At 72.1% G+C, this 109,923-nt stretch carries 110 protein-coding genes, 2 pseudogenes and 1 riboswitch (2 of these 113 cut by a window edge); of the genes and pseudogenes, 48 read left to right on the top strand and 64 right to left on the bottom strand.

Annotated elements, in window-relative coordinates:
• Positions 1–378, top strand: partial view of a fatty acid desaturase family protein gene (locus LUU90_RS11225; RefSeq protein WP_275003507.1) — the final stretch only. It extends 648 nt beyond the left edge of the window; the window shows 378 of its 1,026 coding nt (coding positions 649–1,026); its start codon lies beyond the left edge, outside the window; its stop codon occupies positions 376–378.
• A 219-nt stretch (positions 379–597) separates the two neighbouring features.
• Here the strand turns inward: LUU90_RS11225 and LUU90_RS11220 are convergent, their stop codons facing one another.
• Positions 598–858 (bottom strand): GlsB/YeaQ/YmgE family stress response membrane protein, encoded by a 261-nt coding sequence (locus LUU90_RS11220; protein WP_275003506.1) that lies wholly within the window; start codon positions 856–858, stop codon positions 598–600.
• Between the two features lie 142 nt (positions 859–1,000).
• Between LUU90_RS11220 and LUU90_RS11215 the strand changes: the two genes are divergently transcribed.
• Together LUU90_RS11215 and LUU90_RS11210 are read left to right on the top strand one after the other, a co-directional pair.
• Positions 1,001–1,831: an alpha/beta fold hydrolase gene (locus LUU90_RS11215; RefSeq protein WP_275003505.1), complete on the top strand. Its 831-nt coding sequence runs from the start codon at positions 1,001–1,003 to the stop codon at positions 1,829–1,831.
• Entirely contained in the window at positions 1,828–2,610 is a 783-nt protein-coding gene (locus tag LUU90_RS11210) for a MerR family transcriptional regulator (protein ID WP_275003504.1), read from the top strand. The genes LUU90_RS11215 and LUU90_RS11210 overlap by 4 nt, the downstream gene beginning before the upstream one ends.
• Positions 2,611–2,617: 7 nt before the next feature.
• On the opposite strand, the gene LUU90_RS11205 is transcribed toward LUU90_RS11210, so the two are convergent.
• A complete protein-coding gene (locus LUU90_RS11205) occupies positions 2,618–3,538 on the bottom strand; it encodes an SDR family NAD(P)-dependent oxidoreductase (RefSeq protein ID WP_275003503.1) in 921 nt (306 codons plus the stop codon).
• Positions 3,535–4,176 carry an NAD(P)-dependent oxidoreductase gene (locus LUU90_RS11200; protein WP_275003502.1) on the bottom strand — a complete coding sequence of 214 codons (642 nt, stop codon included), beginning with the start codon at positions 4,174–4,176 and terminating at the stop codon, positions 3,535–3,537. The genes LUU90_RS11205 and LUU90_RS11200 overlap by 4 nt, the downstream gene beginning before the upstream one ends.
• A gap of 57 nt (positions 4,177–4,233) precedes the next feature.
• Between LUU90_RS11200 and LUU90_RS11195 the strand changes: the two genes are divergently transcribed.
• A complete protein-coding gene (locus LUU90_RS11195; protein ID WP_275003501.1) occupies positions 4,234–4,797 on the top strand; it encodes a TetR/AcrR family transcriptional regulator in 564 nt (187 codons plus the stop codon).
• A gap of 93 nt (positions 4,798–4,890) precedes the next feature.
• Here LUU90_RS11195 and LUU90_RS11190 read toward each other — a convergent pair whose 3' ends face one another.
• From LUU90_RS11190 to LUU90_RS11165, 6 genes are all read right to left on the bottom strand, one after another.
• Entirely contained in the window at positions 4,891–6,663 is a 1,773-nt protein-coding gene (locus tag LUU90_RS11190; RefSeq protein ID WP_275003500.1) for a SpoIIE family protein phosphatase, read from the bottom strand.
• Positions 6,660–7,460, bottom strand: a complete 801-nt coding sequence (locus tag LUU90_RS11185) for an alpha/beta fold hydrolase (RefSeq protein ID WP_275003499.1) — start codon at positions 7,458–7,460, stop codon at positions 6,660–6,662. Before LUU90_RS11185 ends, LUU90_RS11190 begins: the two co-directional genes overlap by 4 nt.
• 173 nt (positions 7,461–7,633) lie before the next feature.
• Entirely contained in the window at positions 7,634–8,230 is a 597-nt protein-coding gene (locus LUU90_RS11180; protein WP_275003498.1) for a helix-turn-helix domain-containing protein, read from the bottom strand.
• Between the two features lie 54 nt (positions 8,231–8,284).
• Complete coding sequence (locus tag LUU90_RS11175; protein WP_275003497.1) at positions 8,285–8,866, bottom strand: hypothetical protein; 582 nt, start codon at positions 8,864–8,866, stop codon at positions 8,285–8,287.
• 441 nt (positions 8,867–9,307) lie between these two features.
• Positions 9,308–11,548 carry an alpha/beta hydrolase-fold protein gene (locus LUU90_RS11170; RefSeq protein ID WP_275003496.1) on the bottom strand — a complete coding sequence of 747 codons (2,241 nt, stop codon included), beginning with the start codon at positions 11,546–11,548 and terminating at the stop codon, positions 9,308–9,310.
• Between the two features lie 187 nt (positions 11,549–11,735).
• Positions 11,736–11,861 (bottom strand): hypothetical protein, encoded by a 126-nt coding sequence (locus LUU90_RS11165; protein WP_275003495.1) that lies wholly within the window; start codon positions 11,859–11,861, stop codon positions 11,736–11,738.
• Between the two features lie 554 nt (positions 11,862–12,415).
• On the opposite strand from LUU90_RS11165, the gene LUU90_RS11160 reads away from it, so the two are divergent.
• Complete coding sequence (locus LUU90_RS11160; RefSeq protein ID WP_275003494.1) at positions 12,416–13,885, top strand: non-reducing end alpha-L-arabinofuranosidase family hydrolase; 1,470 nt, start codon at positions 12,416–12,418, stop codon at positions 13,883–13,885.
• A gap of 266 nt (positions 13,886–14,151) precedes the next feature.
• Here the strand turns inward: LUU90_RS11160 and LUU90_RS11155 are convergent, their stop codons facing one another.
• Positions 14,152–15,168: a LacI family DNA-binding transcriptional regulator gene (locus LUU90_RS11155; RefSeq protein WP_275003683.1), complete on the bottom strand. Its 1,017-nt coding sequence runs from the start codon at positions 15,166–15,168 to the stop codon at positions 14,152–14,154.
• 98 nt (positions 15,169–15,266) lie between these two features.
• Here LUU90_RS11155 and LUU90_RS11150 point away from each other — a divergent pair, with 98 nt between their 5' ends.
• From LUU90_RS11150 to LUU90_RS11135, 4 genes are all read left to right on the top strand, one after another.
• A complete protein-coding gene (locus tag LUU90_RS11150; protein WP_275003493.1) occupies positions 15,267–16,163 on the top strand; it encodes a carbohydrate ABC transporter permease in 897 nt (298 codons plus the stop codon).
• Entirely contained in the window at positions 16,160–17,056 is an 897-nt protein-coding gene (locus LUU90_RS11145; RefSeq protein WP_275003492.1) for a carbohydrate ABC transporter permease, read from the top strand. Before LUU90_RS11150 ends, LUU90_RS11145 begins: the two co-directional genes overlap by 4 nt.
• 28 nt (positions 17,057–17,084) lie before the next feature.
• Positions 17,085–18,413, top strand: a complete 1,329-nt coding sequence (locus LUU90_RS11140) for an ABC transporter substrate-binding protein (RefSeq protein ID WP_275003491.1) — start codon at positions 17,085–17,087, stop codon at positions 18,411–18,413.
• A 123-nt stretch (positions 18,414–18,536) separates the two neighbouring features.
• On the top strand, positions 18,537–20,048 hold the full coding sequence (locus LUU90_RS11135; RefSeq protein ID WP_275003490.1) for an alpha-N-arabinofuranosidase: 1,512 nt from the start codon (positions 18,537–18,539) through the stop codon (positions 20,046–20,048).
• A 78-nt stretch (positions 20,049–20,126) separates the two neighbouring features.
• Here LUU90_RS11135 and LUU90_RS11130 read toward each other — a convergent pair whose 3' ends face one another.
• The 7 genes from LUU90_RS11130 to LUU90_RS11100 all read right to left on the bottom strand — a co-directional run bounded on the left by LUU90_RS11130 (position 20,127) and on the right by LUU90_RS11100 (position 28,643).
• Complete coding sequence (locus LUU90_RS11130) at positions 20,127–21,077, bottom strand: 3-hydroxyacyl-CoA dehydrogenase family protein (protein WP_275003489.1); 951 nt, start codon at positions 21,075–21,077, stop codon at positions 20,127–20,129.
• Positions 21,074–21,589 (bottom strand): ribose-5-phosphate isomerase, encoded by a 516-nt coding sequence (locus LUU90_RS11125; protein ID WP_275003488.1) that lies wholly within the window; start codon positions 21,587–21,589, stop codon positions 21,074–21,076. The genes LUU90_RS11130 and LUU90_RS11125 overlap by 4 nt, the downstream gene beginning before the upstream one ends.
• Positions 21,586–23,322 carry a dihydroxyacetone kinase family protein gene (locus LUU90_RS11120; RefSeq protein WP_275003487.1) on the bottom strand — a complete coding sequence of 579 codons (1,737 nt, stop codon included), beginning with the start codon at positions 23,320–23,322 and terminating at the stop codon, positions 21,586–21,588. Before LUU90_RS11120 ends, LUU90_RS11125 begins: the two co-directional genes overlap by 4 nt.
• Positions 23,319–24,287: a sugar phosphate isomerase/epimerase family protein gene (locus tag LUU90_RS11115; protein WP_275003682.1), complete on the bottom strand. Its 969-nt coding sequence runs from the start codon at positions 24,285–24,287 to the stop codon at positions 23,319–23,321. Before LUU90_RS11115 ends, LUU90_RS11120 begins: the two co-directional genes overlap by 4 nt.
• A gap of 37 nt (positions 24,288–24,324) precedes the next feature.
• Positions 24,325–26,676 carry a glycoside hydrolase family 3 N-terminal domain-containing protein gene (locus tag LUU90_RS11110; RefSeq protein ID WP_275003486.1) on the bottom strand — a complete coding sequence of 784 codons (2,352 nt, stop codon included), beginning with the start codon at positions 26,674–26,676 and terminating at the stop codon, positions 24,325–24,327.
• On the bottom strand, positions 26,673–27,752 hold the full coding sequence (locus tag LUU90_RS11105) for a LacI family DNA-binding transcriptional regulator (protein WP_275003485.1): 1,080 nt from the start codon (positions 27,750–27,752) through the stop codon (positions 26,673–26,675). Before LUU90_RS11105 ends, LUU90_RS11110 begins: the two co-directional genes overlap by 4 nt.
• A 135-nt stretch (positions 27,753–27,887) precedes the next feature.
• The gene (locus LUU90_RS11100) at positions 27,888–28,643 is read right to left on the bottom strand and encodes an SDR family NAD(P)-dependent oxidoreductase (protein ID WP_275003484.1); all 756 of its coding nucleotides are present in this window, start codon (positions 28,641–28,643) and stop codon (positions 27,888–27,890) included.
• A 142-nt stretch (positions 28,644–28,785) separates the two neighbouring features.
• On the opposite strand from LUU90_RS11100, the gene LUU90_RS11095 reads away from it, so the two are divergent.
• Complete coding sequence (locus LUU90_RS11095; RefSeq protein ID WP_275003483.1) at positions 28,786–29,574, top strand: helix-turn-helix transcriptional regulator; 789 nt, start codon at positions 28,786–28,788, stop codon at positions 29,572–29,574.
• Between the two features lie 298 nt (positions 29,575–29,872).
• Positions 29,873–29,995, top strand: a complete 123-nt coding sequence (locus LUU90_RS11090; protein ID WP_275003482.1) for a hypothetical protein — start codon at positions 29,873–29,875, stop codon at positions 29,993–29,995.
• Positions 29,996–30,024: 29 nt separating this feature from the next.
• On the opposite strand, the gene LUU90_RS11085 is transcribed toward LUU90_RS11090, so the two are convergent.
• Positions 30,025–30,636 (bottom strand): CGNR zinc finger domain-containing protein, encoded by a 612-nt coding sequence (locus LUU90_RS11085; RefSeq protein ID WP_275003481.1) that lies wholly within the window; start codon positions 30,634–30,636, stop codon positions 30,025–30,027.
• Between the two features lie 111 nt (positions 30,637–30,747).
• Between LUU90_RS11085 and LUU90_RS11080 the strand changes: the two genes are divergently transcribed.
• From LUU90_RS11080 to LUU90_RS11065, 4 genes are all read left to right on the top strand, one after another.
• On the top strand, positions 30,748–30,906 hold the full coding sequence (locus LUU90_RS11080; protein ID WP_275003480.1) for a hypothetical protein: 159 nt from the start codon (positions 30,748–30,750) through the stop codon (positions 30,904–30,906).
• A gap of 37 nt (positions 30,907–30,943) precedes the next feature.
• Positions 30,944–31,447 carry a pyridoxamine 5'-phosphate oxidase family protein gene (locus tag LUU90_RS11075; RefSeq protein WP_275003479.1) on the top strand — a complete coding sequence of 168 codons (504 nt, stop codon included), beginning with the start codon at positions 30,944–30,946 and terminating at the stop codon, positions 31,445–31,447.
• Positions 31,448–31,458: 11 nt separating this feature from the next.
• A complete protein-coding gene (locus LUU90_RS11070; protein WP_275003478.1) occupies positions 31,459–31,920 on the top strand; it encodes a nuclear transport factor 2 family protein in 462 nt (153 codons plus the stop codon).
• Positions 31,921–32,017: 97 nt separating this feature from the next.
• Positions 32,018–32,902, top strand: coding sequence for an alpha/beta fold hydrolase (locus tag LUU90_RS11065; RefSeq protein WP_275003477.1), 885 nt, complete (start codon positions 32,018–32,020; stop codon positions 32,900–32,902).
• A gap of 573 nt (positions 32,903–33,475) precedes the next feature.
• Here the strand turns inward: LUU90_RS11065 and LUU90_RS11060 are convergent.
• The 3 genes from LUU90_RS11060 to LUU90_RS11050 all read right to left on the bottom strand — a co-directional run bounded on the left by LUU90_RS11060 (position 33,476) and on the right by LUU90_RS11050 (position 36,325).
• Positions 33,476–33,874: a nuclear transport factor 2 family protein gene (locus LUU90_RS11060; RefSeq protein ID WP_275003476.1), complete on the bottom strand. Its 399-nt coding sequence runs from the start codon at positions 33,872–33,874 to the stop codon at positions 33,476–33,478.
• A 449-nt stretch (positions 33,875–34,323) separates the two neighbouring features.
• Positions 34,324–35,769 carry a dihydrolipoyl dehydrogenase family protein gene (locus LUU90_RS11055; protein WP_275003475.1) on the bottom strand — a complete coding sequence of 482 codons (1,446 nt, stop codon included), beginning with the start codon at positions 35,767–35,769 and terminating at the stop codon, positions 34,324–34,326.
• A gap of 1 nt (position 35,770) precedes the next feature.
• Positions 35,771–36,325 carry a hypothetical protein gene (locus tag LUU90_RS11050; protein WP_275003474.1) on the bottom strand — a complete coding sequence of 185 codons (555 nt, stop codon included), beginning with the start codon at positions 36,323–36,325 and terminating at the stop codon, positions 35,771–35,773.
• A 152-nt stretch (positions 36,326–36,477) separates the two neighbouring features.
• Here LUU90_RS11050 and LUU90_RS11045 point away from each other — a divergent pair, with 152 nt between their 5' ends.
• Positions 36,478–37,065 (top strand): TetR/AcrR family transcriptional regulator, encoded by a 588-nt coding sequence (locus LUU90_RS11045; RefSeq protein ID WP_275003473.1) that lies wholly within the window; start codon positions 36,478–36,480, stop codon positions 37,063–37,065.
• A 113-nt stretch (positions 37,066–37,178) separates the two neighbouring features.
• On the opposite strand, the gene LUU90_RS11040 is transcribed toward LUU90_RS11045, so the two are convergent.
• Positions 37,179–37,310 carry a hypothetical protein gene (locus LUU90_RS11040; RefSeq protein WP_275003472.1) on the bottom strand — a complete coding sequence of 44 codons (132 nt, stop codon included), beginning with the start codon at positions 37,308–37,310 and terminating at the stop codon, positions 37,179–37,181.
• Positions 37,311–37,476: 166 nt separating this feature from the next.
• On the opposite strand from LUU90_RS11040, the gene LUU90_RS11035 reads away from it, so the two are divergent.
• Complete coding sequence (locus LUU90_RS11035; protein ID WP_275003471.1) at positions 37,477–38,304, top strand: hypothetical protein; 828 nt, start codon at positions 37,477–37,479, stop codon at positions 38,302–38,304.
• A 1-nt stretch (position 38,305) separates the two neighbouring features.
• On the opposite strand, the gene LUU90_RS11030 is transcribed toward LUU90_RS11035, so the two are convergent.
• The gene (locus LUU90_RS11030) at positions 38,306–38,539 is read right to left on the bottom strand and encodes a hypothetical protein (protein WP_275003470.1); all 234 of its coding nucleotides are present in this window, start codon (positions 38,537–38,539) and stop codon (positions 38,306–38,308) included.
• Positions 38,540–38,621: 82 nt separating this feature from the next.
• Here LUU90_RS11030 and LUU90_RS11025 point away from each other — a divergent pair, with 82 nt between their 5' ends.
• Complete coding sequence (locus LUU90_RS11025; RefSeq protein WP_275003469.1) at positions 38,622–39,377, top strand: alpha/beta fold hydrolase; 756 nt, start codon at positions 38,622–38,624, stop codon at positions 39,375–39,377.
• Between the two features lie 29 nt (positions 39,378–39,406).
• Here LUU90_RS11025 and LUU90_RS11020 read toward each other — a convergent pair whose 3' ends face one another.
• Positions 39,407–39,931, bottom strand: coding sequence for a DUF1990 domain-containing protein (locus LUU90_RS11020; protein WP_275003468.1), 525 nt, complete (start codon positions 39,929–39,931; stop codon positions 39,407–39,409).
• Between the two features lie 142 nt (positions 39,932–40,073).
• Here LUU90_RS11020 and LUU90_RS11015 point away from each other — a divergent pair, with 142 nt between their 5' ends.
• Positions 40,074–41,039 carry an alpha/beta fold hydrolase gene (locus LUU90_RS11015; RefSeq protein WP_275003467.1) on the top strand — a complete coding sequence of 322 codons (966 nt, stop codon included), beginning with the start codon at positions 40,074–40,076 and terminating at the stop codon, positions 41,037–41,039.
• Here LUU90_RS11015 and LUU90_RS11010 read toward each other — a convergent pair.
• Positions 40,966–42,213: a cytochrome P450 gene (locus tag LUU90_RS11010; protein ID WP_275003466.1), complete on the bottom strand. Its 1,248-nt coding sequence runs from the start codon at positions 42,211–42,213 to the stop codon at positions 40,966–40,968. The genes LUU90_RS11015 and LUU90_RS11010 overlap by 74 nt on opposite strands.
• A gap of 107 nt (positions 42,214–42,320) precedes the next feature.
• On the bottom strand, positions 42,321–43,568 hold the full coding sequence (locus tag LUU90_RS11005) for a hypothetical protein (RefSeq protein WP_275003465.1): 1,248 nt from the start codon (positions 43,566–43,568) through the stop codon (positions 42,321–42,323).
• Between the two features lie 236 nt (positions 43,569–43,804).
• On the opposite strand from LUU90_RS11005, the gene LUU90_RS11000 reads away from it, so the two are divergent.
• Positions 43,805–44,833 (top strand): hypothetical protein, encoded by a 1,029-nt coding sequence (locus LUU90_RS11000; protein WP_275003464.1) that lies wholly within the window; start codon positions 43,805–43,807, stop codon positions 44,831–44,833.
• A gap of 194 nt (positions 44,834–45,027) precedes the next feature.
• Here LUU90_RS11000 and LUU90_RS10995 read toward each other — a convergent pair whose 3' ends face one another.
• A complete protein-coding gene (locus tag LUU90_RS10995) occupies positions 45,028–45,924 on the bottom strand; it encodes a hypothetical protein (RefSeq protein WP_275003463.1) in 897 nt (298 codons plus the stop codon).
• Between the two features lie 118 nt (positions 45,925–46,042).
• On the opposite strand from LUU90_RS10995, the gene LUU90_RS10990 reads away from it, so the two are divergent.
• Positions 46,043–47,389 (top strand): RNA-guided endonuclease InsQ/TnpB family protein, encoded by a 1,347-nt coding sequence (locus tag LUU90_RS10990; RefSeq protein WP_275003462.1) that lies wholly within the window; start codon positions 46,043–46,045, stop codon positions 47,387–47,389.
• Positions 47,390–47,516: 127 nt separating this feature from the next.
• On the opposite strand, the gene LUU90_RS10985 is transcribed toward LUU90_RS10990, so the two are convergent.
• Complete coding sequence (locus tag LUU90_RS10985; protein WP_275003461.1) at positions 47,517–48,593, bottom strand: peptidoglycan recognition protein family protein; 1,077 nt, start codon at positions 48,591–48,593, stop codon at positions 47,517–47,519.
• A gap of 111 nt (positions 48,594–48,704) precedes the next feature.
• Between LUU90_RS10985 and LUU90_RS10980 the strand changes: the two genes are divergently transcribed.
• On the top strand, positions 48,705–49,055 hold the full coding sequence (locus LUU90_RS10980) for a GntR family transcriptional regulator (protein WP_275003460.1): 351 nt from the start codon (positions 48,705–48,707) through the stop codon (positions 49,053–49,055).
• 128 nt (positions 49,056–49,183) lie between these two features.
• Entirely contained in the window at positions 49,184–49,984 is an 801-nt protein-coding gene (locus LUU90_RS10975; protein ID WP_275003459.1) for a DUF899 family protein, read from the top strand.
• A 71-nt stretch (positions 49,985–50,055) separates the two neighbouring features.
• On the opposite strand, the gene LUU90_RS10970 is transcribed toward LUU90_RS10975, so the two are convergent.
• The 3 genes from LUU90_RS10970 to LUU90_RS10960 all read right to left on the bottom strand — a co-directional run bounded on the left by LUU90_RS10970 (position 50,056) and on the right by LUU90_RS10960 (position 52,448).
• Entirely contained in the window at positions 50,056–50,508 is a 453-nt protein-coding gene (locus LUU90_RS10970) for a hypothetical protein (RefSeq protein WP_275003458.1), read from the bottom strand.
• Positions 50,509–50,586: 78 nt separating this feature from the next.
• Positions 50,587–51,486 (bottom strand): serine hydrolase, encoded by a 900-nt coding sequence (locus tag LUU90_RS10965; RefSeq protein ID WP_275003457.1) that lies wholly within the window; start codon positions 51,484–51,486, stop codon positions 50,587–50,589.
• Positions 51,483–52,448, bottom strand: coding sequence for a LysR family transcriptional regulator (locus LUU90_RS10960; RefSeq protein WP_275003456.1), 966 nt, complete (start codon positions 52,446–52,448; stop codon positions 51,483–51,485). The genes LUU90_RS10965 and LUU90_RS10960 overlap by 4 nt, the downstream gene beginning before the upstream one ends.
• A gap of 96 nt (positions 52,449–52,544) precedes the next feature.
• Here LUU90_RS10960 and LUU90_RS10955 point away from each other — a divergent pair, with 96 nt between their 5' ends.
• On the top strand, positions 52,545–53,567 hold the full coding sequence (locus LUU90_RS10955; RefSeq protein ID WP_275003455.1) for an MBL fold metallo-hydrolase: 1,023 nt from the start codon (positions 52,545–52,547) through the stop codon (positions 53,565–53,567).
• 29 nt (positions 53,568–53,596) lie between these two features.
• Entirely contained in the window at positions 53,597–54,028 is a 432-nt protein-coding gene (locus tag LUU90_RS10950; protein WP_275003454.1) for a hypothetical protein, read from the top strand.
• A 64-nt stretch (positions 54,029–54,092) separates the two neighbouring features.
• Here LUU90_RS10950 and LUU90_RS10945 read toward each other — a convergent pair whose 3' ends face one another.
• The gene (locus LUU90_RS10945) at positions 54,093–54,746 is read right to left on the bottom strand and encodes a hypothetical protein (RefSeq protein ID WP_275003453.1); all 654 of its coding nucleotides are present in this window, start codon (positions 54,744–54,746) and stop codon (positions 54,093–54,095) included.
• Between the two features lie 117 nt (positions 54,747–54,863).
• Between LUU90_RS10945 and LUU90_RS10940 the strand changes: the two genes are divergently transcribed.
• Entirely contained in the window at positions 54,864–55,586 is a 723-nt protein-coding gene (locus LUU90_RS10940; protein WP_275003452.1) for a TetR/AcrR family transcriptional regulator, read from the top strand.
• A 306-nt stretch (positions 55,587–55,892) separates the two neighbouring features.
• Here the strand turns inward: LUU90_RS10940 and LUU90_RS10935 are convergent, their stop codons facing one another.
• Together LUU90_RS10935 and LUU90_RS10930 are read right to left on the bottom strand one after the other, a co-directional pair.
• Positions 55,893–56,822 carry an aminoglycoside phosphotransferase family protein gene (locus LUU90_RS10935; RefSeq protein WP_275003451.1) on the bottom strand — a complete coding sequence of 310 codons (930 nt, stop codon included), beginning with the start codon at positions 56,820–56,822 and terminating at the stop codon, positions 55,893–55,895.
• A 55-nt stretch (positions 56,823–56,877) separates the two neighbouring features.
• Positions 56,878–57,774 (bottom strand): NADP-dependent oxidoreductase, encoded by an 897-nt coding sequence (locus LUU90_RS10930; protein ID WP_275003450.1) that lies wholly within the window; start codon positions 57,772–57,774, stop codon positions 56,878–56,880.
• Positions 57,775–57,832: 58 nt separating this feature from the next.
• On the opposite strand from LUU90_RS10930, the pseudogene LUU90_RS10925 reads away from it, so the two are divergent.
• Positions 57,833–58,147, top strand: a pseudogene (locus LUU90_RS10925) (MarR family winged helix-turn-helix transcriptional regulator); the annotation flags it as partial.
• A 157-nt stretch (positions 58,148–58,304) separates the two neighbouring features.
• On the opposite strand, the gene LUU90_RS10920 reads toward LUU90_RS10925, so the two are convergent.
• From LUU90_RS10920 to LUU90_RS10885, 8 genes are all read right to left on the bottom strand, one after another.
• Entirely contained in the window at positions 58,305–59,531 is a 1,227-nt protein-coding gene (locus LUU90_RS10920) for a YibE/F family protein (protein ID WP_275003449.1), read from the bottom strand.
• A gap of 121 nt (positions 59,532–59,652) precedes the next feature.
• Complete coding sequence (locus LUU90_RS10915) at positions 59,653–60,819, bottom strand: FAD-dependent monooxygenase (RefSeq protein ID WP_275003448.1); 1,167 nt, start codon at positions 60,817–60,819, stop codon at positions 59,653–59,655.
• Positions 60,816–61,331 (bottom strand): GbsR/MarR family transcriptional regulator, encoded by a 516-nt coding sequence (locus LUU90_RS10910; protein WP_275003447.1) that lies wholly within the window; start codon positions 61,329–61,331, stop codon positions 60,816–60,818. Before LUU90_RS10910 ends, LUU90_RS10915 begins: the two co-directional genes overlap by 4 nt.
• 91 nt (positions 61,332–61,422) lie before the next feature.
• The gene (locus tag LUU90_RS10905) at positions 61,423–62,568 is read right to left on the bottom strand and encodes a serine/threonine protein kinase (RefSeq protein ID WP_275003446.1); all 1,146 of its coding nucleotides are present in this window, start codon (positions 62,566–62,568) and stop codon (positions 61,423–61,425) included.
• Between the two features lie 21 nt (positions 62,569–62,589).
• A complete protein-coding gene (locus tag LUU90_RS10900; protein WP_275003445.1) occupies positions 62,590–64,164 on the bottom strand; it encodes a serine/threonine-protein kinase in 1,575 nt (524 codons plus the stop codon).
• 22 nt (positions 64,165–64,186) lie between these two features.
• Positions 64,187–65,944: a serine/threonine-protein kinase gene (locus LUU90_RS10895; RefSeq protein ID WP_275003444.1), complete on the bottom strand. Its 1,758-nt coding sequence runs from the start codon at positions 65,942–65,944 to the stop codon at positions 64,187–64,189.
• A gap of 124 nt (positions 65,945–66,068) precedes the next feature.
• Positions 66,069–66,902: an HAD family hydrolase gene (locus tag LUU90_RS10890; protein ID WP_275003443.1), complete on the bottom strand. Its 834-nt coding sequence runs from the start codon at positions 66,900–66,902 to the stop codon at positions 66,069–66,071.
• Positions 66,903–67,061: 159 nt separating this feature from the next.
• A complete protein-coding gene (locus tag LUU90_RS10885) occupies positions 67,062–67,820 on the bottom strand; it encodes an SDR family NAD(P)-dependent oxidoreductase (RefSeq protein ID WP_275003442.1) in 759 nt (252 codons plus the stop codon).
• 188 nt (positions 67,821–68,008) lie between these two features.
• On the opposite strand from LUU90_RS10885, the gene LUU90_RS10880 reads away from it, so the two are divergent.
• Positions 68,009–68,953, top strand: coding sequence for an AraC family transcriptional regulator (locus LUU90_RS10880; protein ID WP_275003441.1), 945 nt, complete (start codon positions 68,009–68,011; stop codon positions 68,951–68,953).
• A 49-nt stretch (positions 68,954–69,002) separates the two neighbouring features.
• Positions 69,003–69,914, top strand: a complete 912-nt coding sequence (locus LUU90_RS10875) for a phosphotransferase family protein (RefSeq protein ID WP_275003440.1) — start codon at positions 69,003–69,005, stop codon at positions 69,912–69,914.
• A gap of 18 nt (positions 69,915–69,932) precedes the next feature.
• Here LUU90_RS10875 and LUU90_RS10870 read toward each other — a convergent pair whose 3' ends face one another.
• Genes LUU90_RS10870 through LUU90_RS10860 form a run of 3 tightly spaced genes read right to left on the bottom strand, consistent with a single transcriptional unit; the run spans position 69,933 to position 72,395 of the window.
• Positions 69,933–70,733: a MerR family transcriptional regulator gene (locus LUU90_RS10870; protein WP_275003439.1), complete on the bottom strand. Its 801-nt coding sequence runs from the start codon at positions 70,731–70,733 to the stop codon at positions 69,933–69,935.
• Between the two features lie 28 nt (positions 70,734–70,761).
• Entirely contained in the window at positions 70,762–71,553 is a 792-nt protein-coding gene (locus LUU90_RS10865; RefSeq protein ID WP_275003438.1) for an ABC transporter permease, read from the bottom strand.
• Complete coding sequence (locus tag LUU90_RS10860; RefSeq protein ID WP_275003437.1) at positions 71,550–72,395, bottom strand: ABC transporter ATP-binding protein; 846 nt, start codon at positions 72,393–72,395, stop codon at positions 71,550–71,552. The genes LUU90_RS10865 and LUU90_RS10860 overlap by 4 nt, the downstream gene beginning before the upstream one ends.
• A gap of 153 nt (positions 72,396–72,548) precedes the next feature.
• Between LUU90_RS10860 and LUU90_RS10855 the strand changes: the two genes are divergently transcribed.
• Together LUU90_RS10855 and LUU90_RS10850 are read left to right on the top strand one after the other, a co-directional pair.
• Complete coding sequence (locus LUU90_RS10855) at positions 72,549–73,019, top strand: GNAT family N-acetyltransferase (protein WP_275003436.1); 471 nt, start codon at positions 72,549–72,551, stop codon at positions 73,017–73,019.
• Between the two features lie 279 nt (positions 73,020–73,298).
• The gene (locus tag LUU90_RS10850; protein WP_275003435.1) at positions 73,299–74,462 is read left to right on the top strand and encodes a Cmx/CmrA family chloramphenicol efflux MFS transporter; all 1,164 of its coding nucleotides are present in this window, start codon (positions 73,299–73,301) and stop codon (positions 74,460–74,462) included.
• A 165-nt stretch (positions 74,463–74,627) separates the two neighbouring features.
• Here LUU90_RS10850 and LUU90_RS10845 read toward each other — a convergent pair whose 3' ends face one another.
• Positions 74,628–75,419 carry an SDR family oxidoreductase gene (locus LUU90_RS10845; RefSeq protein WP_275003434.1) on the bottom strand — a complete coding sequence of 264 codons (792 nt, stop codon included), beginning with the start codon at positions 75,417–75,419 and terminating at the stop codon, positions 74,628–74,630.
• 89 nt (positions 75,420–75,508) lie between these two features.
• Here LUU90_RS10845 and LUU90_RS10840 point away from each other — a divergent pair, with 89 nt between their 5' ends.
• Positions 75,509–76,060 carry a TetR/AcrR family transcriptional regulator gene (locus LUU90_RS10840; protein ID WP_275003433.1) on the top strand — a complete coding sequence of 184 codons (552 nt, stop codon included), beginning with the start codon at positions 75,509–75,511 and terminating at the stop codon, positions 76,058–76,060.
• Positions 76,061–76,130: 70 nt separating this feature from the next.
• Here LUU90_RS10840 and LUU90_RS10835 read toward each other — a convergent pair whose 3' ends face one another.
• On the bottom strand, positions 76,131–77,069 hold the full coding sequence (locus LUU90_RS10835; RefSeq protein WP_275003432.1) for a helix-turn-helix transcriptional regulator: 939 nt from the start codon (positions 77,067–77,069) through the stop codon (positions 76,131–76,133).
• Positions 77,070–77,171: 102 nt separating this feature from the next.
• On the opposite strand from LUU90_RS10835, the gene LUU90_RS10830 reads away from it, so the two are divergent.
• Positions 77,172–78,611: an MFS transporter gene (locus tag LUU90_RS10830; RefSeq protein WP_275003431.1), complete on the top strand. Its 1,440-nt coding sequence runs from the start codon at positions 77,172–77,174 to the stop codon at positions 78,609–78,611.
• 111 nt (positions 78,612–78,722) lie between these two features.
• Positions 78,723–78,825: riboswitch (SAM riboswitch) on the top strand.
• 8 nt (positions 78,826–78,833) lie between these two features.
• A complete protein-coding gene (gene metE, locus LUU90_RS10825) occupies positions 78,834–81,260 on the top strand; it encodes a 5-methyltetrahydropteroyltriglutamate--homocysteine S-methyltransferase (RefSeq protein WP_275003430.1) in 2,427 nt (808 codons plus the stop codon).
• A gap of 207 nt (positions 81,261–81,467) precedes the next feature.
• Here the strand turns inward: metE and LUU90_RS10820 are convergent, their stop codons facing one another.
• The 6 genes from LUU90_RS10820 to LUU90_RS10795 form a co-directional block, all read right to left on the bottom strand.
• A complete protein-coding gene (locus tag LUU90_RS10820; protein ID WP_275003429.1) occupies positions 81,468–83,063 on the bottom strand; it encodes a ricin-type beta-trefoil lectin domain protein in 1,596 nt (531 codons plus the stop codon).
• Positions 83,064–83,308: 245 nt separating this feature from the next.
• Positions 83,309–84,313 (bottom strand): LacI family DNA-binding transcriptional regulator, encoded by a 1,005-nt coding sequence (locus tag LUU90_RS10815; protein WP_275003428.1) that lies wholly within the window; start codon positions 84,311–84,313, stop codon positions 83,309–83,311.
• A 1-nt stretch (position 84,314) separates the two neighbouring features.
• Positions 84,315–85,526 (bottom strand): sugar ABC transporter permease, encoded by a 1,212-nt coding sequence (locus LUU90_RS10810; protein ID WP_275003427.1) that lies wholly within the window; start codon positions 85,524–85,526, stop codon positions 84,315–84,317.
• Entirely contained in the window at positions 85,523–86,293 is a 771-nt protein-coding gene (locus LUU90_RS10805; protein WP_275003426.1) for an ATP-binding cassette domain-containing protein, read from the bottom strand. The genes LUU90_RS10810 and LUU90_RS10805 overlap by 4 nt, the downstream gene beginning before the upstream one ends.
• Complete coding sequence (locus LUU90_RS10800; protein WP_275003425.1) at positions 86,290–87,447, bottom strand: substrate-binding domain-containing protein; 1,158 nt, start codon at positions 87,445–87,447, stop codon at positions 86,290–86,292. Before LUU90_RS10800 ends, LUU90_RS10805 begins: the two co-directional genes overlap by 4 nt.
• A gap of 98 nt (positions 87,448–87,545) precedes the next feature.
• Positions 87,546–88,730 carry an ROK family transcriptional regulator gene (locus LUU90_RS10795; RefSeq protein WP_275003424.1) on the bottom strand — a complete coding sequence of 395 codons (1,185 nt, stop codon included), beginning with the start codon at positions 88,728–88,730 and terminating at the stop codon, positions 87,546–87,548.
• A gap of 291 nt (positions 88,731–89,021) precedes the next feature.
• Here LUU90_RS10795 and LUU90_RS10790 point away from each other — a divergent pair, with 291 nt between their 5' ends.
• The 4 genes and pseudogenes from LUU90_RS10790 to LUU90_RS10775 all read left to right on the top strand — a co-directional run.
• Positions 89,022–90,290: an ABC transporter substrate-binding protein gene (locus LUU90_RS10790; RefSeq protein ID WP_275003423.1), complete on the top strand. Its 1,269-nt coding sequence runs from the start codon at positions 89,022–89,024 to the stop codon at positions 90,288–90,290.
• A gap of 117 nt (positions 90,291–90,407) precedes the next feature.
• Positions 90,408–91,310 (top strand): carbohydrate ABC transporter permease, encoded by a 903-nt coding sequence (locus LUU90_RS10785; protein WP_275003422.1) that lies wholly within the window; start codon positions 90,408–90,410, stop codon positions 91,308–91,310.
• On the top strand, positions 91,307–92,197 hold the full coding sequence (locus tag LUU90_RS10780) for a carbohydrate ABC transporter permease (RefSeq protein ID WP_275003421.1): 891 nt from the start codon (positions 91,307–91,309) through the stop codon (positions 92,195–92,197). Before LUU90_RS10785 ends, LUU90_RS10780 begins: the two co-directional genes overlap by 4 nt.
• A gap of 27 nt (positions 92,198–92,224) precedes the next feature.
• Positions 92,225–92,557, top strand: a pseudogene (locus LUU90_RS10775) (GNAT family N-acetyltransferase); the annotation flags it as partial.
• 40 nt (positions 92,558–92,597) lie between these two features.
• On the opposite strand, the gene LUU90_RS10770 reads toward LUU90_RS10775, so the two are convergent.
• Entirely contained in the window at positions 92,598–93,068 is a 471-nt protein-coding gene (locus LUU90_RS10770) for a MarR family winged helix-turn-helix transcriptional regulator (protein WP_275003420.1), read from the bottom strand.
• A gap of 98 nt (positions 93,069–93,166) precedes the next feature.
• On the opposite strand from LUU90_RS10770, the gene LUU90_RS10765 reads away from it, so the two are divergent.
• On the top strand, positions 93,167–94,054 hold the full coding sequence (locus LUU90_RS10765) for an alpha/beta fold hydrolase (RefSeq protein ID WP_275003419.1): 888 nt from the start codon (positions 93,167–93,169) through the stop codon (positions 94,052–94,054).
• A gap of 123 nt (positions 94,055–94,177) precedes the next feature.
• Positions 94,178–95,407 carry an amidohydrolase gene (locus tag LUU90_RS10760; protein WP_275003681.1) on the top strand — a complete coding sequence of 410 codons (1,230 nt, stop codon included), beginning with the start codon at positions 94,178–94,180 and terminating at the stop codon, positions 95,405–95,407.
• Between the two features lie 70 nt (positions 95,408–95,477).
• Here LUU90_RS10760 and LUU90_RS10755 read toward each other — a convergent pair whose 3' ends face one another.
• Positions 95,478–96,524, bottom strand: coding sequence for a proline racemase family protein (locus LUU90_RS10755; RefSeq protein WP_275003418.1), 1,047 nt, complete (start codon positions 96,522–96,524; stop codon positions 95,478–95,480).
• Positions 96,511–97,623: an alcohol dehydrogenase family protein gene (locus tag LUU90_RS10750; RefSeq protein WP_275003417.1), complete on the bottom strand. Its 1,113-nt coding sequence runs from the start codon at positions 97,621–97,623 to the stop codon at positions 96,511–96,513. The genes LUU90_RS10755 and LUU90_RS10750 overlap by 14 nt, the downstream gene beginning before the upstream one ends.
• A gap of 85 nt (positions 97,624–97,708) precedes the next feature.
• Here LUU90_RS10750 and LUU90_RS10745 point away from each other — a divergent pair, with 85 nt between their 5' ends.
• The gene (locus LUU90_RS10745; RefSeq protein WP_275003416.1) at positions 97,709–98,182 is read left to right on the top strand and encodes a hypothetical protein; all 474 of its coding nucleotides are present in this window, start codon (positions 97,709–97,711) and stop codon (positions 98,180–98,182) included.
• A gap of 5 nt (positions 98,183–98,187) precedes the next feature.
• Here the strand turns inward: LUU90_RS10745 and LUU90_RS10740 are convergent, their stop codons facing one another.
• Entirely contained in the window at positions 98,188–98,823 is a 636-nt protein-coding gene (locus LUU90_RS10740) for a TetR family transcriptional regulator (RefSeq protein WP_275003415.1), read from the bottom strand.
• 65 nt (positions 98,824–98,888) lie between these two features.
• Here LUU90_RS10740 and LUU90_RS10735 point away from each other — a divergent pair, with 65 nt between their 5' ends.
• Positions 98,889–99,731, top strand: coding sequence for an SDR family NAD(P)-dependent oxidoreductase (locus LUU90_RS10735; protein WP_275003414.1), 843 nt, complete (start codon positions 98,889–98,891; stop codon positions 99,729–99,731).
• A 21-nt stretch (positions 99,732–99,752) separates the two neighbouring features.
• On the opposite strand, the gene LUU90_RS10730 is transcribed toward LUU90_RS10735, so the two are convergent.
• A complete protein-coding gene (locus tag LUU90_RS10730; RefSeq protein WP_275003413.1) occupies positions 99,753–100,349 on the bottom strand; it encodes a TetR/AcrR family transcriptional regulator in 597 nt (198 codons plus the stop codon).
• A 100-nt stretch (positions 100,350–100,449) separates the two neighbouring features.
• Between LUU90_RS10730 and LUU90_RS10725 the strand changes: the two genes are divergently transcribed.
• Complete coding sequence (locus LUU90_RS10725) at positions 100,450–101,328, top strand: SDR family oxidoreductase (protein WP_275003412.1); 879 nt, start codon at positions 100,450–100,452, stop codon at positions 101,326–101,328.
• Here the strand turns inward: LUU90_RS10725 and LUU90_RS10720 are convergent.
• Complete coding sequence (locus LUU90_RS10720; RefSeq protein WP_275003411.1) at positions 101,294–101,794, bottom strand: ACT domain-containing protein; 501 nt, start codon at positions 101,792–101,794, stop codon at positions 101,294–101,296. The two genes, LUU90_RS10725 and LUU90_RS10720, sit on opposite strands and share 35 nt — an antisense overlap.
• A gap of 90 nt (positions 101,795–101,884) precedes the next feature.
• On the opposite strand from LUU90_RS10720, the gene LUU90_RS10715 reads away from it, so the two are divergent.
• On the top strand, positions 101,885–102,619 hold the full coding sequence (locus LUU90_RS10715; RefSeq protein ID WP_275003410.1) for an ArsR/SmtB family transcription factor: 735 nt from the start codon (positions 101,885–101,887) through the stop codon (positions 102,617–102,619).
• Here LUU90_RS10715 and LUU90_RS10710 read toward each other — a convergent pair.
• A complete protein-coding gene (locus LUU90_RS10710; protein ID WP_275003409.1) occupies positions 102,584–103,081 on the bottom strand; it encodes a winged helix-turn-helix transcriptional regulator in 498 nt (165 codons plus the stop codon). The two genes, LUU90_RS10715 and LUU90_RS10710, sit on opposite strands and share 36 nt — an antisense overlap.
• Positions 103,082–103,172: 91 nt before the next feature.
• On the opposite strand from LUU90_RS10710, the gene LUU90_RS10705 reads away from it, so the two are divergent.
• Both LUU90_RS10705 and LUU90_RS10700 read left to right on the top strand, forming a co-directional pair.
• A complete protein-coding gene (locus LUU90_RS10705) occupies positions 103,173–104,030 on the top strand; it encodes an SDR family oxidoreductase (RefSeq protein ID WP_275003408.1) in 858 nt (285 codons plus the stop codon).
• Positions 104,031–104,219: 189 nt separating this feature from the next.
• Complete coding sequence (locus LUU90_RS10700) at positions 104,220–105,233, top strand: zinc-dependent alcohol dehydrogenase family protein (RefSeq protein ID WP_275003407.1); 1,014 nt, start codon at positions 104,220–104,222, stop codon at positions 105,231–105,233.
• Positions 105,234–105,265: 32 nt separating this feature from the next.
• On the opposite strand, the gene LUU90_RS10695 is transcribed toward LUU90_RS10700, so the two are convergent.
• Complete coding sequence (locus LUU90_RS10695) at positions 105,266–105,670, bottom strand: RidA family protein (protein WP_275003406.1); 405 nt, start codon at positions 105,668–105,670, stop codon at positions 105,266–105,268.
• Positions 105,671–105,715: 45 nt separating this feature from the next.
• Between LUU90_RS10695 and LUU90_RS10690 the strand changes: the two genes are divergently transcribed.
• The gene (locus tag LUU90_RS10690; protein WP_275003405.1) at positions 105,716–106,480 is read left to right on the top strand and encodes a TetR/AcrR family transcriptional regulator; all 765 of its coding nucleotides are present in this window, start codon (positions 105,716–105,718) and stop codon (positions 106,478–106,480) included.
• Between the two features lie 18 nt (positions 106,481–106,498).
• Here the strand turns inward: LUU90_RS10690 and LUU90_RS10685 are convergent, their stop codons facing one another.
• The 3 genes from LUU90_RS10685 to LUU90_RS10675 all read right to left on the bottom strand — a co-directional run bounded on the left by LUU90_RS10685 (position 106,499) and on the right by LUU90_RS10675 (position 109,565).
• Complete coding sequence (locus LUU90_RS10685; protein WP_275003404.1) at positions 106,499–108,001, bottom strand: PepSY-associated TM helix domain-containing protein; 1,503 nt, start codon at positions 107,999–108,001, stop codon at positions 106,499–106,501.
• Between the two features lie 105 nt (positions 108,002–108,106).
• Complete coding sequence (locus tag LUU90_RS10680; RefSeq protein ID WP_275003403.1) at positions 108,107–108,757, bottom strand: hypothetical protein; 651 nt, start codon at positions 108,755–108,757, stop codon at positions 108,107–108,109.
• 100 nt (positions 108,758–108,857) lie between these two features.
• On the bottom strand, positions 108,858–109,565 hold the full coding sequence (locus tag LUU90_RS10675) for a FadR/GntR family transcriptional regulator (RefSeq protein WP_275003402.1): 708 nt from the start codon (positions 109,563–109,565) through the stop codon (positions 108,858–108,860).
• A gap of 135 nt (positions 109,566–109,700) precedes the next feature.
• On the opposite strand from LUU90_RS10675, the gene LUU90_RS10670 reads away from it, so the two are divergent.
• Positions 109,701–109,923 carry the 5' portion of a gluconokinase gene (locus tag LUU90_RS10670; protein WP_425596218.1) on the top strand. The gene runs 404 nt beyond the window's last position, so the window shows 223 of its 627 coding nt (coding positions 1–223); its start codon is at positions 109,701–109,703; its stop codon lies off the right edge, out of view.

Here is a 109,923-nt window from a genome sequence, read left to right as displayed (position 1 = left end):
GCCGTGTTCGGGTTCCTGCTGGGCGGTGCCTTCTCCCCCAACCACATCGGCATGCCCACCGTCCCGCACGACGCCGACATCGACTTCCTGCGCCGGCAGATCTACATGTCCCGCAACGTCCGCGGCGGACCGCTCGTGCACTTCTTCATGGGCGGCCTGGAGTACCAGGTCGAGCACCACCTGTTCCCCCGGGCACCCCGTCCGAACCTGCCCGCCCTGCGACAGATCGTGCGCCGGTACTGCGCCGAGAACGACATCCCGTATACCGAGACCTCGCTCGGTGGAGCGTTCCGCACGATCATCGCCTACCTGAACCAGGTGGGACTCAAGAACCGCGACCCCTACACCTGCCCGCTCGTGCGCCGGTTCCGGGGCTGAAGCGACGCGAGCCCAGGTCCGCAAGCGGGTTCACGCCGCCATCCCTCGCCACACCACGCCGAACGCGGCCTGCAGACGATCGCGGGTGGCCGGGTCGTCGAACCGGTCACCGCGCACGACCACCTGGTAGCAGGCAGCACCGGCTTCTGGAGGGCACGGTCCGTACTGCGCACAGAACGCCCGGTGAACAGGCAGTGGCTCACCCGACCAAGGGCGTCGTCAGGCACTTCCCTTGCGACGGCCGGCCAGGCTCTCGGCCACGCCGATCAGGAGAACGGCCGCGATCACCGCCACGATGAAGCCCAGGACGTTCAGCTCGAAGATGTCGCCGGTGCCGAGCAGATTGGCGATGACGCCACCGATCACCGACCCCGCCAGCCCGAGCAGGAGCGTGGCCACCAGCCCCAGATTCTGCTTGCCCGGCTTGAAGAGGCGCGCCAGGGCGCCGATGACCAGACCTGCGACGATGAAACCGATCATGGGTATCAGTCCTCCGTTCGTCAGCCGTGTTGACTGCAACTCACACTTGCAGGGCCGGTCACCCTTCGCCACCCGGAACGGATCTGCACGGCCGACGAGAACCGCTTGACCTTGACCTGAGGTCAAGGTGGACGCTCGTCGTATGAGCAACCACCACACGAACCCGACCGACGCGACCAGCTCGACCTGGACCGGCATGGTCCCTGTCGACGACACGGCCCTGGCCGTCACGGACACCGGCGGCACCGGCGTCCCCGTCGTCTACCTCAACGGCTCGTACGCCTCCCAGCGGCACTGGAAGCGCGTGATCGCCGATCTCGGGAGCGGCTACCGTCACATCAGCTTCGACGAGCGCGCCCGTGGCGGGTCGGGGCAGTCGGCGGACTACTCGTTCGAGGCCTGCCTCCGCGACATCGACGCGATCCTCGCTGCCCGGGGTGTCGACCGGGCGCTGCTGGTCGGCTGGTCGTACGGTGCACTGCTGGGGGTGCACTGGGCGAACCGTCACCCGGAACGCACCCTGGGCGTGGTCGGCGTCGACGGCCCCTACCCCGTCGGCTGGACCACCGACGCCGAGCACGAGGAGATCCGGAAGGTGTTCCGCAGGATGAGGCTGATGCTGCCGCTCGCCCGCCGACTGGGGATGGCCGCGCGCTTCTCCGGCGAGCAGCACGTGGAGGTCGCCATCGAGGCCCACCTGCTGCACGCCGCCCTCACGCCGATCCTCGAGACAGTGCCGGTCCCGGTCCGGTACGTTGTGGCCTCCGGCGAGGCAGTGGGCAGCCGTGACGACCTGCAGGAGCAGATGCGCAAGACCCTCGAACCGCTGCTGATCCGTAACCCGAACCTGAAGGTGGGCGCGAAGGTGGCCAGCAACCACGGGAGCATCCTGCGCAAGGACTCCCCCGCCGTCGCCACCGTCGTGCGCGAGCTGGCCGCCACCGAGAGCGCGCAGGGTCGGCCCGGGCGATGAACAGGTCGGCGGGAGGCATCACCATCGGCCAGGCGGCGGCGTTCGCCGGCGTCACCATCAAGACCGTGCGGCACTATCACAAGCTCGGTCTGGTCGAGGAGCCGGAACGGGACAGTTCCGGGTACCGCCGGTACGGGTCGGACGACCTGCTGCGCCTGGTGCAGGTCCGGACCCTCGCCGCCGCCGGCGTCCAGCTCGCCGACATCGGCACGCTGCTCGACGCCGACGCCGAACGGTTCGCCGCGGCGCTCTCCGACGTCGAGCAGCGCCTCACCGACCGGATCGACGACCTGGTCGCCCGCCGCGACACGCTGCACCGGCTCTCCGACGACCGGGCGCTGCTCCCCGACCGTGCCTGCGCGGTCCTGGACCGGATGCCCGGCCTCGGCTTCGACCCCGACTACGTCGCGGGCCAGCGGGAGGCGCTGGTGCTGTTCCGGGCGCTGGTCCCGGAGGGCTTCGACAGCTTCGTGACCCAGCTGGAGCACCGGCTCGACGATCCCGAGTTCGTCGACCTGACCCAGCGCAGCTGGGACGCGCTGTCCTGGGAGCCGGACGACCCTCGGATCGCGGAGCTCGCCTCCGCGCTGGCCGACAACCTGCTGGCCAAGCCCGAGCTGCTGGCGATGCCCGCGGAGTTCCGGTCCCAGCCCGACACGGCTGCGCGGTACGGGATGGTCAACACCCACGGCCAGGAGGAGTGGCCGACGTCGGCCCGGCTGACCGCGCTCGTCGAGGACAAGCTCCGCGCCGCCGGCGTGCCGGTCCCTCGTCAGTAACGACGGTTCACCTCGGGCGGGCGGGAAGGAAGTAGCGATCGCTCGTCGCGCGCAGCTGCCGTTGCGCGTCGACGTCGTACGAGACCGGCGGGGTGCGGGTGTCGACGTCGCGCAGGAAGTAGCGCCCGGTCACGCCCGCGAGCGCCGGGTCGATGGCCAGGCGGAGCGCAGCCGAGGCGCCCTGTTCAGGGGTGAGCAGGAATCGGCGGATCAGCCCGCGGAACGGTCGCAGGGCGGGCGGCACGAGATCGTCGACGATGTTGGTCGCGGCGATTCCCGGGTGTACCGCGTTGACGGTGACGCCTTGGTGCTGGAGCGTGCGCCCAAGGTCGTACCCCGCCATGACAGTCAGCAGCTTGGCCCGCGCGTAGGCGTGGAAGGGCACGAAGCCGTCGGCGGGGTTGAGCCGGGTGAGGTCGCTGAGCTGGTCCGCGCTGATGGTGGCGGGGCGCGGGCGGCCGAGCAGCTTCACCTGCCGGGTATCGCGCACCGTGTCCGAGACGACGTTCACCACGCGCGCCCTGCCGCGCTCCAGCGCCTCCCGGAGCAGGAGGGTCAGCCCGTGAGCGGCGAGGTAGTCGACGGCGATGTGCCGCTCCACGCCGTCCGGGGAGAGCCGGTGCTCGCTGAAGTGCGCCCCGGCATTGTTCACCAGGACGTGTACAGCTGACCACCGGGCGAGGACCGCGGCGGCGGCATCGATCACCCCGTCCCGGCGCGAGAGGTCGCCGGGCACCACGTCGAGACGGCCGGTGCCCACCTCCCGCTCGATCTGCTCGCGGAGAGAGTCGGCCCTGCGCGGCTCTCGGGCGACCGTGATCACGTGCATCCCGGAACGGGCGAGCTCCAGTGCGATCACCCGGCCCATCCCGCCGGTCGCACCGGTGACCACGGCCACCTGTGGCACCGGTGCCGGCTGCGCGGTCACCGGTGGATCCTCGGGAGAGCGCGGACGAACCGGGCGGTCTCCGCCTCGTGGACGAGGAATGCGGCAAGGTCTGCCCTGCTGACGGAGCTCCACAGCCGGATCGGCAGCGAAGTCCCGACCCGGTACGCGCCGTCGGCCGCGGCGTCCGTCAGGTTCGGCGGGCGCACGATCGTCCACTCCAGCCCCGAGCCGGTGATGAGCGGCTCCATGGACTCCTTGTCCTTCAGCTTCTCGCCGACGCCGGCCCACGCCGCGCGGGAGTACAGCGACCGGTCATGGGTCTCGAGGACGCCGTGAGCGCTCACGACGATCAGTCGCGACACGCGCGCCGCGTCCATGGCGGCCACGGCTGTGCGGGTGCCTTCCGTGCACACCGTGGTCGGGCCCTTGCTCGCACCACCGAGCGCACTGATCACGACGTCGGCCCCGGCGAAGGCACTGGTCAGCGTGTCGGCGTCGGAGAGATCGTCCCAGACCTCCTCGAGAAGCCGGGGTCCAGGCTCGAACGAGCCTGCCCGACGGGTCAGGGCGATCACCTCGTGGCCACGTTCCACGGCGGTGGTCACGACATGGCGGCCCGTGCCGCCGGTTGCCCCGAGGACCGCGATCCTCAGAACTTTCGATACAACTTGTCTCATAGCTACACCGTGGCACCGACGTGGACTGTGAGTCAAGACGTCTCATAGGCTGGCTCCATGGCATCCCAGACCGATCCGCGGTACCTACGCAGCAGGGCGGCGATCCTCGACGCCGCGCGCGAGCTGCTCCTGGAGCACGGACCCACCGCGGTCACGCACGCACAGGTCTCCGAACGAGCAAAAGTCGGCCGCGCCACCGTCTACCGGCACTGGCCCCGCAGCGACCAGCTCCTCAGCGAGGCCATGACCACGGTCCCCATGTCCTTCTTCGGCGCCCCGACCGCCCCCACCCGGGACTGGATGCGCACCGAGCTCACGACGATGGCGCGCCAGCTCGAGCACGACGCCGTGCGTGCCGTGGCCACCACCCTCGCGAACACCGCACTGTGGGACGCGAACATGGACGCCCGGCGGGAACGGTTCGCGTCCGCACTCACCGAGCGCCTCGCAGCCGCCCTCGACGACGCCGAGAAGCGAGGCGAGGTCACGTTGAGGACCGACCCCCGGTCCGCCGCCGCGCTCGCCATCGGCCCCCTCCACTACCGCAGCACCATCGAGCACGGCGCGGTCGACCCCGAACTCGTCGAGGCCGCCGTCAACGCCGTCGGGACATGGAGGTGACCCTCTCGACAACTCGTAGCATCCCGACGAGCCGGGGTAGAGGTCGAAGCCGCGCCGTGGCCAGGGACGGTCCACGTTGCAGAGCGACGTCTCCTAGGCCCGACCCGCCCCGTGTCCCGAACGCCGGGGTGCGTCCCACTCGAGCCGCAGCACGCACGCGTCGTCGTGCTCGTTGAGGTCCCCGCCCAGCAGGGACGAGACCAGGTCCTCGTCGGCAGCCCCCGGAGCGCCCGCGGCCGCCTGGGCGAACACCTCCAGGCCCCGGTGCAGGCTGCGGTCACGCCGCTCCACCATCCCGTCGGTGTAGAACCACAGCACGTCACCGCTGGACAGCTCGAGCTCACCTGCCTCGGGCTCCGTCGACAGCGGGGCCCCGGCCTGCCGCCCGGACCGGACCGCCGCGGCCGACGTCCGCTCTGCCTGGGCCGCGACGAGGGTGGCCACCCCCAGAGGAGGCCAGCGCCCTTGCCACAGGAACCCCGCACCCCCGCCAGGCCGGGTCACGAGCGGCGGAAGGTGACCGGCGCACGCGAAGACGAGCCGACCAGTCGTGACGTCGAGCTCGGCGTAGACGAGCGTGGTCCCGAAACCCACGCCACGCCGACGGACGAATCGGTCGACATGCCCGAGCACTCCGGCCGGGCCGACACCGCTCTCCGCGCAGCTGCGCACGACCGTCCGCAGCTGTCCCATCGCGGTCGCGGACTGCAACCCGTGCCCGACGACGTCGCCCACCGCCAGTGCGAGAGTCACGTCGTCCACCCAGAACGCGTCGTACCAGTCGCCGCCGATCTCCAGCGAGCGCTCCGCGGGCCGGTAGTCCGTGCTGATGCGGGCACGGTCCGGCTGCGGCAGCTCGTCGGTGAGCATCGCGCGCTGCAGCTCGTGCGCCACGGAGATGCTCTGCTCGTGCAGCACCGCGCGATCGAGTGCGACGCCACCCTGCTGACCGGTGGCGGCAAGAGCACCGAGGTCCAGCGTGTCGTCACCTGCTCGCAGCCGCGGTTCGAGGACCAGGACGCCGTGGAAGGCGTCCGCGCCGGACAGCGGCACCACGACGTGGCCGTCGGGCAGCTCGACCACGTCGCCGGTCGCGTCGCCGGTCGCGTCTCCGGTCGCGTCTCCGGTCGCGTCTCCGGTCGCGTCTCCGCTCGCGTCTCCGTCCGCGGCGGCGCCCAGGTCCGGGTCCACGCCGAGACCGCCGGCCGTGCCACCGGCATGGGCGGCGTCCGCCAGATCCGTCAGGAGCGTCGTGGACGGCTCGTCGAAAGGACCGTCCCCCCGTTGCGCCCGCAGCCTCGGCTTCCCCTCACTTTCGACGAGCCAGACCGCCGCGGCCCCCGCACGGAACTCACGGACCGCCGCATGTACGAGCGCCTCGCAGACCCCTTCGACTCCCGCGGCCCGGGCGAGTGCGGTGGTCGTGACCAGGAGCGTGTGGACACTCGCCGCGAACCGCTCCGCCTCGGCGCGGGACGCGACCAGCTCACGCTCGAACCGTGACCGCTCCCGGGCGTCGAACAGGGCGACGTCGATGAGCGTGTCGCCGTCGCCCTCCCCGTGGCCGCCGTGCAGCTCCGCGGAGAGCAGGACCGGGCGCGGTGTGCCGCCCGCGCGGAGCTCGACGGCGATCTCCTCGACCCGGCCCTGCAGGCGCAGCAGCGGGGCGAGGTGCGTCTCCCAGTAGATCCGTCCACCCACGGACAGGAGCGCGCTCAGCCGCGTGCCCAGCAGGTCGCGCGCGGTGCCGTCGTCGAGCCAGCCGCGGAACGTGTCGTTGGCGTCGAGGATCGCTCCCGCGCCGTCGAGACGGAGCAGGGCGACGGGAGCGGAGGCCCACGAGCGGGCACGACCCAGCGGCGTCACCGCGAGAGGTACTCGCGCATCGCGGTGATCAGCGCCCGGGGTGCGCTGAGGTTGGGACAGTGGCCGACGGCGTCGATCAGCACGAACTCGCTGTCGCCGAGGTGCTCGTGGACGTACCGACCCACCTCGACCGGGGCGATGGCGTCCTCGCGGCACTGGACCACGAGGCTCGGCGTACGGACAGCGGCGAGGTCGGCGCGGTTGTCGGAGAGGAACGTCGCACGGGCGAACCGCTTGGCGATGGCCGGGTCGGTACGGCAGAAGGAGTTGGTCAGCTCCTCGCCCAGCTGCGGCCGGTCCGGGTTGCCCATGATCACCGGGGCGATGAACTCGGACCAGCCGAGATAGTTGACGTCCATGGTCTCGAGAAGCTCCTCGATCTCCTCGGCCGTGAACCCTCCGCGGTAGCCGTCGTCGTCGATGTAGCGAGGGCTGGGGCCGACCAGCACGAGGCGGTCGAAGAGCTCCGGCCGCCGAGAGGCGGCGAGCAGCGCGATCGTGGCGCTCACCGAGTGGCCCACGAACACGACCGGGCCGAGTTCCAGCTCCTCCAGCAGCTCGACCACGTCTTCCGCGTAACCGTCGAGGGACGCATGCCGGTCGGTGTCGTACGCACCGGGGTCCGAACGGCCGGCACCGACATGGTCGAACAGGACGACCCGGTGGTCCGCCTCGAACGCCGGGGCGACGAGCCGCCACATGGACTGGTCGCAGCCGAAGCCGTGCGCGAACACCATGGCCGGGGCACCCTCCGGCGCGCCGGAGATCTGCGCGTTGTGGCGGGCGGTGACGATCATCCGGCAAGTCTAGGCACGGCCGGCGACCCGATTTTTCGCCCGCGCGCTCCCACGAGAGCGCGGGTAGGTCGCGCCCCAGGTCAACGACCCGGGCTCGTCGTGACCGCGCCCGTGATCCGGTTCAGCTGCGGCGGGCGGGCAGGGGCCGAGGGCGTGGCCGTCCCCGTGCGTCGTCATCCCGGGCGGCCACTCGGAACCTCCTGCGTATCGTCGTCTCGCTGGTGGCCTCGGCGGGCGTCGCGGTCGAAGATGCCGATGGTCTCGCACGGGCCACCCTCGGCACCGATCGCGTGCGGGAGCATCGTGGGGAACTCGGCGGCCTGGTTGGTCTCGAGACGGAAGCGCCGGTTGCCGAGCATGAGGATCGCCGTACCGGACAGGACGACGAGCCACTCACGTCCCGGGTGGGCGCGCATGTGCGCCGGATTCTGCGGTGGAGGCTCGGTCATGCGCTGGCGTACCACGCTCATGCCGGGGTCCGACTTGATGGTCCAGTGCATCCGGCCACGCGTGCTGTCGACCGTCGGGTTGCTGACCACGTCGTCCGTGGCCGTCTCGACGAGTTGGTCCAGCGTGGTGTCCAGCGCCCGGGCGAGCGTGACCAGCTGGTCCAGTGCGAGACGCCGCTGGCCGTTCTCGATGCGGCTCAGCGACGACTGGCTGAGGTGGGCGCGTCCGGCCAGCTCCTCCAGCGAGAGGCCTTGTGCCACACGCAGGGCGCGGATGCGTTTGCGTACCAGGCTGTCCAGCTCACCATCTTCTTGCGTCATAGGCGAGATCTTATGCTGCGTGGGCAACAGGTGGATAGCATCCGGGTGTCGAGCTCACCACCATCGACGGCGCCGCGGAGGTTCGGGCACTGGCCAACCGTCGTCGGCGGCTCGAAGGTCGGTCAGGAATTCGTTCCAACCGTCGGCATCAACCGCATAGGTCTCGTAACGCGAGCGAGGAAGCTTCGGGAACTCCGCAAGGAGCGCAGCCCTACGGTCCTCCAGCACCGTGATTCTGACGCGCTGCAGAAGGACCGCATTTGGTCCGCCATGCGAGAGGTAGTAGCCACTCTTCCGCAGGGTGGAAAGTGACTCCCAGCCCTCGAACAAGGCGACCCACGCCGAGTAGCCGAAAGTCGAGGGCACCACGTACTCACCGGCCGGATCGGTCCAGCTGGGTAACCAGTACAGGTACCGCCACGGGTCGCGCTCGTTGGCGTCGATCTGCCCCGGCGCCACGAAAGATGGCGTGCCGTAACGGTCGCCGATGAAGACGAAGCGCTTGAGGCGCCGGCTTCGTCGCCGTTGCTCCTTGTCGAAAACCCGCAGCCACTCCCGGGTCCGCTCCATCGGTTCGACGAGAATCTCTCGAATCTCAGACTCCTTGCGCAGCCTTTCCGAGTACTCCGTGGGCATTGCCCCCCCGCTCCGGGCCGGATCTTGCTCGACGTTTGCCTGAGGGTATCGAGCCTGGCGAGCGACTCGCCAGAGTGCCACTCGAAAGCCCGACGACTCAGCCCACCTCCTGCAGTTTTCGCCCGTCGCGCCCTCTCCCCGAGCTTCGTCCGGGTTCAAGCGATGACAGGCCCTGCGCCGCGGGCAGAAGCCCGAACCATGTCCGGCCCGGTGTACCGAGCGCGCCAGCTTGTCACCTTGCCCGCCTTGAAGCACCGGCACAGGTAAACGCCGCGCCCGCCGAGGTAGTCGACCTGGAACGGGCAGAGCACCTTTGCCCATGAACGCGCTGCACCGCGCTGACCTGGTGCCACGCCTGGACGAACGCCGGATCGGGCACCAGTGGTGGTGCGGCCGACGGGGTGAACCCGCCGACCGCACCATGTTCGGCGCCCAGCGGCGTTATGCGTCGGCGCCCTCCGTGAACAGCCGGGGAAGGAAGTCGATGAGCGACTTCTGCCAGACGTCCCAGCTGTGCGGGCCCGCGATGATGGGCGCGAACTCGTGGTTCACCCCGCGGCCCTCCATGGCGGCGATCAGCTGCAACGTCGCGCCGTAGGTGAAGTCCTGCACGTCTCCCGAGTAGACGCGCAGCAGCTTCGTACCCTCGTTGATGGCCTCGACGTCCGCGTTGGCAGGCGGCGCACCGAACGCGGACATTGCGCCGATGTAGCCGAACTCGCCCGGGTGTGCCCAGAGCGTGCTGAGCGTGTGGCCTGAGCCCATCGAGAGGCCCGCCAGAGCGCGCTGGTCACCCTGGGAGCTGATGTTGAACTGCTCCTCGGCGGCCGGCACGATCCGCGTCGTGATCTCCGTGGGGAAGTCCACGCCGTTTCCGTTGGCCATGACGACCACCATCGGCACGATGTCGCCCCGCAGGTAGTGGTTGTCCAGGATGCGCTGGACATACCCCACCTCGACCCAGTCGGTCCACGTCTGCCCCCCACCGTGCTGCAGGTAGAAGACCGGGTACTCGTCGGCGCGTTCTGCGTCATAGTCCGGGGGCGTCCACACGTACGCCGAGCGCTGCTGGCCGCCGCCCGCGGTGCTCGTGTAGCTCATGACGCTGACCTCGCCGCGCGCGCCGGCCGGCACCTCTGCGGTGTACTGACCGCGGATCGTGTCGCCCTTGACGGTGAAGGTGCTCCACGTCGGCTCCGAGAACACCTTCGTGGGGTTGCCGGCGTCCTTGAGGTCGACGCCGTCAACCACGAACTTGTAGTAGTAGGAGCCGCCCTCGAGGGCCAGCGAGAGCCGCCACGAACCGTCAGCCTGCTTGACCATGTGGGTGCGCGGCCAGCTTCCGGCCGGACCGAAGTTGCCCCAGACGGTGATGTTGTTCGCGTCGGCGAACTCGGGGCCGAGCTCGAAGGTGGCGACGCCGTTCTCATCGATCCACGGTGTCGGGGTCGTGCCCGCCGCCGGCAGCTCATGCTTCACGAACGGCAGGTGGCCCTCGCTCGGGCCCTCGTCATCGACCTCCTGGAAGATGCGCCCGGCGAAGTCGTGCAGGTTCTTCTGCCACGTGTCCCACGTGCCGCCCGTCGTGGGGTCCGACCCGTCGGACTGGAACTCCACACCCGCGTTCGCCAGCCTGTCGGCCAACGCGACCGTGTCGTTGTACGCGGCGTCGGTGACGTTGCCCGCGTACAGGCGGACGATGTCGGTCGAGAGGTTGATCTGCTTGGCCTTGCCCCGGGAGATCGCCTTGTCGTAGCCGCCCGAGAACGAGCCGACGCCCGTGAACTCTCGCGGCTTGGCGACCACGGCGCTCAGGGCCAGCTCTCCACCGCGGCCGATTCCGGCGATCGCGCGGCCCGATCCGTCGTCGGAGACGTTGAACGCACGCTCGACGGCGGGCAACAGCTCCTTGGTCACGCCGGCGGGACCCGGCACGTCGGTGTCGCCCATGACGACCACCATCGGCTCGGCGTCCCCGTCGAGCGTGAGGTTGTCCATGATCTGGCCGAGCCGTCCCAGCTCCACCCACTCGCGGTAGCTCTGCCCCTCGTCCTGGAGCAGGTACAGCACCGGGTACCGCTCCGCGCGATCCGCGTCGTAGCCCGGGGGTGTCCACACGAGCGCTTCCTTCTGGCGGTTCGGCCCCTTGCCGTACTCGAGCGTCTCGAGCTCGCCGCCGCCGGCCACGTCGTCGAGCCACTCGGCACCTGGTCCGGGGACGAACATGGTGCTGTAGGTGGGCCTCGACGTCACCTCCTGGGGAGTGCCGGGGTTGCGGAAGGCGACCGCGTCCTGGTTCGCAGCGGGACGAGCGGCGTACTGGTAGTAGTACAGGCCAGGTTCGAGGGGGCCGAGCGTGGCGGTCAGGTTCGACCCGCTGGTCCCCATGTTGAGGTCGGTCCACGCCTTACCCGGGCCGAAGTTCCCCTGCACCGCGACCGGGCCGTCCCCGATTCCGGTCGCGTCGGTCACCGCCGCGCGGGGCACGGTGAACCGGTAGACGTCCGAGATCGGGTTGTTCGGCACCTCGCTCACCCACGGGTCGGCGCTCACCGCTTGCGCGGCAGCGGACGGCGCGGCGAGCATCGCCCCCGCCACCACCGCGGCTGCGGCTGCGGCCGCGAGCGTTTGTCGTCCTCGTCGGGTCGGGTGGGCGGGCCTTGCCTGAGATTCCATCGCCATTGATTTGCCTCTCGTACGGACTTCGAGGTTTCCGGGCACGAGGACCGGCACCATGCCGCGCCTCTCGCTTGACCGGTGACCGTGCGGGTACCTGCCACGTTGGTGTTGCGGCCGGACGGTGTTCGGCCCCGGACCGGCTTGGGTGGCTCCGGCTCCTGGCTCGAGTCCTGCCGGCCATCCCGCTCGCCTACTTGTTCTGCCAGTAGCCGACGTCGTAGATGACCCGCTCCCCCGATCTCGACGAGGCTTGCATCCGCGTGGCCACGGGGTCTCCGGTGTCCAGCTGGACGACGGTGTCGAGCGTTCGAGCCACCTGCGTGCTCCCTTGCACCAGTACGGTCCGGTCGAGCCGGACTTTATCGTTAAATACGCGCCGTCGACAAGCCCGTCCATCGTCAGAGGCGAGCGATTCCCGTCCATCGAGGCTCGCCACCCACACCATTGGCACCCGCGCCGAAGCCCTCCACTTTATCGATCCATATCGCGGCCGGTGGTGGACCGCTCGAGGAAGAGGGGCCGTGGCGGGTCGACGACTGCCCGGGCATGCGAGCGAGCTTCCCAGGGTGCGCCGACGGGCTCGGGCGCCGTGGCGAGTGGTGACGCCTGGCGCCCTGCCGCTCAGCAACTTTCCCGCACATCACGCGACGAAACGCCCGCGATGCCTTGTATGGGGCTTCCGTCCTCGGTACTGTATCGGTAAATCTATCGCTGCACCGGCCCTCGTCGCGACAAGGATGTTAGCGCTCACACCCCGGTGCAGGCGGCTCCCGATGAGCCGCGGCGCTGATCACGCCGCAGGTAGGGCACCACTCCGCACCCGGGCACAGCCGCCCCAGGTCGTGCCCCCGACAGAACCAGGAGCGAAGGATGACGAAGTCCATCGCACGTCTCGCACTCGGGCTGGCCGCAGCGCTGGCACTGGCCGGCGCCACCGTGCTGCCGACCGCCGAGGCTCCTCCCGCCGCGGCGGCGAGCAGCAACCTGCTCACGAACGGTGACATGGAGAACGGCACCACCGGCTGGTCGGTGTTCGGCGCCGGAACGCTGGCGTCCACCACCAGTCCCGTACACGGCGGCAGCCGCGCCCTCTCCCGGACCGGCCGCACGGCCTCGTGGCACGGCCCCGCCCAGGTCGTGACCTCGGCACTGACGAACAACACCAGCTACACGGCGAGCGTGTGGGTGCGCTCCCACAGCGGGACGCCGACCGGCCGGGTCACGTTGGCGGTGACCGCGGGTGGCACGACGAACTACGTCAACCTGGCTCAGGGAACGGTGAGCTCCTCGGGTTGGACGCAGCTGACCGGCACCGCGACCGTGTCCTGGACCGGGACGCTCTCGTCCGCGTCGTTCTACGTGGAGACGGCCGCGGGTACCGACAGCCTCTACATCGACGACGCCTCACTCGTCGGAAGCACGTCGACGTCGTGCGACCTGCCGTCCACCTACCACTGGTCGTCCACGGGCGCCCTGGCGAACCCGAGGTCCGGCTGGGTCTCGCTCAAGGACTTCACCGTGGCTCCGTACAACGGTCAGCAGCTCGTCTACGCCACGACCCACGATTTCGGTACGTCCTGGGGCTCGATGAACTTCAGCCTCTTCTCCAGCTATTCGCAGATGGGGAGCGCCTCGCAGAACGCCATGTCCTCCGGCACGGTGGCACCCTCGCTCTTCTACTTCGCCCCGAAGAACATCTGGGTGCTCACCTACCAGTGGGGCCCGTCGCCGTTCATGTACCGGACCTCCAGTGACCCCACGAACCCGAACGGCTGGTCGGCCGCGAGCCCGCTGTTCACCGGGACGATCTCCGGCTCCAACACCGGACCTATCGACCAGACGATCATCGGCGACGGCACGAACATGTACCTGTTCTTCGCCGGGGACAACGGCAAGATCTACCGCGCCAGCATGCCGATCGGGAACTTCCCGGGGAACTTCGGCAGCTCGTACCAGACCATCATGAGCGACACCACGAACAACCTGTTCGAGGCTCCCCAGGTCTACAAGCTCAAGGACCAGAACAAGTACCTGATGATCGTCGAGGCCATCGGCGCCAACGGACGGTACTTCCGGTCGTTCACGGCAACCAGCCTCTCCGGGTCCTGGACGCCGCAGGCCGCCACGGAGAGCAACCCGTTCGCCGGCAAGGCCAACAGCGGGGCCACCTGGACCAACGACATCAGCCACGGTGAGCTTCTGCGCACCACGGCCGACCAGACCATGACCGTCGACCCCTGCAACCTGCAGCTGCTGTACCAGGGCCGCTCGCCCAGCTCGGACGGCGTGGACTACGGCCTGCTCCCGTACCGGCCGGGCCTGCTGACGCTCCAGCGATAGTCCCGGGACGGCCCGGCGTCACGCGGCCCCTCGCGCGCGTGACGCCGGGCCGTCGTCGATCGCGTCGGGGCACGCTCCGCCTCGCCGCTCTATCGACAACTGCGGTGCCAACCGGACGGTGCCGCCCTTGACGCTCCCGCCAGATCTCACCCGCCCTCGGTCACACCTGGAGCGTTGACACTCTCACCGATCGCACCTACTTTATCGATAAACATCACGGCCAGTGATGGGCTACTCGAGGAAGAGAAGCTGTGACCGATCGACGATTACCCGGGCATGTGAACGAGCGTCGACTCGCGCACCACGATCCGGGCCGACATCACCGACTCCACCACGTCGCCCACGTCCGACGCACCGGCCTCGACCCGGCGCAGGAGCAGCTCCATGACCCGCTCGGCCATCAAGTCGTTGTCCGGGTCCATGGTGGTCAGCCGCGGGACGAGGTACTCGCTCTCGGCGTCGTTGTCGAAGCCGACCACCTGGACGTCCTCCGGGACGCGCAGGCCGATATCGACCAGAGCCCGCAGGGCGCCCATCGCCGCGGCGTCGGTCAGGGCGAAGGCGCCGTCGAACGAGACGCCGTCGCGATGAAGTCGCATCACCGCCTCGTAGCCGTCCTTCGTGGTGAACGAGGCGGCATCGACGACGAGCCGCTCATCGACCGGCACTCCGGCCTTCGCGTGCGCGCCACGGTAGCCACGGCTGCGCAGGGTCGCCATGCTGTCGACACCGGTCTCCGGCCGCCCACCGATCAGGGCGATGCGCCGCGCGCCGCGTTCGAGCAGGTACGACGTGGCGAGCTCCGCGCCACCGACGTTGTCCATCATCACGTGGTCGAACTCGCCGGACAGCCGCCGCTCGCCGAGCAGGACGACCGGAACCTCGATCCCGGCGCGGCGCACGTCCGCGGAGTCGATCTGGACGGGGCTGAACACCACGCCGTCGTAGGGCCTTACCCGCTCGGCGGAGATCGCGGCGAGCTCTCCCTCCCGGCTCGCCCCGGTGCGCTCGATGATGACGTGGTAGCCCCGCGACTGCGCCAGGGTGTCCAGGCGAGCCGCGAGGTGGGAGTAGTAGGGCCCGTCCAGGTGCGGGACCAGCAGGCCGATCGCGCCGCTGCGACCGGCCCGGAGCTGGCGCGCCGTCGCGTTCACCTGATAACCGAGCCGTGCCACCGCCTCGAGCACACGCGCGCGCGTGTCCTCGCTCGCACCGGGCCGCCCGTTGATGACGTTCGAGACGGTCATCTTCGAGACACCGGCTTCGAGGGCCACATCGCTCATCTTCACCACGCCGCCCATCATGACACCTCGCCGTCGACGACCACGTCCCGTCACGCCGGTGTCACCCATGGCTCTGATCGAGGAGGATCCAGAACGCCGTGAAGCAGCTCCTGTACTCCAAGAGGCTCGCGCCCTACCTGTTCATCCTGCCGTTCCTGGTAACTCTCGCGGTCTTCTGGATCGTTCCGCTGGGCCGGTCGTTCGTGATGAGCACCCAGGAGGTGCTCTACGGGCAGGCGACGTTCATCGGGCTCGACAACTACGAACGGCTCTGGCGCGACCGCATCTTCTGGCAGGCGCTGTACAACAGCCTGCGCTACACGGTCCTGACCCTGGTGCTCCTCATCCCCATCCCGCTCGCCCTGGCGGCACTGATCAACTCGAACATCGGCAGCGCTCGCATCAAGGCATTCTTCAAGGCCTCGATGTTCGTTCCCGCGCTGACCTCCGTGGTGGTCGCGGGCATCGTCTTCCGCCTCATCTTCGCGGAGTCCGACGTCGCGATCATGAACCAGGTGGCGGACTTCCTCGGGTTCGGCCCCGTGCGCTGGCTGCGTGGCGACGCCACCGGGCTCGTGGCCCTGCTGGCCATCGCGCTCTGGCGGTGGACCGGGGTCAACACGATGTATTTCCTGGCCGGCATGCAGGCAATCCCGACCGAGTACTACGAGGCGGCATCGATCGACGGCGCCAGCAAGGTCCGGCAGTTCATCCACATCACGATCCCGAACATCCGGCCGACCATCGTCTACGTCGTCACGATCAGCGTCTACGGCGGTCTCTCGATGTTCCTCGAGAGCTTCATGCTCTACGCCGGCAACAACTCCCCCAACAACCAGGGCCTCACGGTCGTGGGCTACCTCTACCGCAAGGGCATCGAGGAGAACGACCTCGGCTTCGCTTCGGCCGTCGGCGTGGTGCTGCTCGCCGTCATCATGGCGATCAACATCTCCTACCTCGTCGCCAGCGGCACCTTCAAGAAGGAGGCCGCATGATGGCCGCGCTCCAGGAAAATGTACAGACGGCAACCGCTCGTGCCACCCCGGCCGAACGCCGTACGAGACCGTCCACCGGGGCGTGGGTCCAGAGCGTCCTCCTCCTCGTGATGGCTCTGATCTCCCTGGTCCCGCTCATCGCGATCTTCGTGGGCACGTTCCAGGACGGCAACGAGGTGATCCGACGCGGGGTGTCGTTCGACGTCGACCTCGGCTCGCTCAGCCTGGACAACTACGTCCTGCTGTTCACGGACTCGGGGCCCTACTTCCGGTGGTTCGCCAACACCCTTCTCCTGACGGTCGGGCAGGTCGTCGGCACGCTCCTGGTGAGCTCGTTCGTGGCCTACGGGTTCGCGATGTACGAGTTCAGGACCAAGACCCTGTGGTTCATCATGGTGCTGCTCGTCATGACGGTGCCGTTCGAGATGCTCATGCTCCCCCTGTACGTCCAGGTCAACGACATGGGTCTGGCGGACACCTACACCGTGATCGCGCTCCCCTTCCTCGCGTCGGCCGTGACGATCTTCTTCTTCCGCCAGTACTTCCTGGGGATACCGAAAGAGATCCTCGAGGCCGGGCGGGTCGACGGCGTGAGCGAGTTCGGCATCTTCTTCCGCTTGGTCCTGCCCATCACCAGACCAGCGATGGCGGCCATGGCGATCCTCAACGGGATGCTGTGCTGGAACAACTTTCTCTGGCCGCTGCTGGTGCTGCGCAGCCCCGAGAAGTTCACGCTCCCGATCGGGCTCAACACGCTGCTCACGCCATACGGCAACAACTACGAGCTGCTCATCATCGGCGCATTCTTCTCGCTGATCCCGGTCCTCATTCTTTTCCTCGCATTCCAGCGGTTCTTCATCGAAGGAATCACCGCGGGAGCGGTCAAGGGCTGACCTCTCCCCAGATCGAACGGAGAAATTCATGACAAGGCTACGGACGAGGGTGTCCATGGTGGTCGCCGCGCTCGCGGTGACGGCGCTGACCGCGTGCGGCGGCGGCCAGCAGGAAGCACCCGCCAAGAACGCCGACGGGTCCACGACGCTCGACATGTGGACGTTCGCCGACGTGCACGCCACGTACTACGAGGAGATGGCCGAGCGGTGGAACGAGGCCAACCCCGACAACGAGATCAAGCTCGAGGTCACCGTCTACCCCTACGACGACATGCACAACAAGCTGCAGCTCGCGGTGAACTCCGGTGAGGGCCTGCCGGACGTCGTCGACATCGAGGTCAACAAGTTTGCCAACTTCGTCAAGGGCGAGCACCCACCCCTGGTCGACCTGACCGAGGCGGCTGCCCCGTACAAGGATGACATCGTCCAGGCCCGCCTCGACCTGTACAGCAAGGACGGGAAGGTCTACGGGTTCCCGACCCACGTGGGCGCGTTCACCACGTTCTACAACACGGAGGCGCTCGAGGGTGCGGGCATCGACTACACGACCATCAAGACCTGGGACGACTTCAAGGAGGCCGGGGTCAGGTACAACGAGGAGACCGGCAAGGCGTTCGGTGTCGCCAGCACCAGCGTCATGTTCCTCGAGCCGCTCATCACGGCGCAGCTCGGCGGTCAGTTCTTCGACGCCGACGGCAACGTGCAGGTGAACAGCCCCGAGGTCGTCGAGACCCTCGCCATGATGAAGGACATGCAGGACGCCGGCGCGATCTCCACCATCCCCGGCGGGAGCCCCGACTCCGAGGAGGCGTACGGCGCGATCAACGACGGCGACTACGCCGCGATCGTCTACCCGGCGTGGTACACGTCCCGGTTCGTCGACTACATGCCCGACCTCGCAGGCAAGGTGGCCATCGCTCCGGCACCGGTCACCGACGACGCAGTGGTGCAGACCATCGGCGGTGGCGGCACCGGTGCGTCGGTCCCCGCCGTCTCGCCGAACAAGGACCTCGCTGCGGAGTGGCTGGCGTTCGCGAAGCTCTCCCCCGAGGCGAACGTCGCCGTGTGGCAGGTGCTGGGCTTCGACCCCGTAAACATGGCGGTCTGGGAGGACGAGGACGTCACCAAGGACCCGGAGAACAAGTTCAACGAGTACTTCCAGACCAACCTGTTCGACGTGCTGGGCGAGGTGAAGGACGGGATCGGGCACTTCGAGTCGTTCAGCGACCCGAACTGGCCCACCGTCGACGACACGTTCCGCACGGTCACGCTCAACGAGATCTACGAGAACGGCACGTCGGCCCAGGAGGCCTTGGACCAGACGCAGGCCGACCTGCAGAACCAGCTGGGGCAGTAAGCCCTGGCCCCCGTGAGCGCGCAGGAGGGGCGGCCGCGGCCACTGCCACGGCGGCCGCCCCTCCTGCGCGCGCCCTCCCCCACGAACCAACCACCGCACGAACCCTCGAGGAGTACATCGCTCATGCTGTCCGCTTCCGTCACCATCGACCCGGCGTTCGTCGTCGGACCCGTGCGCCCCCGCACGTTCGGCTCGTTCGTCGAGCACCTGGGCCGCAGCGTGTACACGGGTCTGCACGATCCCGGCCATCCGACCGCCGACGCCGACGGCTTCCGAGGCGACGTCGTCGAGCTCACGCGCGAGCTCGGCGTCTCGACGGTGCGCTATCCGGGCGGCAACTTCGTCTCGGGGTACCGCTGGGAGGACGGGATCGGGCCGGTCGGCCGGCGGCCCCGGCGCCTGGACCTCGCATGGCACTCGACCGACCCGAACCTCGTGGGCGTCGACGAGTTCGTGCGCTGGTGCGCTCGGGCCGGCGTCGAACCCATGATGGCCGTGAACCTCGGTACGCGGGGCGTGCAGGAGGCCCTGGACCTGCTCGAGTACTGCAACGTCCCCAGCGGCACGGAATGGAGTGACCGCCGCCGGGCGAACGGCGCGGAGGAGCCGTACCGGATCAAGATGTGGTGCCTGGGCAACGAGATGGACGGCCCGTGGCAGATCGGCCACAAGACCGCGCACGAGTACGGGCGGCTCGCGGCCGAGACCGCCCGCGCCATGCGCATGATCGACCCGGACATCGAGCTGGTGGCATGCGGCTCCTCGGGGTCCCAGATGCCCACGTTCGGCGAGTGGGAGCACACGGTCCTCACCGAGGCGTACGAGCACGTCGACCACATCTCGGCGCACGCCTACTACTGGGAGGAGGACGGCGACCTGGCGTCATTTCTCGCGTCCGCGGTGAACATGGACCACTTCGTCGACTCGGTGTCCGCCACGGCCGACGCCGTGCGGGCGGCGGGCAAGCACACCAAGCGGATCCACGTCTCGTTCGACGAGTGGAACGTCTGGTACCAGAAGCGCGCCGAGTCCCGTCCGCCGTCCGGCGACGACTGGCCCGTGGCGCCCGTGCTGCTGGAGGACCGCTACAACGTCGCCGACGCCGTGGTCGTCGGCAACCTGCTCATCTCGCTGCTGCGGCACACCGACCGCGTGCACGCCGCGTCGCTCGCGCAGCTCGTCAACGTGATCGCGCCGATCATGACCGAGCCGGGCGGACGGTCCTGGCGGCAGACGACGTTCCACCCCTTCGCCCTGACCGCCCGGCACGCCGCGGGCGAGGTGCTGCGCCTGGCCGTCGACGCGCCGGTCCAGGAGACGGCGAAGTTCGGCCCGGTGCCGGTCATCGACGCCGTCGCCACCCACGACACGGAGACGGGCGGCGTCGTGGTGCTCGCGGTGAACCGGTCGCTCACGGATGACGTGGCGCTCGCAGTGGACCTGCGCGGCTTCCCGGGACTCCGGGTGGCCGAGGCGCTCACGCTGTCCAACCCCGACCACACCTGGTCCGCGACCGCCGACGACGCCACCTCCGTGCTGCCGCGTACCAACACGACCGCCAAGGTCGCCGACGACCACGCGCACGTCGAGCTGCCGCCGGTGTCCTGGTCGATCCTCCGCCTGGAACGCATCTGACCACCTGCGGACCGGCGCCGTGGCAGACCGACCGGTCGGCCACGGCGCCGTCGTAGGAGCGTGCAGCCCTCGCCGGGATCAGTCGTCCAACGGCGACGGACCCAGCTCGTCCAGGAGCTGCTGCATCTTCGCGTACGCCTTGTTGCGGTAGGCAACCAGCTCCGCCGTCCGCTCCGGGTCGATCTCCCGGAAGCCGCCGCCGCTCTTGGTGCCCAGCTGCCCGGCATCGATCCGCTCCTGCAGGATCGGCGGCGTCGCGAACCGCTCGGGGAACGTCGTCTGCAGCGAGCGGTAGCAGAACGCGTACACGTCGAGCCCCGCCATGTCGGCGATCGCGAACGGCCCGAAGAACGGGAGCCGGAACCCGAACGTGGTCCGCGCGATCATGTCGATGTCCTCCACCGAGGCGACGCCCTCGTCCACGAGCTTCGTCGCCTCGTGGAACAGGGCGTACTGCAGGCGGTTGAGCACGAACCCGGTGGCGTCCGTCAGCCGTGCGCTGCGCTTACCCACCTGCGCCAGCAGGGCCTCGACCGGTTCGAGCACCGCCGGGTCGGTCCCCGCGTGCGGGATCAGCTCGACGCCCGGGATGAACGGCGCCGGGTTGCTGAAGTGCACACCGAGGAACCGTTCCGGTGCGCCGACCTGCTCGGCGAGCCGGGTGATCGAGATGGTCGAGGTGTTGCTGCCGATGATCGCCGTCGGGTTGGCCGCGCTGATCCGGGCGAGAGTCGCATGCTTGAGCTCCAGGATCTCCGGCACCGCCTCCTCGACGAACCGGGCACCTGCCACCGCCTCCTCGACGGAGGGCGAAGCACTCAGGTTGGCACGGACGGTCTCGGTGGCGCCCTCCGGGAACAGCCCGGCGGCCTCGAACTCCTCGGTCTCGCGCAGGATCCGGTCCAGGTTGCCCCGCGCCACCTCTGCCGACACGTCGGCCAGCCGCACCTCGTTGCCCGCCAGCGCGAGCACCTGGCCGATCCCGCCACCCATGTAGCCCGACCCCACGATCGCGACGTGCTCGCTCATGCGCTCTCCTCCGTGCTCACTGATGCTTCCCGGCTGGTGCCCGACCGGTTCTCGGCCCGGTCGTACGTGCTGATCGACGCGACCTTCTGGGCCGACGGCGACGCCTCGTCGAAGCGGTAGCCGAGCCACTCGCCGACGAGCCGCTTGGCGAGCTCCAGCCCGATCACGCGCTGCCCCATGGCGAGCACCTGGGCGTTGTTGCTCAGGACGGCGCGCTCCACCGAGTAGCTGTCGTGCGCGGTCACCGCCCGGATGCCCGGCACCTTGTTCGCCGCGATGGCGACGCCGAGTCCCGTGCCGCAGAACAGCAGGGCCCGGTCGGCCTCGCCCGCCGCGACCCGTCGCGCGGCGTCGACCGCCACGTGCGGGTAGTCGGTGTGCTCCTCGCCGGTCACCCCGACGTCGGTCACCGACTCCACCCGCGGGTCGGCCAGCAGCTGCGCCTTCAGCACGTCCTTGTACTCGAGCCCTGCGTCGTCGCTACCGACGACGAGGCGTAACCGGTCGGTCATGGGTTCCGTCCTTCTTCTGCGCGAGCGAGGGTGGACAGCACCAGCGCCAGCGAGGTGGCGCCGGCGTCCGGATGGCCGAGACTGCGCTCGGCGAGCGGCCGGGCCCGGCCGAGCGCGGGCCGCAGCGCGGACGTCGCCCGGGCCGCCGCCATGGCGTCCTCGGCCGCGACCGCGAGCGCCTCGGCAAGGGTCAGCCCGGCCCGGGCGGCGGCCTCGAGCCGCTCCACGTACGGCACGAGTGCGTCGACCATGGTCTTGTCACCTACCTTCGCCCGACCGAGCCGGACCACCGTGTCCAGGGCGGCGCGCGCCGCGACCGCCCACTGCGCCACGGTCAGGTCGTCCCGGTCGAGCGACGGCGCGAGCGAGGCCAGCGCGGCGCCCCACAGTGCGCCCGACGTACCGCCGGCCACCTCGCTCCAGCCCTCGCCGGCGGCCCGGAGCACGGAGGCCAGGCCGGCGGCCCGCGCGGCCGTGCCCGCGTCGAGCGCGGCGTCCACGCCGCGGCGCATGCCGACGCCGTGGTCGCCGTCGCCGGCTATCGCGTCGATGCGGCCCAGTTCCTCCTCGTGCTCGTGGAGCGTGGCGCGCACCGCGGTCAGCAGCTCCAGCGCGCGGTCGGCCCGCTTCACGGATGCGGTGGACACGTTCTCGGCCCGGCGGGCGACGGCGGGCCCGCGCACCGGGTCGGCGACGGCGTACACATCGTCGGACACGCCCGTGGCGGCGGGGCGCTCCCCCCGCCCCTTGCGGTACGCGGGCGTGTACGCGGGAGCCCGCCAGAGCTCCTCGAGCTCCTCGGTGAGCCAGAACAGCGTGACCGACACGCCTGCCATGTCCAGGCTGGTGACCAGCTCGCCGCACTCGGGCTCGACGACGTTCAGGCCGGCGGCCCCGAGCCGGGCGGCGACCTGGCCGTAGAGCACGAAGAGCTCCTCGTACTTGACGGTGCCGAGCCCGTTGACGACCACCGCCACCCGGTCGCCACGGTCCTCCGGCGTGTCCCCCAGCAGCTCGGCGACCAGGATCTCCGCGATCTCGTCGGCCGATCCCATCGGCACGTCGCGGATGCCCGGCTCACCGTGGATCCCCAGCCCCACCGACATCGTGCCGTCGGGCACCGTGAAGAGCGGTCCGTCCGCTCCGGGGAACGTGCAGCCGCCGAACGCGACACCCAGGGTGCGGGTGCGGTGGTTGGCCGCGATCGCGAGCCGCTCCACCTCGTCGAGCGGGTCGCCGCGCTCCGCCGCCGCGCCGGCCACCTTGAACACCACGAAGTCGCCGGCGATCCCGCGCCGGTCCTCGATCCGGTCCCGCGGGGCGCTCGCGATGTCGTCCGTCACCAGCACGGTGCGCGCGTCGATGCCCACGGCGCGCAGCCGCTCCTGCGCCGCGCCGAAGTGCAGCACGTCGCCCGCGTAGTTGCCGTAGCTGAACAGCACGCCCCCGCCGGCGTCCGCCGCCGCGGCCACCCGGTACGCCTGCCCGGCCGACGGCGACGTGAAGATGTTGCCGCAGACCGCGCCGGCGGCCAGCCCGGCACCGACCACGCCGGCGAAGGCTGGGTAGTGCCCCGACCCGCCGCCCACCACGACCGCCACCCGGCCGGGCGGCAGCGGGTCGGCACGCACCACGCCGCCGTCGACCCTCCGGACCAGGTCGCCGTGCACGGCGGTGAAGCCCGCGAGGGCGTCCTGGACGAAGTCATCGGCGGTGTCGAGCAGCCGCGTCATCGGAGGGCTCCGGTCAGCTGGTGCTGGCGCACCCGGCTGGTGCCGAGCGCGTACCCGTGCCGCTTGGGCAGCACGTGCGCGCGCAGGTAGTCGCGGTTGGCCGCGCACACGCTGAGCCCGTCGCCGCCGTAGTTCTCGGTGCAGATCACACCCTGGAAGCCGCTGGCGAGTGCCGTGCGGAACGCGGCCCGGTAGTCGATCAGGCCGAACTGCATGGGGGCGGGCACGGAGAAGTAGGCGTCGCGTTCCGGGTCCTCGTCGCGCGCGTAGTTCTTGACGTGCCAGAAGTTCGTGTACGGGAGCGTCTTCTCGACCAGCTCCTGCCACGGCTCGACCGGCCGGTGCAGGCGGACCAGGTTGGCGATGTCCGGGTTGAGACCCACCTCCGGCAGACCGATCTCCTCGACCAGGCGGACCGCGGAGTCGGCGGTGCCCAGGAACGTGTCCTCGTACATCTCCAGCGACAGCAGCACGCCCACCTCGGCGGCGTGCCGGCCCAGCTCCTGGAAGCGGGCCACGGCCAGGGGGCGGTCGGCCGGGTCGTCCCGGTGCCCGGGAGCGGTCCAGAACCACAGCCGTTGCTTCTGCTGCGCCGTCAGGGCCTGGTGCAGGCCGACCGACACGACGCCGATGCCGAGCGCGGCCGCGGCGTCGATCGTGCGATGGCTGTACGCGAGGTTGGCCGCCCCGTCCTTCGCGTCGATCACGCTGCGCCGGATCGCCGACACCGAGGCCAGGCCGAGCCCGAGGTCGCGCGCCGTGGTGGCGAACCGGTCGAGCGCCGGACCGTCCAGGTCGCCCGGCCGGAGCCAGGAGTCCGTGAGGTCGACGTGGTCGAAACCGGCGTCGACGATCTCGGCGAGCACCTCGTGCCACACCGTCGGGTCGTCCTGCGCGGCCCGGCCGTCCGGCGTCACCGCGGGGAACGGCAGCGTGCTGGCCGCGATCGGCCAGTCGGCCGCCAGGAGGCGCGCGTCCGTCGCGCCGCCCGGAGGCGTCGGGTCAGGCGTGGTGGTCCCGGTCGTCTGTTCCGTGGTCAACTCTGACCTCCGTCCTGAGCACGCGACGGTCTCCGGTGAGCCGTGTCGTGCCCTCGATGGTGAACGTCGCGGTCGCGGGCGTGTCAGCGCTCGACAGCCCCGCCGCGAGATCTATGCGTCCCGGCTCCACGACCCGTGCGAGGTCGCGTCCCGTGAAGGAGAACCGGTCGGCGTGCAACCCGAACCGCACGGTCGCGGTCTGCCCGGCTGCCAGGGCCACGCGGGCGAAGCCCACGAGCTGTCGTACCGGCCGGGTCACGGACGCCACGGGGTCGCTCGCGTAGAGCTGGACCACGGTGGCGCCGTCCCTGTCGCCGGTGTTGGTGACGTCGACGGTCGCCTCGATACGGCCATCGGTCGGTATGCGCTCGCGGTCCAGCCCGAGCGCCCCGGTCTCGAACGTCGTGTACGACAGTCCGTGGCCGAACGGGAAGGCCGGGGCGATGCGGACGGCGCTGATGCGGTCGCCGTCCTGCCCGAGCGGGGGCGCGAGATAGGTATGGGGCAGTGCCGCGCCCGTCATGGGCACCTGCACGGGCAGGTGCCCGCTCGGGTTCACCCGGCCGCCGAGCACGCCAGCGATGGCGGCCGCCGCCTCCTCGCCCGGGAAGAACGCCTGGACGATCGCCGCGACCCGCCCGACGTACGGGCCGAGCGCGTAAGGCCGTCCGGACAGCACCACGAGGACGACGGGCGTGCCCGTGTCCAGCAGCGCCTCGACCAGGTCCCCCTGGGCCCCAGGCAGGTCGAGGTCCGGCGCGTCCGAACCCTCCCCGGAGGTACCACGCCCGAACATCCCGGCCCGGTCCCCCACGACGGCGACGACGACGTCGGCGTCGCGCGCCGCCCGTACCGCGTCCGGGATGCCGGACCGGTCGGGCTCCACCAGGGGGACACCTGCGTATGCGGTGACGGCCGTGCCGGGCAGCTCCGCGCGCAGCGCGTCGGACAGCGTCGGGACGGCGACACCGAGGCCCAGGTGCGGATGGCGCGGCAGCACGTGCACCGGGTAGGAGTAGCAGCCGAGAAACGCGCGGGGGTCGTCGGCGCAGGGGCCCACCAGGGCGACCGTCGTCGGCTGCGCCAGGGGCAGGGCCCCGCGGTCGTTCGCGAGGAGCACCACCGAGCGCTCCGCGAGCTCGCGGGCGATCCCGCGGTTGCGTGGGCTGTCCAGGTCCACGCCGTCCGCATCGACGTCGGGGCTCCATCGCGGATCGAGCAGGCCGAGCTCCACCTTCTGCTGCAGCACACGCCGGACCGCCCGGTCGACGTCGGCCTCGGCGAGCTCGCCCGTCTCGATGAGCGGGGCGAGCAGCCCGTACCCGCCGGTGTCGGGCAGCTCGACGTCGAGGCCCGCGCGCAGCGCGAGCGCGCCGGCCTCCGCCACGGTCCCGGCCAGGCCGTGCTTCGAGCGCAGGAAGGGCACGGACCAGTAGTCCGACACCACGGTGCCGGTGAACCCCCAGCGATCCCGGAGCAGCTCGGTGAGCAGGCCACGGTCGGCCGCCGCCGGCAGCCCGTCGATCTCGGCGTAGGAGTTCATCACCGAGCGCGCGCCCGCCTCGCGCACCGCCATCTCGAACGGCGGCAGGAAGACGTCGGCCACCTCGCGGGGGCCCGCGGCGACCGGGGCGTGGTTGCGGCCGCCACGTGAGGCCGAGTAGCCCGCGAAGTGCTTGAGGGTCGCGACGACGCCTGCCGACTCCAGGCCACGCACGTACGCGGAACCGATCTCGGCCACCTCGTACGGGTCCTCGCCGACCGTCTCCTCGACCCGGCCCCACCGGTAGTCGCGCACCACGTCCAACACGGGGGCCAGGCCCTGGTGCACGCCGACGGAACGCAGGTCGGTGCCGATGGCGTGGGCCATCCGCTCGACGAGCTCGACGTCGAAGGAGGCGCCCCAGGCGAGCGGCGCGGGGTAGACGGTGGCGCCGAGGGTGGTGAAGCCGGTGAGGCACTCCTCGTGGGCGACGGCGGGGATGCCGAAGCGGCTGGCGGCCTGCACCGCGCGCTGTGCCGTGGCCAGACGCCGTGCGCCCTCCCCCGCGGGTGCGGGGTGCGTCCCGAGCGTCCTGGTGAGCTGGCCGATTCCGTGCGCTATGGCTTGGTCGAACGTGGGCCGGCCCGCAGAGAACACGTCCTGCATCGGTGCGATGACCTCGTCGCTGCCACGCTTGTCGTCCCAGTAGCTGCCCAGCTGCGCCAGCTTCTCCACCAGGGTGAGCCGGGCGAGCAGGTCCTCGACGCGTTCCGCCGAGGGCAGGCTCGGATCCTGCCACGCCGTCGTGGCGACGGGCTCCGTGGTGGTCACGCGCGGCCCTCGCCCGTGCTTGTCCCCGACTCGCGCGGCGGCCGGGTGGACCCGCGGACCACCAGCTCGGTCGCGAGCTCGATGTGGCGGGAGACCGGCTCCCTGCCTGCGGCGAGGGCCAGGACGCTGTCCAGCGCGACGCGCCCCATCTCCCACAACGGCTGGCGCACGACGGTGAGCGGCGGGGTGGACCATGCGGCGATGTAGGTGTCGTCGTAGCCGACGACGCTCAGGTCGCCGGGTACGTCCAGCCCGTGCTGCCGAGCGGCCTCGAGCACGCCGAGGGCCTGGGTGTCGCTGGCGGCGAAGATCGCGGTGGGACGCAGGCCGGACCGGAACCAGCGGTCGGCGACGGCGAAGCCGGAGTCGTAGTCGAAGCCCGCGAACTCCACGAGCTCCTCGTCGACCGGCACGCCCGCCGAGGCGAGGGCGGCCCGGAAGCCATGGACGCGCGCCGTCGCGGCGACCGACTGACGCCGCCCGCCGAGCGCGGCGATCCGCCGGTGGCCGAGACCGAGCAGGTGCTCCGTGGCCGACATGCCGCCGGTGAAGTTTGTCGAACCCACGCTCGGCACGTCCGGGTTGGTCAGGTCGAGCGGATCGATGACCACGACGGGCAGATGCGCCTGGCTCAGCCCGGCGACGTGCTCGGGGCTGAGGTCCGCGGTGAGGATGATCGCCCCGGTGCGGCCGGCGCCCGACAGGCGGCGCGCCCAGTCTCCTGGTGCCAGCCAGCCGGCGTCGGGCGCGGCCCGGTGGAAGCGGCTGACGACGATGTCGGCGTCGGCGGCCTCGGCGGCGTCGGTCACACCGCGCAGCACCTCCATCGCGTACGGCGTGGCGAGCTGGTCCGCCATCACCTCGATGCTGCGCTGCGCGAGCGGGCCACGGGTGCCACGACGGACGTAGCCGAGCTCCTCGATCGCGGCCTTGACCCGCCGCCGGGTCTCCGTGGCGACGTCGGGGTGCCCGTTGAGCACCTTGGAGACGGTCGGCATCGACACGGCCGCGGTCCCGGCAACGTCGGCGAGAGTCGGCCTCTTGCCCGCAGTTCTTTCGAAATATTTCGCTGGCACATCTTCGACTCTAGTGCCGCTCGAATCACGGATGCAACGTTTTCGACGAGGGATTTCACCGGACTGTCGATGGCGTTCTGAGCTGTTCGCGCTTCGAAATATTTCGGAGCTGCGACGGGGTGTCCTCCGGCGTCATCACCACGGGAGCTCCACACCGTTCCAGAGCGTGAAGGTGCCGGTCGGACCGTCCGGCCCCAGGCGTGCGACACGCACGACCTCGCGACACGCGTCCTCGACCGACTCCGTCCCCTCGAAGTTGACCAGGGCGGTGTTCGCGAACCCGGGTGAGACGAGGTTGACCTTGATGTCGGTCCCCTCCAGCTCGATCATCATGGACAGCGTCACCGCGTTGAGCGCTGCCTTCGACGCCGAGTAGACCGGCTCGAACGTCTTGTGGAACGGGAACGCCGGATCGGCCATCGTCGTCAGCGAGCCCTGCGCGCTCGTGACGTTCACGATGCGCGGGTCCGACGACCTGCCCAGCAGCGGCAGCATCGCCTGGTACACCGCCATGGCTCCGAAGACGTTCACCTCCCAGACCGCCCGTACCTCGTCGAGCGAGACGACGCTCGGCTGCCCCGAGGCACGGAGCTCCTCCATGTCACGGACGTCGGTGCGAGTGGTGGAGATGGCGGCGTTGTTGACAAGCAGATCGAGCCGGCCCACCTCCTCCCGGATACGCTCGGCGGCCCTCGCGATCGACGCCGCGTCGGTCACGTCGAGCTGAAGAGCGGTGGCGCCTTCGCCGATCTCTGCGGCCGCCTTCTCACCACGGTCCAGGTCCCGGGCTCCCAGGAACACGGCGACCCCGTCGGAGACGAGCTCCTTCACGACCTGCTTGCCCATGCCCTGGTTGGCTCCGGTGACGAGTGCTATGCGGTTCGCGGGCACGAGGCCCTCCCTCTGTCTGATGTGGCTTGTCCGATGCGGTTGTCCACGACCACTGTGCGGGACCTCCCGGCAACCGAGGAAGGCCCGCTCGAACGTGGTACTGCCAGGACCACCCGGCGGACTCGCAGGCATAATGGGGCTCATGCCGACGGGGATCAGGCCGGACTTCGGGACGTACCTCCGCAGCCGGCGAGCCATGGTGGAAGCCCCCGAGCAGCCGGCCGGGATGCGGCCGTCACGACGACGGGTCGCGGGCCTGCGACGGCAGGAGCTGGCCGAGGCCGCCGGCATATCGGTCGAGTACTACATCCGTCTCGAACAGGGACGTGCGCCGCGTCCATCGCGGGAGGTCCTCAACGCGCTGGCTCGGGCCACGGCTCTCACGACCACCGAACGGGACCACTTGTTCCGCCTCGCGGGCGAACTGCCGCCCGAGCCGTCCGCGCCCGCCAGCGCTGTCCGGCCAGGGCTCCTGCGGCTGCTGAACGGCCTGGACGACGCGGTCCCCGTCACCGTCCACGACGGGCGGCTGGACGTGATCGCACGCAATGCGGCCGCCACCGATCTCCTCGGACCGATCTCCGGCACCGGCCGGTACCGGCACAACATCGTGCAGCACGGCTTCTCGCCCACGGCGCACCAGCTCCTCGGTGACGAGGGAGCCCACCGGTACGCCCGGTGGGCCACCGCCGAGCTCCGCTCCGCGATCGGCCGCTACCCCGACGACGAACATCTCCGGTCCCTCGTCCGCGAGCTCTCGACGACCAGCGCGGCCTTCAGGGACCACTGGTCGCAGGGTGAGGTCTCGCTGGGACGGTCCGGCGAGAAACGCCTGCACCACCCGACCCGGGGATGGCTGGCCTTCCAGAGTGAGATGCTGCACGACGCCGAACGGGACCACTGGATAGTGATCTACGCGCCCGCGCCGTGAACCGCAGGCACCGGCCCGGTGGCGTGGAATCCGTCACGGCGACGGGTCAACCGGGAAACACGATCGACGCAGGCAGTGTCGAGTCTCAGGACAACCCGGACACCTGTCTCAAGGCATCGGACGGGATGGACTCCGGCGGGGGCACAGAAGCTGCGTCACCGGGCGGATGTGCGGCCGTGAGCGGCTGTGCGAGGTTCTGGAGACGCGCCTGGGGCGACGGGAGACGATGGATGACGCAACACGCCGTAGGTACCCGTGACCAGTGGATCTCACTGGCTGACCTGTTCGGAGGCCGATCATGAACGACCAAGCCGAAAGGACACGACCGAACACGGCGCTGGTCGCCTACACCGTCGGCACCGACTTCAAGCCCGGCTCGCGTACGGACACCCAGGACTTCACGCACTGGCACCGCTGGTAACGAGAGGCGCACCGGCGCGGGCGCGCGGCTCAGGCCTGGCGCGCCCGCGCGGCTTCGCGCGTCTTCTCGTAGTGCCGGGCCGCCCGCACACGATTCCCGCAGGCCACTGAGCACCATTCGCGTCGCGGGTGGGCCTTGACGAAGTAGAGGACACACCCGGGCGCGTAGCAGGCGCGCAGTCTGGCCGCACCGCTACTGCCGAGCAGCGCGATCGATTCCCCGGCCACGCGCGCCAGGCCGGCGGTCACGGCCGAGCCGTCGATCGCGACACCCTCACGGACCGCCTCCCCGTTGATCTCGAGACGGGGTGCGGGAAGGCGCGCCGCCGCTGCGTTGACGCACCGCACAGCCACGCCGACATCGGGGACCGGGGCGATCGCGGCCTGGCGGTCGTCACCCGTCACCTGTGCCGCGAGGAACCGCACCGCGTCGCGCAGGGCCCGGGCTGATACCAGCTCGTCCGCGCCCGTACGAGCGCCGTGCCTGTCGACACCCACGGCGTCGAGCCACGCGTCCACGTCGCTGGGCTCACGCAAGTCGTCATGGAGGCCCTCGGCGTCGGCCCAGATGGTCGACATCAGGCGGATGGGCAGCGACTCATCGGGAAGCATCCAGGCCCGGGGAGCATCTCGATCGGCCATGGTCCCAAGATTATCACGGATGAACTTGGTTGCATCCGTGAGAAGAAAGGTGCGAGACTTGTAACGGATGCAAGAGCGTCCACCCGTTAGAAATGGAGTCGAGTCATGGGCATGACCATTACCCCGATCCAGCCGGAGTCCGCGGCCGGAGCCGCCAAGGAGCTGTTGGACCAGGTTCAGGAGGGTCTCGGCCGGGTGCCGAACATGGCGAAGTCCATGGCCAACAGCCCGGCCCTCCTCAAGAGCTCACTCGCGCTCTCGGGCGCGTGACCCAGCGATAACCGCCGCGGCAGGAAAGGGCACGATCGTGATCAAGCCGTACATCCAGCTCCGGCTGCTCACCCTGGACGAGCCCGACCCCTCCGCGACGAAGGACGTCCGTCGCGGCACCGAGCTGTCACCGGACGACATCGCCCTGATCCGGTCCGCCGACACCTTCTTCCTCGGCACCGTCAACCCGGAACGAGGAGCAGACGCCTCACACCGCGGCGGGCCACCCGGCTTCGTCCGGGTCGACGCCCGCGGGTTGTGGTGGCCCGACTACAAGGGGAACAACCTCTTCAACAGCTTCGGCAACCTCGCCATCGACCCGGAAGCCGCGCTCCTGTACTTCGACTTCCCGAGCGGCCGCACCCTGCACCTGTCGGGCACCACCCAGATCGAGTGGGGCGTGGTGGGCCGCGCCGGCGACGACGGCGGCACCGGCCGCATCGCCCGCTTCTACCTCGACAGGCTCGTCGCCGGGCGCCTGCTCGGCGCACACGAGACCAGGCACCTCCCCTACTCGCGAAACCCCGCACTGACCGACTGAAAGGACATCTGATGATCAGCTCGCGACCGCCGCTTCCCCCGTTCAGCACGGAGACCGCACGGCAGAAGGTCCAGGCCGCCGAAGACGGCTGGAACAGCCGCGACCCCCAGCGGGTAGCCCTCGCCTACACACCCGACTCCATCTGGCGCAACCGCGACATCCACCTCGTCGGCCGCCCGGCGATCGCCGACTTCCTCGCCGCCAAGTGGGAGCGCGAGCTGGACTACGCCCTGCGCAAGAACCTGTGGAGCTTCCACGAGAACCGCATCGCCGTGCGCTTCCAGTACGAGTGGCACGACGCCGAGGGCACGTGGTGGCGCAGCTTCGGCAACGAGCTCTGGGAGTTCGCACCGGACGGACTCATGAGCCGACGGGAGGCCTCCATCAACGACCACCGGATCGCGGAGTCCGAGCGGCGCATCTTCGGCGCACGACCCGCGGCCGAGCACGGTCCCGACCTCCCCGTCTGGTGACCAGGATCCGATCAGGCACCCTTCGCACCCTTCGCAGCGCTCAACTGATCGCATCGCTGTGTGCTCACGTCCAGCACTACCTTCAAGGAGAATCACCATGACTACGTCACCGCCAGTTCCCGTCGTCGAGCACAAGGTCGAGAACTTCGACGGCATCGACATCTTCTACCGCGAGGCCGGCCCGCGGGACGCACCCGCCGTGCTGCTGCTGCACGGCTTTCCCACCTCGTCGCACATGTTCCGCAACCTGATCCCCTACCTCGCCGATCGCTTCCGCGTGATAGCGCCCGACCTGCCGGGCTACGGTCAGAGCTCGGCCCCGGACCACACCGAGTTCGCGTACACGTTCGACAACGCGGCCGACCACGTGCAGAAGCTCCTGGACCGTCTGGGCATCACCCGCTACGCGGTGAACGTCTTCGACTACGGCGCACCTACCGCGTGGCGTCTCGCACTCGCACACCCCGACGCCATCACCGCGCTGATCGTGCAGAACGGCAACGCCTACGACGAGGGACTGGACAACGACTTCTGGGTACCCATCAAGCGCTACTGGGCCGATCAGTCCGACGAGAACCGTGACGCCCTGCGCTACCTGCTCACCATCGAGACGACGACCTTCCAGTACACCGACGCCATGGCGAACCCCTCGCGCATCTCACCGGACAACTGGGTCATCGACCAGGCGCTGATGGACCGGCCCGGCAACGACCAGATCCAGCTCGACTACTTCCTCGACTACGGCACCAACCCGGGCCTCTACCCCGACGTGCAGGGATGGCTGCGCGACAGGCAGCCGCCGACACTCATCGTCTGGGGCGCGAACGATGTCATCTTCCCCGAGGCCGGCGCCCACCCCTACAAGCGCGACCTGACGGACGTCGAGTTCCACCTGTTCGACAGCGGACACTTCCTGCTCGAGGACCGCCCCGACGAGGTGTTCCCCCTCATCCACGAATTCCTTCAGCGCAAGATCGGCTGAGGTCGAGCACGGCGCTACCGAGTGCGGGCCCTGCGGGGTCCGCACTCGGGCTGACCGCTGCGGTCGGCGGCGCGCACGCTCGCCGACCCGATCTCCGGCTGCAGTATCAAGGCGTGTTGGAAAAGCCCGAGGATGGCGGGCATGTTCGGATAATCTTCGCGACCATGAGCGTTTCGGACGTCGTGATCCTCACTGGTCCTCCTGGCGCAGGGAAATCGACAACGGCTCGTGCCCTCGGGACCTCGTGCTCTCGGTCGGTGCATCTCCATATGGATGACTTCTGGCACTACATCATCTCTGGTGCGGTGCTCGGGATGGGTGGAATCGAGCCGGGTCTGCCCATATCCACGCAGGTCGAGGGCAACCGGATGGCACTCGAGCCCCTTACCCATGATCATCGCGACGTGCGCCGGGCGCTCCGGCCGCCGCGGCGAGGTATACGCATCTACTGCGGCAAGCTTTGTCAGGACGGGACAGACATGGCGATCGAACCAGTGGCCGAGTGCGAAGTGGTGGCGCGCTTCAGCTGCCGCGTGCCCGGGTGGTCCCTGCGAGGCCGGGCAGCGTGCTGGACTACCCCTCGGCCGGGGCGTCGCCGACGATCGCGGCGTGCGCTGCGATGACCTTCCACCCTGCCCGGTCGTCGAGTGTCCAGGTCCGGGTGTAGCGCATCCGGGCAGCCAGACGCTCGCCACCGAAGGTGCCCTCCAGAGTGCCGAGGAACAACGTGACCCCAGTTCCGGCAGTCACCAGCACTCTGAGGTCCTCTTCCTCGACGCGACTCATCACCTGATAGCCGGATGCGTGCGCCTGCAGGTCGTCCCGCTTGGACAGGACGCTCCCGTCCGGGCCAGTGAACAGAGCCGTGTCCTCGATCAGGTCATCCAGGGCGTCGACGTCGGACGCGAGCTGGGCGGCCTGCAGCCGCCTCTCGGCTTCACGGAGGCTCTCAGTGTGGTCGGCGATCATCATGGACACAGCGTGCCGAGAAGACATGCCCCACACCAGGAGATCTGCTCACGGCAGACGGCACGGTCGCGGACACCCCGGTCGCGCTTCGCAGGTATCAATCGGCCGAGACGAGCGGTTTTCGCCGTTGGTTCCATGCGCACCTGGTGCCTGGCCTACTCCATGGCCGCCGAAAACATCCGCCTACGCAGGCGAGCGCCGTCCCCGAACCACGGCTACGCCGATGCCGCGCGTGTGGGGGAACCATGGGAGATCAGGGCGACCCGAGCTCGGGCCTCGCACCGCGCACTCGACATCGCACCCGTCGGGCCGCCGCGACACTCGCACCGGAACCTCCATCAGTACCTGATGAGCGGATTGCCTGGTGCGACCGGGTGGGCGTGTGCCCGCCCGGCCGCGGGGGGGTGCGTCGGAGCCGGCCTCCCGGGTCGGTCGTCTCCTCCGCACGTTCGCTACGCGGTCCGGCCGTAGGTCTCCAAGAGCCGGAGCCAGATCTCGCTGACGGTGGGGTAGGCGGGGACGGCGTGCCACAGCCGGTCAATTGGCACCTCCGCGGTGATCGCGACCGTCCCGGCGTGGAGCAGCTCGGCGACGTCGGGGCCGACCGCGGTGAAGCCGACGATCACCTTGCGGTCCTCGTCGACGATCATGCCGGCACGGCCGGTGTACCCGTCGGCGTGCAGGCTGGCGCCGGCGACGGCGCCGAGGTCGTACTCGACCGCGCGCACGCGGAGCCCGGCCGCCTCGGCGGAGGCGACGGTGTGGCCGACGGACGCGATCTCCGGGTCGGTGAAGACCACCTGCGAAACGGCGCGGTCGTCGGCGGTGGCCGCGTGCCGGCCCCAGGGCGCGAGGTCGACAGGCTTTCCGGTGGCGCGTGCGACGAGCGTCTCACCCAGTGCCCTGGCCTGGTACTTGCCCTGGTGGGTCAGCAGCGCGCGGTGGTTGACGTCGCCCGCGGCGTAGAGCCAGCCGTCGCCGACTGGCGTGCCATCGCTGCCGATCACACGCAGGGAGCCGTCCACGCGCAGCCAGTCGCCGGGCGTCAGGCCGACCTGGTCCAGGCCGATGGTGGTCGTGTTCGGGGTGCGGCCCGTGGCGACCAATACCTCGTCGACGTCGAACGTCGTGCCGTCGGCCAGGCGGACGTGCACGGTCCCGGCCTCGTCGCGATGGACGTCCTCGGGCTCGGTCCGCAGGTGCAGCGTCACGCCCTGCGCCTTAAGCCGCTCGGCCACCAGGTCGCTCGCGAACGACTCCACGGTGGGCAGCAGCCCGTCCCGGGCGATCATCGTGACCTGCGACCCGAGGGCCGCGTAGGCGGTGGCCATCTCGGCGCCCACCACGCCGCCGCCGATGATCGCGAGCCTCCCAGGCACGGCCTGGGCGGACGCGGCCTCCCGGCTGGTCCAGGGCGCAGCGTCGGCAAGACCGGGGACGTGCGGGATGCGGGCACTGCTGCCGGTCGCGACGACCACCGCGTGCCGGGCGGTCAGGACCGTGGTGTGTCCGTCGGCACCGGCGACCTCGACAGTACGCGTCGCGCTGATCCGGCCGACGCCACGCACCAGGACGATGCCGGCACTGTGCAGCCAGGCGACCTGGCCGTCGTCGCGCCAGTGGGAGGCGAAGCCATCACGGCGGGCGAGCACCGCGGCCGGGTCCAGCTCGCCGGTCACGGCAGCGTTCGCCCCCGGGAGGTCACGGACCGCGCGCAGCGCGGCGGCTTCGCGCAGGAGGGCCTTGGTGGGCATGCAGGCCCAGTAGGAGCACTCCCCGCCAACCAGCTCGCTCTCCACGATCGCGACGGTGAGGCCGCCCTTGACCACTCCGTCGGCGACGTTCTCGCCGACGGGGCCCGCGCCGATGACGACGACGTCGTAAGTGCTCTGGGTCATGTCAGCTGTCCTTCTTGGCGACGCGGTGCAGGCGCAGTGCGGAGACGAGGAAGAAGATGCCGCCGAGCGTGGCGTAACCCGCCAGCGAGGTCAGCATCGCGTTCGGGCCGCCGGCCATCAGGAAGAACCCGGTGCCGGCGAAGACGGAGATGCCGCCGCTGAGGATCATGGCCCACTGGCCGCCGAGGCGGTAGCGGCGGATCGCGACGACGAGCTGGACGATGCCGGCGGTGATGGCCCAGACGCCCCAGACGCGCAGGACGGCGGGGATGCCCGAGGCAACGGCGACGGCGAGGCCGATGGCGGTCAGCAGGCTCAGGGCCATGTTGAGGTACAGACCGACCGTGGGCCGAGCGGTCTTCGAGGACCGGAAGTCGACGACGGCGGCGACCACGTCGAACAGCGGATAGAGCACCAGCAGGCCGATCGTGACCGTGCCCAGGCTCTTGCCGACGGCGAACATCAGCACCGCCCAGACGATGGCGAAGCCGAACCGGACGAAGTACAGGTTCCGCAGCGAGGCGGCGGTGGCGGGCGAGCCCGTAGTGGTTGACATGAGGTCCCTTGTGGTCGAGGCCGTGGCTGTGGGAGCGGCTGCACCCTTCTCCGCGGCGATACGTCTAGGTAGAATGACTAGTAACTCCACCTGTTTGGACAGTACACATCCACGCCCGCTGGGCGCAAGGGAGCGAGAAGGAGGTGCCACGTATGATCGCGACCGTGCAAGGGTCCATGCGAGAACGACTGATCGAGGCCGCCAGCGAGCTGTTCTACGCGCAAGGGCTCCGCGCCGTGAGCGTCGACAAGGTCATCGACCGTGCGGGCACGACGAAGGTGACGTTCTACCGCCACTTCCAGAGCAAGGACGACCTGATCGTCGCCTACCTGGAGTCCCGCGCGGAGCAGGAGCGCAACGGCGTCGACGCGGCGATCGCCCACGGGGATGGCGACGTCGACGCGTCGTTGCGCCTGATGGCGGAACACACCGGGAAGGCGGCGTGCGAGCCCGGATTCCGCGGGTGCCCGTTCATCAACGCGGCGGCCGAGTACCCCGACCCGGACAGCCCCGTCCGTAAGGTCGTCGACGCGCACCGCGCGTGGTGGACCAGCGCGTTCGAGCGGCTCGTCGCGCCACTGGGACTGGCCGATCCCACCGCGATCGCCGACGACCTGATGCTGCTGCGCGACGGCATCATGGTGGCCGGCTACCTGGGGGACCCCTCCAACGTCGCGGCCTCGTTCCTCCGTAGCTGTCAGGCCGTGCTCCACTGCGCGGCCCGGGCGGACGCCCGGTGACTGTAGGCGACTCCTGCAGAGCGCTGCTCGTGCGGGGCGGGTGGTCCGCCGCCGTCGTACCGTCGCGATGGTCGCGGCCGGTGACGCCTCGGCGGTGGTCAGCGTGGTGCTCATCAGGTCCTCCCGACGCCGAACGCGCGGGTGCCGATGCGGCCCAGTACGAAGTCGATGACGAACATGACGACGCCGGCCGCGGCGGCGTAGCCGAGCTCCTGGCGCTGGAAACCCGCCCGGTAGACGAACATCGAGACCGACAGGGTGGCCTCACCGGGCCCGCCCTGCGTGAGGAGGAATGGCTCCTCGAAGATCTGCGCCGTATCATCCGGCGCGGCTCTTGAAGCCTCGGCACAGGTAGACGCCGCGCCCGCCGAGGTAGTCGACCTAGAACGGGCAGAGCAGTACCTTTTGCCCATGAGCAGCGACAGCGACGCACCTCCGAGCGAGGGCGGCGAGAAGACCGAGCGGATGGACCGCCTCCGGGCTCTGTTGACCAAGCCCATCAAGATTCCCGAGTCCGCGTCGAGCGACAACGAGGACGCCGACTACGCCGCACCCGTGGCAGCCGCCGCGGTGCCTAAGGGGGCCAAGACACCGATGACACCCCAGGCCAAGGGCGCCAAGGCCCCTGTCGAGACCCCACCCGCGGTCAAGGCGGCAGCCGAAGCCCTCGATCGCCTCAGCGACGAGGAGAAGGAGGCCGTCGTCGACGGCGCCGCGCAGTCCGGCAGGCCGAGCAGGTCGCGTCGCACCTGGGCGGACGCCTACCTCGCGAAGCCGGACAAGCCCTTGACCCCCGAGGAGGTCCGCGCCGAGCTGACCGTCAACCTCAAGGATCAGGCCACCGAGCTGCGCGAGCTCGTCGCCAAGGAAGTGGCCGCGCAGGCGAAGGCGCAGGAACAGGCGCTCGCCCAGGCCATCGAGCAGGCCCGGGAAACGGGCGCCGCCGAGCTCGCCACCGCGACCGAACAGACCGCGGCCGCCGCTCGCGAGGAGGCCGCGCGGCTGCAGGAGCGGATCGACGAGCTCGTCGCGACCACCGGCACGCTGCGCACCGACCTGGATGCGGCGCGCTCCGTCGCCTCAGCCGGCCAGGCCGCTGCGGACTCAGCCGCGGCATCGGCAGCCACTGCCCGCGAGACGGCCGACGCCGCCACCAAGAAGGCGGCTACCGCGACCACGTTCGCCTGGGTCGGCATCGCCCTGGCCCTGGTCGCCGCAGTGGTCGCCGTCGTGGTGTAGCTCAGTGCGGGTCGTCGAGATCGGTACCGGCGCGCAGCACGAAGCGCCGGTGCCGTCGTCGTCCCTGGGAGTGGCCCCCGTAATAGGTGGGCGACTCCCGGACCGGCGCATACGTGACCCGCGGGCCGGTGAACAGCTCGTCGAGGAGCGCCGCGAACGCCGCGTCGACGGGCGAACCCACAGCCTGCGCGCCTGGAGGCGGGCCGGACACCTGACCTTCCGTTGATTCGTACATGTGTTCGACTCTACCCGTCGCCCGCACTGGAGTCCACCGAATGCGTTGGTCAGTCCCGCGCCGTCACCGGTACCTTCGGCGGATGATTCTCAGCCACGACTCCACGGGTTCCGGGCCGGCGGTACTGCTCCTGCACGCCGGCGTCGCCGACTCCCGGATGTGGGATCCCCAGCGGGCACCGATCGCCCGGCACCACCGTGTGATCCGGTGCGACCTGCGTGGCTACGGCGACACTCCCCTCACCAACGCGCGGTATGACAACGCGAGCGACGTGAAGGCTCTGCTCAGCTCCCTGGGCGAACGCCCGGTGGCGATCGTCGGGGCGTCGGCGGGCGGGCACGTGGCGCTCCAGGTGGCCTCCGAGTGGCCCGACCTCGTGTCCCACCTGGTCCTGCTGAACTCGGCCTTCGCCCTGCCCGCCACCCGCTCGCTCCAGCGGTTCGCGCGGCGCGAGGACGCGCTCATCGAGGCCGGCGACATCGACGGCGCCACCGAGCTCAACGTCGCTACCTGGCTCGGGCCGGACGCCGACGACGAGGCCCGCGCGCTGGTGCGCACCATGCAGCGCCACGCGTTCCAGGTCCAGCTCGGCGCCGGCGAGGACATCCATCAGGAGGCCGGACCGGACATCGACCTGGAGGCCATCAGCGCCCACACCCTGATCGTGTCCGGCGGCCAGGACCTCGACCACTTCCGCGCCGTCGCGAACCACCTCGCCGGACGCATCCCCGGCGCCAAGCACACCCAGCTCGGCTGGGCCGGCCACCTGCCGAACCTGGAGCGCCCTGACGAGGTGACGGCACTCATCACCGACTTCCTGGACGAGTTCCCGCGCTGAGCCTCGTCCGGCCACAGCTCGGCAGCGGGTCAGCCCCGGGCGGTGGTCAGGTAGCCGCGGGTCACGCGGTCCTGCACACGGTGCGCGATCCGCGGCAGGATCCGGGAGCCCCAGAAGTCGTGCCGGGCCACGGCGTGGATCTCGAAGACGAGCCGGTCGCCGTCGCGCAGCACGCGGAACGACTCGACACCTGTCTCCGGGTGGTGCGGCAGCGTCGCGTAGGTGAAGCCGGCCTCATCGGGCGTCCGGACGACGTCGACCACCCGGCACGGCGCGGCGAACCAGAGCGGACCCGCCCGGACGGCCTGCACCACCGTCACGCCGACGTCGGCCGGTCCGGTCGGCAGGATGACGAGCCCGGCGCCGCGGTGGACACGCCAGCCGAACAGCGCCTCGGCGGTGGTGGCGACGGACGCGTCCGGTCGGAGCACCACCCGCTCCCGCAGCACCCGGGCACGCGACGGCGGCTCGTCCAGCCAGCCGAGCTCCGCGGTCGGCTGCCGGTCGATTGATCGGTCGAGGATCCGCGCGAGGTCGGGCCGGGTCAGCTGCACCCGGAAACCCTATCTGCCGGCTATCTGCCGGTTATCTGCCGGCTATTGTCGGGCCCGCGGGCGGGGGCGCTTGGCCGGCCGAGGCGAGAAGTCACCCTCCCCGCAGCGATGAGTTCGCGCCCCGACCGACGTCGGGCCTCGTATGACCGAGACCCTGCTCGACGTATCGGGCGCACAGCTGTGCGCCGAGACCTTCGGCGACCCGGCCGACCCGGCGATCCTCCTGATCGGTGGAGCGGCGTCGGCGATGGACTGGTGGCACGAGGACTTCTGCCGCGCGCTGGCCGACGGCACCGCGGATCCGGCTCGGCCCCCCGGGTCAACCGGCCGCTTCGTGATCCGCTACGACCACCGGGACACCGGGCGGTCCCGGACCGACCCGCCCGGGGCGCCGTCGTACAGCGGGGACGACCTGGCGCTGGACCCGGTCCGGGTGCTCGACGCGCTCGGGATCGGCCGCGCGCACCTGGTCGGGGTGTCGATGGGCGCCGGAATCGCGCAGCAGGTGGCGATCGAGGACCCGGACCGGGTGGCGTCGCTGACCCTGATGTCGACGAGCCCGCTCACGCCCGGCGCCCCCGGGGAGGGCGCGGACGCCGCAGAGGTAGCGGCCCTGCCCGGCCCCTCCGCGGCGGTCCGGGCGATGTTCGACAGCCCGCCGCCGGATCCCGACTGGGGCGACCCGGACGCCGTCGTGCGGTATCTCGTGGAGGCCGAGCGCATCTTCGCCGGGCCCGGCTACGACGACGTGGCCACGCTCGCGACGGCCCGGCGGGTGGTGGAGCGGTCCATCGACCCGGCCGCGGCGTCGAACCACCACCTGGTCGCGGGCCGCCCCGTGCGCGGCACGCTCGCCGACGTCGACGTGCCCACCCTGGTGCTGCACGGTGAGGCCGACCCGCTGTTCCCGCCGGAGCACGGCGTCGCGCTCGCCGCGGCGGTGCGGGGCGCTCGGCTGGTGCTGCTGTCCGGCGTCGGGCACCAGTACCCGCCGCGCATCGCGTGGGGTGTGGTCGTACCCGAGATCCTCGCGGTCACCGCGCCGGGCGCTGCGCCTCGAAGCGGACCGGAAGCTCCCGCGGCACCGACGACCACAGCGTCCCCGTAGCGCGGAGCGTCTCGGGCGGCACGGTCAGCGTGACGCCGCCGAGTCGGCGCAGCGCCGCCCCGACCGCCACCTGGGCGATCACGGTGGCCGGACGGCGCGCGGGGCAGGCGTGCGGGCCCGCTCCCCACGTCAGGTAGGAGAGGTGGCCGGACTCGAGCCAGATGTCGTCGCCGGAGGCGCGCGACTCCGCGCTCGCGCCCAGGATTCCCGGCACCACCGCGTCGCCCGCCCGGATCTTGCGGCCGCCGAGCGTCGTGTCGGCCAGCGCGAAGCGTGGTCCGGTGTTGGTGGCGGGAGGTGTCGAGCCGAGGGCAGCCGCCAGGGTGTCCGACGCCGAGAGCCTGCCGCCCGCCCGCCCGTCGAACCGGGGGTCGGTGAGACGCAGGCGCAGGGCCTGCGTGATCCACGCGACCTCGAACTCGCTGCCGAGGATGAGCGTCGCCGAGACCGCGCTCTGCGCGTCCAGGTCGGTAGGCGCGCTGGAGTGGCGCAGGATCGCGGAGGTCAGGTCGTCCGACGGCTCCGCGCGGCGGCTCGCGATCAGGTCCGCGATGAGGGCACGCTGCGCGTCGAGCGCCGCGCCGCCCGAGGGCCCCTTCCCCTGGAAGACCCGCTGGGCGTGCCCGAGCATCGCGCGGGACTGCTCGGCGTCGAGCCCGAACATCGTGGACATCACGAGGAGCGGGACGGCCCGGGCGTAGTCGTTGACGAGGTCGGCCTCGCCCTTGGCCAGCAGCCGGTCCAGCGCGATGGCGCACCACTGCTCGACGATCGCGGCGAGCCGGTGCTCGTCGATGCCCTCGAACGCGTCGTCGATGAGACGGCGCAGGTGCCGGTGCCGCACGCCGTCCACGTAGTAGATCCCGTCGCGCGGGGCGAGGATCCCGCCGACGCCGCTGTCCGGGCGGACCGTGCCGTCGACGAGCAGTCCCCAGTTGCGCGAGTCCCGCGCGAAGAGGCTCTCGTTGCGCAGCACGGTGACCAGCTCGCGATGCCCCAGCACCAGCCAGGCGGGGACCCCGGGTTCCAGGAGCACCGGCGCGACGTTGCCCCACCGCGCACGCAGCCGTTCGTACACCGCCCCGGGATCGGCGCTGGTCGTGGTCTCGATGAGCGGTGTCAGGTCGTCCAGATCGATCAGGCGCTCCGACTGGGTGGTCGTCGTGACTGTCATGGCTCCCCGGGGTTCTGGGCACGACTGCGTCGCACTCGAACGTCATTTATGCGGAATGTACCGCATGTCCGATGCGGGCTCGTGAACCGGCCGGCATCCGCCCCTGCTCAGGCGCGGCCGGCAGGCGCCTCGAACCGCACCGGGAGCTGCCAGGGCATGGACGACCACAGACTTCCCGTGGCAGGCAGCGAGTCCACCGGAACCGTGAGCGTCACCCCGCCGAGCCGACGGAGCGCCACCTCGACCGCCACCTGCGCGATCACCCGGGCCGGGCGGCGCACCGGGCAGGCGTGCGGGCCTGCGCCCCAGGTGAGGTAGGCCAGGTTGCCGGGCTCCAGCCAGAGGTCGTCTCCCGACGCGCGCGACTCCGCGCTCGCGCCGAGGATGCCCGGTACGAGGGCATCACCCGCCTCGATCCTGCGGCCGGCCAGCGTCGTGTCCGCCAGCGCGAAGCGGGGCCCGGTGTTGCTCGCGGGCGGGATGGAGCCGAGCACTGCCTCCAGCGTGTCGGACGCCGACAGCATGCCTCCCGAACGCCCGTCGAACCGTGGGTCCGTCAACCTCATCCGCAGCGACTGCGTGATCCACGCAACCTCGAACTCGCTGCCCAGCACGAGCATCGTGGAGACCGCGCTCTGCACGTCCTCGTCGGTGGGCAGGCTCGGGTGGCGCAGGATCGCCGACGTCATGTCGTCCGACGGCCGCACCCGGCGCCTGGCGACCAGTTCCACGATGAGGCTCTTCTGCGCGGCGAGCGCCTCGGCGCCCTCCGCTCCCCTGGCCCGGAAGATCCGGCGCGCGTGGCCGAGCATGGCCCGCGCCTCCTCCGGACCGAGCCCGAACATCGTGGACATCGCCAGCAGCGGGATCGCCCACGCGTACTCGCTGACGAGGTCGGCCTCGCCCTTGCCCACCACCCGGTCCAGCGTGCTCTCGCACCACTGCCGGACGGTCACGGCGAGACGGTGCTCGTCGAACCCGTCGAACGCGTCGTCGATGAGGCGTCGCAGGTGCCGGTGCCGCGTCCCGTCGACGTAGTAGACGCTGTCTCGCGGGGAGAGGATCGCGCCGACGCCACTGCCCGGGTCCAGGCCGCCGGCCGCGACCAGGCTCCAGTTGCGCGAGTCGCGCGAGAACAGGCTCTCGTTGCGCAGCACCGTGGCCAGCTCCCGGTGCCCGAGCACGAGCCAGGCCCGCACGTCGTCCTCCAGGAGCACGGGCGCCACGTTGCCCCACCGGGCGCGCAGCCGCTCGTACACCGCCGCGGGATCGGAGCTCCTCGTGGTCTCCGTGAGCGGGGTCAGGCCGTCCAGGTCGGTCAGGCGTTCCGACAGGGTGGTCGTCGTGCGTGTCATGGTTCCTCGTTCTCAGCGCGCTCGGGGCGGGGGCGCCACCTCGACCGATCGGATCGGAACGTATCGCAAAGCCGTCGCGCTGTAACGGAAAGTCCGACGGGCCGGGCAGGACAAGCGTCCCCCGAAGCGGACAAATGGTCATCCGTCTGCCACACAGAGGTCGCCCGTTGGTCATGCGGTGGGTGAAGTCTCTCCCTCGACGATCCACCTGCCAGAACGACGGGACGAGGGAAAACATGCCTGGACCTGCACGAACATCGAGGATCGCCTGGGGCACGACGGCGGCCGTGGTCGCCCTGGGCGTCGCGGCGGCGGGATCCGCGACGGCGGGATCCGCGACTGTGGGGCCGGCAACGGCCGCCCTGGCCGCATCAGCGGCGAGCCACGCCGACCTGGCTCAGCGCTGGGCACCCATCCACTACCAGGACGTCGACCAGACCGGCACCAATGCGCTGGGCGGACGTTCGGACTACATCGCGGCCTACGACTTCGACGGCGACCTGGACGGGCGCAACAACTGGGACAACACCGGCAACCACCCGCTGGCCGCCACCGCGTACTACTCGGTCCAGGAGACCGGCAGCCACTGGTTCGTCACCTACATGTTCTTCCACCCGCGCGACTGGTCGGACTCGATCTTCGACACGGAGCACGAGAACGACGCCGAGGGCGTCATGGTCGCCGTGCAGAAGGACGGCTCGACGTTCGGCGTGCTGCGCGGTGCGGTCACGGTGGCCCACAGCGACTTCTTCTCGTACACGCCGGCAGGCAGCACGTGGGGCGCCGGCGCCGAGAACCTCGACGGCACCCTGCAGCTGGCGACCAGCCCGCACGACGGCCTGGCCCATCCGGTCACCGCCCAGGAGGCCAAGGGGCACGGCCTCAAGGCACGGCCGGGCTACGACATCAGGGGCGACGGCGTCGTCTACTACCCCGCGGGCCGCGCCGAGGTGCCCGAGCACCCGGACGACCGCGACGTGTCCTACCGGCTCGTGGACGTTCACACGCCGGGCGGGCTGTGGGCGCAGCGCGCGAACGGCCAGCTGTTCGCGAGCCACGGCACGTTCGCCGGCGACAGGTCCGGCAGCTGCGGCGACGGCGGGATCTCCTGCTCCCAGAACTCGGCGAACGCGCCGTGGGGCTGGGACGACGGTGACGACGGCCCCGGCCGCGGCGCCCTGGCCACGGACCCGGCCGGCCTGTCGGCGAGCTACTTCCGCATCCCGGAGCACCTGGACCGCACCTACGTGAACAACCCGTACTGACGCGAGCTCCGACGTCGACCACAGCAGCTTCTGCCCCGAGATGGCCTCTCTGGGCAGAAGCTGCTGTGGTCGACACCTGGGCGCGCCGGGCCTGCGCTCAGGTTCAAGGTGAGGTCGAGAGTTTCGGAAGGTTCAACCTCAGGTAGAGGGTCAGAGCGCCGGGGTCGAGGCCCGTCGCCGGGCGCCGGAGACGGTCAGGCCAGCCGCGCGCTGACCACGAGCTCCTGGCCGACGTCGAGCCGCACGTCGGCCAGCCGGACCCCGTCGGGCAGCTTCTCGGCGAGGTCGATGTCCCGGCTCGTCGCGGCCTCCACCCTGCTCTTGATCGTGCCCAGCAGCGCCGCCACGAGCGGGTTGCCGCTGCCGAGCTGCACGTCGCGGATGGCGAGAACCATGTTCTCGTCCACGCTGACGGACGCGGTGGCCTGCACCCGGGCGGACAGGAACATGCCCTTCTTGATGGCCGCGTCGGCCCGGAGCGTCGCGGCGCGCGGGCCCCGCGACACCAGGTCGACGTCCAGCCCGGTCAGGGTGATGCCCTGCTGCTGCAGCACCACGCTCAGCAGGCCGCGGGCCGTCGCGACCAGGCCCGCCTTGTCGACGGCGACGCGTGCGTGGCCGGAGACCGGGTGCGCCTCGCTGGGCTCCACCGGCAGGATGCCGACGCGGCCGTCCGAGCCCTCCACCCACTCGAACCGCAGGCCCTCGAGCTCAGCGGTGACGTCGACGGGCAGGTCCACCGCGACGAGCCGGTGCGCGTCCACGCGGAGGCGGCGCAGCGTCCCCGGCTCCCGCCGGACTACCTCGGGCTGCCACCGCTTCGAGCCGGCGGCTCCGGCCTGCCCGGGCGCACCGTCGCCGCGGACGACGACGCCGGTGAGGTCGATGTCCGCCGACACGATGTCGGCGCCGTCCAGGACCGCGTCGATCGACGCCCGCTCGAGCCCGGCCGTCCGGCCGCCGAGCTCCTCCGCGAGCGCCGTCCGGACCCGGGTGGCCAGGTCGGTGCCGTCGACGGGCCGGGGCGTGGTGCCCAGCGGGATCGGGTCCGGGGCGGAGGTGCGGTCGGCATGCTGTGCGGCGTCACTCATGGACGCGAGACTACGGCGTATTTCGCAATGGGTGCGGTCCGGCGGTGGATGGCTGGCCCGTGCCGGTTCATAGAACAGGTGTGCGAGATCGTCGGGGGTGGGTGGCAGGATGCCGTGCGTGGCAAGGCATACGTCGTTCCGGTTTCGTCTCGACCCGTCGGTCGAGCAGGAACGTGTGCTGTCCCGGCATGTCGGTGCGGCTCGGTTCGCGTTCAACCAGGCGTTACGCCTGCACAAGGGCGCGCGGGCCCAGGCAGGGAGCGAGCGAAGTTCGGGTGCGGTGTCGGACGGCGATGTCGTTGGCCCCGGCATCGAGGACTCGCGGGACGGGTCCGGGGTGCCATGGTCGGGCTTCGATCTGATCAACGCGTTCAATCGGTGGAAAGTGTCGGCGGCCGCGGGGCACCGGTTCGTCGTCGCCGCGGACGGGACCGCGGAGGTGGAGGTCACGGGGCTGGTCTGGCGGGAGCAGGTCCTGGCGCAGGTGTTCGAGGAAGGCGTGGTCGATCTCGGACGTGCGTTGAAAGCATGCGGCGACTCCCGCACGGGTGTCCGGAAGGGGCCGCGGGTCGGGTTCCCCCGGTTCAAGAAGAAGAACCGGGCGGGTGGGTCGTTCCGGATCCGGAACAAGACCGCCCGGGGCCGGTCGAGTATCCGCGTGGGCGACAGTGATTGTCCGGTCAGGACCGGTGCCCGGTCGGTGAGCCTGCCGAAGATCGGGACGCTGAAAGTGCGGGAGGACACGCGGAGGTTGCGTCGGACATCCGACGGAGTCGAGGTCCTGCGGGTGGCCAACCCCCGTGCCTTCCGGCGCGGCCTGAAACGCTTGCGCCGCCTGTCCAAGGCCGTCTCCCGGAAGAAGACGGGATCCAAGAACCGCAAGAAGGCCGTCCTGCGTCTCTCCCGGCAGCATGCCCGGATCCGGGACCGTCGCCATCACTATCTGCATCAGGTCTCCAACCAGCTCGTCAAAACCCACGACAAGCTGGTCCTGGAAGACCTGAACATCACCGGCATGCGATCCAACCGCAGGCTCTCCCGTGCCATCAGTGATGCGGCGTGGGGCGAGCTCGCTCGGCAGATCACCTACAAGCAGGCGTGGCGTGGAGGTCAGGTCGTACTGGCGGACCGGTGGTTCCCGTCGACCAAGACCTGCTCATCCTGCGGCACAGTCCGCACGGACCTGACCCTCAAGGACCGCACCTTCCAGTGCCGCTCGTGTGGGCATGTCATGGATCGGGATCTGAATGCCGCCGTCAATCTCGCCGCCTGGGCCGAGAACCACACCCCCGCCGCTGATGACGGTGCGGGGTGTGGTGTTGCCCGGGTCGGGGACCGTCAAGCAGCCGGCCCCGTCACCACCGCCCACCGACAGGACACCCCCACCCGCTCCGACCATCGCGGCCGTAGCGGCAAGGGACTGAACGACGTGGGAACCAGAGTCCAGGCCGCACCTGCGGCCTGACCCTGGACGCCCGAGACGGGCGGTGTATCAAAGCCTCAGGACTTCTGAAACACGCCGAAGCTGCGAACGCGCCGCGATGGTCGAGCGGGTCCGACCTCCGGTGTGCGCTCCTGCCCTGCGGGTTGCGTCAGACCCGCCCGTCGTTCAGGCGCCGCTGGAGGGCCATGACTGCCCGCGACTCCCGGGAGATCACGCCGTCGACCGGGGTGCCGAGGTAGCCCTGGAGGGCGCGGATCGTCCGGGGGCCGATCTTGCCGTCGCGCTGCCCGCTGTCCATGCCGATCCGACGCTGCAGTGCGGCGATCACGCGGGAGCCCTGGGCGTCGGCGACCCACTGCCAGCCGGTGGTCAGGCCGGGGTTGCTGTCGCGCCAGGCGACGCTCTGCGACGAGACGACGCCGTCGACGGTGGTGCCGAGCTCTTGCTGCAGCCGACGGGTCGTGGCGGTGCCCCAGAAGCCGTCGACGGCGACGCGGCCGGGTTCGCCGGGGCTCGGCGGGGTGGATCCCGAGCCGGTGCGGATGTCGTCGATGCGCGCGTACAGGTACCGGCCGGGGCACGCGGTCTGCGAGACGTCGCGGTGACCGGCCAGCGGTGCGCTCCGTGTCCACCAGCGGCCCTTGCCGGCGCCGAAGATGGCGGCGGCCGTGGAGATCTGGGCGGCGGTCGGCTGGTTCACCTCGTAGTTGCCCGCGAAGCAGATGGACCGCGAGGTGCTGTTGCGGCCGCCGGTGTGCGTGCCGCGACGGTTCCAGCTCACGCCCTGGTACGCCCGGCCGGAGGGGAAGATGACCACGTTGTAGGAGATGCCGGTGCCGAACCGGGACTGCCCGACGCTCTCCAGCGCCCGCATCTGCTCGGCCTCGGCGGCGATGCTGGCGTCCGGGGAAAGCTGTGCGGTGACGGAGTGGTGCACGAAGACCTCGACGGCCGGGCCGCTCAGCGTCAGGTCGCCGTTCGGGTACCGGGCGCCCCACGAGGCCCGCGACGCGATGCTCGGTGCCGCCTGGGGCACGACGTCGGGTGCGTCGGTGGGCTCTGCGGGCTCCTCGACGACCCCGGTGTCCGGCTGGGTGTCCGGCTCGGTGTCGGATGGCGTCTCGCCCGCTGTCACGCCGCCGCCGTCGCCGGCCGGCTCGTCGTCCGGCCCGAGCACCTCCAGCACGATCCCCTCGTCGTCCTTGATCTCGTACAGTTCAGCCACGGTGCCCCCCATGATCCAGAAATGTCCTACATGTCTACCACCCGAAGGTCGGCTGAGGCGACCCCTGCCAAGCCCTGCGTCACCGACCCGGGCGCTTGTACTGTGGTTGCCGTGATCAGCATCGACGCCGACTCCCCCGTCCCGCCGTTCGAGCAGGTGCGCACGACGCTGGCCCAGCAGATGGCCGACCGGACGCTCCCGGTCGGCACCCGGCTGCCGACGGTGCGCGCTCTGGCGGCGGAGCTCGGCATCGCGGTCAACACCGTCGCCCGCGCGTACCGCGAGCTGGAAGCGGCGGGCCTGGTCGAGACCCGCGGCCGCGCCGGCACGTTCGTGAGCGCGGCCGGCGACCAGCGCCTCTCCCTCGCTCAGGGCGCGGCGGCCGCATACGCGGACACGGTCCGCGCGCTCGGCATCGGCCGGGCGGAAGCGCTGGAGATCGTCTCGGCGGCGCTGCGGTAGCAGCCGGCCAAGCCCTGTCGATTCTCGTGGGGACCGTTCGTCGTAGTGGTGAGCTTGCGACCGATGACCTTTTGTCCTGCCGGTCGTCAGCACTCCTGGAAGAGCTGCGATCGAACGAGGAGAGCACCATGACCACCACGCACGAGAGCCACACCGAGCCGGCGGGCACCGCCGAGCCGTCCGCCGCCGTCCCGCCCGTCGTCAGCAAGGAGGCGTGGCAGGCCGCCCGCGACGAGCTGCTGGTACGCGAGAAGGCGCACACCCACGAGGGCGACGCGATCGCGGCGGCCCGGCGTCGGCTGCCGATGACCGAGGTCGACGCCGGGGCCACCGTCGTCGGACCGGACGGGCCGACCACGCTGCTCGACCTGTTCGAGGGCCGCGAGGAGCTGATCGTCTACAAGCACATGTGGCACCTGGGTGAGCCGTTCGAGAACCAGTGCGAGGGCTGCACCCTCACCTACTGGGCGGTGCAGAACCCGGCGTACCTGACGGCGCGCGGCGTGTCGTTCGCGGTGTTCGCGAAGGCGCCCTCCGCGGAGCTCGCGCCGTTCGTCGAGTTCATGGGCTACCCGCAGCACTGGTACTCGGTCTTCGAGTCGGAGGACGAGGTCGTGGGTGGCGGCGAGTTCGGCACCTGGCTGTGCTTCCTGCGCGCACGCGACCGGGTGTTCCTCACCAACTCCGTGACCGGCCGCGGCGCGGAGGCGACGATGCCGGCGCTCGCGCTGCTCGACATGACGGCGCGGGGCCGCAAGGAGGCCTGGCAGGACTACCCGGAGGGCTGGCCGGAGGGCAAGGCACCGGGCTGGTTCTGGCGGACGGGCGAGGACGGCGTCGGCAACAGCTGGACCGGCGGTCGCCCGGCGATCCAGTGGACCCGCCCCGGTGTGACGCCGGTCGCGGGCGGCGAGCACCACCACCACTGAGTCCGCCCGGGCGGGCCGGCGTTCGAGCCGGTCGAGAAGCCGGACCACCACGTGCCGCCGGGGCCAGGCGGTCAGGCCGCCGCGGCATCCGAACGCCTGGCCCCGTCCAGGCTCAGGCGTACCCGCGGCTGGAGCATCGTGACGACGCCGGCCACCACGAACGCGATGTGCAGCACCCGGATCGCGGGCATCGCGGCGGACGTGTCACCGCCCAGCGTGTAGTACCAGCTCCCGCCGGCGGCGAGGTCTGCGGCCATCGGCAGCACCATCGACGCCAGGCCGAGCACGCCGAGCCCCGCGAGGAGGGCCCACCACGCCCACCGGTGCCCTCGTGCGAGGAACCACGCGCACGCGAGCGCCGCGGCGAAGATGACGCCGCGGAACGCCATCTGGGCGCCGAGGGCGGCGTCGATGCCCTGCTCGGTCTGGATGGCCGCGACGGACACGACGCCCTCGGCGATCCCGGCGAGGACGGCGAGCGCGAAGGCGGTCGCGGACAGTGTTCGGAGCTTGGTATCGGTCATACGTCCATGCTGGTCAGCGGACAGTTCGGCGGGTACCCGGCTGTCCTCCGTCCTGAGCGGTGGGTTGTCCCGACCCTGTCACGCGTCGTCCGGGAGACGCAGCGGGCCGACGGCGATGCGGGCCAGCTCCCCGATCGCCGCGTCCACACCCGGCAGGTACCGCTCGGGCCGCGCCGCCCTGGTCAGCACGACGACGCCCACCGGGTGCTCGTGCGGGAACCCCACCACTGCCGCCTCGTGCCGCAGCCTGCCGAGGGTGCCGGTCTTGCCGAGCAGCGCGACGTCGTCGTGCGGGAACCCGCTGCCGACCCGGTGCCGCCACGCCTGGTGCGCGAGCGCGTCCCGGACCAGGTCGTACGGCGGGCCCCTGTGGGCCCACAGGACGCGCAGCACCCGGCCGAGGTCGGCCGCGGTGGCAGCGCTCGCGAGCGCCGGGTCGTACTGCGACGTCTCGGCGGCGTGGTCCGGATCGGCGAGAGCACGCTGCGCGGCGGCCCAGGTCGCAGCACCGGTGTCCCGAAGGATCGCGCGTGTCTCGTCGGCGGATCCCTGCCGCACCAGGGTCGCCGGCAGGCCGAGCGCCCCGAGCCGCTCGTGCACGCGCTCGCGCCCCACGAGCGCCAGCAGCGCGTCGCCGCAGGCGTTGTCGGACACGGCGAGCATCAGGCGCACGACGTCGCGCGCGGTGAGCACCACGTCGTCGAGCAGCATCGCGACTCCCGTCGGCCCGGGCATACGGGAGGCGGCCGGCAGCCGCACCGGCTCGTCGGCGGCGAGGTCGCCGGCCGTCACGAGGTCCGCCCACACGAGAGCCAGCGGCAGCTTGTACAGCGAGGCGATGGCGACCGGTTCGGCGTCGTCGAGGGCCACCGTCCCTGGCGGGCCCGCCAGGCGCGTCGCGTGGACGCGGGCCGTGAGGCCGGCGTCCCGGGCGACCGCCCGGAGCGCGGCGGTCACCGCCGGGTCGTCAGGGCTCATCCGGCGGTCCCTTGCGACGGGCGGGCCACCGGGTCCGGTTCCGGGCTCAGGGCCGAGCTGATCGCCCGCGCCACCGCCTCGTGGTCGATCTCCGGCCGCCGTTGCGCCAGGAGCGGCAGGGCCACCCGGAGCCGTAGCGGCGGGCCCGCGGGACCGGCCGCCGGGTCGCCCGGAGCCGCGGGGGCGCCCGGAAGCACCGGCACGAGGCCTACCGCCGCGCCCGCCGCGACCAGGGCTCGGCGCTGAGCCGCGTCCCGCGCCTCGACCACGTCACCGCCGTGCCCCGCGCGCCGCAGCGCGTCGACCAGCTGGTCGTGCGCCGGCGGCTGGTGGTGCCGGGGCGGGACGGCGACCGGCAGCGGCACGTCCGCCAGTGCCGGCTGTCGGCCGGAGGCGTCCCGGCCCCTGACGTCGAGGCCACCCACCAGCCGGGTCGGCACAACGAGCACCGGGCCCGCCGTCAGCCCGTCCAGCACACCGGGATGCCGCACGACGCCGACGTCGAGCAGCCCGTCCCGCAGCAGGTCGACCACCTCGACGCTGCCCGCGACGGTGGGTGCCACCGGGGTTGCGGACGCCCGGGAGGTCTCGACGAGCTCGACCGACGGCGCCGTGGCCAGGTCTGCGGCGAGCGACCGGAGCAGGTACGGCACGCCGTCCTCGAGGTCGGCGGCGACGCCGAGCCGGACCTGCTCGGGCAGGGCGAGGTCGCGAGCGGTGGACACGAGGTCGGCGGCGGCGTCGAGCAGATCGCGTGTCGCGGGCAGGAGGCGCCGCCCGGCAGCGGTGATCCGCACGCCGCGCGCGTCCCGGTCGAAGAGCCGCACCCCGAGGTGCCGTTCCAGACGGCGGATGCCCTGGGACAGCGGCGGCTGGGTCATGCCCAGGTCGGAGGCGGCGTTGCCGAAGTGCCGCACGTCGGCGACTGCCCGGAAGAAGCCCAGGTGCTTCAGGAGGTCCACGCCGGGAGCCTAGCCGCGGGCCATATCAAAAACGTCTCAGGTCACGTCCGTAAGACTCTTTGACTCTTGTCCGCGGGCTCCCGGAGGGTGTGCCGCATGACGACCAGTACCTCGAAGCGCGCGCTCAGCCGCCGCACCCTGATGACCGGCGCCGGGACCGCGGCCCTCGGCGTGCTCGGCGGTGTCACCGGCGCCCGCGCCTTCGCCGACCGGGCGGCTCCCCCGGCGTCCGGCGCCGCCGCCCGGGAGACTCCGGCTCCTGCCGGGTTCGCCTCGTTCGCGTGGCTCGGGACCGCGGGCTGGCGGATCCGGACGCCCACCACCACGGTGCTGCTCGACCCCTACGTGACGCGCTTCGACACCGGGCTCGCCACCGGGAGGTTCAGCGCGACGACGCGTCTGAGCGTCGACCCCGCCGCACTCGACGCGGCCCTCGGCGCACCCGGGACTCCCGACGGCGCCGTCGACTCGATACTGGTGACGCACACGCACTGGGACCACTTCGCCGACGTGCCCCACCTGGCCCGTACCCGCGGCGCCACCGTGTTCACGACCCTCACCGGGTATCACCTCGCCCTGGCCATGGGAGTACCGCGGGAGCAGCTCGCGGTGGTCCGCGGCGGCGAGGAGATGCACCTCGGGGACCTGGTCGTGCGCGTGGTGCCGGCCCTGCACAGCCGCACCGCCTCGGGCGGGCTCCTCTTCCCCGGACTGCACACGACGGTGCCCGCCAAGCCCCGCACGATCGCCGACCTGCCCGAGGGTGACACGCTGTCGTACCTGCTCCGTTCGCCGCAGGGCCGGTCCGTCCTGCTGCTCGGAGGCAGCGACTACGACGACCAGGCGCTGCGCGGGCTGCGTGTCGACACGGTGGCGCTGCCGGTGCCGAGCACCGACGTCACCGCCGACTACGCGGGCCGCCTCCTGACCGCACTGGACCGACCCGGCCGGATCGTCCTCGTGCACTGGGACGACTTCGAGTCGCCGCTCAGCAACCCGCCGCTCGCCGCCGAGAGCACGGAGACGCGGATGGTCGGCCTCGTCGAGGAGATCCGGCGGCTGTCGCCGCGCACCGAGGTGGTCGTCCCGGAGTACCGCACACCGCTGCAGCTGCTGTGACCGTGCACGCGGATGCGAGACTTCCTCCCATGCACGACGACGAGTGGTCCCGGCAGCGCGCCGAGGCGGTCCGGCTGCAGGCCGAACGCCTGCAGGCGCGCCAGGACGCCGAGCACACCCGGGCCGAGGCCCTGCTGCGCGAGTTCGTGGTCGCCGCCCGGGCCGCCGGGCTCCCGCCGGAGCCGCTGGTGGTGCAGGGGTACGGCGGCCGCGGCAGTGCGCGCACCCCGCTGCAGGGCTGGTATCTGCGCGTCGACCGCACCGCCGGCATCAGCGCCGACGGCGAGTTCTACGTGCTCACCGCGCCCATCGGCCTGCTCGACCGAGTGCGCGGGGTGCGGCCGGAGCCCCGCCGCCCGCCGTTGCTGCTGGGTGCCGGGGGCAAGGACGGCGACTCCATCTCGCTGGCCGACGCCCTGGAACGCCTCCTGCCGGGGTGGCGCACCACCTCGGCCGGCTGACCTGACCAACAGGTCCGGCCGGTCCGGCCGACTGAGCCGGCCCGAGCAGTCCACCCAGCCGTCCTCAGGCCCCGGTCAGCAGCCGCTCCCGCTGCTCGCCGAGCTCCGCGAGCCGTGCCTCCAGTGCCGCCGCACGCTCGGCCGCACCCTGGTGCACCTGACCGACGGCGCCCAGCGCCGCACGCACCCGGTCACGCGCCTCGCCGATCCGGTTCATGACCGACCAGTCGCTGAAGATGTTGTCGAACCAGACGTCGAACATGTCCTCGAGACTGTCGGAGGCGATGCCGCCGACACCCTCTTGGCCGAGGTCCCCGAGCTCGCGGGTGAGAGCGCGCAGCGCCTCATCGGCGTCCCGCATGAGCACGACGGCCTGGTCCATCTTCTCGCGCTTCATCATGTCCGAGAGGAATCCGCCACCGCCGAACGTGTCGTACGCCGCCCAGTTGCTGGCGCCGTCCAGATGGCTCACGGCACCCGTCAGCGCCTGCTCGGCCCGCTCCGCCGCACGGACGACCTCGTGCAGCTCCGCCAGCTCACCTCGCGACGTACCGACCTCCGTCGCGAGGCGGCCCAGCTCGGCCGCGCCGTCGGCACCGGCCGCGACCACCCAGGCCTCCTTGGCCGCCAGCGCCGCGGTCCGCCGGGCGGCGACGTCGCCCAGCGCGCCCAGGGCGGCACGGACCTCGGTACGCTCCCGCTCGGCGTTGCGCACCAAGGCTTGCGCGGTAGCCGCCCGGTACCCGGACGGTACGAAACCGGGCAGGGCCGGGACGGTGCTCGCGTCGGGCGGACCGGCCGTGTCGCCGGGCGGCGCTGGCGCTAGGCTCGCGCCATGCCCGTGGACGACGACGACACCCGGCCCCTGACCCGGCGCGAACGGCTCCGGCGGCAGACCGTCGACGAGATCGTCCAGGCGGCGCTGGAGCTCGTCGACACCGGTGGCGCGCACGGGCTGTCGCTCGCCTCGGTCGGCAAGGCGATGGGCATGACGCCCCCTGCGCTCTACCACTACTTCGCGTCCCGCGAGGCGTTGCTCGACGCACTGGTCCTGGCCGGCTACACCGACCTCGGCACCGCCGTCGAGTCCGCGGCCCGGCAGGCGTGGGACCGGCCGGCAACGGAACGCCTGGCCGCCATCGCCCATGCCTGGCGACGCTGGGCCCTGGACCACCCGCGCCGGTACTCGATGCTCTTCACCGGCAGCCGGCGCGAGTCGGTGGACCCGCTGGAGAGCGTCAGCACGATCAGCCAGAGCATGCTCGCCCTGGTCACAGCGATCCAGGAGGTCGCGGCCGACGCCGTCACCCCCGGGGCCGGGGCGGCCGCCACCGACCGGTCGCAGCTCGGGCACGACCTGTCCCGATGGGGCGCGTCCCTCGGTGCCCCGGCGGACGCGTCGCCGGCGTCGCTCCGGCTGGCGCTGTCCACCTGGTACCGCGTGCACGGGCTCGTGTCCCTGGAGATCGTGGGCGCGTTCGACACCATGGGGCTCGACGGCGAGCGCCTTCTGGCCGCGGAGCTGGAGGGCCTGGTCCGCGAGGCCGCCCGGGGCTGAGCCCGGCTCGGCGCGCGGCCGCCGCCGAGTCGCTGTCCGGTCCTGTACGGGCCCGCCTGAGCAGAGTGCACCTGGCCAGCGGGTGCCAGGTCTCGTCACCTGCGTTCGCCTCAGCCATGCGAAGTTCAGCCCAGCTGAACTGTTCAGCTCAGCCCGCATCACCGGGGCCGAGCTGAACGTGGTTCAGCCCACCTGGCACCTGCCGTACAGGTGCGCCTCGGCCGGCGAGACCGTGTCCCACGGTCGACGACGACACCGTGCAGTCAACCGTGGAGTCAACCGTGGAGTCAGTGTGCAGTCGCGAAGTCAGTCACGGTCGAGCAGCGCTGCCGCCACGGCGACCGAGGCGGGGGCCAGGGCGGTCGCACCGTCCTCGACGTCCCACAGCGCGTTCTGCAGCAGCCTGCCGAGCGTCCAGCCCGTCGCTCGCACGCGGTCGAGCCCGAGAACCTCGGTGAGCAGGTCGAACCGTCTCCGCACCACGCGACGTGGGTCTCCGTCCGCGACGACGACGTCGGCCCAGCGGCTGTCGAGCGCCGGCCACAGGTCGAAGCCAGGGTCGCCGGCGAGCGGCTCCGGGTCGATCGCGAGCCATGGCTCGCGCTCTCCCGCGAGCACGTTGTCGTAGTGCAGGTCCCAGTGCAGCAGCTGGTCGCCGGGCTCGGCGACCAGCTCGGCCACGACCGCCGCCCATCCCTGCAGCACCTGCCGGTCGGCAGGATCGGCCAGCGACCCGACGGCTCGCGGAACCTCTTCGAGCATTGCGGCAGCGACATCGCCGAGGCTCGTCAGCCCGGGCGGGGCCGACACGGAGACCAGCCGGGCGTGCAGCTCGGCGAGCTGTTGGATCGCCGTGTCGTCGTCCTCGAGCGAGGCGAGCGTGTGCCTGTGGTCCAGCCGTTCCAGGAGCATGGCGCTGCTGCCGGGGTCGTGGTCGAGCAGCCGCACGGCCCCGGCGCCGTTCCAGGTCCGCAGCCCGATGATCGCAGCCTCGGTCTCCGCACGGCGCAGCTGCAGCTTGAGGACCGAGCGCGTGGCGTCCGGCCCGCGCACCGGCAGCACCAGGGACGCTTCGCCTGCCGTGGCCTCACCGTCCCGTTCAAGAGCCCACCGGTCCAGCAGGTCGGCGACGAGTGCCGGCAGATCCGCGATCCATGAGCGCCCCTCCTCGCCGAAGGCCTTGGCATACGAGGAGACCAGGGAGCGCGGTATCTCGATCAGCTCCGGGTTGCTCATGACGCGAGCGTACGTGCGCGCCGGCATGCGGGTTGCCGGATCGAACAACGTCTCGTCACGGCACCAGGACCACCTTGCCGCCGGTGTGGCCGTCGTCGACCAGGCCGGCCGCCCGGGCCGCCTCCGCGAGCGGCAGCACCTTCGCGACCGGCACGGACACCTCGCCCCGCGCGACCAGGCCGATCACTGGCGCGAGGGTCTCGGTGGAGTGCTCCGACCGCTCGGAGAACTCGACACCCAGCCCCGAGGCCGCCGGGTCGGCGAGGGTCAGCACACGGTCGGTGCCGCCCCGCAGCTCGATGCTGTCCGGCAGGACGCCGCTGCCCGCGGCGTCCAGCACCGCGTCCACCGTCGGCGCGAGCGCGCGGACGCGCTCGACGAGCCCCTCGCCGTAGGTCGTGGGCGTCGCCCCGTAGGCCGCGACGCGGTCCTGGTTGGCCGGCGAGGCGGTGCCGATCACGCGCACGCCCGCCGCGACGGCGAGCTGGGTCGCGAGCCCGCCGACACCGCCGCTCGCGCCGTGCACCAGCAGGGTCTCCCCCGGCCTCGGGGCGAGGATGCGCAGCGCGCGCCGGGCCGTCTCGGCGACCACGGGCAGCGCCGCCGCCTGCGTCGGGTCCATTCCGTCGGGAACCGGTGCCCACACCGTCAGGACGGCGAGCTCCGCGGCGCCGCGAGCCGCCGGACCAGTGACCCGGTCACCCAGGGCGACCCCGGCGACGTCGGGCCCCACCTGGTCCACGACACCCGCTACCTCCAGGCCGGGGACCGCTGGGAGCGGCGTACGGAACGCGGCCTCCATGGCCCCCGACCGGACCTTCCCGTCGAAGGCGTTGAGGCCCACGGCCTCGACCCGGACCCGCACCTGACCGGGTCCGGCCGCCGGCTCCGGCACCTCCCCCAGGTGCAGGACCTCCGGGCCACCGAACTCGTCAAAGACCACTGCTCGCATCGTGCACCCCTTCAGTTCATTCACGTTTGCTGTTCGAGACAGGTAACTGCGTCCTACCATGGAGCGCATGGCACCTGCCTCGGACAGTGAAGTCAACCCGGACGTCACCGGGCCGCTCAGTCTCGCCATCTTCTCGCTCGCGCGGGCGCACCGGGCGCTCGCCGCGGACCTGCTGCGCCCCCTCGGCCTCCGTCCCGGCCAGGAGCTGCTGCTCATGTTCCTGTGGGAGCACGGGCCGCAGCGACAGACCGACCTCGCCCAGCACGTCGCCACGGACTCGGCGTCGATGACCCGGACCGTCCAGCGGCTCGAGCGGTCCGGTTTCGTCCGCCGCCGGCCGAGTGCCGACGACCGGCGCGTCACCCTGGTGGAGCCCACGCCCGCGAGCCTGGCACTCCGGCCGCGGGTCAGCGAGGTCTGGGCCCAGCTCGAACGGGCGACGGCGGGCGACCTCAGCCCCGCCCTGTGTGAGGAGGCGACCACCCTGCTGCGCACCCTGGAGCAGAACGTGGGCGACACCGCCGTGCCCGCTACGGCGCCGCCGTCCCGGAAGGGGGCGCCGATGCCCACGCCTCGGAGACGGGAGCCATCAGCTCCGGGTCGGAGGCCGGCTCGGGCCTCGGCGAGCCCTCGGCGGCCGGACCCGGGACGGTGAGCGTCGCGATCGCGGTGGTGACCGGGATGGCGAGCACGAGCCCGATCGAGCCCACCAGCGTGCGGACCACCTCCTCGGCGATCTCGCCCGAGGTCAGCGCGGTGGCCGGCGACTGGTCCACGAGCCAGACCATCATCAGCAGCGGCAGTGAGGCGCCCACGTAGGCGAAGGCGATCGTGTACACGGTCGAGGCGATGTGGTCGCGCCCGATCCGCATGGCGCGCGCGAACAGCTCGGCGCGCGACGCCATCGGCGCGACGCCGCGCAGCTCCCACACGGCCGACGCCTGGGTGATCGTCACGTCGTTCAGCACGCCCATCCCGGCCAGCACGATGCCGCACAGCGCGATCCCGCGCAGGTCCGCCCCCGGCGCGCTGGACGGCAGGAACGCCGACATCTCGTCGTTCGTACCCGTGATCTGCGCGGCCCCGGAGGCCCAGGCGGCGAGCAGGGCGGTCAGACCGAGGCCGACCAGCGTGCCCAGCAGCGCCGTCGACGTGCGGGCCGACAACCCGTGCGCCAGGTACAGCGTCACGAACATCACCAGGGACGACGTCACCAGCGCCACCCCGATGGCGGACTGTCCCGCGAGCAGCGCGGGCATGGTGAAGCCCAGGAGCACCACGAACGCGAGCCCGAGCCCGGCCATCGCGGCCAGGCCGCGCCAGCGCGCGACGAGCAGCACGACGAGGGCGTAGACGACCGCCAGCAGCGCGATCGGCAGCTCACGCTGGAAGTCCATGAACACCAGCGGGTCGACGCCGGGCTGCGACACCCCGGAGATGTCGACGGCGGTGATCCGGTCGCCGTCGGCCAGCGGGACCGACGGGCCGGGCGACTGCATCCGGGACGCCTCGCCGCTCGGGAGCTCGACGGGGATGCTGCCGGTGTCCGGGTCGGCCGGCCCGGTGACCGTGACGTCGACGAACGACGTGCCCTCGGCTCTGGCCGGCACCCGGTCGGGCACGTCGCCCGCGCTCGGCCAGAGGAGCCACAACCCGGCCAGCGTCAGCAGCAGGGCGGAGACCAGGATCACGACCAGCAGAAACGTCGTACGCGGCTCGGCCGGGCCGGCTGAGCCGTGCGAGTGAGCGTGCGCCATGCGCACATCCTGACCCACGGGTGCGCCGGGGGCGCGGCGAGCGGAAAGGTGCCCGAAAAGCCGTCTTACGACGTGCCGGCCGGACCCCGGAGGCAGCCGGCCACGCCGGACGGCGCGCCCGTCAGCGCTCCGGCGGCCCCATCGGGAGCCGGGGCGGCACCCACCGCCAGGTCGGGTTGCCGTCCGGCTCGAGACCCTTGCGCCACAGTGCTGCCGGCATGAGCCGGACCAGTGTCGCCAGGGCCGGGGATCCGAGACGGGAGCTGGTCATGGCGCCGTCGATCCTGGCCCCGCGGGCGGTGGCACGGTCGCGCGGACGCCGTTCCGCGTCGTAGCGCGCCAGTGCGTGCTCGACGCCGGGCTCGGCGCTCAGGGCGTGCGCGAGGACCACCGCGTCCTCGAGGGTGTGCCCCGCTCCCTGGCCCCGGTCCGGGCTCATGGCGTGCGCGGCGTCACCGAGCAGCGCGACCCGACCGCGCACGTAGCTCGCCGGCGGCGGCAGCTCCCGGATGTCGGTGCGGATCACCGCCCGGTCCGGGGTCGCGCGGACCAGCTGCGGTACGGGATCGTGCCAGCCACCGACCCGGTCCAGCGCGGCCGCCCTCTCGTCGTCGTACCGCACCCCGGACACGCGCTCGCGCGTGAGCAGGGCCCAGTACGCGCGACCGCGCGACACCGGGTGGATCAGGAACAGGCCGTCCCGGCCCATGGTGACGCTGCCGCTCAGGTCGCCGGGCAGTCCTGCGACGTCGGCGACGCCGAGCCAGGCCGTCCGACCGAGATGGCGGGGCGCCCGCGCCTCGGGCCAGATGCGGGCCCGGACCGCGCTGCGGATGCCGTCGGCGCCGATCACCAGGTCGCCCCGGTAGTCGCTGCCGCCCGCGGTGACGGTCACGCCGTCGCCGGCCTGCCGCACGTCGGTGACCTCGGCGGCGGTGTGCAGCCAGCCGGCCGGGACGGCGTCGAGCAGTACGCCGTGCAGGTCGGCACGGTGGAACGCGAGCAGCGGCGTCGGGTCGCCGGGCAGAGCGCGCTGGAGGTAACGGCCGTCGGGTGTGCGGAGGTTGCCCGCCGAGTACGTCGGTACGCCGACGGCGCGCGCCTCGGCCTCCACGCCGAGCTCTGCCAGGGCGCGCAGGGCATTGGGCGCCTGCGACATCCCCGCGCCGACCTCGCCCAGCTCGGGCGCGCGCTCCAGCACCGTGGCGCGCCACCCGATCCGGCGCAGGGCGAGCACGGTCGCCAGACCGCCGATACCACCGCCGACCACTATCGCGTGCCCGCTCATCGCGGCTTCTCCTCGCCTTGGTGCGCGTCCGTGGTGGCCGCACCCGCGTCCATGTTCACGTCCGAGCCCGTGGCCGTGGCAGGCGGCGGGCCGTCGGCGAGCGCCGCGGCCATCCACTCGAAAGTCCGGTGCGCCTGCCGGACCCGACCGGAGCCCTCGGGACCGGTCAGGGCCATCCCGTCCCGACTGAGCTCGAGGAACGACGCGATGCCCTCGATCTGGCGGCGCACCACGACCGCCCACGCGTCGTCGGCCATGCGGTAGTAGGTGGTGCGGTTGCCGGGCCTGGTCCGCGAGTCCAGGAAGCCCATGGCGGTCAGGAGCCGGAGGTTCGAGGTGAGGGACGCGCGGCTGGCGCCGATCGCGTCGCTGATCTGTGCGGCCGACTGCTCGGGCGGGTCGCACACCATCAGCCAGCCGAGCACCCGCCCGGCGATCGGCGGGACACCGTCGCGGGCCAGGTACATCGAGACGCGTTCGACCCATTCGAGGACGGGGCCCGTGGTGCTCATGGGAACTCCAATGTCAGTTGTTTCACTATCAACTGAAATTGGTGCCACGTCAAGGTCACGCCCGCCGCGCACGCCGGGCACGCCGGGCAGGTCACTGCCAGAAGGTGACCGCGGCGAACGTGAGCGCCGCCACCGCAACGGCGACGCCGACCATGAGCAGCGGTCCTGCCCAGGACGACGCGCGCCGGCCCTCGCGCCGCGTCGGCCCGGCGGCGTTCGAGGACCGGGGCAGCACGGAGACCGGCTGGGCACCGTCGAAGGCCGCGTCAAGCTTCTTCGTCGGCGCCGGCTCGGCGTCCGCACCGGCCGGCAGCGGCGCCGTCGGCTCCGCGGGCAGGGCGGGCGCCAGGGGGGCGGACCTGCCCCGGCCGAGCACCGCCCACTGCCTGAACTCGTCCGCCAGGCCGGCGGGCACGTCCCAGGACGCGGTGCCTCCAGCAGCCAGCCGCCGGCCCACCGCCGCCAGGGTGGGCCGCTCTCCCGCGCCGGCCCGGACGCACGCGGCGACCAGGCTCCGGAGGTCGTCGGGCACTCCCGCGAGGTCGGGGTCGTCGTCCCGCATCCGGCCGACCAGCTCCGCGGACGCTCCGGTGCCGAACGGGCCGTGGCCCGTCGCGGCGTACGTCACGACCGCACCGAGGCCGAAGACGTCCGCCGGCGAACCGGGCTCGTAGCCGTCCGCCACCTCCGGCGGCAGGTACGCGACCGCGTCCGGCACGAGGCGCGGCAGCGTCACGGTGGCCACCTCGAGCGCACGCGCCTGTCCGACCCCGGTCACGCGCGGGCCGTCCGGCGTCAGGATCACCGCCGAGGGGTCGAGGGCGCGATGCACCTCACCTGCCGCATGGATGGCGCCCAGCGCCTGCGCGAGCCCTGCGGCCAGGCTCCGGACGGCGACGGGGGGAAGCGGCCCGTACGCCTCGACGGCGTCGCGCAGCGACGGGCCGGGCAGGAACTCACCGGCGAGCCACGGCGTGCGCGACCGCAGGTCCGCGTCGCGGACCCGCTGCACGCCTGCCGCCCGGAGCCGCCGGGCGGCATCGACGCCCTCGGACAGCAGGGCCAGGACCTTCGGGTCCCACGCGAGCTGCGGGTTCACCACCGTCACCTCGGCGAACAGGCCGTCCGGCGACCGGCCGAGACAGACGGTGCCCAGGCGGCCGGTCCGCAACCGGCCACGCAGGTGGTAGCGGCCCGCCTCGCGGGGATCGCCGTCGGTCAGCGGTTCCAGCTCCATGCCCTGTGTCCTCTCCATCGCTCAGAACAGCCCGTCCAGGGCCGTCGCCATGTCGACCGGCACCGCGCACGTCGAGGTGTAGGAGTCGGTCCCCTCCGCGGCGAGCTCGCCATCGAGGGAGATCCGGCAGGTGATGTTCTCCACGGAGCCCTGCGCCGTCACGGCCAGGGAGAGCAGCTCTGCCTCGACGGGGATGGTGCCGGTCCACGGCGTGCGCACGGTGAACCCGTCACCGTTGCCGACCTGCCCCTCCTGGGTACCGCCGTCGGTGGTGGTCCTCGCCTGGCCGCGGTAGTCGACGGTCACCACCTCGCCCTCCTCCGGCGTCACGATCTCGACCCGCACGGTGTGCGGCGCGTCCACCGGGGCGTCCCCCAGCGGCTCGCCGGCCAGGCTGTACGCGCCGCTGGCGACGGCGTCGACGGGTTCCTGCTCGGCTCCCAGCACCCGCACCAGCCAGACGGTCGCCACGGTCACGACGGCCACGCCGACGCCCACGGCCCACCACACCAGTGGACGACGACGCCACGCGCGCGCGGGCTGGCGCTTCACGCCGGGGTCCCACCCGATCTCCGCGTTCCTGGCGCCGCCAGGACCAGCGCCGTCAGGACCAGCACCGTCAGGACCAGCACCGTCAGGACCAGCACCGTCAGGACCAGCACCGTCAGGATCGGGCCGAACGATCTCCGTCACCGCGGGGAGTTCCCGCGCCTGGAGGTCCCTGAGCTCCTCCGCGCGCTCCGCGATCATGCGGCCGACGCCGTCGGGCAGCCGCCAGCGCGCCACCTCGCCCGGCCCTGGACGCAGCTCGTCGAGCACGTGCGCCAGCGTGGGCCGCGCGGCGGCCTCCTTGTCGAGACAGTCGCCGACCGGACCGCGCAGCTCCTCCGGCACGTCGGCCAGGTCCACCTCCCCGTGCACGACGCGGTAGACGATCGCCTCGGTCGGCCCGCTGCCGAACGGCGAGCGCCCGGTGGCTGCGAAGTACAGGACGCAGCCCAGGGCGAAAACGTCCGACGGCGGCCCGGCCTCCTCGCCACGCACCTGCTCCGGTGACATGTAGGCGGCGGTCCCGAGCCTGTCGCCCGACGTCGTGACCGACGTCGCGTCCATCGCGCGCGCGATACCGAAGTCGATGACGCGCGGACCGTCGACGGTCAGCAGCACGTTCGCCGGCTTGAGGTCGCGGTGCACCAGGCCGGCGGTATGGATCGCCTCCAGGCCGCCGACGAGCCCCGCGCCGAGCGCCCGGACCGCCTCCGCCCCCAGCACCCCGTTGCGCGAGACGGCCTCGTGCAACGACGGGCCGGGCACGTACGCCGTGGCCATCCATGGCGCGCCGGCGTAGGCGTCGGCGTCGACGACCTCGGCCGTGTGATAGCCGCCCACCCGGCGGGCTGCTTCCACCTCCCGGGCGAACCGGACCCGGAACTCGTGGCCGCCGGCCAGGCCGGGGTGGATCACCTTGACCGCCACGACACGTCCGCCGCGGGACCGTCCGACGAACACCTGGCCCATGCCGCCGGCGGCCAGCCGTCCCAGCAGCCGGTAGGGGCCGGACTCGGCGGGGTCGCCGGTCCGCAGCGGCTCGATCACAGGCGCGCTCCAGGGCGGCGCATCAGCTGTCGCCGCCGTCCGGCGCGGCCTTGTCCAGCATGTTCTGCAGCCACTCCTCGTACTCGGGCGAGCCAGGTTCGCCCACCTGCTCCTCCCAGTCCTTCTGCCACTCCTCCTGGCTCTTGGCGGCCGCCTCCTCGCTCTTCCTCCGCATCTCGTCCATCTGCTTCTGGAGCTCCTCGGGCAGCAGCATGCAGCCGACGTTGACCTGGCCGGCTTCCTCGACGACGACCTTGCCGTCGATCAGGATCCGGCACGAGACCGCGATGTCGACGTCGCCGACGATCATCGCGGTCCGGTCGCGCCAGCCGGCCTCGGCCGACAGGCTGATGTCCGCCCCCTCCACGGTGCCCTGAGCCGTGATCGTCGTGGTCCACGGCAGGTCGATCTCCGTGTACATCTTCGCGGGGTCCATCTCGAGCCGGTCCTCCTGGCTGCGGAACGAGTCGCCGACGCCGAGCGGCCCCAGGCTCCCGTCGTACCGCACGCCGACGGCGGTCGAGCCGGCGTCCTTACCGGTGGCGGTGACCTCCAGCGTGACCTCGTGCGTCTCGTCCGGCACCGCAAACATGTTCTCGGCGCCCGAGCCGGCCGTCGGCCCAGGGCTCGCGCCCGCCGCCTCGGCGCCCTCCTCCGGCGAGAGGACACCCGCCACCGCCAAGGCGGCGACGACCCCGGCCGCCACCCCGGCGACGCCGACACCGAGCCAGCGGGTCCGCCGGGACCGCCACCAGACGGGCGAGGGCTCGTCACGCGCAGGATCGCCGGCTGAGCTGCCGGCCGGGTAGCCGGGCACGCCACCGGCCACCTTCCTCGTACCCGGGTCCGTGACCCGCTCGGTGGCGTCCGGGTCGTGCCGGGATACCGGGACGACGCCGGCCTCGGACCCGCCCACCTCGGCGCTGCGGTCCGCGATCATCGCCACGACCCCGACGGGCAGCTCCCAGCCGCCCCTGGTGGTGGCGGCGAGCCGGTCCACCACGTCCGACGGCGCAGGGCGCTCCCCCGGCTCCTTGGCGAGGCAGGACCTGACGAGCTCCAGGAGGCCCGCCGGGACACCCTGCAGGTCCGGCTCGTCCTCGACGACCCGCCGCGCGACCACCTCGGGCGCGCCGCTGCCGAACGGGCTCCGGCCCGTGCACGCGAAGACCAGCACCGACCCGAGTGAGAAGACGTCGGAGGCGGCGGTGACGTCCTGGCCACGCACCTGCTCGGGAGACATGTAGGGCGCCGTGCCGATCGCCCCGCCGCGGGTCAGCGACGTCGCGTCCCGCTCGAGCGCGATGCCGAAGTCGACCACGCGGGGCCCGTCGTCGGCCAGGAGGATGTTGGACGGCTTCAGGTCGCGGTGCACCAGGTCCTGCACGTGGATCGCGGCGAGCCCCTCGGCGAGGGTCGCGCCCAGCCTTCGGACCACGGATGCCGGGAGCGCGCCCTCCTGTCCCACGGCCTCCTGCAGGGAGGGGCCGGCCACGTAGGCGGTGGCCATCCACGGTCGCTCGGCCTCGGCGTCGGCGTCGACCACCTGGGCCGCCCAGAAGCCGCCGACCCGGCGCGCCGCGGCGACCTCGCGCCGGAAGCGCGCGCGGAACTCGGTGTCGTCCGCGAGGTCGGGCCGCACCACCTTGACCGCGACCGGCCTGCCGCTGACCGCGCGCCCGAGGTAGACCGTGCCCATACCCCCGCCGCCGAGCCTCGCCTCGATCCGGTACGGACCGACCTGGCCCGGGTCCGTCTCGCTGATCGCCTCTGTCGGCACCGTCCCGACCCCCTCACCGAACGCCTCGTCCGGCGTCGTCGCCGGGTCCTGTGCGCCGATGGTAGAGGGTCTAACTCAACCGTTCAATCGGTGTGGTGGTACGACCACGGGCCGTCCAGGCAGGTCAGGAAGTCGGGAGCCGGAGGGCGTCGAAGAGCGCCGTCGCGGCGCCGTCCTCGTCGACCGTCGCCGTGACCCGCCCCGCGACGGCGCGGACCACTTCCGGTGCGTGCCCCATGGCGATGGACACCGCCGCCCACCGAAGCATTTCGAGATCGTTTTCGCCATCACCGACGGCGACCGTGCGGGTGGGCGCGACCCCCAGTTCGGCGCGGATGTTCTCGAGCGCCGTCGCCTTGGTGATCCCGGGGGCGGTGACGTCCACCCAGTCCACGCGGTCGGGGATCGCGGTGACGCCCGAGGCGCGCAGCGCCGGGGCGAGGCGCAGGGCCCACTGCCCGTACACCACCACGCGCGGCGTCGGTCGCGCCCAGACGCCCTCCAGCGCATGGAGCACCTCCTGGTGCCCGGCGAGCTGTCGCTCGGGGAACCGCCTGGTGACGCGGTACCCGGTGCCGACCACCTCGGCAGCGAGCCCCAGGTCCGGGCGCGTCCGGGCGACAAGCCGGCAGACGGGCTCCGCGTCCAGGGGCACCACGTCGACGATCGAGTACCCGTCCGCCCGCACCCGCGCGGTCACCGCGCCGTTCGCCGCGACCACCCAGCCGTCATGGATGCCGAGCTGCCGGGCCACCTGCACGGCCCCGGACAGCGACCCGCCCGTGGTGACCACCAGGTGGTGCCCGGCGGCCCGGACGGCCGCTATCGCGTCGAGCACGACCGGCGTCGGTCTGCGACCGGCGCGCACGAGCGTCCCCTCGACGTCGCAGGCGACGAGAGCGGGTGTGGACGTGGGCACGTCCGGGAGAGCTGCGGCCCCGGAGGTGGTCGCGGTCACGATATTCCCCTGGTGATAGGTGGCGGGAACATCATCGCCCATACTGGGACATTTTGGAACCAACGTCTCACCGGGTCGAGCCATCAACCCTCCCCACGCGCAGCCCCTGCCTGCCTGCCGCCGCAGGGGCCGCAGGGGCAGCAGGGGCCGTCCAGCGGGCTACAGGTTGAAGCCGCCCGAGACCTCGATGTCCTGTGCCGTGATCCAGCGCCCGCCGTCGGACAGGAGGAAGGCGATCACCGAGCCGACGTCGTCGGGCTCGCCCAACCGTCCCAGCGCGGTGCGTCCGACCATCTGCGCGGTCATCTCGGGGAACTCCTCGAACGCACCCCCGGCGAACGGCGTGCGGGTCGGGCCCGGGGACACCGAGTTCACCCGGATACCGCGACCGCCCAGCTCCTTGGCGAGGTAGCGGGTCAGCACGATGACGGCACCCTTCAGCGAACCGTACGCCGAGTACCCCTCCGACAGCCCGGACGGCAGCGCTGAGTTGCTCGACGTGTTGACGATCGCCGCGCCGTCGTCGAGCAGCGGGAGCAACGCCTGGGTCACCAGGTACGGCCCCTTGAAGATCACGCGGTAGAAGCGGTCGAGCTCCTCCTCCGTGGTGTCCGCGAACATGGTGCCGCCGCCGAACCCGGCGTTGTTGACCAGGCCGGTGACCTTCCGCTCCCCCCAGGTCTCGGCCAGCGCCTGCTCGACGGCGGCGCGGAACGCGGGGAAGGTCGCGCTGTCGCCGACGTCGAGCGGAAGGGCGACCGCCGTACCCCCCAGATCCTGGATCCGGGAGACGGTCTCGGCCGCGCCGTCCTTGTTCGAGTTGTAGGTGACGATGACGCCCGACCCGCCCTCCGCCGCACGAACAGCGGCTGCCTGCCCGATGCCGGAGCTGGCCCCGACGACGATGGTGATCGACATGTTGTGCCTCGTGTTCTTGTTGTCGAATAATGCTTGTGTCCGATGACCCCGAGGCGAGCGGGGTACCGCCCGCCTCATGGACAAGTCAAGGCGATGGAGGGGCACGATGGTGATAGCGTTCCTCCCGCGTTCTTGCCTGATCCTGCTCGGACGGCGATCCGGACCGACGAGAGAGGAAGGTGGACGTCGTGCACCTCGACGAGCTGCGTACCCTCATCGACGCCGCCGCCCCCACCGGTACGAGCGAACCCTTGCCTGGGGTGTTCCTCTCCCGGCAGACCCGGCCCGGCACACCCGAGGCATCCACCACGGGCACCACGTTCGCGCTCATCGCCCAGGGGGCGAAGGAGCTCCGCCTGGGCGACGAGACTCTCTCGTACGGGCCCGGGGACTACCTGGTCACCTCGATCGACCTGCCCGTCATCGGACGGTTCACCGAGGCGAGCCCGGAGGTCCCCGCCCTGGGCTTCGGTCTGACCCTCACCGCGGCAGCCATCGCCGAGCTGCTGCTGTCCACGGACGGACCACCCGGCGGCCGGAACCGGTCTCGGCACGACCCCGCACCGGCCCCTGCCCCGACCTCACGCCCCGCGCCGACCGGCTCCGCCACGCGGGCGCTCGCGACCTGCCCGGCGCCCGCCGAGCTGATCGACGCCGTCGGGCGCCTGATCCGCCTGCTGGACCGACCGCGGGACCTGCCCGTGCTCGGCCCGATGGTGCAGCGGGAGATTCTCTGGCTGCTGATCACGGGACCGCAGGGCCACATGGTTCGCCAGCTCGGCCTGGCCGACAGCAAGCTCACCCGCGTGGGCCAGGTGGTGCAGTGGATGCGGCAGCACGCCGCCGAGCCCTTCCGCGTCGAGGACCTTGCCCGGCGTTCGGGCCTGAGCGTCTCCGCCTTTCATCGGACGTTCCGCGCCGTGACCGGATCGAGTCCGCTCCAGTTCCAGAAACAGCTGCGGCTGGTGACCGCGCGACAGATCCTCTCGGCGCAGAGCTCGAGCGTCACGCAGACCGCGTTCGCCGTGGGCTACGAGAGCGCCGCGCAGTTCAACCGGGAGTACCGCCGCCTCTTCGGGGCGCCGCCCGGACGAGACCGGACAAGGCTCGCCGAAGAGGCCGCGGCCGGCTGAGGCCTGGCGACCCCGCGGCCGGTAGTGTCCTCGCGGTATGGAGCTCCCGATGGCCACTGGTCTGCTCACCGCGGCACTGACCGCGCTCGAGCTCGTCCGCACCGGGGACGCCCCGTCCGCCGAGGCGAGGTCCGGCGCGGGGATCCACCGGGTGCGCACCCCCGCCGGGGAGCTCGGATACCTCAAGGTCACCCCGGCCACGCTGGGCGAGAAGGCGGTCGCCGACGCGGAGCGCGAGCTGCGGTTCTACCGCCAGGTCGCGCCCACCGTTCCGGTGGCGACCCCTGCGCTGCTCGGCTCCCTGTCCTCGCGGGAAGGCATCGCCCTCCTGCTGTCCGACGCCGGGACGGAGCGCCCGCCATCCGCCTGGACCGGCCAGGACTGGTCCCGGCTCGGCCGCGATCTCGCGAGGATCCACGCCACACCGGTGCCGACCGGCGCGTGGGCCCGGCCGGATCCGCTGGCCGCTGCCCTCCGCGCACCGGACCTCGACCAGATCCGGGCCTTCTGGACGTCGACCCTGCCGGCCCTCGAGTCGTTGCTGGCGAACTGGGACGAGATCCTCGCCCGGCTCGGCGAGCAGCCGGAGGTCTTCGTGCACGGCGACTGCCACACGGGCAACGTCGTGCACGCCGACCGCGGGCCGGCCTTCTGCGACTGGCAGTCCGCGGGACTCGGCAGGGCTTCCGCGGATCTCGCCTTCCTCAGCGTCCGGGCCACGCCCGGCGGTGTCCGGATCCCGCCGGAGCTGGTCCGTCACTACCTCGCCCACCGGGCGGCCGACCATGACCCCGCCGCGCTCCAGATGGCGATCCTGGTGGAGGAGCTGGCCGTCTACGTCTTCGAGTGGCCACCGTTTGCCGCCTACAACGACTCGGCGGGAGCAGCCCGGGTGCGGCGGCGCGCACGAGCCCTGGCCGACCGCCTCGGTGGCGCCGGGATCGGAGCCGGACCGGGCTGAGCACGCCGGGTGCGCCGCTCAGCCGCGAGACGTCGTACCGCGCGGCGCCCTCCGGCCGACCCGTTCCTGCCGGGTCCAGCCCGACCAGCCGCGTTCCTCCAGCAGCGCCTCCAGTCGACGTCCTCCGGGCACGGCGTCGAGGGCGATCGAGTCGAACAGCTCGACCAGCCCTGCCTCCATCCCGTCCGCGGAGCCGCCGGTCCAGTCGGCGTGGTGGTCGAGCAGGGTGGCGATCTGGTCCGCAAGGCCGGGCAGGCGCGGGTCGTCGGCCGCCCACTCGCGGTCGACCGCCTCGCCGATCGCTCTCAGGACGCCGACGAACTCCGGATCGTCGAGCAGCCGGCTCTTGGCCGTCATCGCCCACGCCACCTGCTCCGGCGACAGCACGGCAAGGCTGAGGATCCAGCTGTCCCGCTCGATCTGGACGATCCGCTCGGAGATGCCGAGCGCACGCCACCGGTCGAGGTAGGCGGCGCCCTCCGGCGGCAGGGCGAGGCTGTCACCGGCGGCGAGCCGCGCGATCCGTTGCCGGTGCCGTTCCCGGTCCTCGATCTCCGCGCGGAGCCGCGCGTCGATCTCGGCGACGGCGGCCGCGAACTCCTCCTGGCCGGCGCCCAGCAGTTCCTGGACCCGGGCCAGCGGCACGCCGGCCTCCGCCAGGATCTTGATCCGGATCAGGTCGACGGCGGCCTGGGCGTCGTACCGCCGGTAGCCCGAATGGTCCCGCTCGGGCTCCGGCAGCAGGCCCTTGGCGTGGTAGTGCCGCACGGCGCGCGTCGTCACTCCCGCGTAGGACGCGAGCTGGCTGATCGTCAGCATGGGCCCAGTTTCCCCTCTCGTCCTCGGTCTACCGCACCGGGACCTTCCCGAGCTGACGTCGCGCCCACAGGTACCCGGCCAGGCCGATCGCCACGCACCACCCGACCGCGAGCCATCCGTCCGACCCGACCGGTGTGCCGGCCGTGAGTGCCCGGAGCGTCTCGATGATCGGCGTGAACGGCTGGTGCTCCGCGAAGTGCCGCAGCCCCGCGGGCATCTGCTCCGTCGGCACGAAGCCGCTGCTCACGAACGGCAGCACCATCAGCACGAGCGGGGTGTTGCTCGCCGTCTCGACGCTGCCCGCCGCCAGGCCCATCGCGACCGTCAGCCAGGTGAACGAGAACGCGAGGAGCAGCACCAGGCCCGCGGCGCCGAGCCAGCCGGCAGGCCCGGCGTCGGACCGGAAGCCGAGGGCCACCGCGAAGAGGATCATCACCGACAGGCCCAGCACCGTGCGGGTCACGGCGCCGAGCACGTGCCCGGTCAGCACCGAGACCCGGGCGATGTCCATGGTGCGGAACCGGGCGAACATTCCGCCGGTCTGGTCGATGGCGACCGAGACGGCGGTGCCGTTCGCCACGCTGGCGATCGTCATGACCCAGATGCCGGGCACGATGTAGGTCAGGTAGTCCGCCCGTGTGCCCCCGCCTGCGACGGGGAGCCCCGCGCCGAGCGTGCCACCGAGCACGTAGACGAACATCAGCAGGAAGACGACCGGGATGGCGATCAGCATGAGTGCCATCGACGGGTAGCGGCTGAGGTGCCGCAGGTTGCGGCGAAGCATGGTCATCGAGTCGCGGACTACATAGGGGGCGCTCATCGTGCGGTCATCTCCTGGGTCGTGTCGGTGCTGGGGTCGGCTGCGGCGGGGTCGGTGGCGGCCACGGTGTGGCCGGTGAGCGCCAGGAACACGTCGTCGAGGTTGGTGCTCTCGCCGGGCACCTGCGCCTTGAGCTCTGCGGGAGTGCCCTCCGCGACGAGCCTCCCGGCGTCGAGCACGCCGACCCGGTCGGCCAGGGCGTCGGCCTCCTCGAGGTACTGGGTGGTGAGGAGCACGGTGACGCCGTCAGCCACCTGCTCGCGGACCACCCGCCACACCTCCCGCCGGCTGCGTGGGTCGAGCCCGGTCGTCGGCTCGTCGAGGAAGATCAGCCGGGGTCGGGTGATGAGGGTCATCGCCAGGTCCAGACGGCGCTGCATGCCGCCGGACCACGTCAGGGTGCGGCGGTCGGCGGCGTCGGCCAGGTCGAACCGGTCGAGCAGCGCCGTCACGTCACGGGCAGCCGTGGCCCGGTCGAGATGGGTCAGGTCGGCCATGAGCCGGAGGTTCTCCCGTCCGGTCAGGAACATGTCGATCGCCGAGAACTGGCCGGTCACACCGATCGCGGCCCGGACCCGGGAGGACTCGCGGCGCAGGTCGTGGCCGGCCACGCGCAGTTCTCCGGCGTCGGCGGTCAGGAGCGTCGAGAGGATGTTGACCATGGTGGTCTTGCCCGCGCCGTTCGGCCCGAGGAGCGCGTAGACGGTGCCCGCGGGGACGGCGAGGTCGACACCGTCGAGGACGTGGTGGGCGCCGAAGGACTTGTGCAGCCCGGTGACCTCGATCGCCGGAGCGGTGAGCCTGCCGGGAGCGGCTGCTCCGGGTGTGTGCGCTGTGGTCATGACCGCAGCGTGCAAGGTTGCCGCAGGGGCAAGGTCAAGTCCGTCCCCCACCGACGGCGCCGGCTGACGCGGGCGGCCTGAGGCGGTCGGCCCGAGGCGGTCGGCCCCGGAACCTCGGACCGGCTCGGGCCACGGGCCGAGTAGGATCCCGGCGTGCTCCGCCCCGCCACCTCCGCCGACCTCGACGACCTTGCCGCGTTCCTCCGTTCCGCCGACCTGACGGTCGCCGCCCTCGCGGAGCCTGCCGTCCACCTGTGGCTCGAGCGCGACGAGGCAGGCGCCGTGCGCGCCACCACCGGGTTCGAGCTGGGGGCGGCCGGCGAGCACGCGCTGGTGCGCAGCGTCGCCGTCCGGCCGGACCTGCGGGGCGCCGGGGACGGGCTGCGCCTGGCACGCTTCGCCCTGGACCGGGCCGCCGACGCCGGCGCGCGCCAGGCCTGGCTGTTCTCCCGCCGCTCCGGCGGTTTCTGGCAGAAGCTCGGCTTCGCGGCGACGACGACGAGCGACCTCGCCGCGGCGCTGCCCGACGCCCACCAGGTGCGGCTGTTCCGATCGACCGGCCAGCTCGACCACGAGGTCGCCTGGCACCGGCCGCTGCCGGTGCGCGACAACGTCGTCGTCTAGTCCCGGCGCCCGGCCCCGGCGTCTGGCGCCCCGTGCCGCCGCCTGGTACCGCCGCCCGAGCCGCCCGTATAGTCTCGGCCCATGAGGTCTCCAGAAGCATCCAGGTTCGGGCTGCCGGTACTCCGGTAGCCCGAGATGCCCCTGTAGAGACCGTCGAGGCTCCGCCTCGTCCACCCGTTCCGCCGTGACGTCCGGCGAGCGGGACGTCGTCCGCGCATCCGAAGGGCCCCCGTAGTGCCGCTCAGGCCTACCCGTTCCCCCTTCTCGTCGGAGGCGCTCATGCCTGTCCTGCTCTACGTGCTCGCCGTCGCGGTCTTCGCGCAAGGCACGTCTGAATTCGTCCTCGCCGGGCTCGTGCCCGGCATCTCCACCGACCTCGACATCTCGATAGCCCAGGCGGGCTACCTGACCTCGGGCTTTGCCGTCGGCATGGTGGTGGGCGCACCGCTGACGGCCGCGCTCGGCCGCCGCCTGCCACCCCGCTGGACCCTGTCCGTCTGCCTCCTCGTCTTCGTGGGCGCACACATGGCCGGTGCGCTCACCGACCAGTTCGCCGTCCTGCTCGGTACCCGGTTCGTGGCCGCCGTGGCCAACGCCGGCTTCCTCGCCGTCGCTCTCACCACCGTGACGAGGTTCGTCCCGCCGGGCAGGCAGGCCCGGGCGCTCGCCGCGATCCTCAGCGGCACGACGCTCGCCCTGATCGCCGGTGTGCCCGCCGGCGCGTTCCTCGGCGAGCTCTGGGGCTGGCGCTCGGCGCTGTGGGCGATCGCCGGGGTGTCGGCGCTCGCGCTGGTCGCCGTCGCCACCCTGACGCCGAGCAGGCTCGGCCCGCAGGAGCCGCACGCACGGGTGGACCTGCGCGCCGAGCTCGGCGCCCTCCGCTCGCCCGACCTGCTGTGTCACCTCGCGCTGGGCGTGCTCGTGAACGGTGCGACGTTCTGCGCGTTCACCTTCCTGGCGCCGCTCGTGACGGACGCCGCCGGGCTCGGCACCGCGCTGGTGCCGGTGGTCCTGGCACTGTTCGGGCTGGGCGCCTTCGCCGGCGTCTCGGCGGCGGGCCGCCTCGCCGGCGCGCACACGCGCCTCGTGCTCGGCCTCGGCATGCCCGCCCTCGTGGCCGGATGGGCGCTGTGGGCGGTGCTCGCGTCGAACGCGCCCGCGGTGTGGGCGCTCGCGCCCGTGCAGGGCGCGCTGTCGTTCGCCGTCGGTGGCACGCTCATCGCCCGAAGCATGGCAGCCGCCCACGGCGCGCCGACGATGGGCGGCGCCTACTCGACGGTCGCCCTGAACCTGGGCGCCCTGGTCGGGCCGGTGCTCGGCGGCCTGGCGATCGGGCCGCTCGGGCTCACGGGACCGGTGCTGGTCAGCGCCGCGCTGGCCGCTGCCGCCGTCGTGCTCTGGTGCGCGGCGGGCCGACGTCGGGCGGCCGCTCCCCTGGGCTGACCAAAGCTGGGCTTACCGAACCTGGGCTGACCGAGACCCCCGCGCTTGGCAGACTTTTCTGACCATGCACCTGCTGCCAGGACGAAACCCCTCCTGGCAGCAGGTGCATGGTCGCCCGCCGCCCCATCGGGGGTGGCCAACGGTGCCCGTCGGGTGCCGAGCGGGTCAGCCCTGCCGGGTGGGGCGCACCACGATCTCGCCGATCTCGACGTCCCGCGGCTGCTCGACGGCGAACGCGACGGCCCGCGCCACGGCGTCCGGCGCGATGCCCAGGTCGGCCATGTTCCGCCGCACCTCCTCCCTGACCTCCGGGGGCATGTCCATCGAGTCGACCAGCTCGGTGCGCACGTAGCCGGGCGAGACCGCGGTGGTGCGCAGCACGCCGTCCGTCGACTCCTGGCGCAGCCCTTCCAGCAGGGTGCGTACCGCGTTCTTGGTGGCCGCATAGAGGGCCTGGGTGGGCACGATCTTCAGGCCCGACGTCGAGACGGTGGTCACCAGGTGCCCCTCGCCCTGTCGGCGGAACACGGGCAGCGCGGCCGCTATCCCGTTCAGGACGCCGTTCAGGTTGACGTCGATCATGGCCTGCCAGCCGTCGACGTCGAGGTCCGCGATCGGGCTGAGCCTGCTGATGCCGGCGTTGCCGACCAGCACGTCGAGCCGGCCGAACTCGTCGACGGCACTCCGGACCAGTGCGTCCAGATCCTCGCGTCGTGTCACGTCGACCGCCTGGGCCACGGCCGCGCCGCCGTCCTTCCGGATCCTGCGCACCACGTCGTCCAGCCGGTCGGTCCGCCGCGCGCCCAGGACGACGCGTGCCCCCCGCTCCGCGAGCAGGACGGCGGTGGCCTCGCCGATGCCGCTGCTGGCGCCCGTGACGGCGACGACCTTGCCCTGGATCCCTCCCCCGATCCCTGGCCGGATCCCGGTCCCGCTCCCTGCTGTGCGCTCCGTCATGTGTCTGCTCCTCGACGATATAGTGGACACGTGTCCGCTTCTTCGAAGTTACCGGACACGTGTCCGTTTGTCGAGCAGCTGGGGAGCACATGGTCAGGAACGCCCGCAAGGACGCGCTGGAGAACCGCGCCCGGATCGTCGAGGCGGCCCGCCAGGAGATCGCGTCGTCGAACACGACGGAGCTCCGGCTGAACGCGATAGCCAGGGAGGCCGGCGTGGGGCAGGGCACGCTCTACCGGCACTTTCCCACGCGCGAGGCGCTGCTCGTCGAGGTCTACCGGCAGGAGGTCGACGAGCTCGTCGAGCTCGCACCCCGGCTGCTGGAGGGCGCCGAGCCCGTGGACGCCCTCGCACGCTGGTTCGACCGGGTGGCCGAGTACGCCCGCGTGAAGCGGGGCGTGCTGGCCGCCGTCGAGGCGTCGGTGTCGCGGGACCTCACGACGCACAGCCTGGGCCCGATCGGCGACGCCCTCACGGTACTGCTCCACGCGGGCAAGACCGCCGGACAGGTGCGCGACGACGTGGACGCCGGCGACGTGATCATCCTGATCGGCTACCTCTCCCGGCTCGACGAGGACGAGTGGGACCGGCGCGCGCACCGGCTGCTGCGCGTCATCCTCGACGGCCTGCGCCACCGCTGACCCACGCCCGCTTTCCGACCGCACAGGGTGCCATCCCGGTTGCGCGACGCGCGGGCACAGCCCGCGAGGTTCAGACCGCCAGCCCTCTGGCCAGCAGTCTCAGCGCCGACTCCGAGCCCGACCCGCGCGCGGCGGTGTGTGTCAGGAGCCGCTGCCCGTGGGTGTCGGGCAGGTGCAGCGCCTCGAAGTCCAGCTGGAGGTCACCGACCACCGGGTGGTGCAGGTGCTTGGTGCCGCTCGAGCACTGGCGCACGTCGTGCCGCGCCCACAGCCGCGCGAACTCGGGGCTGTGCATGCTCAGCTCGCCGATCAGCTCGGCGAGCGCCCGGTCGTCATGATGCTGCACGGCGGTGTACCGGAGCGAGGCGACGGCGAGCGCCGCCTCGTCGTCCCAACGTCGGTAGAGCTCCCGCGTGTGCGGGTCCAGGAACAGCAGCCGCATCTGGTTGGGACGACCGGCGGGGGCCGACGGCGCTGCCACGTCGAGGTGCGACGCGAGCAGGGCGTGCCCCAGCGGGTTCCAGGCGAGGATGTCGTTGCGCCGGCCGAGCAGCAGAGCCGGCACGTCGGGCATGGAGTCGAGCAGACGCACCGCTCCCGTGCTGGGACGCTCGGCCGGTGCGGCACGGCGGCGTCGGGCAGGGGCGGGACGAGCGAGCGCGAACAGGTGCGCCTGCTCGTCGTCGTCGAGGCGGAGCGCACGGGCGAGCGACTCGACGATCGAGTCCCCCGCGTTCACCGACTGCCCCTGCTCCAGGCGCGTGTAGTAGTTGACGGAGATGCCGGCCAGCTGCGCCAGCTCTTCCCGGCGCAGGCCCGGCACCCGGCGGTCGCCCCAGGCGGTCAGGCCGACGTCGGCCGGGGTGACCGCGTCCCGCCGTGTCCGCAGGAAGTCGCCGAGCTCATTGGTTCCCGGGCTGGCAGCCTGCCGGGCGCCCGACCGCTGCCCTGCGGGCGGCGCCGGTCGCTCCGTCGGCCGTCCCACGTGTCGTTCCGCTCGGCTCGGCATGGTCCCAGTGTCGCTCGTCCCGCGGCCGGCAGGGTGCCCCTGCCAGGGGTACGCAGCGCCGGGGAATGGTTGCGTCGCCCGGGCGCGGCGATCGTCGTCGGCATGAGCACCTCTCCGGCCGGTCCGGCACCGGCACACCAGCCCGCCACCGCCACGACACGACCTGGCGCACCCCGCCGCGAACGCCTCGCCCTCGCGGTCCTGCTCACGGCCAGCTTCACCCTGGCCGTGGACTTCTCGATCCTGAACGTCGCACTCCCTCAGATCGGGGCCGACGTCGGCTTCGCACTGCCCGACCTGCAGTGGATCGCCACCTCGTTCGCCGTCTGCGCCGCGGGACTCACGCTGTTCTTCGGCCGCACGGCCGACCTGTTCGGCCGGCGCCGGCAGTTCCTCGCGGGCATCGCGCTGCTGGGCGTGGCGTCGCTGGTGGGCGGACTCGCGGACGTGCCGTGGCTGCTGCTCGCCGCCCGTGTCGCGCAAGGGGTCGCCACCGCCGCCGTCACCCCGGCGGCACTGTCCCTGATCACCACCTCGTTCGCGGAGGGTCCGCTGCGGGACCGGGCGCTGGGCCTCAACGGTGCGCTGATGGCGGCGGGATTCACGTCGGGCGCCGTCCTGGGCGGGCTGTTCGCGGGCCTGGTCAGCTGGCGGTGGGCGTTCTTCGTGAACGTGGCCGTCGCGCTAGCGGTACTCGTCGTGGGGCCGCTCGTGCTGCGCGAGACGCGGGAACCCCGGCGGGCCCCGCTCGACGCACCCGGGGCGGTCACCGTCACGCTCGCGCTCGCGGCAGGTGTCTACGGGCTGACGCAGGCCGCGGAGCACTCGTGGTCAGCACCCGGCAGCTGGGGCGCCCTGTCGCTCGCGGCGGCGCTGGTCGCAGTGTTCGTCGCGATCGAGCGCCGGGTCGCACACCCGCTGGTCCCGCTGGGCATCCTGGCACGCCGGAACGTGGGCTGGGGCAACGCCGCGGGGCTCGTGGCATTCGCGACGGAGACGTCCCTCGTCTTCCTGCTCACGCTCTACCTCCAGGAGGTCCGGGGGTTCGGCCCGTTGCATACCGGGTTCGTCTTCGCGGTGCTCGGAGCCGGAACCGTGCTGGGCGGGATGGTGGGCCCCCGGGTGATCGGTGCCCTCGGCGGGCGACGGGCGATGGTGCTGGGTCTGGTGGTGCAGGCCGCGGCCACGGTCCCGCTCGCGTTCCTGTCGGCGGTCCCGGGGTGGCTCGCGATCCTGCTGGCCCTGGCGTTCGTGGGCGGGGTGGCGAACCTCGTCGCGATCGTGGGGTTCATGGTGACGGCGACCGCCGGGCTCCCCGATCGCGACCAGGGTCTCGCGACCGGCCTGACCACGATGAGCCAGCAGGTCGGCATCGCGCTGGGGACCCCGGTGATGTCCGCCGTCGTCACGGCCGTGGCTCACGACGGCGGGACGCCGCTCGGCCTGAGCGTGGCGATCACCGTCAACGCCGGGCTGGCCCTGGTCGCAGGCCTCGTCCTCGTGGCTGCCCTGCGGTTGTCCGGCCGGCCGACCGATGCGTGAGTGCGCACAATTGGCACGCTTTTTCGGCGAGGCAACTGCTGCTCCACGAGCCATCGTCCCAAGTAGTGGACGGTTTTTCGACCACATCGCGGGCATGCCTACGATCCAGGCTAATCATCCAGAGCGGTCGAGAGTCCTGGCTCAACGACACCGCAGCAACCTGCCTCCGGATCGCCACTGCCGGGCAAGGTGCTAACGCCAGGTCCGATGGAGCTGATACGCATGGCAGTCACGCACACGCACCTTTCCCCCGCCACGATCCTGGGCTACCCGCGCATCGGCCGACGCCGCGAGCTCAAGCGGGCCGTCGAGGCCTTCTGGGCCGGGCGCACCACCGGCGACGAGCTGGAGGCCACCGCCCGAGACCTACGCCTGACCACCGCACGTCATCTCGCCGACCTGGGCCTGGCCGCCGACGGCGGCGCCGTCCCCGGCTCGTTCTCGTTCTACGACCAGGTGCTCGACACCGTGGCCCTGCTGGGCGCGGTGCCGGAGCGGTTCCGGGACCTGGTGCCCGGGGTCTCGACGGGTTCGACCGGGTCGACCGGCGCGGGCGCGCTCTCCCTGGCGGGCTACTTCACGCTGGCCCGCGGTGAGGGTGACAAGCCGCCGCTCGAGATGACCAAGTGGTTCGACACCAACTACCACTACCTGGTCCCGGAGATCGGGCCGGACACCCCGATCGGGTTCGTGGACGACCGAGCGGTGCGCCAGTTCACCGAGCTCGCCCGCCCGGCCGACGGCGGGCAGGCCGTCGTGACCCGCCCGGTCCTCGTCGGCCCGGTGACGTTCCTGCTGCTCAGCAAGCCGGCCGAGACCGCCCCCGACGGGTTCCGCCCGCTGGACCGGCTCGACGACGTCGTCGCCGCCTACGCCGAGCTGCTGCGTGCGCTCGCCGCCGCGGGCGCGCCCTGGGTGCAGCTGGACGAGCCCGCCCTGGTGACCGACCTGCTGGACGTCCCCTTCGACGAGGTGGCCGACGCCGTCCGCCGGGCCTACACGCGGCTCGCGACCGACCTCTCCCCCGCGTCCAGCTCGGACGGTGCGGGCGGCGCGGGCGCCGCGGAGCGTCCCGCGATCCTGGTCACCGCGCCGTACGGCGACCTGCGCAGCGCGGACGGCGACGGCCTCGCGCTGCTCGCCGGCACCGACGTCGAGGCCATCGCGGTCGACCTCGTCAAGGGCGCCGTACCCGACGGCCCGGTCCCCGGCCTGGCGTCCAAGACGCTGGTCGCGGGCGTCATCGACGGGCACAACATCTGGGGTGCGGACCTCGACGTGCGGCTCACCACGCTGGAGAGCCTGTCCGCCCTCGGCGCGGGCGCCGTCGCCGTCGGGACCTCGACGTCGCTGCTGCACGTGCCGCACGACGTCGGCGACGAGCCCCGCCTCGACGCGGACCTGAAGTCGTGGCTCGCGTTCGCCGACCAGAAGGTCGCCGAGGTCGTCACGCTGGCGACCGGCCTGACCCAGGGCCGGTCGGCGGTCGCCGACACCCTGGCGCAGTCCGTCGCGGCGGTGCGGTCGCGGTCCCAGGCGCCCGGCGTCGTCGTGCCGGAGGTCCGGGACCGGACCGCGGCCCTGACCCCCGCCGACGCCGAGCGCGCGCCGTACGCCGAGCGCGCCGCGGCCCAGCAGGCGCGGCTCGACCTGCCGCCGCTGCCGACCACGACGATCGGCTCGTTCCCGCAGACGGCGGAGATCCGCCGCACGCGCGCCGCCTGGGTCCGCGGGGAGCTGTCCGACGCCGAGTACACCGCAGCCATGCGCGCGGAGATCGCCAGCACGGTCGCGCTCCAGGAGGAGCTGGGCCTCGACGTCCTGGTGCACGGCGAGCCCGAGCGCAACGACATGGTGCAGTACTTCGCCGAGCAGCTCGACGGCTTCGCGACCACGGTGCACGGCTGGGTGCAGTCGTACGGCTCGCGCTGCGTGCGGCCGCCGATCCTGTGGGGCGACGTGTCGCGGCCCGCACCGCTGACCGTGGACTGGACCGCGTACGCGGCGTCGCTCACCAGCAAGCCCGTCAAGGGCATGCTCACGGGTCCCGTGACGATCCTGGCATGGTCGTTCGTGCGCGACGACCTACCGCTGGGCGACACCGCCGACCAGGTCGCGCTGGCGCTGCGCGACGAGGTGACAGACCTGGAGGAGGCGGGGATCGGCGTCGTGCAGGTGGACGAGCCCGCGCTGCGTGAGCTGCTGCCCCTGCGCCGGTCCGCGCACGCCGACTACCTGGACTGGTCGGTGCGTTCGTTCCGCCTGTCCACCGCCGGCGCAGGTACCGCCACCCAGGTGCACACGCACCTGTGCTACTCGGAGTTCGGGCAGGTCATCGGCGCGATCGACGGCCTCGACGCCGACGTGACCTCGGTCGAGGCGGCGCGGTCTCGCATGGAGATCGTGCCCGAGCTGGCCGACGCGGGGTACGGGCGCGGCATCGGGCCGGGCGTCTACGACATCCACAGCCCGCGCGTGCCGTCCGTCGCAGAGGTGACCGAGCTCGTGACGCTCGCCGCCAAGGCGATCGACCCGCGGCTGGTCTGGGTCAACCCCGACTGCGGGCTCAAGACCCGCGGGTACGCCGAGACCACGGAGTCGCTCCGCAACCTGGTGACGGCGACGCGCGAGGTCCGCGCCAGCCTCTGACCCCGCTGCCGCTGACCCCGCTTCCTCTGACCCCGCTGCGGGCCGTCGGGGACGGTCGAGGTCAGCGCGGGCCGCCGAACCCCTGCACTTCGAGGCCTAAGCTTCTCCGCTCTGAAGCGTTTCAGAAGCGAGAAACTTAGGCCTCGAAGAGGGTGCGGGTGGGAGTGCGGGACGGCGGGACCGGGTGCGGTCAGGGTTTTCTTGGGGTCAGCCCACGCGCCACTTCTGGGCCGCCGTGCCGTTGCAGGTCCAGATCTGCAGCTGGGTGCCGTTCGCGGTATTGCCGTTGGGGGCGTCCACGCACTTGTTCGCGAGGATCGAGACCAGGTCCCCGGCACCGCTGAGCGTGAACCGCTGGGCCGCGTTGCCGCTGCAGTTCGCGAGCTGCACGGCTGTGCCGTCGGCGGTGTTCGCACCGGCGACGTCCATGCACTTGCCCCCGGCGCGCAGGGTGCCGTCGGAGTGGAAGGTCCAGCGCTGCGCCGCCGTGCCGTTGCAGGTCCAGAGCTGCAGGCGCTTACCGTCCGTGAACTCGGAGTTCGGCACGTCGATGCACTTGCCGCCGGGTCCGATGAGCGCCTGTCCCCCGCCGCCGGACGTCGTCGTGAGCTGCAGTCCGTAGGTACTCAGGATCGGGTTCAGGGGCTGGTAGATGAACCGGCCGCCCGAGGAGCAGTCGCCGATCCGGCCGGAGGTCACGCCCTGCGCCTGGTCCCCGGAGAGCACCGAGCCGCCCGAGTCGCCGCCCTCGGCGCACGCCGAGCCGGTGGCCATGCCGGGGATGTCGCCGTTGCCGTAGTTGATGGTGACGTTCTTCTCCTGGATGACGCCGCAGCGCCAGCCGGTCGTGCGGCCCGACCGGCACACCGCCGCGCCGATCCCCTGCTCGGCGGAACCGGCGACCGCGGCGGTCCCGCCCGCGTAGTTGTTCACCCGCGGGGTGGGCGTCCAGTTGCTGTTGGTCGCCACCCACGCCCAGTCGCGGCCCGGGAAGACCGACGCGCGGTAAGTGCCGAGCGCCGCGCCGTCGGGCGCGTTCACGGGGTTGCCGGCCGCGCCGCAGTGCCCGGCGGTCACGAACCCGCCCTGCACGGCGAAGCCGATCGAGCACAGGGTGACGAACCCGTCGCCGGTCGGCCGGTGGAACTCGTCACCACCGCGGATGTCGCGCGCGAGCTCCGGCGCGACCTTGGACCTCTCGACCCGCACGACGTCGGCCGGCAGGTCCGCCTCGGCGATCATCGCCCTGGCCGCGGCGACGTCGGCGGCCTGGACGACCACCTCGTTCGTGGTGGGGTCCGCGTACCAGGAGTGCACGGTGTCCGGCGCGCCCACCTCGTCGAGCGCCTCCTTCCACGAGGTGAGCGCCTCGAGGCTGTGGTCGACGACGACGGCGTCGGCGCCCGCGCGCTCCGCCACCTTGGCTGCGGCGTCGCTGGTGACGGCGACGCGCGGGGCATCAGCGCCTTCGGGCAGCCAGGTCCCCGCGTAGGTGTCGCCGAGCCGGGCGGTGAGGTGGGCCTCGACGATCGCGGCCTCGGCGTCGAGCGCCAGCCGACCGGGGATCTCGGCCCGCGTGAGCCCGAGGTCGCGCACCATCGCACGGACCTGGGCGTCGGGCAGCTTGCTGTCGGACTGCTGTGTGGTGCCGGACTGCTGTGTGGTGCCGGACTGCTGGGTGGCGGGCGTCTCCGGGGGCTGCGCTGCCCCCGCGGCGCCGGCGCCGGTGAGCGCCGTGCCGACCATCAGCGCCGCCGCTGACAGCGCTATCAAGGAACGGGACGTTCTCAAGGTTCGTGACATGGTGTGCTCCTCGTTCAGGCCTGGGGAACCTCGTGTGCCTGGGAGCGTATTGACGCCGCGTCACCACCAGAACGGGTGGGACGGCGTCGTGTGGAAAGTACCTATCAGTCCCCTATGCCCGGCTGTGCCTCCGCCAGCTGCGCACCGGGCCCGCACGAGCGGCCCCTGACGCGCGGGCGGCCCACCTGGCGGCCCTGGGCGTGGGGGGTGTCACCCCGGGGCGAACCCCACCTCCACGGCCGGTGTCAACGGGGCCGCCGCTCCCCGCTTCCCCTCGGCACCACCCGGGTCGGCAGCACCACGAGCTCCACCGGCCGGTCGGGGTCGGCGGACCGCGCGACGGCCAGCTCGGCGGCCCGGCGGCCCATCTCGACGGCGTCGTACGCCACGACGGTGATGCCCAGCAGGTCGGCCAGCTCGAAGTCGTCGAAGCCCACCACGGCCACCTGGTCGCCGCCCGGCGCGTCCCGCAGCGCCTGGAGCGTCCCGACGGTCGCCCGGTTGTTGGCGGCGAGCACCGCCGTGGGCGGCTCCGGTGCCGCGAGCAGGTCGACGACGAGGTCGCGGGCCGCCGCGGCGTCGTGCGCGCCCGAACGGAGCCACCGCTCGGCGTCGGGCACTCCGGCGTCGCGCATGGTCGCGAGGAACTCGGCGCTGCGCTCCTGGTAGGTCCACAGGTGGGGCGCGTCGCCGACGAAGGCGATGCGGCGGTGCCCGTGCTCCAGCAGGTGCCGGGCGGCCGCGCGCGTGCCGCCGCGGTTGTCGATGACCACGGTGTCCACGTCCATCCCGGCCGCGGGCCGGTCCACCACGACGACGGTCAGGCCCGCGGCGATCTCGCCCCGCAGCGCCGAGTGGTCGGCGCCCGCCGGCGTGACGATGAGCGCCCCGACGCGCCGTTCGAGCAGCTCGCCCGTCAGCGACCCCTCCCGCTCGGGGTCCTCGTCGGACGACGCCGTGAGCAGCTGCAGCCCGTGCTCCCGCAGCTCCCGCTCGATGCCGCTGGCCAGCGCGGAGTAGAACTCGTTGGCGAGGTCCCCGGTGATGAACCCGACGAGGCGTGAGAAGCCGCCACGCGCGAGGTCGGCGGCCACCGCGTTGCGCCGGAAGCCCAGCGAGGTCGCGGCGTCCAGCACGCGCTCACGCGTGGCGTCCGCCACGTTGGGCTCGCGGTTGAGCACCCGGGACGCGGTCTTCAGGCTCACTCCCGCGGCCTCGGCGACCACTGCCAGCGTCGGACGACGATTCATGTCAGGCCTCCCGGCGCTTGCGCATCAGCATGTCGATGATGATCGCCAGCAGCAGCACGGCCCCGGTCACCATGTACCGCGCCGCCTGGTCGACGTTCATCAGCGTGAGCCCGTTGGCGATGGACTGGATGACGAGCACCCCGAGCACCGCGGACCAGGCGCTGCCGCGCCCGCCGAACAGGCTGGTGCCGCCGATGACCGCCGCGGCGATCGCCACGAGGTAGGTGTCGGCGCCGCCGGTCCCCTGGTTGGCGGCGCCCAGGCGGCCGGCGGCGAGCACGCCACCGAGCGCGGCGAGCGTCGAGCAGGCGACGAAGCACAGGACCACCGTGCGCCGCACCGGCACGCCGGCGAGCATCGCGGCGCGCCGGTCGCCGCCGACCGCCCGCACCGACCGGCCCCACCGGGTGCGGCGCAGCAGCACGTCGGTGATCACGACCAGAGCTGCGAAGAGCGCCACCGACCAGCCGATCCCGCGCGCCGAGCCGAGGTACAGGTAGGCCACGATCGCGGACAGCACCACTGCCAGGACGACGGTGCGCACGATGATCTGCGGCACGCTCGCGCAGGCGAGGTCCGCGCGCCGCCGTCGTGCCCGGGCTACGACCTGGATCCCCGCGGACGCCGCCACCGTCACGCCCACGACGGCCCAGGCGACCCCGGCGGGCAGGAACCCCTGCTGCACCGACCGGACGAACCATGACTCGAACGGCAGGTTGATCGAGCCGAGCGGGCCGAGCACCCGCAGCTGCACCCCGGCCAGGAACAGCAGGCCGGCCAGCGTGAACACGAAGCTGGGCAGGCCGAGCCGGGTCGAGAGCGCCCCGTAGCCCAGGCCGACGACCGCGCCGCAGGCCAGTGCGGCGGCGATCGCGAGCGCCACCGGCCATCCGAGGGTCACGGATCCGACGGCGACCACCGCCGCAGCGAGACCGCTCAGCGACCCGACGGACAGGTCGATCTGGCCCACCAGGAGCACGAGGACCACGCCGAGGGCTATGACGCCGACGGGGGCACTCTGCAGCGTGAGGTTGACGAGGTTCTCCGGGGCGAGGAAGGCGGGGTTGACCGCGCCGAGGATCAGCCAGATGGCGACGAGCGCCGCGACGATCGGCAGCAGGCTGCTGCCGCCGCGCACCCGCTGCCAGACCGCGCCGGACAGGGCGCCGCCCGTGGGCAGCCCGGAGCCCGTCGTGCTCGTCTGCGCGCTCATCGGCGCACCGCCCGGTTCGTGCTCGGGTGCTTGGCGCCGGGCCGCACCGCGCCGGTCATGGCGGCGAGCAGGTCCTCGTAGGACGCGTCGCCGTCGAACACGTCGTGCACGCGGCCGAGCCGCAGCACCAGGATGCGGTCGGCCACCGCCTGCAGGTCGCCGGCCTGGTGGCTGACCAGGACGACGGCGTGGCCGCGCTCACGCAGGCGGACGATCAGGTTGAGCACCTCGGCCGTCTGGCGCACGCCGAGGGACGCCGTCGGCTCGTCGAGGACGACGACGCGCGGCGAGCCGAGCAGTGCCCTGGCCACCGCGACGACCTGGCGCTGGCCGCCGGACAGGGTGCGGACCGGTTCGCGCACGGTGGGCACGCTGGCGGCGAGCTGGTCGAGCAGGCGCCATGCCTCGCGTTCCATGGCGACCTCGTCGAGCAGGGGCCCGCGGCGGGTCTCGTGGCCGAGGAACAGGTTCTCGACGACGTCCAGGTCGTCCACGAGCGCCAGCTCCTGGAAGACTGCGGCGATGCCGAGGGACCGGGCCGCGGCGGGCGAGCCCAGCACCACGGGCCGCCCGTCGAGCAGCACCTCGCCCGCGTCGGGCCGGTGGGCGCCGGCCAGCACACCCGCGAGCGTGGACTTGCCCGCACCGTTGTCGCCGATGACGGCGAGGACCTCGTGCTCGTGGACGTCGGCGTCGACGTCGACCAGGGCGCGGACGCCGCCGAACCGCTTGGACACCCCGCGCAGGGAGAGGATCGGGTCGCTCATGACGCCTCCTGCCCGATGAGGCCCGCGCGTTCGCACGCGGCCTCGTACGCGGGCACGCAGATCTGCTCGGTGGAGTACACCCGTCCGTCGACGATCACGTGCTCGACGTCGGCGGCGGCCACCGCGCGGGGCGCCAGCAGCATCGTGGGCACGCCCTTGATGACCACCGCCGCACGGGGGTCCTCGCCGCGCAGCACGCGCACGGCGAGCTCGGCGGCGGTCTGGGCCTGCTGGTCGGTCGCCTTGTAGACGGTCATGTACTGGTCGCCCGCGAGGATGCGCTGCACGGCGGCGAGCTCGCCGTCCTGTCCGGTGGTCACGGGCACGGGGTCGAGGCCCGCGGCCTTCGCCGCGGCGATCGCGCCGCCCGCTATGCCGTCGTTGGCGGCGAGGATGCCGTCGACCTGGCCCGGGTACCGGGTGAGCATGGCCTCGGTCCACTCCGTCGCCTTGTCCGGGCTCCAGTCGGGCGTGTAGTGCTCGGCGAGCACGTCGATGTCCTCTCCCTCGAGGGCGCGGCGGGTGCCGGCCGCGATCGCGAGCGCGTTGGGCTCGGTCGCCGAGCCGTGCACCAGCAGTACTCCTGGCCGTTCGCTGTCGGCCTCGTCATCAGGTCCGTCGTCGGCTCCGTCCTCGGAGCCGCCGCCGGAACCGCCGTCGGCCCCGGCATCGGGTCCGCCGTCGGCGCGGGCCGCGACCCTCTCGTTGACCGCACCGACGAGCGCCGAGCCGAGCAGGAAGCCGATGAACTCGTAGTCGTACGACACGTAGTAGTCCGCGCCGTCCACGAACCGATCGTAGGCGATGACCTGTGCACCCAGCCGCTTGGCCTGGACCACGATGCCGGCCGCCGCGACGGTGTCCACGGCGTCGAGGACGAGCACGTCGGCGCCCTGCGCGAGCATCGACTCGGCCTGCTGCAGCTGCGCGGCGGCGTCCTGCCCCGCGTTGGCGTACAGGACCGTGCAGCCCGGGCAGCGACGGTCCACGACGGAGACGAAGGTCGGGCGGTCGGACGCCTCGTAGCGAGCGGTCTGCGCCTCGGGCAGGAGCAGGCCGATGGTGCCCTCGGGCGCGGCGCCCTCGGCGCCCGTCCCGTCCGCCGCCCCCATACCGGTGCACCCGCTCACCCCGAGCAGGACCGCGACCGCCACCGCCCACCCCACCCGCCGTTGAGTGCTGGCTATTTGTGCCCTCGAAACGGTTCGAGACCACAAATAGCCAGCACTCAACGGGGTGCGGAGCGGGCGGGTCATGAGCCCACTCCCAGCGAGCCGAACATCCGGGCCTGGTCCAGGGCGGCCGCCAGGGCGCCCCGGACGCCGGCGTCGGCGCCGAGCGCCGAGGGGACCACCTCGACCGGGCCACGGGAGGTCGCGACGACGCGCTGGCCGAGCGAGGTGCGCAGCGGTTCGAGCAGCACCTCGCCGGCCTCGGCGAGCGTGCCGCCGATGACCACGACGTCGGGGTCCACGAGGTTGCACAGGTTGGCCAGAGCGATGCCGAGGTGGCGTCCGGCGTCGAACACGACGCGGCGGCTGCCGGCGTCGCCGTCGAGCGCCCGGGCCACGAGGTCCGCCAGCGTGAGGTGGCCCGCCTCGCGCGGGAGCATCGACAGGAGGCTGGTGGCACCGATCAGCATCTCGAGGCAGCCGCGGTTGCCGCAGCGGCAGATGGGCCCGTGCTCGTCGACGGACACGTGCCCGATCTCGCCGGCCACCCCGGACCGGCCGTGCACGGCCCGCCCGCCGAGGACGAGGCCGCCACCCACGCCGTGGGACACCCGGACGTAGGCGACGGAGTCGTAGCCCGCACCCGCGCCGAACCGGGCCTCCGCGATCGCGGCGAGCGTCGAGTCGTTGTCGGCGGTCACGGGGACGTCGAGTTCGGCGCCCAGGATCTCGTCGACGTGCACGCCGTCCCAGCCGCGCATCATGCCGACGGTCACGACCTGGCCGGTGCGGATGTCGACGGGAGCGGGCACCCCGACGCCGACGGCGAGCAGCTCTGACGGGGCGGCGTCCACGGACTCCATCATCTCCCTCACCAGCATCGCGACGCGCTGCAGACCGGCGTCGGCGCGGTGGTCGGGGGCGAGCGGCATGCGCTGCTCGGCCAGGACCCGCATGGACGCGTCGGAGAGCGCGACGCTGAGCGAGCGCATGCCGAACCGGATGCCGGCCACCAGCCCGAGGTTGCGGGCGAGGGTGACCTGGAGCGCGCGGCGGCCGTTCCGCGTGGACTGCGCGGTGTGGAGCACGCCGGCGGTGGTGAGCTCCTTGACGATGTTCGAGATAGTGGCTGGGGACAGCCCTGTGACGCCGGCCAGCTCGATCTGCGTGAGGGAGCCACGCTGCTGGACGGCGCTCACGATCCGGGCTCGGTTCGCCTCACGCAGTGAGGTCTGCGAGCCCGGGGTCACCCGATCCGCGCGCACAGCGCTTAGGGTAACCGCCTTCCAGGCGGAATGACGGGTTTGAATACACGACCTGAACGTTCAGGTCACGATCGGGCGACGCTTGCGTTCAATTCTTGACACCAAAGGCGCCCGGCCGTTCGATAGGACCCGGGTTCACGGGCGTACAGGCGCGCCCGGCCGGTCATCGGGAACGACGTGGTCCTGGGCGCGGAGTGACTTCACCTCCGGCGCGCACGACGACGACGGCCCGGGTCGGTGCTCCAGCGACCGAGGAAGGTTGAGGGACCCCAGATGCGTTTGAACCGGAGGATGACCGCGACGGTGGCGACAGCCGCTGTTCTCGGTCTCACGCTGGCCGCGTGCGGCGGCGGCAACACGGATGGCGACACCGGCGGCGAGGGCGGCGGCAACCAGGTCGAGGTGTTCACCTGGTGGGCGGCAGGCTCCGAGAAGGCAGGCCTCGACGCCCTGGTCGGCGAGTTCGAGACCCAGCACCCCGACATCGAGTTCGTCAACGGCGCCGTCGCCGGTGGTGCGGGCTCCGCGGCGAAGGACCTGCTGCAGACCCGCCTGCAGGCACAGGACCCGCCGGACACGTTCCAGGCCCACGCCGGCATGGAGCTGCAGGACTACATCGACGCCGCGCAGATCGAGGACGTCTCCGACCTCTACGACGAGTTCGGGCTCACGGACGCCTTCCCGGCCGACCTGGTCGACCGGCTCTCGTCGGACGACGGCGCGATCTACTCGATCCCGTCGAACATCCACCGCGCGAACGTCGTCTGGGCCAACCCGACGGTGCTCGAGGAGAACGACATCGACCCCGAGGCCGAGTACGCGGACCTCGACGCGTGGATCGCCGATCTCGAGAAGCTCGACGCGGCCGGCGTCACGCCGCTGTCGGTGGGCACCACCTGGACCCAGGTGCACCTGCTCGAGACCGTGCTGCTCGCCAGCCTGGGCGCCGAGGCGTACAACGGGCTGTGGGACGGGAGCACCGACTGGGAGGGTGCTGAGGTCATCGCCGCGCTCGAGAGCTTCGAGACCCTCATGGGCTTCACCAACGACGACCGCGACGGGCTCGACTGGCCCGAGGCCACCCAGATGGTGATCGACGGCAGCGCCGCGTTCAACGTCATGGGCGACTGGGCGGTCGCCGCGTTCGAGGAGCAGGACAAGGCGCTCGGTACGGACTTCACGGCCGCCCCGGTACCCGGCACCGACGGGACGTTCGACTTCCTGGCCGACTCGTTCACCCTGCCGGTCGGCGCCCCCCACCCGGACGGCGCCAAGGCCTGGCTCGAGACCGTCGGCTCGCTCGAGGGCCAGGTCGCGTTCAACCAGGCGAAGGGCTCCATCCCGGCCCGTACCGACGCCGACCCCGCGGACTTCTCGGAGTACCAGCAGACCGCCATCGAGTCGTTCTCGAACGACACGATCGTGTCCTCGCTGGCACACGGCGCGGCGACCCCGGTCGCGACGCTCAACGCGATCTCCGACGCGACGAGCAAGTTCACGACCGGCGCGTCCGACCTGGCCGGGTTCCAGTCCGAGCTGGCGGCCGCCGCTCAGGGCTGACGCCCGGGCGCTGACCGCTCCAGCGGAAAGCACACCGCCGTACGTCGCGCGCCGTCGGGGCCACCCGACGGCGCGCGGCTGCGCCCACCATCTCGCCCATCCATCTGGGGTACCTACATGCTCAACAAACTGCGGCGACTCGGGCCACCGCTCCTCCTGCTCGCCCCGTCGCTGATCCTCGTCGGCGTCTTCGTCTACGGGCTGATAGCGGCCAACTTCACGACGTCGCTGACGGACAACCACACCGCCGCGCAGGCGACCGGGCAGGAGCCCGCCGTCTTCGTGTGGTTCACGAACTACCTCGACCTCCTGGCCAGCGAGGACTTCCAGCACTCGCTGATGAACCTCGTCCTGTACACGGTCGTGTTCCTGGCCGGGACCATGGTCATGGGCTTCCTGTGGGCCTGGATGCTCGACAAGCCGGTCAAGGGTGAGGGTCTGTTCCGCTCGGTCTACCTGTTCCCGATGGCGGTCTCGTTCGTCGCCTCCGGTGTGGTGTGGCGCTGGCTGCTCAACTCCAACCAGGACGAGCAGGCCTCCGGCCTGAACCGCCTGTTCCAGATGGTCGGGCTCGACGCCCTGCAGAACAACTGGTGGAACAACGTCACGTTCGGCATCATCGCCATCGCGATCCCCGCGATCTGGCAGCTGTCCGGCTACGTGATGGCACTGTTCCTCGCCGGGTTCCGCGGTATCCCGAACGAGCTGCGCGAGGCCGCCCGGATGGACGGCGCCAGCGAGTGGAAGCTGTACCGGTACGTCCTGTTCCCGCAGCTGTCCCCGGTCGCACTGTCCGCGCTGATCATCATCGGCCACATGTCGCTCAAGGCGTTCGACCTCATCATGTCGATCTCGAAGCCGGCCAACTACCAGACCAAGGTCCCGGCCGTCGACATGTTCGTGTTCAAGTCGAGCTTCGACTACGCGAACGCCGCCGCCGTCGGCTCGATCCTGCTGATCATCGTCGCGCTCGTCATCGTGCCGTACCTGATCCGCACGAACCGCGAGGAGAAGCGATGACCGCCGCCACCGACCAGCTCGCGGCGCCCCGGGTCCGGATGGACCCGCCGCGGCCCCCGAGCAAGAACCGGTACGCCCTGTTCCGCACCCTGAAGTACGCGGGCCTGATCTTCTTCCTGGTCGTCGTCCTCATTCCGGTGTACGTGCTGCTGGTGACCAGCTTCAAGGGCACCGGCGACGCCGACCCGAGCCGCGCCTGGGCCTTCCCCCAGATCTGGACCCTCGACAACTGGGTCACGGCCTGGACCGCACTGTCCCCCGCGATCCTGCGCAGCGTCGCCGTGGTGGTGCCGAGCGCGATCATCGCGGCGTTCCTGGGCTCCCTGAACGGGTTCGTGCTGGCCCGGTGGAGCTTCCGGGGCGCCGACCTGGTCTTCACGCTGATCCTGTTCGGGATGTTCATCCCCTACCAGGCGGTGATGATCCCGCTGAACCAGCTGATCCTGGACCTCGGCATCCCGACCGGCGTGCCGACGCTGATCATGCTGCACGTGGTCTACGGCATCCCGATCACCACGCTGATCTTCCGCAACTACTACATGACCGTGCCGCACGAGCTCATCGAGGCCGGGCGCGTCGACGGCGCGGGCATGCTGCGCACCTACTGGTCGATCGTCCTGCCGATCTCGGTCCCGAGCTTCGTCGTGGTGCTCATCTGGCAGTTCACCTCGGCGTGGAACGACTTCCTGTTCGCGGTCTTCTTCTCCTCGTCGCAGAACGGCCCGGTCACCGTGGCGCTGAACAACCTCGCCAACGGTGCGCTGCTGCAGAACTACGGCGTCTCCATGGCGGGCGCGCTGTTCGCGTCGCTGCCGACGCTGCTGGTCTACATCGTGCTGGGCAGGTACTTCGTGGGCGGTCTGATGTCGGGCTCGGTCAAGGGCTGATCCCGGGTTTTCGGGTGGTCGGCAGAAGGTCAGGTGGTCGGTAGCTCGAACTGCCGACCACCTGACCTTCTGCCGACCACCCACCCGGCCCGGCCCGACGCCGACCAGGCGGTGGCGATGGGCCGGATCATCGGCGACGGCGGCTGGTACTTCCACATCGCCGATATCGCCACCCTGCCGGAGTTCCAGCGGCAAGGGCTCGGCCGGACGGTGATGAACCGCCTGCTCGACGAGATCCGTGCCAAGGCCCCCGCCGACCCGTACGTGACCCTCGTCGCGGACCCGCCCGGACGCCGGCTCTACGAGAGCCTCGGCTTCGCCGACGTCGCGCCCAGCCTCGGGATGCGGCTGAGCCTGTAGCACCGGCGGAAGCGGCGGAGACAGGGCTGCCGCGACCGGCTCAGCCCTCGGCCTGGGCCACCCAGCCCGGCGCGTCCGCCCGCACGGCGTCGTCCCCCACGAGCTCCCTCAGCCGGGACTCGAGCGCCGCGAGCTCCGCGGAGCCGATCCGCCGCGCCCAGCTCGCCCGCAGCTCGTCGAAGATCGTCTCCCCCTGCCGCAGCACGTCGAAGCCGAGCGGCGTCACCTGCAACCGCTTGCGCCGCGCGTCACCTGGATCAGGTTCGCGCGCCACGTACCCCCGCTCGACCAGCACAGCGATCGTCTTCGCGGCCGCCTGTTTCGAGACAGACGTGCGCCGGCCCAGCTCGGAGGCGCTGTCGGCACCGGCGGCGATCGCCCGCATCGCGAAGTCGTGGACGGGACGGAAGTCGTCGTACCCGCGCTCGGCCAGCTCGACCTGCGCGGCCTCGACGAGCGTGCGGTAGCCGCCCAACAGAAGGAGTGCGAGGTCGGCTCCGGATCTGGACATGTGCCCAGCCTAGAGCCGCCCGCCCCGACGGGCCTGGACATGGACAACCTGGTTGTCTATGGTTGGACAACCGAGTTGTCCATCTAAGGAGCCCCAGCATGATCGTCACGACGCCGAGCCCGTCCGTCCCTGGAGTCACGCACCACACCGCGCAGGTCGAGGGCGCCGAGCTCCACTACGTGTCCGCCGGGGCGGCGGGATCCCCGATCCTGCTGGTCCACGGGTTCCCCGAGACCTGGTGGGCGTTCCACCTGCTCATCCCCCTGCTGGCCGAGCGGCACCGCGTGTTCGCGGTGGACCTGCGCGGCTTCGGGGACTCGAGTGTCGCGACCGCGGACCACGACAGCACGACGGCGGCTGCGGACCTGCACGGCTTGGTGCAGCACCTCGACGTCGGCCCGGTGCACCTCACCGGCCAGGACATCAGCGGAGCGACAGTCTTCCGGCTCGCCGCCACGCACCCCGAGGACGTGCGCAGCCTCACCGCCGTCGAGATGGGCCTACCCGGGTTCGGCCTCGAGAAGCTGGCCGACGTCACGCACGGCGGGTCATGGCACATCGGCGTCCTGGCGGAGCCAGGCATCCCCGAGCTGGTGCTCGCCGGCCGCGAGCGCGAGCTTCTCGGCGGGTGGGCCTTCCCCGCCATGACCGCCGACCCGGGCTCGGTCACCGACGCAGACGTCGACGAGCTCGCCCGCACGTACGGGCGACCCGGCGGCTGGCGCGGGGCCACCGGCCTCTATCGGTCGATGCTCACCGAGGGCGACGCCGTCCGGGACCTCGCGGAGTCGAGCCCGCTGACCATGCCCGTCCTCGCCGTCGGCGCGGGCGGCGGTGCGTTCACCGAGCAGACCGTGCGCCAGATCGCGGCCGGCCCCGTGCGGGCGGTACAGCTCGACGGCGTCGGCCACTACGCCGCACTGGAGGCGCCGGCCGCGCTGGCCGCCGCGATCCTCGGCTTCGTCGCGGACGTCGACGGTGCGTGACACGTCCAACCACGCACTGGGTCCACGCCCGCGCAGCCGCGTCCGGCCGTGGCATGGTGGGGCATGACAGCTCCCGCGGCACCAGGCATCGACGTCGAGGCTGTCCTCGCGCCGTTGGGCTCGATGCGCCAGAACCTCCACGCGACCTACGTCGACCTCCACGCCCATCCCGAGCTGTCCTTCGAGGAGCACCGCACGGCCGCCCTGGCCGCCGAGCGGCTCGCCGCCCTCGGCTTCGTGGTGCACGCGGGGGTGGGCGGGACCGGCGTCGCGGGAGTGCTCGTCAACGGCGACGGCCCGTGCGTGCTGCTGCGCGCTGACATGGACGCCCTGCCGGTCACCGAGGACACCGGCCTGCCGTACGCCAGCACCGTACGGACCACCACCACGGACGGCGTCGAGTCGGGTGTCATGCACGCCTGCGGGCACGACGTGCACGTCACCGCCCTGCTCGGCGCCGCCGACCTGCTGGGCCGGGGGCGGTCGGCCTGGTCGGGCACGCTCGTCGTCGTCCTGCAGCCTGCCGAGGAGCTGGGTCAGGGTGCCCGCGCCATGGTGGACGACGGCCTGTACGACCGGGTGCCGCGCCCGGACATCGTGCTGGGGCAGCACGTCGCACCCGTGGCGGCGGGACTGCTCGGCGTCCACGGCGGACCGGCGTTCGCCGGCACCGACACCGTGGACATCCGTCTGGTCGGACGAGGCGGCCACGGATCCCGGCCGGAAGCCACCGTCGACCCCGTGGTGCTGGCGGCGTCGACCGTGATGCGGCTGCAGACCATCGTCTCGCGGGAGGTGGCGGCGGGCGACGCCGCCGTCGTGACGGTGGGGACCCTGCACGCGGGGACCAAGGAGAACATCATCCCGGACGAGGCAAGGCTCGGCGTGAACGTCCGATCGTTCGACGAGGCGGTCCGCGGCCGCGTCCTGGCGGCCATCGAACGCATCGCGCGGGGCGAGGCCGCCGCCGCGGGCACGCCGCAGCCACCCGAGATCACCACTCGCGACGCGTTCCCGCCGGTGATCAACGACCCCACCGAGACCGAGCGCACCCGGGGCGTGCTGGCGGCCCGCTTCGGCGCCGAGCGGGTCATCGATCCCGGCCCGGTCTCGGGCAGCGAGGACGTCGGCATACTCGCCACCGCCGCCGGCGTTCCGATCGTGTACTGGCTGCTCGGCGGCTGGGACCCCGAGGCCTTCCGGGCGGCGGTCGAGGCCGGCACGGTGGACCAGGACATCCCGTCCAACCACTCCCCCCGGTTCGCGCCGGTGCCGCACCCGACCCTGGAGACCGGCGTCGAGGCCCTGGTCGTCGCCGCCCTGGACCGCCTCGCGCCGGCGGCCCCGGCCTGAGCCGCCGGCGCGACATCGTCGTTCCCCGGCCGCCCGGCCGCCCCGGCCGGCCCGGGTCAGGCCCTGGCCCTCACGCCGCGGGCCGCGGCAGGAGCACGTTCGCCAGGTCGGTGGGGTCCACCAACGGGTCGTCGAGGTCGACGGTGATGCGAGAGTGCGCGATGAGCCGGGCGCGGCCGGTGATCGTCGAGTGCAGGGCCGCGTAGTCGCCCACCCGGGCATTGTTGAGCACGGTGCCGACGAACCGGCTGCCGCGCGGCGAGATCGTCTCCAGCGACTCGCCCTCGCGGATCTCGCCCCGACGGGACATCAGCGCCAGCCGCGCCGAGGTGCCCGTCCCGGTGGGACTCCGGCAGAGCACGCCCGGGTGGACATAGGTCGCCGACGGCGACTCCATCCGCCCCGCCTCGAGGGTGCGGACCGGTCCCATGAAGTGGGCGAACGGCAGCGGGCCGACGTCGCCCAGCTCCGGGTGCACCTGCCGCAGCCCGGGCCGGGCCGCGCGCACGAAGGCGTCCCCGAAAGCGGTCAGCGCTATCTGTTCCTCGGCGGTGATGGCGAAGCCGTGCCGGGACGCGTCGATCATGGCGTAGTACGCGCCGCTCCACACCAGGTCGAACGCCACGGTGCCGTAGTGGGGCACCTCCACGCTCAGGCCTTCGTCAGCCACGTACGCGGGCTCACCCTGCGTGGTGATCGAGTCCACCCGGCCGTCGGCGACCCGCGCGGTGATCAGCGCCAGGCCCGCAGGCGACTCGAGCACGACGTTCTGCAGGCCCTCCTGCATGGGGATCGCTCCGCTCTGCAGCAGCGCCGTGGCGGTGCAGATGGTGTTGGACCCCGAGTACAGCGGGTAGCCCATCGCCTCCATGATGATGTACCCGGCCTGGGCTCCGGGGCGGCTCGGCTCGACGATCAGGTCGATGGACATCGCCGGGTCGCCGTACGGCTCGGACAGGAGCAGACGCCGCAGCCCGTCCCCCTCGTTCTGCAGGTACCGCGCCTTCTCGAGCACCGTCGCGCCCGGCAGCGGCTCGACGCCGGCGACGACGATGCGGCTGACGTCACCGCCGGACTGGGTGTCGATCAGCTCCAGCGTGCACTCACGGTGCTGCATGCGGCGCTCCGATCTCTGCCCAGTGCCGGTCGGGGACGACCACGAGCTTGCCGATGTAGGCCTTGCTCATGAACGCGGTCTGCGCCGCGTGGAAGTCCGAGAGCCGGTAGGTCCGGTCGAGCAGCGGCCGGACGGCGCCGGCCTCGATGTAGCGCACCAGCCGGCGGAACGCGGTCCGGGTGCCCTGGGACGACCCGTGCAGCTCCAGCTGCTTGAGGTACATCGTGCGGAGGTCGAGGTTCACCACCGGGCCGCCGATGGCGCCCGCCGTCGTGTACCGGCCCTCCGGCCGGAGGATGCGCAGCAGGTCGTTGAACATCGGGCCGGCGACCAGGTCGGCCACCACGTCGACCGGGCCGTCGACCACGCGCTCGGCCTCGGCCACCAGGTCGGCGGCGTTCCGCAGGATGACGTCCTCGGCGCCGATCTCCCGCAGGGCGTCCTCCTTGCCGGGGCTCGTGACGGCGTACGGCACCGCCCCGCGCACCCGGGCCAGCTGGATGATCGCCGACCCCACCCCACCGGAGGCGCCGGTCACCAGGATCCGCTCGTCCTTGGCCAACCGCGCGCGGTCGAGCATCTGCTCGGCGGTCAGGTACGCGCAGCAGAACGTCGCCAGCTCGGCGTCGCCGATGGCGGAGGTGATCTCGTAGGCGTTCTCGGCCGGGACCACCGTGTACTCGGCGTACCCGCCGTCGCGCCCGTGGCCGATGTAGTCGATGTCCGCCAGGCTGTCGTCACCCTCGGGGCGGTTGTAGATGCTGAAGTCCACCATCACGCGCTCGCCGATCCGCTCGCTCGGCACTCCCTCGCCCACGTTGACGATGCGGCCCACCGTGTCGGTGCCCTGGATCCGGGGAAACGTCAGGGTGGACCGGCCCCGCCGCCACGTCGACACCTCGGCGGCGTCGGTCTCGGTGCCGTAGGCACCCTCCCGGACCCACACGTCGGTGTTGTTCATGCCGCAGGCATGCACCTCGATGAGCACCTCGCCGGCATCCGGCACCGGCGTCGGCACGTCGTCCCGATGGACCAGCTGGTCGAGACCACCGTGCCCGACGAGCTGTACGGCCTTCATCACCTCAGGGATCGCTGCCATTTTTTGAGTCTAGGGGCGCCCGTTCCGACGTCGCATGCGTGGGCCGGGGATCTCGAGGACGACACGACATGGTTGGCTTCCGCTCATGGAAATCATCGTCACCAGCATCGTCGCCGTCGTCGGAACGCTGCTCGGCTCGCTGGCGACGCACTACTTCCAGCGGAGGAACCGGGCGGACGCCGAGCGGTTCGAACGCAACGAGCGCCTGCGCCAGGAGCGGGTCAGCGCGTACACGACGTACGGCGGCGCGCTCGTCAGCCTGCGCCGAGCACAGATCGACCGCTGGTACGCGGCTCACGAGGAGCGCCAGAGCGCCGACCCCGACGCGATCCGCTACGAGACCTACCGGCTGCGGACGGCCGCGCTCGAGGCGATGTTCCGGGTCCAGCTCGTCACGGAGTCCCCGCAGCTGATCGGGCTCGCGCAGCAGGCCATCGACAGCGTCGACCTGCTCACCCTGCGCACCCCTGCTGAGGACTTCAAGGACGCGCGCGACGTGTCCCGGCAGGCCATCTTCGACTTCGTGGAAGCGGCACGGACGCACGTCGAAGTGGCGTAGGCACGTCAGTCCCGCGGCCCGACGGCGGCCATGGCACGGTCGACGAGCAGCGCCATCGACTCCGTGGCGCCTCCGGCGAGCCACGCGTGCTCGGCAGCCAGGACGCAGCCCAGCGCGGCCGCGACGACGGCGCGCGGCGTGGGGTCGTCGGCGGCCCAGGGTTTCCCCGCCGCGTCCGCCCGCTCGCGCACGACCAGCTCCGCCATGGCCTCGACCCGCTCGAACTTCTCCAGGTAGCGCGCCCGCAGGCCCGGCGTCTCGAGGATGATGCGCTGCATGGGCACCGCTAGACCGGAGCTCGCGGCGGCGTCGAGGTGCGCGATCATCCCGTCGAACGAGTGCCTCAGGGAGACCCAGACAGGTTCCCCGGCGGGCCGCGCACGCAGCGCGACGAGCACCTCGTCGGTCACGACGTCGAGCTTCCCGAGCACCACGTCCTCCCGGGTCGAGAAGTACCGGTAGAGCGTGCGGCGCGACATCCCGACGGCCTCGGCGATGTGCCCGATCGTCGTCGCCTCGTACCCGCGCTCGACGAAGAGCCGCTCCGCGGCCTCGGTGACCTCCTTCTGGATCGCCCGGCGGGTGCGCTCCCGAAGGCCGGTGCGGGGCTGGTTCGTGGTGCTGTCCGTACTGCGGTCCATGGGGCAGGAGGCTACACGATGCGCCATGGTTGACACACTGTGCCACCCACTGCATGCTGTTCGACATGGACAGCACCTCCCCCAGGACCATCGTCATCACCGGCGCGAGCGACGGGATCGGCGCCGCCGCGGCCCGGCTGCTCAGCGCCGCCGGCCACCACGTCGCGATCGTCGGGCGCTCGCCGGAGAAGTCCGCGAAGGTCGCCCGCGAGGTCGGCGGCGACCACTTCGTCGCCGACTTCACCCGCCTGGCGGACGTGCGCCGCCTGGCCGCCGAGCTCGACGACGCGTACCCGCGCATCGATGTGCTGGCGAACAACGCCGGGGGCATCCTCGGAGACCGCACCAAGACCGTCGACGGCCACGAGCGAACGTTCCAGGTCAATCACCTGGCGCCGTTCCTGCTGACCGGCCTGCTCCTGGACAAGCTCCTCGCGAGCCGCGCCTCGGTCATCCAGACGTCGAGCGCCGGCGCGCGGCTCTTCGGGCACCTCGACGTGGACGACCTCGACCACGACCGGGACTTCACGCCGCACCGCGCGTACGGGACGGCGAAGCTCGAGAACATCCTGTTCACCACGGAGCTGCACCGGCGCTTCCACGACCGAGGGCTCTCGTCCGCGGCGTTCCACCCGGGTGTCGTCGCGACGAGCTTCGGCACGGAGAGCACGAGCGTCCTGCGGCCGCTGTACCAGAGCCGGATCGGAAAGCTGGTCCTGGCCACGCCCGAGAGGGGCGCCGCGCAGTTGGTCCGGTTCGCGCAGACCGAGCCCGGCGTCGGCTGGCAGTCGGGCGCGTACTACGAGCGCGGCCGTGTCGCGCGCCGCGTCAACCCGCAGGCGCGGGACGCCGACCTCGCCCGCCGGCTGTGGGACCGCTCCGCGGAACTGGCCGGGGTCGCCGCCTGACGCGGGCGATCCGCCAGCCGGTCAGGCCCCGAAGCCCGCGCCCGCGCGGCCGACCGCGTCCCGAATCGCGGCGGCCCGCGCCTCGGGCCGCTCGACGGCGACCGCCGCCGCCGTCGCGGCACCCATGCAGGCCCCGAGGTGCGCCGATATCAACGGCCAGCCGGCAGGGTCAGGGAACTGCCGACGGAGCGCGCCGACCAGGTCGGACTGCGCGCGCTGCAGCCGCACGACGAGCGAGGCCGGCAGCCCGCGCGCCGTTGTGACCAGCTCGGCGCGAAGGTCGGCGAGCTCGTCCGTACCCGCAGCCGGGTCCTCGAAGAGGTCGACCAGCACCGCCATCACTGCGGCGACACCCTGGGCAGGGCTTGCCTGTGCGGGCAGGCCGTCCAGGGCTTCGGCCGCCCGGCCGACGTGACCTTCCAGATAGTGGAAGAGCACGTCCTCCTTGGACGGGAAGTGCAGGAAGAACGTGCGGCGCGCGATCCCCGCCCCGGCCGCGATGTCGTCGATCGACGTCGCGGCCACGCCACGCTCGAGGAACAGTCTGGTGGCCGCGCGGACTATGGCGCCCCGCGTCTCGGCACGTCGTCGCGCACGAACTCCGATCTGCTGCCCCATGGCCTCTACCCTAGCGCGTGATGCACTAGTGCATAATGCACTAGTGCATCAATACACTCTGGCCAGGGTCGACCTGGCAACGGTCGACAAAGGAGAAGACATGCCGGAGCACACCGGCCGGACCTATGTGGTGACCGGTACCGACTCGGGGATCGGCGAGGTTCTCGCGGCGCGGCTGGAGGCGAGCGGCGCCCACGTCATCCGGTGCGGCATCGGGGAGACGGCCGACGTCCGGGCCGACCTCACCACCGCCGAGGACCGCAGCTTCACCGTCGAGCAGGTCCGGAACCTCGCTCCTGCGGGGATCGACGGCGTCGCACTCGTGGCGGGCAGCGGAGACGGAGACGTCGCTGTCCGGCTCAACTACTTCAGCACCGTCGCGCTGCTGAACGCCCTGCGCGACGACCTGGCGCGCGCACCCCAGCCCCGCGCGGTAGTGGTGAGCTCCTCGTCGTCACTCTCCCCGGGTGATGCCGACCTCGTCGACGCCTGTCTCGCCGACGACGAGCGTCGCGCCGTGGCCATAGCCGGCACCCTCGTGGCACGAGGACGTGGGGCAGTCGTCTACCGGTCGACCAAGATCCCTCTCAACCGGTGGCTGCGCCGCACCGCCGTCGACGAGAACTGGGCCGGTGCCGGAATCCTCCTCAACGCGGTGGCGCCGGGCATCGTCGAGACCGAGGCCGCCCGGCGCGGCGTGCTCTCGGACCCCGCGAGCGCCCGGGTGCTCCAGGACGCGCTGCCGCAGCCCCTCGGGATGCCCGGTCCCGTCGAGCCGGTCGCCGCCGCGATCGCCTGGCTGCTGTCGCCGGACGCCGCGTTCACCACGGGGCAGGTGCACTTCGTGGACGGCGGCGCCGAGGCGGTCCTGCGGGGCGAGGCGCCGTTCGCGACCGGCGTCCGGTACGGCCCGCTGCGGATGACGCGCATGATCGCCTGGACCGTCATCGGCCGGCTGCGCGCCCTCCGTGCGCGGTGAGCCCGCGGCTCCCCCAGCGCGCCACCACCGCACGGCATGTCGCCGCGTCGTCGTCGGCCACGAGGAGCACCAGGTTGCCGGCGTGGTCGCTGTACTGGACCAGCACGTTCACCCCGGCGTCGCCCAGGCGCCGCGCGAGCGTGCCGAGCTGACCGGGCACCTCCTGGTCCAGCCGCGCGAGCACGACGTCGCGCACCGCCGCCGGCCCCAGCCCGGCCTCCTCGACCGCCCGGAGCGCGCGGGCGCCGTCGTGCACGAGGTAGTGCGCCACCGCACGGCCGTCGACGGTGCAGACGCCGCCGCCCTCCAGGCTGACGCCCGCCTCGCCCAGCGCCTGGCCCAGGTCGGCGAGCGCCCCCGGACGGTCGGGCAGGTGGACCTCGATGTCCTGCATCGGTGGGGTCGTCATCTGCCGTGTCGTCATCTGCCGTGTCGTCATCTGCCGTGTCGTCATCGGTCGTGTCATGGCGGGACCGTAGGACGGGAACGCTACGGTGGACGCCGAAATGTCGCGGCCGTACGGTCGGCCCATGAGTCGGACCCTCAGCAGGGCCCCATGACCCGGGACCGCGACTTCACCGCGCTGGGTCGGGCACTGTCCACCCCGGCCCGCTCGACGTTCCTGAACCTGCTCATGGACGGCACCCGGCGCCCGGCGGGCGAGCTGGCGCGGGCGGCGGGTGTGAGCGCGTCCACCGCCTCGGGCCACCTGTCCGTCCTGGTGGACGCCGGCCTGGTGACCTGCGAGACCCGTGGCCGGCACCGGTACTACGCGCTCGCGGGCCGGGAGGTCGCGCACGCCCTGGAGTCCCTCGGCACGGTCGCCGACGCCGCCCCCGTCTCGGGGTACCGCCGCAGCCGGCGCGCGGAGTACCTGGCCGCCGCCCGGTTCTGCTACGACCACCTCGCGGGCCGGCTCGGCACCGCGCTCACCGACGCCTGGGTCCGGTCCGGCTGGCTCGCGGGCCGCGACGAGCTGGTGCTGACCGACGCGGGCGCCGTCGGGCTGCGTGAGATCGGGGTGGACGTCGACGGCGCGGTATCTGTCCGCCGGGTGACGACGCGGGCATGCCTGGACTGGACGGAACGGCGCCCGCACCTGGCGGGGGCGCTCGGTGCCGCGGTCGGCACGCGGTTCCTCGAGGCCGGCTGGGTCGTCCGGCACCGGTCGGGACGGGGCCTCGACGTCACCCCCACGGGGCACGACGTCCTCCGCGAGACCTGGGCGGTCGACCTGAGCCGACGCGGCGCCGGTCTAGGCGCCTCCGCCTGGACCGGCCGCGGGACCTGAACCGTCCGCGGGCTTCGGGTCCGGTGGCTGAGCCGAACCCGGGGCGGCCTCTCGTGCGGCCTCTGCCACGTTGGCCTCCAGCAGGTCCGCGAGCGAGCGCAGCTTCTCCGCGACGCCCTCGCCGAGCGGCGTCAGCGCGTACTCGACGCGCGGCGGGATGGTCGTGACCACCTCGCGCGTGACCATGCCGTCCCGTTCGAGCGCCTGGAGCGTCTGGGAGAGCATCTTCTCGCTGACCCCCTCGACCCGCCGGCGCAGCGCGTTGAAGCGGTAGCCGCCCTCGCCGAGCGCGAGCAGGGCGAGCGAGGCCCACTTCGAGGTGACGACCTCGAAGGCGGCACGGGAGTCGCAGTCGCGCGCGAAGACGTCGGCCACCAGCGCCTGCGTGGGGGTGTCGTCCGGCGCTGCAGAGGCCCGGGCGGCAGGTTCCCGGGCGGCGGACTCCAGATCGGTGAGGCTCACCGGCCCAGGATACCGCGCACCGACGGAATGTAGTGTACTTTCGAATCGTTAGTGCTTCCCGCTGGCAACCACTTGAGCAATGGAGAGTTTCATGACCACCTACGCCGTCACCGGAGCGACCGGCCCCTTCGGCCGCACCGCCATCGAGGAACTCCTGTCCCGGGGAGTTCCCGCCACCGACGTCGTGGCGATCGTCCGCACGCCGAGCAAGGCCGCGGATCTCGCCGAGCGCGGCGTCCAGGTCCGCGAGGGCGACTACTCCCGGCCCGAGACCCTGCCCGCGGCCCTGGACGGCGTGCAGCGCCTGCTGTTCGTCTCGGGCAGCGAGGCGGGGGCGCGGGTGCCCCAGCACACCGCGGTCGTCGACGCCGCCAAGGCCGCCGGCGTGGAGCGCATCGCCTACACCAGCATCCTCAAGGCCGGCAGCACGTCCAACCCGCTCGCGGGTGAGCACGAGGCGACCGAGGCCGCGCTGCGTGCGTCGGGCGTCCCGGTCACCCTGCTTCGCAACGGCTGGTACACCGAGAACTACACCGGACAGCTGGACCAGTACCTCGAGCGCGGCGAGATCGTGGGAGCGACCGCCGGCCGCAAGATCTCGGCCGCCCCGCGCGCCGACTTCGCCGCCGCCGCCGTCACGGCGCTCCTCTCCGACGACGACGGTGACGCCGTCTACGAGCTCGGCGGCGAGTCGTTCGGCTACGACGAGCTCGCGGCCACGATCAGCGACGTCACCGGCACCAAGGTGGCGCACCGCGACCTGTCCGTCGCGGACTTCCAGGCCGAACTGCAGCAGCACGGGCTCGACGCCGGCACCGCCGGGTTCGTCGCGGGCCTCGACGCGTCGATCGCCGCGGGCGACCTGGAGACCGACAGCGACGACCTGGCCCGCCTCCTGGGCCGCCCGGCGACCCCGCTCGCCGACGCGCTCCCCCGAACCCGCTCCTGAGCGGGCGGGCCTGCGCGGGCGGCTCCCGCTGGCGGGCCCGCGCTGGATGGTCGGTAGTCCGTCAGGCGGTCGGTAATACGTCAGGTGATCGGTAGCTCGGAATGCCGATCACCTGACGGAATGCCGACCGCCGGACGGACTACCGACCATCGGCTCCGGCACGGCTCCTCGGCGTGTTGAATGGGGCACATGCGAGGAGCAATCATTCATGGACCCGGGGACGTCCGCTTCGAGGAGCGGCCCGACCCCGTCATCGTCGAGCCCACCGACGCCGTCATCCGCACCGTCGCCGCCTGCGTGTGCGGCTCGGACCTGTGGCGCTACCGGGGTATCTCACAGGTCAAGCGTCCGACGCCGATCGGGCACGAGTACGTCGGCGTCGTCGAGCAGGTCGGTGACGCCGTCACCTCCGTCAAGCCCGGCGACTTCGTCGTCGGCGGATTCCTGTACAGCGACAACACCTGCGCGGTGTGCCGCAAGGGCATGCAGGCCAACTGCCTGCACGGGGGCGGATTCGACGGCTGCCAGGCCGAGAAGATCCGCATCCCCCACGCCGACGGCACGCTGCTCGCCACCCCGGGCGAGCCGGACGCCGACCTGATCCCGAGCCTGCTGAGCCTCTCCGACGTGATGTGCACCGGATGGCACGCGGCGGTCTCAGCCGGCGTCGGGCCGGGTTCGAGCGTCGTGGTGGTGGGCGACGGAGCCGTCGGGCTGAGCGGCGTGCTCGCCGCCGCGCAGCTCGGCGCCACGACGATCATCGCCATGAGCCGGCACGAACCCCGCCAGAAGGTCGCCGAGGAGTTCGGCGCGACCCACGTCGTCGCCGAGCGCGGCGCCGAGGGGCTGGCCCAGGTGCTCGAGCTGACCGAGGGCATCGGCGCCGACGCGGTGCTGGAGTGCGTCGGCACCGAGGAGGCCCGCGCGCAGTCGGTGGAGCTCGTCCGCCCCGGCGGCACGATCGGCCTGGTCGGCGTCCCGCACGGCGACCTGCCCACCGACACCCTCTTCTGGGGCAACAAGGGCATCCGTGGCGGTGTCGCCCCCGTGCGCGCCTACCTCCCGCACCTGCTGGACCTGGTGTGGAAGCGCGAGATCGACCCGGGCAAGGTCTTCGACCTCACCCTGCCGCTGTCCGAGGTGGCCGAGGCCTACCGCGCGATGGACGAGCGGCGCGCGATCAAGGTGCTGCTGGAGAACTGACGGCGCTCGCCGCGGCGCCGTACCGGCGCCGGTCAGTCCGCGAGCGCCGCCGTCAGGTCGACCTCGACGAGCTGACCGGGGAAGCCGAGGGCGACGACGCCCAGCAGGGTGCTCGCCGTGGTGAAGGCCTGGGCGATCGGGCCGGCGTTCAGCCGCTGCCAGACGGCGGAGAGGTCGGCCCGGTCGCTGCTCGCCACGTAGATCACGGAGCGGACGACGTCGCCCGGCGTGGCTCCCGCGGCGGACAGCGCGGCGAGGGCGTTGGCCGCCACCTGGTCCGTCTGGGCCATGAGGTCGTCGGGCCCGACCACGGTGCCGGACTCGTCGAGCGGGCACTGCCCCGCGAGGTAGGCGGTCCGGCCTGCCTCGGCGACGGTCACGTGGTGGTAGCCCGGCGTGGGGTGCAGGCCGTCGGCCTGCAGTCGGTCGATATGCATCGTCCGAGTGTCGCAATGCGGTCCCCGCCGCGCGATCCTGTTCACATGGAACACCCCGTCCGGTTCGGCGAAACGAGCGTCATGACCGAGCAGCTGTCCCCAGCGTCCCTGGCGTCGCAGGGTGCCGAGCACCCAGGCGAGCACCCAGGCGAGCACCCAGGCGAGCACCAGGGCGCACACCCTGCCCCGCTCCCCGCGCACGAGCTGCGCTCCGACGCGCGCGACAACCGCGACCGCATCCTGCAGGTGGCGCGCAAGGTCTTCGCGGAGAAGGGCATCGACGTCTCGATGCGCGAGGTGGCCCGGCGCGCCGAGGTCGGCCCGGCGACGCTGTACCGCCGCTTCCCGACCAAGGAGGCCCTGGTCACCGAGGCGTTCCGGGAGCAGATGGCGATCTGCACCGCGATCGTCGACGACGGCCTCGCGGATCCCGACCCGTGGCGCGGGCTCAGCGGGGCGATCGAGCAGGTGTGCGTGATGCACGCCCAGGACCGGGGGTTCACCGCAGCGTTCGTCTCGGCGTTCCCGCAGGCCGTCGACTTCGCTCAGGAGCGCTCCCGCGCCCTGCGGTCGCTCGCAGAACTGATCCGTCGGGCCAAGGAGTCCGGTGGCCTGCGGCGAGACGTCGTGCTGGACGATGTCGTGCTGCTGATCATGGCCAACTCCGGCATCCGGGCCACGTCGCGCCAGGCCGCGGTGGCCGCCTCCCGCCGGTTCGTGGCGCTGCAGCTCCGGTCGATCAGCGCGCGTCCGGACGACGGGCCCCTGCCGCCCGCCGTCCGGCTCCCGCTGATGGCCGCGATCCACTGACCCGCGGGTCGCCGTCCGTCAGCGCGTCCGAGCGGTCCGGCGTCCGGCGAAGCCGAGCAGCACGTCGATCAGCACGAACCCGGCAAGGGTCCAACCGACCAGAGGCAGCCACCAGGCGACCAGGGCCGCCCCGGCGAGCACCACGCCGATGCCCCACCAGGGTGCGCCGCGCAGGGCGCCCCGCCGCGGCGGGGTGCCGCCGAGGGGACGCGGCTCCCGCGTCGGTCGACGCTTCCACCACATCAGGTAGCCGAGCACGACCATCGCGGCGATGCCCGCCGCGAGCACGAACAGGGCCAGCTGGTGGGGCAGGCCGAACAGCGAGCCCATGTGGGCGTCGATCCCCCAGCGAGCCAGCTTCGCGGCGACCGGGAACTCGGCGAAGTCGACCCGGTGCACCACCCGCAGGGAGCCGGGGTCGACGGCGACCGCGTCCACCTCGGTCGGATAGCTGCGCTGGATCTCCTGCACCACCCAGGCGGTCCCGGGCTCGGCCGGCGGCCTGATCTCGACCAGGCCGGTGTCGACGTTCACCGCCTGGGACGCGGCGAGGACGGCATCGAACAGCGCGGCGTCGGCCGCTCCCCCGACGCCGGCAGGCGGGTGGCCCACATGGCCGGCGCTGCCCTCGTGGCCCGCGTGACCCTCGTGACCCGCGGGCCCGCCGTCCGGCAGCCTGGTGTCTACGGCTGGCGTGCGCCAGTCGAGCGCCGCCCGCAGCGTGTCGACGTTGCCGCCCCCATGCTGCGACCAGGTGATCCCCGTCGCCGAGAGGAACAGCGCACCGAGCAGCACCCAGATGCCCACCGAGGCGTGCCAGGTGAACAGCCTGCGGTAGCCGGTACGCCCCCGGGCGGGCCGTACGAGGTCCGTCGCGGCGCGCGTCCTGCGGATGCGCCGGAGCCAGAGGCCGAGGCCCGCGAGTGCCACGATCCCGAGCCAGGAGGCGGCGAGCTCGCTGTACAGGCGGCCGACGTCGCCCAGATGGAGGCTGCCGTGCAGCTGCTCGACCCAGGTGCGCAGCGGCAGGGCACCGCTGGTGCCGTAGGCGGTGAGGTCGCCGCGGACCTCGCCGGTGCCCGGATCGACGAACACGGCTCGGGACTCGCTCTCGCCGAGGCGGTCGTCGGCGAACATGACCCGCGTCGTGTCGCCCGGCTCGGGTGCGGGGCGTACCGCGGACGGCGTCGCCGCGCCGTCGCCGACGTGGTCGCGGGCGATGTCCACCTGCTCGGCGAGACTGAGCCGCGTGTCCGTGACAGGAGCGTGCAGCGCGTCCCGGTAGACGACCTGCTCGAGCGCGGGGGTCAGGGCGTACAACGCGCCGGTGACCGCGGCGACGAGGATGAACGGGCCGACGAGCAGGCCGGCGTAGAAGTGCAGCCGGAGCAGCAGGGCGCCGAACCAGCCACGCCGTCGGCCGGAGCCGGACGGTCGGGTGAGGGCCGGCTCGCGGGCCGGACGGTGGGGGCGTCGGGGTGCGCGCTCGCTCTCGGGCGCGACGAGGACGGTGGTGGGCATGGGGATTCGCTTTCAGGTCATGAGGGCGGCGCCGACGGCGCCCGCCCGGGCGCGTCCGAGCCAGGACGGCGGGCGTGGCCGAGCCGGTCGGCGCTCGGGGAAAGGTCAGGTCGCGAGCGCGCGGGGTGGCCCGCGCCGCCGCGACGGCGACACCTCAGGACGTGCGGGGAAGGATCCGGTGAACCAGTCGGGCGCCACCACGCGCACGACAGGGAACGAGGGGACGGCGTCGACGGGCGGGGCGAACCGGCGGCGTACCCAGTCCGCCGTCTGCCCGGCGATGTCACGCAGGCGGGACAGCGCACGCTCGCCGCCGTACAGGCCGGCGACGGTCACCGCTGCCGCGACCGCGTGCGAGAACCACATGGCCGGCTCCACGCCGGGCAGCACGCCGGACAGCACGCCGGGCACCGCGTCGCCCGGCGCCGGGACCGCGTTCCCGCCGTGCGCGCCGTGGCCCGTCGGCATACCCGCCGGCGCTGACCCCGCGGCAGCGCTCCGGACGGGCGCGCCCAGCACGAACAGCGCGTGGAAGAGGGCCTGGCTCAGCGCGACGGACGCCGTCGTCCGCCACAGCGAGAGCCGGCGGCCCGCGAGAGCCGTGCACACCGCGAGCGACAGGGCCCACGGCACGAGGATCCCGAGCCACCCCGGCAGCGCACCGCCCCCGAGGAGGTGCGCCAGCAGCGCCACTGCGGTCGCGGCGGACGCCACGCTGGGACCGCGCGCGCCACGGAGCCGTCGGGACGAGTGCACGCCTCATTCATACCGGAGGCACCGCCCCGGTGCACCGCCTGCACGACGCAAATCAGCACGTGCAGGCAGGGCTCGCGGGGGCTCGCGGTCCGGAGCCCGGTCAGCCCTTGCCGGCCGGGCCCTCGCCCAGCGCACCGCGCACCTCGCGCACGATCCGCGCCATCGCCTCCTCGGCGGCCGCGCCGTCCCCGCGGGCGACGGCGAGCGCCACCGCCTCGTGCGCATCCAGCGCCTCCGGCTCGGGGTAGGCGGGCATCAGGCCGAGGTGGGTGCGCCCGGAGATCACGACGGCGACGACGTCGGCGAGCGCGCTGAACAGCTCGTTGCCGCTGGACCGCATGAGGAGCTCGTGCAGCTGGATGTCCAGGGCCAGGAACTCCTCACCGTCGCCCTTGCCTGCCTCGCCCAGCTCGCGCATCCGGCGCGCGGTGGCGACCAGCTCGTCGCGGACGGCGGCCGTGGCCCCCCGCGCGGCGCACGAGGCGGCGAGCGGCTCGACCGCCTGGCGCAGCTCGGTGAGCGACCGCAGCTGCGACGCGCGGCCCGGCCCGGCCAGGCGCCACTCGATGACGCGGGGGTCGAGCACGTTCCACGCGTCGTGCGGCAGCACGACGATGCCCACGCGTGGTCCGGAACGGACCAGGCCGAGCCCTTCGAGCAGGCGCATCGCCTCGCGCGCGACGGTGCGCGACACCCCGAACTCGGCGCCGATCCCGTCCAGCGTCAGCGTCGCCCCGGCCGGCAGAGCGCCACCGGTGATACGACGGCCCAGGGCCTCGAGGACGGGGCTGTGCAGCACTGGGGACATCCTCCAAGACTAGAGCGCCGTGGTCTCGCCCCGGGGCAGGTCGCTCGCGGCCGGTCGTCCGGCGGACGAGGGGTCCAGGAGATCGGTGATATGAATCACGGCATAATGGTGTCACCAATAGGTGAGGATAGGGGGATGGACACAGACGTCACCGAGACAGCGATGTTCTCGACCCCGACCACCAGTGCGACATCGCGCAGCGGGACCGACCACGGACCCCGGGCGATCGTCGTCATGGGCGTGGCCGGCTCGGGCAAGACGACGGTCGCCGCGCTCCTGGCCGGCAGGCTCGGCGCGTCGTTCGCGGAGGGAGACGACTTCCACTCCCCCGCGAACGTCGCCAAGATGGCCGCCGGCC

Source organism: Promicromonospora iranensis (assembly GCF_028994775.1).
Classification (GTDB): Bacteria; Actinomycetota; Actinomycetes; order Actinomycetales; family Cellulomonadaceae; genus Promicromonospora; species Promicromonospora iranensis_A.
Note: the sequence above shows the minus strand (reverse complement) of the source record. Positions and strands in the feature narration are given on the sequence as shown.

Excerpts from the sequence above, each read along its gene's own strand:
- LUU90_RS10930 (WP_275003450.1), bottom strand. The coding sequence starts at position 57,774 with ATGCGAGCAGTGGTCTTTGACGAGTTCGGTGGCCCGGAGGTCCTGCAC.
- LUU90_RS10700 (WP_275003407.1), top strand. The coding sequence starts at position 104,220 with ATGCGAGGAGCAATCATTCATGGACCCGGGGACGTCCGCTTCGAGGAG.
- LUU90_RS11140 (WP_275003491.1), top strand. The coding sequence starts at position 17,085 with ATGACAAGGCTACGGACGAGGGTGTCCATGGTGGTCGCCGCGCTCGCG.
- LUU90_RS11080 (WP_275003480.1), top strand. The coding sequence starts at position 30,748 with ATGACCATTACCCCGATCCAGCCGGAGTCCGCGGCCGGAGCCGCCAAG.
- LUU90_RS10810 (WP_275003427.1), bottom strand. The coding sequence starts at position 85,526 with ATGAGCGCGCAGACGAGCACGACGGGCTCCGGGCTGCCCACGGGCGGC.
- LUU90_RS11040 (WP_275003472.1), bottom strand. The coding sequence starts at position 37,310 with ATGTTCGTCTACCGGGCGGGTTTCCAGCGCCAGGAGCTCGGCTACGCC.
- LUU90_RS11065 (WP_275003477.1), top strand. The coding sequence starts at position 32,018 with ATGACTACGTCACCGCCAGTTCCCGTCGTCGAGCACAAGGTCGAGAAC.
- LUU90_RS10955 (WP_275003455.1), top strand. The coding sequence starts at position 52,545 with ATGACGACCAGTACCTCGAAGCGCGCGCTCAGCCGCCGCACCCTGATG.
- LUU90_RS10695 (WP_275003406.1), bottom strand. The coding sequence starts at position 105,670 with ATGCATATCGACCGACTGCAGGCCGACGGCCTGCACCCCACGCCGGGC.
- LUU90_RS11050 (WP_275003474.1), bottom strand. The coding sequence starts at position 36,325 with ATGTCAACCACTACGGGCTCGCCCGCCACCGCCGCCTCGCTGCGGAAC.
- LUU90_RS10755 (WP_275003418.1), bottom strand. The coding sequence starts at position 96,524 with ATGCAGCACCGTGAGTGCACGCTGGAGCTGATCGACACCCAGTCCGGC.
- LUU90_RS10760 (WP_275003681.1), top strand. The coding sequence starts at position 94,178 with ATGCGCCAGAACCTCCACGCGACCTACGTCGACCTCCACGCCCATCCC.
- LUU90_RS10820 (WP_275003429.1), bottom strand. The coding sequence starts at position 83,063 with ATGTCACGAACCTTGAGAACGTCCCGTTCCTTGATAGCGCTGTCAGCG.
- LUU90_RS11125 (WP_275003488.1), bottom strand. The coding sequence starts at position 21,589 with ATGACCGACCGGTTACGCCTCGTCGTCGGTAGCGACGACGCAGGGCTC.
- LUU90_RS10715 (WP_275003410.1), top strand. The coding sequence starts at position 101,885 with ATGACCCGGGACCGCGACTTCACCGCGCTGGGTCGGGCACTGTCCACC.
- LUU90_RS10730 (WP_275003413.1), bottom strand. The coding sequence starts at position 100,349 with ATGGGGCAGCAGATCGGAGTTCGTGCGCGACGACGTGCCGAGACGCGG.
- LUU90_RS10690 (WP_275003405.1), top strand. The coding sequence starts at position 105,716 with ATGGAACACCCCGTCCGGTTCGGCGAAACGAGCGTCATGACCGAGCAG.
- LUU90_RS10845 (WP_275003434.1), bottom strand. The coding sequence starts at position 75,419 with ATGACGGAGCGCACAGCAGGGAGCGGGACCGGGATCCGGCCAGGGATC.
- LUU90_RS10720 (WP_275003411.1), bottom strand. The coding sequence starts at position 101,794 with ATGACACGACCGATGACGACACGGCAGATGACGACACGGCAGATGACG.
- LUU90_RS11070 (WP_275003478.1), top strand. The coding sequence starts at position 31,459 with ATGATCAGCTCGCGACCGCCGCTTCCCCCGTTCAGCACGGAGACCGCA.
- LUU90_RS10740 (WP_275003415.1), bottom strand. The coding sequence starts at position 98,823 with ATGGACCGCAGTACGGACAGCACCACGAACCAGCCCCGCACCGGCCTT.
- LUU90_RS10920 (WP_275003449.1), bottom strand. The coding sequence starts at position 59,531 with ATGGCGCACGCTCACTCGCACGGCTCAGCCGGCCCGGCCGAGCCGCGT.
- LUU90_RS10835 (WP_275003432.1), bottom strand. The coding sequence starts at position 77,069 with ATGCCGAGCCGAGCGGAACGACACGTGGGACGGCCGACGGAGCGACCG.
- LUU90_RS11210 (WP_275003504.1), top strand. The coding sequence starts at position 1,828 with ATGAACAGGTCGGCGGGAGGCATCACCATCGGCCAGGCGGCGGCGTTC.
- LUU90_RS10885 (WP_275003442.1), bottom strand. The coding sequence starts at position 67,820 with ATGTCGATCACCATCGTCGTCGGGGCCAGCTCCGGCATCGGGCAGGCA.
- LUU90_RS11200 (WP_275003502.1), bottom strand. The coding sequence starts at position 4,176 with ATGAGACAAGTTGTATCGAAAGTTCTGAGGATCGCGGTCCTCGGGGCA.
- LUU90_RS10765 (WP_275003419.1), top strand. The coding sequence starts at position 93,167 with ATGATCGTCACGACGCCGAGCCCGTCCGTCCCTGGAGTCACGCACCAC.
- LUU90_RS11030 (WP_275003470.1), bottom strand. The coding sequence starts at position 38,539 with ATGTACGAATCAACGGAAGGTCAGGTGTCCGGCCCGCCTCCAGGCGCG.
- LUU90_RS10995 (WP_275003463.1), bottom strand. The coding sequence starts at position 45,924 with ATGAGTGACGCCGCACAGCATGCCGACCGCACCTCCGCCCCGGACCCG.
- LUU90_RS10815 (WP_275003428.1), bottom strand. The coding sequence starts at position 84,313 with ATGAATCGTCGTCCGACGCTGGCAGTGGTCGCCGAGGCCGCGGGAGTG.
- LUU90_RS11135 (WP_275003490.1), top strand. The coding sequence starts at position 18,537 with ATGCTGTCCGCTTCCGTCACCATCGACCCGGCGTTCGTCGTCGGACCC.
- LUU90_RS10850 (WP_275003435.1), top strand. The coding sequence starts at position 73,299 with ATGCCTGTCCTGCTCTACGTGCTCGCCGTCGCGGTCTTCGCGCAAGGC.
- LUU90_RS10745 (WP_275003416.1), top strand. The coding sequence starts at position 97,709 with ATGGAAATCATCGTCACCAGCATCGTCGCCGTCGTCGGAACGCTGCTC.
- LUU90_RS11170 (WP_275003496.1), bottom strand. The coding sequence starts at position 11,548 with ATGGCGATGGAATCTCAGGCAAGGCCCGCCCACCCGACCCGACGAGGA.
- LUU90_RS10950 (WP_275003454.1), top strand. The coding sequence starts at position 53,597 with ATGCACGACGACGAGTGGTCCCGGCAGCGCGCCGAGGCGGTCCGGCTG.
- LUU90_RS10735 (WP_275003414.1), top strand. The coding sequence starts at position 98,889 with ATGGACAGCACCTCCCCCAGGACCATCGTCATCACCGGCGCGAGCGAC.
- LUU90_RS11060 (WP_275003476.1), bottom strand. The coding sequence starts at position 33,874 with ATGATGATCGCCGACCACACTGAGAGCCTCCGTGAAGCCGAGAGGCGG.
- LUU90_RS10870 (WP_275003439.1), bottom strand. The coding sequence starts at position 70,733 with ATGCTGACGATCAGCCAGCTCGCGTCCTACGCGGGAGTGACGACGCGC.
- LUU90_RS11025 (WP_275003469.1), top strand. The coding sequence starts at position 38,622 with ATGATTCTCAGCCACGACTCCACGGGTTCCGGGCCGGCGGTACTGCTC.
- LUU90_RS11145 (WP_275003492.1), top strand. The coding sequence starts at position 16,160 with ATGATGGCCGCGCTCCAGGAAAATGTACAGACGGCAACCGCTCGTGCC.
- LUU90_RS10725 (WP_275003412.1), top strand. The coding sequence starts at position 100,450 with ATGCCGGAGCACACCGGCCGGACCTATGTGGTGACCGGTACCGACTCG.
- LUU90_RS11185 (WP_275003499.1), bottom strand. The coding sequence starts at position 7,460 with ATGATCGTCACCGCCCGCCACAACGCGCAGATCTCCGGCGCGCCGGAG.
- LUU90_RS10905 (WP_275003446.1), bottom strand. The coding sequence starts at position 62,568 with ATGGAGCTGGAACCGCTGACCGACGGCGATCCCCGCGAGGCGGGCCGC.
- LUU90_RS10675 (WP_275003402.1), bottom strand. The coding sequence starts at position 109,565 with ATGTCCCCAGTGCTGCACAGCCCCGTCCTCGAGGCCCTGGGCCGTCGT.
- LUU90_RS10750 (WP_275003417.1), bottom strand. The coding sequence starts at position 97,623 with ATGGCAGCGATCCCTGAGGTGATGAAGGCCGTACAGCTCGTCGGGCAC.
- LUU90_RS11220 (WP_275003506.1), bottom strand. The coding sequence starts at position 858 with ATGATCGGTTTCATCGTCGCAGGTCTGGTCATCGGCGCCCTGGCGCGC.
- LUU90_RS10965 (WP_275003457.1), bottom strand. The coding sequence starts at position 51,486 with ATGAGCCCTGACGACCCGGCGGTGACCGCCGCGCTCCGGGCGGTCGCC.
- metE (WP_275003430.1), top strand. The coding sequence starts at position 78,834 with ATGGCAGTCACGCACACGCACCTTTCCCCCGCCACGATCCTGGGCTAC.
- LUU90_RS11090 (WP_275003482.1), top strand. The coding sequence starts at position 29,873 with ATGAACGACCAAGCCGAAAGGACACGACCGAACACGGCGCTGGTCGCC.
- LUU90_RS10875 (WP_275003440.1), top strand. The coding sequence starts at position 69,003 with ATGGCCACTGGTCTGCTCACCGCGGCACTGACCGCGCTCGAGCTCGTC.
- LUU90_RS10840 (WP_275003433.1), top strand. The coding sequence starts at position 75,509 with ATGGTCAGGAACGCCCGCAAGGACGCGCTGGAGAACCGCGCCCGGATC.
- LUU90_RS11095 (WP_275003483.1), top strand. The coding sequence starts at position 28,786 with ATGCCGACGGGGATCAGGCCGGACTTCGGGACGTACCTCCGCAGCCGG.
- LUU90_RS10975 (WP_275003459.1), top strand. The coding sequence starts at position 49,184 with ATGACCACCACGCACGAGAGCCACACCGAGCCGGCGGGCACCGCCGAG.
- LUU90_RS11085 (WP_275003481.1), bottom strand. The coding sequence starts at position 30,636 with ATGGCCGATCGAGATGCTCCCCGGGCCTGGATGCTTCCCGATGAGTCG.
- LUU90_RS10860 (WP_275003437.1), bottom strand. The coding sequence starts at position 72,395 with ATGACCACAGCGCACACACCCGGAGCAGCCGCTCCCGGCAGGCTCACC.
- LUU90_RS10790 (WP_275003423.1), top strand. The coding sequence starts at position 89,022 with ATGACCGCGACGGTGGCGACAGCCGCTGTTCTCGGTCTCACGCTGGCC.
- LUU90_RS11175 (WP_275003497.1), bottom strand. The coding sequence starts at position 8,866 with ATGCCCACGGAGTACTCGGAAAGGCTGCGCAAGGAGTCTGAGATTCGA.
- LUU90_RS10830 (WP_275003431.1), top strand. The coding sequence starts at position 77,172 with ATGAGCACCTCTCCGGCCGGTCCGGCACCGGCACACCAGCCCGCCACC.
- LUU90_RS10940 (WP_275003452.1), top strand. The coding sequence starts at position 54,864 with ATGCCCGTGGACGACGACGACACCCGGCCCCTGACCCGGCGCGAACGG.
- LUU90_RS10705 (WP_275003408.1), top strand. The coding sequence starts at position 103,173 with ATGACCACCTACGCCGTCACCGGAGCGACCGGCCCCTTCGGCCGCACC.
- LUU90_RS11215 (WP_275003505.1), top strand. The coding sequence starts at position 1,001 with ATGAGCAACCACCACACGAACCCGACCGACGCGACCAGCTCGACCTGG.
- LUU90_RS11130 (WP_275003489.1), bottom strand. The coding sequence starts at position 21,077 with ATGAGCGAGCACGTCGCGATCGTGGGGTCGGGCTACATGGGTGGCGGG.
- LUU90_RS10785 (WP_275003422.1), top strand. The coding sequence starts at position 90,408 with ATGCTCAACAAACTGCGGCGACTCGGGCCACCGCTCCTCCTGCTCGCC.
- LUU90_RS10865 (WP_275003438.1), bottom strand. The coding sequence starts at position 71,553 with ATGAGCGCCCCCTATGTAGTCCGCGACTCGATGACCATGCTTCGCCGC.
- LUU90_RS11055 (WP_275003475.1), bottom strand. The coding sequence starts at position 35,769 with ATGACCCAGAGCACTTACGACGTCGTCGTCATCGGCGCGGGCCCCGTC.
- LUU90_RS10685 (WP_275003404.1), bottom strand. The coding sequence starts at position 108,001 with ATGCCCACCACCGTCCTCGTCGCGCCCGAGAGCGAGCGCGCACCCCGA.
- LUU90_RS10970 (WP_275003458.1), bottom strand. The coding sequence starts at position 50,508 with ATGACCGATACCAAGCTCCGAACACTGTCCGCGACCGCCTTCGCGCTC.
- LUU90_RS10780 (WP_275003421.1), top strand. The coding sequence starts at position 91,307 with ATGACCGCCGCCACCGACCAGCTCGCGGCGCCCCGGGTCCGGATGGAC.
- LUU90_RS11045 (WP_275003473.1), top strand. The coding sequence starts at position 36,478 with ATGATCGCGACCGTGCAAGGGTCCATGCGAGAACGACTGATCGAGGCC.
- LUU90_RS11035 (WP_275003471.1), top strand. The coding sequence starts at position 37,477 with ATGAGCAGCGACAGCGACGCACCTCCGAGCGAGGGCGGCGAGAAGACC.
- LUU90_RS11005 (WP_275003465.1), bottom strand. The coding sequence starts at position 43,568 with ATGACACGCACGACGACCACCCTGTCGGAACGCCTGACCGACCTGGAC.
- LUU90_RS10915 (WP_275003448.1), bottom strand. The coding sequence starts at position 60,819 with ATGAGCGGGCACGCGATAGTGGTCGGCGGTGGTATCGGCGGTCTGGCG.
- LUU90_RS10935 (WP_275003451.1), bottom strand. The coding sequence starts at position 56,822 with ATGAGCAACCCGGAGCTGATCGAGATACCGCGCTCCCTGGTCTCCTCG.
- LUU90_RS11000 (WP_275003464.1), top strand. The coding sequence starts at position 43,805 with ATGCCTGGACCTGCACGAACATCGAGGATCGCCTGGGGCACGACGGCG.
- LUU90_RS11120 (WP_275003487.1), bottom strand. The coding sequence starts at position 23,322 with ATGACGCGGCTGCTCGACACCGCCGATGACTTCGTCCAGGACGCCCTC.
- LUU90_RS10805 (WP_275003426.1), bottom strand. The coding sequence starts at position 86,293 with ATGAGCGACCCGATCCTCTCCCTGCGCGGGGTGTCCAAGCGGTTCGGC.
- LUU90_RS11155 (WP_275003683.1), bottom strand. The coding sequence starts at position 15,168 with ATGAGCGATGTGGCCCTCGAAGCCGGTGTCTCGAAGATGACCGTCTCG.
- LUU90_RS10910 (WP_275003447.1), bottom strand. The coding sequence starts at position 61,331 with ATGAGCACCACGGGCCCCGTCCTCGAATGGGTCGAACGCGTCTCGATG.
- LUU90_RS10770 (WP_275003420.1), bottom strand. The coding sequence starts at position 93,068 with ATGTCCAGATCCGGAGCCGACCTCGCACTCCTTCTGTTGGGCGGCTAC.
- LUU90_RS11010 (WP_275003466.1), bottom strand. The coding sequence starts at position 42,213 with ATGACAGTCACGACGACCACCCAGTCGGAGCGCCTGATCGATCTGGAC.
- LUU90_RS11180 (WP_275003498.1), bottom strand. The coding sequence starts at position 8,230 with ATGACGCAAGAAGATGGTGAGCTGGACAGCCTGGTACGCAAACGCATC.
- LUU90_RS11195 (WP_275003501.1), top strand. The coding sequence starts at position 4,234 with ATGGCATCCCAGACCGATCCGCGGTACCTACGCAGCAGGGCGGCGATC.
- LUU90_RS11015 (WP_275003467.1), top strand. The coding sequence starts at position 40,074 with ATGACCGAGACCCTGCTCGACGTATCGGGCGCACAGCTGTGCGCCGAG.
- LUU90_RS11160 (WP_275003494.1), top strand. The coding sequence starts at position 12,416 with ATGACGAAGTCCATCGCACGTCTCGCACTCGGGCTGGCCGCAGCGCTG.